The sequence below is a fragment of the Caballeronia sp. SL1002 genome (assembly GCF_057814995.1).
In genome coordinates this window covers 3,102,293-3,216,534 of record NZ_JBYMUW010000002.1, presented here as the reverse complement: position 1 = coordinate 3,216,534, position 114,242 = coordinate 3,102,293, and the positions used below count along the sequence as shown (strand labels likewise).

107 protein-coding genes, 6 tRNA genes, 3 rRNA genes, 2 pseudogenes and 1 riboswitch (2 of these 119 running past the window's edge) are annotated in these 114,242 nt (G+C 61.2%); of the genes and pseudogenes, 20 read left to right on the top strand and 98 right to left on the bottom strand.

What is annotated here, in order from left to right; translation table 11 throughout:
• The 16 genes from hisD to AC3D25_RS17250 form a co-directional block, all read right to left on the bottom strand.
• Positions 1 to 186: the 5' end (the start) of a histidinol dehydrogenase gene (gene hisD, locus AC3D25_RS17325; protein ID WP_488889548.1), read on the bottom strand. It extends 1,140 nt beyond the left edge of the window; 186 of the gene's 1,326 nt are visible here — the first part of the coding sequence; the start codon lies at positions 184 to 186; the stop codon falls past the left edge of the window.
• Positions 187 to 214: 28 nt separating this feature from the next.
• Positions 215 to 907, bottom strand: coding sequence for an ATP phosphoribosyltransferase (gene hisG / locus AC3D25_RS17320; protein ID WP_488889547.1), 693 nt, complete (start codon positions 905 to 907; stop codon positions 215 to 217).
• On the bottom strand, positions 904 to 2,172 hold the full coding sequence (gene murA / locus AC3D25_RS17315) for a UDP-N-acetylglucosamine 1-carboxyvinyltransferase (RefSeq protein ID WP_488889546.1): 1,269 nt from the start codon (positions 2,170 to 2,172) through the stop codon (positions 904 to 906). The genes hisG and murA overlap by 4 nt, the downstream gene beginning before the upstream one ends.
• Positions 2,173 to 2,303: 131 nt before the next feature.
• Positions 2,304 to 2,552: a BolA family protein gene (locus AC3D25_RS17310; protein ID WP_488889545.1), complete on the bottom strand. Its 249-nt coding sequence runs from the start codon at positions 2,550 to 2,552 to the stop codon at positions 2,304 to 2,306.
• Between the two features lie 17 nt (positions 2,553 to 2,569).
• Entirely contained in the window at positions 2,570 to 3,325 is a 756-nt protein-coding gene (locus tag AC3D25_RS17305) for an ABC transporter permease (RefSeq protein WP_488889544.1), read from the bottom strand.
• Entirely contained in the window at positions 3,322 to 4,248 is a 927-nt protein-coding gene (locus AC3D25_RS17300; RefSeq protein WP_488889543.1) for an ABC transporter ATP-binding protein, read from the bottom strand. The genes AC3D25_RS17305 and AC3D25_RS17300 overlap by 4 nt, the downstream gene beginning before the upstream one ends.
• 204 nt (positions 4,249 to 4,452) lie before the next feature.
• The gene (locus tag AC3D25_RS17295) at positions 4,453 to 4,746 is read right to left on the bottom strand and encodes an STAS domain-containing protein (protein ID WP_488889542.1); all 294 of its coding nucleotides are present in this window, start codon (positions 4,744 to 4,746) and stop codon (positions 4,453 to 4,455) included.
• A complete protein-coding gene (locus AC3D25_RS17290) occupies positions 4,743 to 5,372 on the bottom strand; it encodes an MlaC/ttg2D family ABC transporter substrate-binding protein (RefSeq protein WP_488889541.1) in 630 nt (209 codons plus the stop codon). Before AC3D25_RS17290 ends, AC3D25_RS17295 begins: the two co-directional genes overlap by 4 nt.
• Positions 5,373 to 5,483: 111 nt before the next feature.
• Entirely contained in the window at positions 5,484 to 6,464 is a 981-nt protein-coding gene (locus AC3D25_RS17285) for an MlaA family lipoprotein (protein ID WP_488889540.1), read from the bottom strand.
• Between the two features lie 10 nt (positions 6,465 to 6,474).
• The gene (mlaD, locus tag AC3D25_RS17280; RefSeq protein ID WP_488889539.1) at positions 6,475 to 7,026 is read right to left on the bottom strand and encodes an outer membrane lipid asymmetry maintenance protein MlaD; all 552 of its coding nucleotides are present in this window, start codon (positions 7,024 to 7,026) and stop codon (positions 6,475 to 6,477) included.
• Between the two features lie 93 nt (positions 7,027 to 7,119).
• Entirely contained in the window at positions 7,120 to 7,887 is a 768-nt protein-coding gene (gene mlaE / locus AC3D25_RS17275) for a lipid asymmetry maintenance ABC transporter permease subunit MlaE (RefSeq protein WP_488889538.1), read from the bottom strand.
• Positions 7,884 to 8,699, bottom strand: a complete 816-nt coding sequence (locus tag AC3D25_RS17270; protein WP_488889537.1) for an ABC transporter ATP-binding protein — start codon at positions 8,697 to 8,699, stop codon at positions 7,884 to 7,886. Before AC3D25_RS17270 ends, mlaE begins: the two co-directional genes overlap by 4 nt.
• A 104-nt stretch (positions 8,700 to 8,803) precedes the next feature.
• Positions 8,804 to 9,886 carry a thiamine phosphate synthase gene (gene thiE, locus AC3D25_RS17265; protein ID WP_488889536.1) on the bottom strand — a complete coding sequence of 361 codons (1,083 nt, stop codon included), beginning with the start codon at positions 9,884 to 9,886 and terminating at the stop codon, positions 8,804 to 8,806.
• Positions 9,883 to 10,692 carry a thiazole synthase gene (locus AC3D25_RS17260; protein ID WP_488889535.1) on the bottom strand — a complete coding sequence of 270 codons (810 nt, stop codon included), beginning with the start codon at positions 10,690 to 10,692 and terminating at the stop codon, positions 9,883 to 9,885. Before AC3D25_RS17260 ends, thiE begins: the two co-directional genes overlap by 4 nt.
• Positions 10,693 to 10,713: 21 nt before the next feature.
• The gene (gene thiS / locus AC3D25_RS17255) at positions 10,714 to 10,911 is read right to left on the bottom strand and encodes a sulfur carrier protein ThiS (protein ID WP_488889534.1); all 198 of its coding nucleotides are present in this window, start codon (positions 10,909 to 10,911) and stop codon (positions 10,714 to 10,716) included.
• Complete coding sequence (locus AC3D25_RS17250; protein ID WP_488889732.1) at positions 10,908 to 12,056, bottom strand: FAD-dependent oxidoreductase; 1,149 nt, start codon at positions 12,054 to 12,056, stop codon at positions 10,908 to 10,910. The genes thiS and AC3D25_RS17250 overlap by 4 nt, the downstream gene beginning before the upstream one ends.
• Positions 12,057 to 12,292: 236 nt before the next feature.
• A riboswitch (TPP riboswitch) is annotated at positions 12,293 to 12,447 on the bottom strand.
• 257 nt (positions 12,448 to 12,704) lie between these two features.
• Between AC3D25_RS17250 and AC3D25_RS17245 the strand changes: the two genes are divergently transcribed.
• A complete protein-coding gene (locus AC3D25_RS17245) occupies positions 12,705 to 14,462 on the top strand; it encodes an ABC transporter ATP-binding protein/permease (RefSeq protein ID WP_488889533.1) in 1,758 nt (585 codons plus the stop codon).
• An 87-nt stretch (positions 14,463 to 14,549) separates the two neighbouring features.
• Here AC3D25_RS17245 and AC3D25_RS17240 read toward each other — a convergent pair whose 3' ends face one another.
• From AC3D25_RS17240 to AC3D25_RS17230, 3 genes are all read right to left on the bottom strand, one after another.
• Positions 14,550 to 16,016 carry a glutamate synthase subunit beta gene (locus tag AC3D25_RS17240; protein ID WP_488889532.1) on the bottom strand — a complete coding sequence of 489 codons (1,467 nt, stop codon included), beginning with the start codon at positions 16,014 to 16,016 and terminating at the stop codon, positions 14,550 to 14,552.
• Positions 16,017 to 16,115: 99 nt separating this feature from the next.
• Positions 16,116 to 20,819: a glutamate synthase-related protein gene (locus tag AC3D25_RS17235; RefSeq protein WP_488889531.1), complete on the bottom strand. Its 4,704-nt coding sequence runs from the start codon at positions 20,817 to 20,819 to the stop codon at positions 16,116 to 16,118.
• 328 nt (positions 20,820 to 21,147) lie between these two features.
• Positions 21,148 to 21,879 carry a transposase gene (locus AC3D25_RS17230; protein WP_488889530.1) on the bottom strand — a complete coding sequence of 244 codons (732 nt, stop codon included), beginning with the start codon at positions 21,877 to 21,879 and terminating at the stop codon, positions 21,148 to 21,150.
• A 202-nt stretch (positions 21,880 to 22,081) separates the two neighbouring features.
• On the opposite strand from AC3D25_RS17230, the gene AC3D25_RS17225 reads away from it, so the two are divergent.
• Positions 22,082 to 22,804 (top strand): OmpW/AlkL family protein, encoded by a 723-nt coding sequence (locus tag AC3D25_RS17225; RefSeq protein ID WP_488889529.1) that lies wholly within the window; start codon positions 22,082 to 22,084, stop codon positions 22,802 to 22,804.
• Between the two features lie 327 nt (positions 22,805 to 23,131).
• Positions 23,132 to 23,509, top strand: coding sequence for an ElaB/YgaM/YqjD family protein (locus tag AC3D25_RS17220; RefSeq protein ID WP_488889528.1), 378 nt, complete (start codon positions 23,132 to 23,134; stop codon positions 23,507 to 23,509).
• A gap of 86 nt (positions 23,510 to 23,595) precedes the next feature.
• Here the strand turns inward: AC3D25_RS17220 and ugpQ are convergent, their stop codons facing one another.
• The 12 genes from ugpQ to pilM all read right to left on the bottom strand — a co-directional run bounded on the left by ugpQ (position 23,596) and on the right by pilM (position 35,764).
• Entirely contained in the window at positions 23,596 to 24,339 is a 744-nt protein-coding gene (ugpQ, locus tag AC3D25_RS17215; RefSeq protein WP_488889527.1) for a glycerophosphodiester phosphodiesterase, read from the bottom strand.
• 11 nt (positions 24,340 to 24,350) lie between these two features.
• A complete protein-coding gene (locus tag AC3D25_RS17210; RefSeq protein ID WP_488889526.1) occupies positions 24,351 to 25,436 on the bottom strand; it encodes a sn-glycerol-3-phosphate import ATP-binding protein UgpC in 1,086 nt (361 codons plus the stop codon).
• 25 nt (positions 25,437 to 25,461) lie between these two features.
• Positions 25,462 to 26,307: a sn-glycerol-3-phosphate ABC transporter permease UgpE gene (gene ugpE / locus AC3D25_RS17205; RefSeq protein WP_488889525.1), complete on the bottom strand. Its 846-nt coding sequence runs from the start codon at positions 26,305 to 26,307 to the stop codon at positions 25,462 to 25,464.
• A complete protein-coding gene (gene ugpA, locus AC3D25_RS17200; protein ID WP_488889524.1) occupies positions 26,304 to 27,188 on the bottom strand; it encodes a sn-glycerol-3-phosphate ABC transporter permease UgpA in 885 nt (294 codons plus the stop codon). Before ugpA ends, ugpE begins: the two co-directional genes overlap by 4 nt.
• Before the next feature lie 64 nt (positions 27,189 to 27,252).
• The gene (ugpB, locus tag AC3D25_RS17195; protein ID WP_488889523.1) at positions 27,253 to 28,578 is read right to left on the bottom strand and encodes a sn-glycerol-3-phosphate ABC transporter substrate-binding protein UgpB; all 1,326 of its coding nucleotides are present in this window, start codon (positions 28,576 to 28,578) and stop codon (positions 27,253 to 27,255) included.
• Positions 28,579 to 28,632: 54 nt separating this feature from the next.
• Positions 28,633 to 29,871, bottom strand: coding sequence for a deoxyguanosinetriphosphate triphosphohydrolase (locus AC3D25_RS17190; protein ID WP_488889731.1), 1,239 nt, complete (start codon positions 29,869 to 29,871; stop codon positions 28,633 to 28,635).
• Positions 29,872 to 29,911: 40 nt separating this feature from the next.
• The gene (gene aroB, locus AC3D25_RS17185) at positions 29,912 to 30,988 is read right to left on the bottom strand and encodes a 3-dehydroquinate synthase (RefSeq protein WP_488889522.1); all 1,077 of its coding nucleotides are present in this window, start codon (positions 30,986 to 30,988) and stop codon (positions 29,912 to 29,914) included.
• A 7-nt stretch (positions 30,989 to 30,995) separates the two neighbouring features.
• Positions 30,996 to 31,547 carry a shikimate kinase gene (locus AC3D25_RS17180; protein ID WP_488889521.1) on the bottom strand — a complete coding sequence of 184 codons (552 nt, stop codon included), beginning with the start codon at positions 31,545 to 31,547 and terminating at the stop codon, positions 30,996 to 30,998.
• Positions 31,548 to 31,645: 98 nt separating this feature from the next.
• Positions 31,646 to 33,133, bottom strand: a complete 1,488-nt coding sequence (locus AC3D25_RS17175; protein WP_488889730.1) for a type IV pilus secretin PilQ — start codon at positions 33,131 to 33,133, stop codon at positions 31,646 to 31,648.
• Positions 33,134 to 33,153: 20 nt separating this feature from the next.
• Positions 33,154 to 34,062: a type 4a pilus biogenesis protein PilO gene (locus AC3D25_RS17170; protein WP_488889520.1), complete on the bottom strand. Its 909-nt coding sequence runs from the start codon at positions 34,060 to 34,062 to the stop codon at positions 33,154 to 33,156.
• Entirely contained in the window at positions 34,059 to 34,751 is a 693-nt protein-coding gene (locus AC3D25_RS17165) for a PilN domain-containing protein (protein WP_488889519.1), read from the bottom strand. Before AC3D25_RS17165 ends, AC3D25_RS17170 begins: the two co-directional genes overlap by 4 nt.
• Positions 34,748 to 35,764 (bottom strand): type IV pilus biogenesis protein PilM, encoded by a 1,017-nt coding sequence (pilM, locus tag AC3D25_RS17160; RefSeq protein ID WP_488889518.1) that lies wholly within the window; start codon positions 35,762 to 35,764, stop codon positions 34,748 to 34,750. Before pilM ends, AC3D25_RS17165 begins: the two co-directional genes overlap by 4 nt.
• Before the next feature lie 248 nt (positions 35,765 to 36,012).
• Here pilM and AC3D25_RS17155 point away from each other — a divergent pair, with 248 nt between their 5' ends.
• Positions 36,013 to 38,421, top strand: coding sequence for a penicillin-binding protein 1A (locus AC3D25_RS17155; protein ID WP_488889517.1), 2,409 nt, complete (start codon positions 36,013 to 36,015; stop codon positions 38,419 to 38,421).
• A gap of 38 nt (positions 38,422 to 38,459) precedes the next feature.
• Here the strand turns inward: AC3D25_RS17155 and cyaY are convergent, their stop codons facing one another.
• Entirely contained in the window at positions 38,460 to 38,777 is a 318-nt protein-coding gene (gene cyaY / locus AC3D25_RS17150) for an iron donor protein CyaY (RefSeq protein WP_488889516.1), read from the bottom strand.
• Positions 38,778 to 38,812: 35 nt separating this feature from the next.
• Between cyaY and AC3D25_RS17145 the strand changes: the two are divergent.
• Positions 38,813 to 38,881, top strand: a pseudogene (locus tag AC3D25_RS17145) (hypothetical protein); the annotation flags it as partial.
• Positions 38,882 to 38,901: 20 nt separating this feature from the next.
• On the opposite strand, the gene AC3D25_RS17140 reads toward AC3D25_RS17145, so the two are convergent.
• Positions 38,902 to 39,141 carry a hypothetical protein gene (locus tag AC3D25_RS17140; RefSeq protein ID WP_488889738.1) on the bottom strand — a complete coding sequence of 80 codons (240 nt, stop codon included), beginning with the start codon at positions 39,139 to 39,141 and terminating at the stop codon, positions 38,902 to 38,904.
• On the opposite strand from AC3D25_RS17140, the gene lysA reads away from it, so the two are divergent.
• Positions 39,140 to 40,402 carry a diaminopimelate decarboxylase gene (gene lysA / locus AC3D25_RS17135; protein WP_488889515.1) on the top strand — a complete coding sequence of 421 codons (1,263 nt, stop codon included), beginning with the start codon at positions 39,140 to 39,142 and terminating at the stop codon, positions 40,400 to 40,402. The genes AC3D25_RS17140 and lysA overlap by 2 nt on opposite strands.
• Before the next feature lie 57 nt (positions 40,403 to 40,459).
• Here lysA and msrQ read toward each other — a convergent pair whose 3' ends face one another.
• From msrQ to AC3D25_RS17110, 5 genes are all read right to left on the bottom strand, one after another.
• A complete protein-coding gene (msrQ, locus tag AC3D25_RS17130; RefSeq protein ID WP_488889514.1) occupies positions 40,460 to 41,122 on the bottom strand; it encodes a protein-methionine-sulfoxide reductase heme-binding subunit MsrQ in 663 nt (220 codons plus the stop codon).
• A gap of 9 nt (positions 41,123 to 41,131) precedes the next feature.
• Positions 41,132 to 42,121: a protein-methionine-sulfoxide reductase catalytic subunit MsrP gene (gene msrP, locus AC3D25_RS17125; RefSeq protein ID WP_488889513.1), complete on the bottom strand. Its 990-nt coding sequence runs from the start codon at positions 42,119 to 42,121 to the stop codon at positions 41,132 to 41,134.
• 99 nt (positions 42,122 to 42,220) lie between these two features.
• The gene (gene ccsB / locus AC3D25_RS17120; RefSeq protein WP_488889512.1) at positions 42,221 to 43,435 is read right to left on the bottom strand and encodes a c-type cytochrome biogenesis protein CcsB; all 1,215 of its coding nucleotides are present in this window, start codon (positions 43,433 to 43,435) and stop codon (positions 42,221 to 42,223) included.
• Positions 43,436 to 43,439: 4 nt separating this feature from the next.
• A complete protein-coding gene (locus AC3D25_RS17115) occupies positions 43,440 to 45,695 on the bottom strand; it encodes a cytochrome c biogenesis protein ResB (protein ID WP_488889511.1) in 2,256 nt (751 codons plus the stop codon).
• A 142-nt stretch (positions 45,696 to 45,837) separates the two neighbouring features.
• Positions 45,838 to 46,494 (bottom strand): c-type cytochrome, encoded by a 657-nt coding sequence (locus tag AC3D25_RS17110; protein ID WP_488889510.1) that lies wholly within the window; start codon positions 46,492 to 46,494, stop codon positions 45,838 to 45,840.
• Positions 46,495 to 46,826: 332 nt separating this feature from the next.
• Here AC3D25_RS17110 and yihA point away from each other — a divergent pair, with 332 nt between their 5' ends.
• Both yihA and hemB read left to right on the top strand, forming a co-directional pair.
• A complete protein-coding gene (gene yihA / locus AC3D25_RS17105) occupies positions 46,827 to 47,492 on the top strand; it encodes a ribosome biogenesis GTP-binding protein YihA/YsxC (protein WP_488889509.1) in 666 nt (221 codons plus the stop codon).
• Between the two features lie 287 nt (positions 47,493 to 47,779).
• Positions 47,780 to 48,778, top strand: coding sequence for a porphobilinogen synthase (gene hemB, locus AC3D25_RS17100; protein ID WP_488889508.1), 999 nt, complete (start codon positions 47,780 to 47,782; stop codon positions 48,776 to 48,778).
• A gap of 83 nt (positions 48,779 to 48,861) precedes the next feature.
• Here the strand turns inward: hemB and dsbD are convergent, their stop codons facing one another.
• The 55 genes and pseudogenes from dsbD to AC3D25_RS16825 form a co-directional block, all read right to left on the bottom strand.
• A complete protein-coding gene (dsbD, locus tag AC3D25_RS17095) occupies positions 48,862 to 50,691 on the bottom strand; it encodes a protein-disulfide reductase DsbD (protein ID WP_488889507.1) in 1,830 nt (609 codons plus the stop codon).
• The gene (gene cutA / locus AC3D25_RS17090; RefSeq protein ID WP_488889506.1) at positions 50,684 to 51,028 is read right to left on the bottom strand and encodes a divalent-cation tolerance protein CutA; all 345 of its coding nucleotides are present in this window, start codon (positions 51,026 to 51,028) and stop codon (positions 50,684 to 50,686) included. The genes dsbD and cutA overlap by 8 nt, the downstream gene beginning before the upstream one ends.
• 142 nt (positions 51,029 to 51,170) lie before the next feature.
• Positions 51,171 to 51,566 carry a 50S ribosomal protein L17 gene (gene rplQ / locus AC3D25_RS17085; protein ID WP_488889505.1) on the bottom strand — a complete coding sequence of 132 codons (396 nt, stop codon included), beginning with the start codon at positions 51,564 to 51,566 and terminating at the stop codon, positions 51,171 to 51,173.
• Between the two features lie 139 nt (positions 51,567 to 51,705).
• Positions 51,706 to 52,683: a DNA-directed RNA polymerase subunit alpha gene (locus tag AC3D25_RS17080; protein WP_488889504.1), complete on the bottom strand. Its 978-nt coding sequence runs from the start codon at positions 52,681 to 52,683 to the stop codon at positions 51,706 to 51,708.
• A 124-nt stretch (positions 52,684 to 52,807) separates the two neighbouring features.
• Positions 52,808 to 53,431: a 30S ribosomal protein S4 gene (gene rpsD / locus AC3D25_RS17075; RefSeq protein ID WP_488889503.1), complete on the bottom strand. Its 624-nt coding sequence runs from the start codon at positions 53,429 to 53,431 to the stop codon at positions 52,808 to 52,810.
• Positions 53,432 to 53,573: 142 nt separating this feature from the next.
• A complete protein-coding gene (gene rpsK, locus AC3D25_RS17070; protein ID WP_006052224.1) occupies positions 53,574 to 53,978 on the bottom strand; it encodes a 30S ribosomal protein S11 in 405 nt (134 codons plus the stop codon).
• Between the two features lie 28 nt (positions 53,979 to 54,006).
• Positions 54,007 to 54,372, bottom strand: a complete 366-nt coding sequence (gene rpsM / locus AC3D25_RS17065) for a 30S ribosomal protein S13 (RefSeq protein ID WP_087657797.1) — start codon at positions 54,370 to 54,372, stop codon at positions 54,007 to 54,009.
• Positions 54,373 to 54,413: 41 nt separating this feature from the next.
• Positions 54,414 to 54,530 (bottom strand): 50S ribosomal protein L36, encoded by a 117-nt coding sequence (gene rpmJ, locus AC3D25_RS17060; RefSeq protein ID WP_004199844.1) that lies wholly within the window; start codon positions 54,528 to 54,530, stop codon positions 54,414 to 54,416.
• Positions 54,531 to 54,550: 20 nt separating this feature from the next.
• Positions 54,551 to 54,637: pseudogene (locus AC3D25_RS17055) on the bottom strand (translation initiation factor IF-1); the annotation flags it as partial.
• Positions 54,638 to 54,672: 35 nt separating this feature from the next.
• Positions 54,673 to 56,019, bottom strand: coding sequence for a preprotein translocase subunit SecY (gene secY, locus AC3D25_RS17050; protein ID WP_488889502.1), 1,347 nt, complete (start codon positions 56,017 to 56,019; stop codon positions 54,673 to 54,675).
• Between the two features lie 44 nt (positions 56,020 to 56,063).
• Complete coding sequence (gene rplO / locus AC3D25_RS17045; protein WP_488889729.1) at positions 56,064 to 56,498, bottom strand: 50S ribosomal protein L15; 435 nt, start codon at positions 56,496 to 56,498, stop codon at positions 56,064 to 56,066.
• Between the two features lie 30 nt (positions 56,499 to 56,528).
• The gene (gene rpmD, locus AC3D25_RS17040; protein WP_488889501.1) at positions 56,529 to 56,711 is read right to left on the bottom strand and encodes a 50S ribosomal protein L30; all 183 of its coding nucleotides are present in this window, start codon (positions 56,709 to 56,711) and stop codon (positions 56,529 to 56,531) included.
• A gap of 14 nt (positions 56,712 to 56,725) precedes the next feature.
• Positions 56,726 to 57,244 (bottom strand): 30S ribosomal protein S5, encoded by a 519-nt coding sequence (gene rpsE / locus AC3D25_RS17035; RefSeq protein WP_031361566.1) that lies wholly within the window; start codon positions 57,242 to 57,244, stop codon positions 56,726 to 56,728.
• Positions 57,245 to 57,258: 14 nt separating this feature from the next.
• Entirely contained in the window at positions 57,259 to 57,624 is a 366-nt protein-coding gene (rplR, locus tag AC3D25_RS17030; protein WP_488889500.1) for a 50S ribosomal protein L18, read from the bottom strand.
• A gap of 12 nt (positions 57,625 to 57,636) precedes the next feature.
• Positions 57,637 to 58,170, bottom strand: a complete 534-nt coding sequence (rplF, locus tag AC3D25_RS17025; RefSeq protein ID WP_488889499.1) for a 50S ribosomal protein L6 — start codon at positions 58,168 to 58,170, stop codon at positions 57,637 to 57,639.
• Between the two features lie 17 nt (positions 58,171 to 58,187).
• Complete coding sequence (gene rpsH, locus AC3D25_RS17020) at positions 58,188 to 58,583, bottom strand: 30S ribosomal protein S8 (protein WP_031361569.1); 396 nt, start codon at positions 58,581 to 58,583, stop codon at positions 58,188 to 58,190.
• A 14-nt stretch (positions 58,584 to 58,597) separates the two neighbouring features.
• Positions 58,598 to 58,903 carry a 30S ribosomal protein S14 gene (gene rpsN, locus AC3D25_RS17015; RefSeq protein WP_087632568.1) on the bottom strand — a complete coding sequence of 102 codons (306 nt, stop codon included), beginning with the start codon at positions 58,901 to 58,903 and terminating at the stop codon, positions 58,598 to 58,600.
• 7 nt (positions 58,904 to 58,910) lie between these two features.
• On the bottom strand, positions 58,911 to 59,450 hold the full coding sequence (gene rplE, locus AC3D25_RS17010; protein ID WP_153074413.1) for a 50S ribosomal protein L5: 540 nt from the start codon (positions 59,448 to 59,450) through the stop codon (positions 58,911 to 58,913).
• Positions 59,451 to 59,464: 14 nt separating this feature from the next.
• Entirely contained in the window at positions 59,465 to 59,773 is a 309-nt protein-coding gene (rplX, locus tag AC3D25_RS17005) for a 50S ribosomal protein L24 (protein ID WP_488889498.1), read from the bottom strand.
• A 9-nt stretch (positions 59,774 to 59,782) separates the two neighbouring features.
• The gene (rplN, locus tag AC3D25_RS17000; RefSeq protein ID WP_006052212.1) at positions 59,783 to 60,151 is read right to left on the bottom strand and encodes a 50S ribosomal protein L14; all 369 of its coding nucleotides are present in this window, start codon (positions 60,149 to 60,151) and stop codon (positions 59,783 to 59,785) included.
• 285 nt (positions 60,152 to 60,436) lie between these two features.
• Entirely contained in the window at positions 60,437 to 60,709 is a 273-nt protein-coding gene (gene rpsQ / locus AC3D25_RS16995; protein ID WP_035933074.1) for a 30S ribosomal protein S17, read from the bottom strand.
• Entirely contained in the window at positions 60,706 to 60,900 is a 195-nt protein-coding gene (gene rpmC / locus AC3D25_RS16990; protein ID WP_035933103.1) for a 50S ribosomal protein L29, read from the bottom strand. The genes rpsQ and rpmC overlap by 4 nt, the downstream gene beginning before the upstream one ends.
• Before the next feature lie 9 nt (positions 60,901 to 60,909).
• Positions 60,910 to 61,326 carry a 50S ribosomal protein L16 gene (gene rplP, locus AC3D25_RS16985; RefSeq protein ID WP_488889497.1) on the bottom strand — a complete coding sequence of 139 codons (417 nt, stop codon included), beginning with the start codon at positions 61,324 to 61,326 and terminating at the stop codon, positions 60,910 to 60,912.
• Positions 61,327 to 61,328: 2 nt separating this feature from the next.
• Positions 61,329 to 62,135 carry a 30S ribosomal protein S3 gene (gene rpsC / locus AC3D25_RS16980; protein WP_488889496.1) on the bottom strand — a complete coding sequence of 269 codons (807 nt, stop codon included), beginning with the start codon at positions 62,133 to 62,135 and terminating at the stop codon, positions 61,329 to 61,331.
• An 11-nt stretch (positions 62,136 to 62,146) separates the two neighbouring features.
• Positions 62,147 to 62,476, bottom strand: coding sequence for a 50S ribosomal protein L22 (rplV, locus tag AC3D25_RS16975; protein WP_031361578.1), 330 nt, complete (start codon positions 62,474 to 62,476; stop codon positions 62,147 to 62,149).
• Positions 62,477 to 62,488: 12 nt separating this feature from the next.
• Positions 62,489 to 62,764 (bottom strand): 30S ribosomal protein S19, encoded by a 276-nt coding sequence (gene rpsS / locus AC3D25_RS16970; RefSeq protein WP_035554748.1) that lies wholly within the window; start codon positions 62,762 to 62,764, stop codon positions 62,489 to 62,491.
• Between the two features lie 10 nt (positions 62,765 to 62,774).
• Positions 62,775 to 63,602 (bottom strand): 50S ribosomal protein L2, encoded by an 828-nt coding sequence (rplB, locus tag AC3D25_RS16965; RefSeq protein ID WP_488889495.1) that lies wholly within the window; start codon positions 63,600 to 63,602, stop codon positions 62,775 to 62,777.
• 2 nt (positions 63,603 to 63,604) lie between these two features.
• Positions 63,605 to 63,919, bottom strand: a complete 315-nt coding sequence (rplW, locus tag AC3D25_RS16960; RefSeq protein ID WP_060858186.1) for a 50S ribosomal protein L23 — start codon at positions 63,917 to 63,919, stop codon at positions 63,605 to 63,607.
• The gene (gene rplD, locus AC3D25_RS16955; RefSeq protein WP_087644071.1) at positions 63,916 to 64,536 is read right to left on the bottom strand and encodes a 50S ribosomal protein L4; all 621 of its coding nucleotides are present in this window, start codon (positions 64,534 to 64,536) and stop codon (positions 63,916 to 63,918) included. The genes rplW and rplD overlap by 4 nt, the downstream gene beginning before the upstream one ends.
• Positions 64,536 to 65,195: a 50S ribosomal protein L3 gene (gene rplC, locus AC3D25_RS16950; RefSeq protein WP_488889494.1), complete on the bottom strand. Its 660-nt coding sequence runs from the start codon at positions 65,193 to 65,195 to the stop codon at positions 64,536 to 64,538. Before rplC ends, rplD begins: the two co-directional genes overlap by 1 nt.
• 200 nt (positions 65,196 to 65,395) lie before the next feature.
• The gene (gene rpsJ, locus AC3D25_RS16945; RefSeq protein ID WP_031361584.1) at positions 65,396 to 65,707 is read right to left on the bottom strand and encodes a 30S ribosomal protein S10; all 312 of its coding nucleotides are present in this window, start codon (positions 65,705 to 65,707) and stop codon (positions 65,396 to 65,398) included.
• Between the two features lie 139 nt (positions 65,708 to 65,846).
• The gene (gene tuf, locus AC3D25_RS16940) at positions 65,847 to 67,037 is read right to left on the bottom strand and encodes an elongation factor Tu (protein ID WP_488889483.1); all 1,191 of its coding nucleotides are present in this window, start codon (positions 67,035 to 67,037) and stop codon (positions 65,847 to 65,849) included.
• A 52-nt stretch (positions 67,038 to 67,089) separates the two neighbouring features.
• Positions 67,090 to 69,192: an elongation factor G gene (gene fusA, locus AC3D25_RS16935; RefSeq protein ID WP_488889493.1), complete on the bottom strand. Its 2,103-nt coding sequence runs from the start codon at positions 69,190 to 69,192 to the stop codon at positions 67,090 to 67,092.
• Between the two features lie 122 nt (positions 69,193 to 69,314).
• Entirely contained in the window at positions 69,315 to 69,785 is a 471-nt protein-coding gene (gene rpsG, locus AC3D25_RS16930; RefSeq protein WP_006053291.1) for a 30S ribosomal protein S7, read from the bottom strand.
• Positions 69,786 to 69,962: 177 nt separating this feature from the next.
• On the bottom strand, positions 69,963 to 70,343 hold the full coding sequence (gene rpsL / locus AC3D25_RS16925) for a 30S ribosomal protein S12 (protein ID WP_035935550.1): 381 nt from the start codon (positions 70,341 to 70,343) through the stop codon (positions 69,963 to 69,965).
• Between the two features lie 233 nt (positions 70,344 to 70,576).
• On the bottom strand, positions 70,577 to 72,424 hold the full coding sequence (gene recQ / locus AC3D25_RS16920; RefSeq protein ID WP_488889492.1) for a DNA helicase RecQ: 1,848 nt from the start codon (positions 72,422 to 72,424) through the stop codon (positions 70,577 to 70,579).
• Between the two features lie 191 nt (positions 72,425 to 72,615).
• Complete coding sequence (gene rpoC, locus AC3D25_RS16915) at positions 72,616 to 76,863, bottom strand: DNA-directed RNA polymerase subunit beta' (protein WP_488889491.1); 4,248 nt, start codon at positions 76,861 to 76,863, stop codon at positions 72,616 to 72,618.
• Between the two features lie 21 nt (positions 76,864 to 76,884).
• Positions 76,885 to 80,991 carry a DNA-directed RNA polymerase subunit beta gene (gene rpoB, locus AC3D25_RS16910; protein WP_488889490.1) on the bottom strand — a complete coding sequence of 1,369 codons (4,107 nt, stop codon included), beginning with the start codon at positions 80,989 to 80,991 and terminating at the stop codon, positions 76,885 to 76,887.
• A 365-nt stretch (positions 80,992 to 81,356) separates the two neighbouring features.
• Complete coding sequence (gene rplL, locus AC3D25_RS16905) at positions 81,357 to 81,728, bottom strand: 50S ribosomal protein L7/L12 (RefSeq protein WP_488889489.1); 372 nt, start codon at positions 81,726 to 81,728, stop codon at positions 81,357 to 81,359.
• 75 nt (positions 81,729 to 81,803) lie between these two features.
• Entirely contained in the window at positions 81,804 to 82,301 is a 498-nt protein-coding gene (gene rplJ, locus AC3D25_RS16900) for a 50S ribosomal protein L10 (protein ID WP_488889488.1), read from the bottom strand.
• A 300-nt stretch (positions 82,302 to 82,601) separates the two neighbouring features.
• Positions 82,602 to 83,297, bottom strand: a complete 696-nt coding sequence (gene rplA, locus AC3D25_RS16895; protein ID WP_488889487.1) for a 50S ribosomal protein L1 — start codon at positions 83,295 to 83,297, stop codon at positions 82,602 to 82,604.
• Positions 83,298 to 83,729 carry a 50S ribosomal protein L11 gene (rplK, locus tag AC3D25_RS16890; protein ID WP_488889486.1) on the bottom strand — a complete coding sequence of 144 codons (432 nt, stop codon included), beginning with the start codon at positions 83,727 to 83,729 and terminating at the stop codon, positions 83,298 to 83,300.
• A 151-nt stretch (positions 83,730 to 83,880) separates the two neighbouring features.
• The gene (gene nusG, locus AC3D25_RS16885; protein ID WP_488889485.1) at positions 83,881 to 84,438 is read right to left on the bottom strand and encodes a transcription termination/antitermination protein NusG; all 558 of its coding nucleotides are present in this window, start codon (positions 84,436 to 84,438) and stop codon (positions 83,881 to 83,883) included.
• Position 84,439: 1 nt separating this feature from the next.
• The gene (gene secE, locus AC3D25_RS16880; protein ID WP_488889484.1) at positions 84,440 to 84,820 is read right to left on the bottom strand and encodes a preprotein translocase subunit SecE; all 381 of its coding nucleotides are present in this window, start codon (positions 84,818 to 84,820) and stop codon (positions 84,440 to 84,442) included.
• A 35-nt stretch (positions 84,821 to 84,855) separates the two neighbouring features.
• A tRNA-Trp gene (locus AC3D25_RS16875) sits at positions 84,856 to 84,931 on the bottom strand.
• Positions 84,932 to 84,998: 67 nt separating this feature from the next.
• The gene (tuf, locus tag AC3D25_RS16870; protein ID WP_488889483.1) at positions 84,999 to 86,189 is read right to left on the bottom strand and encodes an elongation factor Tu; all 1,191 of its coding nucleotides are present in this window, start codon (positions 86,187 to 86,189) and stop codon (positions 84,999 to 85,001) included.
• 64 nt (positions 86,190 to 86,253) lie between these two features.
• Positions 86,254 to 86,328: transfer RNA gene (locus AC3D25_RS16865), tRNA-Thr, on the bottom strand.
• Between the two features lie 13 nt (positions 86,329 to 86,341).
• A tRNA-Gly gene (locus tag AC3D25_RS16860) sits at positions 86,342 to 86,415 on the bottom strand.
• A 41-nt stretch (positions 86,416 to 86,456) separates the two neighbouring features.
• Positions 86,457 to 86,542 (bottom strand) — tRNA-Tyr (locus tag AC3D25_RS16855).
• Positions 86,543 to 86,691: 149 nt separating this feature from the next.
• Positions 86,692 to 86,804: ribosomal RNA gene (gene rrf, locus AC3D25_RS16850) — 5S ribosomal RNA — on the bottom strand.
• Between the two features lie 230 nt (positions 86,805 to 87,034).
• Positions 87,035 to 89,914, bottom strand: a 23S ribosomal RNA gene (locus AC3D25_RS16845).
• Between the two features lie 312 nt (positions 89,915 to 90,226).
• Positions 90,227 to 90,302 (bottom strand) — tRNA-Ala (locus AC3D25_RS16840).
• Between the two features lie 53 nt (positions 90,303 to 90,355).
• Positions 90,356 to 90,432 (bottom strand) — tRNA-Ile (locus tag AC3D25_RS16835).
• A 61-nt stretch (positions 90,433 to 90,493) separates the two neighbouring features.
• Positions 90,494 to 92,024, bottom strand: a 16S ribosomal RNA gene (locus tag AC3D25_RS16830).
• Together the 16S, 23S and 5S rRNA genes with 5 tRNA genes alongside form the textbook arrangement of a ribosomal RNA operon.
• 494 nt (positions 92,025 to 92,518) lie before the next feature.
• On the bottom strand, positions 92,519 to 93,811 hold the full coding sequence (locus AC3D25_RS16825; protein ID WP_488889482.1) for an SGNH/GDSL hydrolase family protein: 1,293 nt from the start codon (positions 93,809 to 93,811) through the stop codon (positions 92,519 to 92,521).
• Between the two features lie 170 nt (positions 93,812 to 93,981).
• On the opposite strand from AC3D25_RS16825, the gene AC3D25_RS16820 reads away from it, so the two are divergent.
• Positions 93,982 to 95,172, top strand: coding sequence for a methyltransferase (locus AC3D25_RS16820; RefSeq protein WP_488889481.1), 1,191 nt, complete (start codon positions 93,982 to 93,984; stop codon positions 95,170 to 95,172).
• A 13-nt stretch (positions 95,173 to 95,185) separates the two neighbouring features.
• On the opposite strand, the gene AC3D25_RS16815 is transcribed toward AC3D25_RS16820, so the two are convergent.
• Positions 95,186 to 96,439, bottom strand: coding sequence for a TIGR03862 family flavoprotein (locus AC3D25_RS16815; RefSeq protein WP_488889480.1), 1,254 nt, complete (start codon positions 96,437 to 96,439; stop codon positions 95,186 to 95,188).
• Positions 96,440 to 96,610: 171 nt separating this feature from the next.
• Here AC3D25_RS16815 and AC3D25_RS16810 point away from each other — a divergent pair, with 171 nt between their 5' ends.
• From AC3D25_RS16810 to AC3D25_RS16770, 9 genes are all read left to right on the top strand, one after another.
• On the top strand, positions 96,611 to 98,098 hold the full coding sequence (locus AC3D25_RS16810) for an MFS transporter (RefSeq protein WP_488889479.1): 1,488 nt from the start codon (positions 96,611 to 96,613) through the stop codon (positions 98,096 to 98,098).
• A 178-nt stretch (positions 98,099 to 98,276) separates the two neighbouring features.
• Positions 98,277 to 99,278: a 1,2-phenylacetyl-CoA epoxidase subunit PaaA gene (gene paaA, locus AC3D25_RS16805; RefSeq protein WP_488889478.1), complete on the top strand. Its 1,002-nt coding sequence runs from the start codon at positions 98,277 to 98,279 to the stop codon at positions 99,276 to 99,278.
• Positions 99,279 to 99,288: 10 nt separating this feature from the next.
• The gene (paaB, locus tag AC3D25_RS16800; RefSeq protein WP_488889477.1) at positions 99,289 to 99,573 is read left to right on the top strand and encodes a 1,2-phenylacetyl-CoA epoxidase subunit PaaB; all 285 of its coding nucleotides are present in this window, start codon (positions 99,289 to 99,291) and stop codon (positions 99,571 to 99,573) included.
• Between the two features lie 9 nt (positions 99,574 to 99,582).
• Complete coding sequence (paaC, locus tag AC3D25_RS16795; protein WP_488889476.1) at positions 99,583 to 100,383, top strand: 1,2-phenylacetyl-CoA epoxidase subunit PaaC; 801 nt, start codon at positions 99,583 to 99,585, stop codon at positions 100,381 to 100,383.
• A gap of 5 nt (positions 100,384 to 100,388) precedes the next feature.
• The gene (gene paaD, locus AC3D25_RS16790) at positions 100,389 to 100,907 is read left to right on the top strand and encodes a 1,2-phenylacetyl-CoA epoxidase subunit PaaD (RefSeq protein ID WP_488889728.1); all 519 of its coding nucleotides are present in this window, start codon (positions 100,389 to 100,391) and stop codon (positions 100,905 to 100,907) included.
• Positions 100,908 to 100,920: 13 nt separating this feature from the next.
• Positions 100,921 to 102,009 (top strand): 1,2-phenylacetyl-CoA epoxidase subunit PaaE, encoded by a 1,089-nt coding sequence (paaE, locus tag AC3D25_RS16785; protein WP_488889475.1) that lies wholly within the window; start codon positions 100,921 to 100,923, stop codon positions 102,007 to 102,009.
• Positions 102,010 to 102,111: 102 nt separating this feature from the next.
• Positions 102,112 to 102,930, top strand: a complete 819-nt coding sequence (locus tag AC3D25_RS16780; protein WP_488889474.1) for a DUF1835 domain-containing protein — start codon at positions 102,112 to 102,114, stop codon at positions 102,928 to 102,930.
• A 22-nt stretch (positions 102,931 to 102,952) separates the two neighbouring features.
• Entirely contained in the window at positions 102,953 to 103,558 is a 606-nt protein-coding gene (locus tag AC3D25_RS16775) for a TetR/AcrR family transcriptional regulator (RefSeq protein WP_488889473.1), read from the top strand.
• A gap of 201 nt (positions 103,559 to 103,759) precedes the next feature.
• A complete protein-coding gene (locus tag AC3D25_RS16770; RefSeq protein WP_488889727.1) occupies positions 103,760 to 104,422 on the top strand; it encodes a GNAT family N-acetyltransferase in 663 nt (220 codons plus the stop codon).
• Positions 104,423 to 104,521: 99 nt separating this feature from the next.
• On the opposite strand, the gene AC3D25_RS16765 is transcribed toward AC3D25_RS16770, so the two are convergent.
• On the bottom strand, positions 104,522 to 105,022 hold the full coding sequence (locus AC3D25_RS16765; RefSeq protein ID WP_488889472.1) for an Lrp/AsnC family transcriptional regulator: 501 nt from the start codon (positions 105,020 to 105,022) through the stop codon (positions 104,522 to 104,524).
• Between the two features lie 139 nt (positions 105,023 to 105,161).
• On the opposite strand from AC3D25_RS16765, the gene hppD reads away from it, so the two are divergent.
• Complete coding sequence (hppD, locus tag AC3D25_RS16760; protein ID WP_488889471.1) at positions 105,162 to 106,265, top strand: 4-hydroxyphenylpyruvate dioxygenase; 1,104 nt, start codon at positions 105,162 to 105,164, stop codon at positions 106,263 to 106,265.
• Positions 106,266 to 106,355: 90 nt separating this feature from the next.
• On the opposite strand, the gene AC3D25_RS16755 is transcribed toward hppD, so the two are convergent.
• Complete coding sequence (locus AC3D25_RS16755; RefSeq protein WP_488889470.1) at positions 106,356 to 106,562, bottom strand: hypothetical protein; 207 nt, start codon at positions 106,560 to 106,562, stop codon at positions 106,356 to 106,358.
• A 353-nt stretch (positions 106,563 to 106,915) separates the two neighbouring features.
• Here AC3D25_RS16755 and AC3D25_RS16750 point away from each other — a divergent pair, with 353 nt between their 5' ends.
• A complete protein-coding gene (locus AC3D25_RS16750) occupies positions 106,916 to 110,506 on the top strand; it encodes an indolepyruvate ferredoxin oxidoreductase family protein (protein WP_488889469.1) in 3,591 nt (1,196 codons plus the stop codon).
• Positions 110,507 to 110,578: 72 nt separating this feature from the next.
• Here the strand turns inward: AC3D25_RS16750 and AC3D25_RS16745 are convergent, their stop codons facing one another.
• Positions 110,579 to 113,416 (bottom strand): YadA-like family protein, encoded by a 2,838-nt coding sequence (locus AC3D25_RS16745; RefSeq protein ID WP_488889468.1) that lies wholly within the window; start codon positions 113,414 to 113,416, stop codon positions 110,579 to 110,581.
• Positions 113,417 to 113,720: 304 nt separating this feature from the next.
• Positions 113,721 to 114,242, bottom strand: partial view of an NADP-dependent malic enzyme gene (locus AC3D25_RS16740; RefSeq protein WP_488889467.1) — the end only. Its footprint extends 1,752 nt past the window's final position; 522 of the gene's 2,274 nt are visible here — the last part of the coding sequence; its start codon lies off the right edge, out of view; it ends in the stop codon at positions 113,721 to 113,723.

Here is a 114,242-nt window from a genome sequence, read left to right as displayed (position 1 = left end):
CACGCGGTCGAAACGGTTCGTGTAGTCGAGCACGGCCTGATCGCCGCGCTGTTTCACGTCCGCGAGGATCTGCGCGACCGAACGTTCGATGGCTTCGTCCTCGCTCGCCTCGAACGCGAGCACCGCGTGCAGCGCCGTGTGAAAACCGTTGGCACTGGAATCGAGTTTGCGAATCTTGATAGACATGCTGATTTCCGTTTATTGCGTCCGGGATTTAAGCCGGCGTTCCCACCGACGCGCGTTCGAACGCTTCGAGATACGGCCTGAGCGCCGCGCGCTTCAACTTCAGCGCCGCCTGATTGACGACGAGGCGCGACGAAATCTCCATGATTTCCTCGACTTCGACGAGATTATTCGCCCTGAGCGTGCCGCCCGAACTCACGAGATCGACGATCGCGTCGGCCAGACCGACCAGCGGCGCGAGTTCCATCGAGCCGTAGAGCTTGATGAGATCGACGTGAACGCCCTTGGACGCAAAATGCTCGCGCGCCACTTCCACGTACTTGGTCGCGACACGCAGCCGCGCCCCTTGCCGCACCGCGCTCGCGTAGTCGAAACCAGCCGCGACCGCCACCGACATCCGGCAGCGCGCGATATTCAGATCGACCGGCTGATACAACCCGCCGCCGCCATGCTCGATCAGCACGTCCTTGCCCGCCACGCCGAAATCCGCCGCGCCGTATTCCACGTAGGTCGGCACATCGGTCGCGCGCACGATGATCACGCGCAGGTTCGGATTGGTGGTCGGCAGGATCAGCTTGCGCGAGGTCTCCGGGTCTTCCGTCACTTCGACGCCCGCCGCCGCCAGAAGCGGCAACGTTTCCTCGAAGATACGCCCCTTCGACAACGCGAGCGTGAGCGGCGCGCTCGGCAAAACAGACGAACTGGTTTGCGGCAACGAACTCATTGCGCGCTCCCGCTGCCTGGAATGCGCCGCACTTTCGCGCCGACCGCGGTCAGCTTGCTTTCCATCCGGTCGTAGCCCCGATCGAGGTGATAAATACGGTCGATCAGCGTCTCGCCTTCCGCGCACATCGCAGCGATCACGAGGCTCGCCGACGCCCGCAGGTCGGTCGCCATGACCTTCGCGCCCGACAGTTTTTCGACGCCCGTCACGAGCGCCGTCTTGCCGTCGATCGTGATGTTCGCGCCCAGACGGTTCAGTTCCTGAACGTGCATGAAGCGGTTCTCGAAGATCGTCTCGACCACTTGCGACGTGCCCGCCGCCATCGCGTTCAGCGCCATGAACTGCGCCTGCATGTCGGTCGGGAATGCCGGATATTCCGACGTGCGCACGTTCACGGCTTCCGGGCGCTTCGCCATCTGCACGCGCATCCAGTTGTCGCCTTCCTCGATCTTGACGCCGGCTTCGCGCAACTTGTCCGTCACGGCGTCGAGCAGCGACGGCGCAACGTTGCGCAACGTGACATCGCCGCCGGCGGCCGCGACCGCGCACAGGAACGTGCCCGCTTCGATCCGGTCCGGTACGACCGAATGGCGCGCGCCGTGCAGTTTATCGACGCCACAAATCACGAGCCGGTCCGTGCCGATTCCGTCGATTTTCGCGCCCATTTTCACGAGCAAATGCGCGAGATCGCTGACCTCCGGCTCGCGCGCGGCGTTTTCGATCACCGTTTCGCCTTCCGCGAGCACCGCTGCCATCAACAGATTTTCCGTGCCGGTGACGGTGATCATGTCCGTGACGATGCGCGCGCCCTTCAAACGCTTCGCGCGCGCCTCGATAAACCCGTGCTCGATGTTGATCTCCGCGCCCATCGCCTGCAGGCCTTTGATGTGCTGATCGACCGGACGCGCGCCGATCGCGCAGCCGCCCGGCAACGACACCTTCGCCTCGCCGAAGCGCGCGACGAGCGGGCCGAGCACGAGGATCGACGCGCGCATCGTCTTGACCATTTCGTAGGGCGCGACCAGGTTGTCCACCTTGCCCGCGTTCAACGTGACGTGGCCGTCGTTCGCCTCCGAGCGCACACCCATCTGGCCGAGCAGCTTGAGCGTCGTGCGGACGTCCTGCAGATTCGGAACGTTTTCGAGATGAACGTCGTCGGCGGTGAGAAGGCTTGCGCAGAGAATCGGCAGGGCCGCGTTTTTCGCGCCCGACACCGTGATTTCGCCCGCGAGACGCGTGCCGCCATCAATGACCAGTTTGTCCATGCTTGCATGTCCTTCGAGCGTGCTGCCCGCTGCGGCGCCGTCGGCGCCACGGTTATCTTGAGTAAATCGCACTGACTTGTCCAACGTGTTTGTGACTGTGGATCGTGACTGTGAAGCGGAGTGCAAATGCATCACGCCGGCGTGTTTTTCTGCCACTCGCCGGGCGTCAGCGTCTTCATGCTCAACGCATGAATTTCCGCGCGCATGCGGTCGCCGAGCGCCGCATAGACCAGTTGATGACGCGCGATCAGGCGCTTGCCCTCGAACGAATCGCTCACGATGGTCGCGAAGAAGTGCTGGCCGTCGCCTTCCACTTCGAGATGCTGGCAGGCGAGGCCGCCCGCGATGTAATCCTTCACTTGTTCCGGGGTCGGCAACATGGAAGTCTCCTTAACTATTAGTGACGCAGCTTGTAACCGGACGCGAGCAGGCGCACCGCGACCACGGCCAGCACGACGAAAAACCCGCCGACAATACCAATGCTCGCGAACGGGCTGACGTCCGACATGCCGAAAAAGCCGTAGCGAAAACCGTCGATCATGTAGAAGAACGGATTCAGCCGCGACACTTCGCGCCAGACCGGCGGCAGCGTATGCGTCGAGTAGAACACGCCCGACAGGAACGTCAGCGGCATGATGAGAAAGTTTTGAAACGCCGCGAGTTGATCGAATTTTTCCGCCCAGATACCCGCGATCAATCCCAGCGTACCGAGAATGGCCGAGCCGAGCACGGCGAACGCGAGAATGTAGAGCGGCGCGGCGAAGCTCATCGGGATGAACCAGACCGTCACGACAAACACGCCGAATCCAACCGCGAGCCCGCGCACCACGGAAGCGAGCACGTAGGCGAAGAACATTTCCCAGTGCGACAGCGGCGGCAGCAGGACGAACACGAGATTGCCGGTGATCTTCGACTGAATCAGCGACGACGAACTGTTCGCGAACGCGTTCTGCAACACGCTCATCATCACGAGGCCGGGCACGAGGAAGCTCGTGTACGCGACGCCCGGATACACCTGAACATGATTGGTAAGCGCGTGGCCGAAGATCATCAAATAAAGCAGCGCCGTGATGACCGGCGCGAGCACGGTCTGAAACGCGACCTTCCAGAACCGCAGAATTTCTTTGTAAAACAGTGTTCTGAAGCCGCTCATGAAAGTCCCTCGATCACTTCCGGTTCGTTCATGACCTGCACGAACACATCTTCGAGATCGGCCTTGCGGACCTCGATTTCATCGAATTTGCAGCCCGCCGCGCGGCATTTCGCGAGAATCGGCTCGACGTCGTCGTAGCTGGACAAGCGCAACAGATGCTGCGTGCCCGACACGGCGCCCGGATCGACTTCCAGTGCGCGCAATTCCACCGGCAACACGCCGGTCGAAAAACGCAGCGACAACTGCATGCCCGCAAACCGTTGCAGCAGCGTGCTCGTGCGCTCCAGCGCAACGATCTCGCCGCGCCGCAGCATCGCGAGCCGGTCGCACAGCGCCTCGGCTTCTTCGAGATAGTGCGTGGTCAGCACGATGGTGTGACCTTCGCGGTTCAGGCGTGAAATGAACTTCCAGAGCGTCTGGCGCAATTCGACATCGACGCCGGCCGTCGGCTCGTCGAGCACGATCACTGGCGGCCGATGCACGAGCGCCTGCGCGACCAGCACGCGGCGCTTCATGCCGCCCGACAACGCGCGCGTGTTGACGTCGGCTTTCTCGGTGAGATCGAGATTCGCCATCACCTCGTCAATCCAGTCGTCGTTATTGCGCAAGCCGAAATAACCCGACTGGATACGCAGCGACTCACGTACGGTGAAGAAAGGATCGAAGACCAGTTCCTGCGGCACGACGCCGAGCGCGCGGCGCGCTTCGCGGAAATCGGTAACCACGTCGTGGCCGCGCACGGAGATCGTGCCGCTATCGGCGCGCGCGAGGCCCGCGAGAATGCTGATCAGCGTGGTTTTGCCTGCGCCGTTAGGACCGAGCAGGCCGAAGAATTCACCTTCTTCCACCACGAGACTCACGCCTTTGAGCGCTTGCAGCTCTTTGTAGCGCTTCTTGACGTTTCGGATTTCTATGGCTGACATGACTGTGCGCTCGCCACGCGGACGGCGCCTCAATAGGCGGAAACGGAAGCAAAAAGGACCGGCACTGACCCAAAAAGGGGCCGGGTGCAAGGCCGAAAAAACGTTTGATTATAGGACAAACCGGCTGGGCCCGAGTCGCGCACCCTGCCGGCCGGTGCGCGTTGGGAGAGGTTCCGAGCGCGCCGGCACTGCATCAGCGCAGGGTCAATGTCGGAAGGTGAGGAGCGTATCGACGCCGTAGGCTTGCGCGAGACTGGCAAGCCCGGAAGGAACATTCACGACGCCGAGCTCGGCGCCACGCGCCGACGCCGCGCGCTGCCACGCGAGCAAAACGGCAAGCGCCGATGAATCGAAACGCTTGAGCGGCGCGCAATCCACTTCGGTAGCGCCTGCCGCAATCCGCGACAAACCCGCGTCGAGCGCGTTCTTCGCGCTCTCGTGGGTCAGGCTCGCAGCGGTTTCGAAGCGGCTGGCCGCTGTGCCCGAACGCGTGTTCACGACTGCTTTCCGCTCGCGAGTTGCTGGTTGCGCTGCGTCAAGAACTGCAGCAGGCCATCGACGCCATGTTGCGAAATCTGCTCGCTGAACTGCTGCTGATAAGCCTGAATCAGCCATGCGCCGAGCACGTTGATGTCATACACGCGCCAACCTTGCGGCGTTTTGTAGAGACGGTAATCGAGCTGGATCGGCGAGCCGTTGTTCACGACGACCGAGCGCACCACCACGTCCGTATCTTCCGGCGATGCACGGAACGGCTTGTACTCGACTTCCTGGTTGCGCACTTGCGCGAGCGCGCCGGAATACGTGCGGATCAGCAGCATCTTGAACTGCTCGACGATTTCCTTTTGCTGCTGCGGCGTCGCGGTATTCCAGTTGCGGCCCATGACGAGGCGCGTCGTGCGTGTGAAATCCGTGTACGGCAGGATCTTTTCGTTCACGAGTTGCGTGATGCGCGTGATGCTGCCCGACTGGATTTGCTTGTCGCTCTTGATTTGGTCGAGCACTTGTTGCGTGATCGTCTTGATCATGCCGTCCGGCGAACTGCTGTCGACGGTTTGCGCCGATGCCGTGCCGCAAAACGCCACGAACATCGCAATAACGGGAAGCCAAAAAAGTTTTTTCATTACAGACCCTGCTTAAAAGTGGCTTGAGTTGGAACGCGGCGCGCAATCCGAGTTCACGGCGCGCACCGTTTCAAGCGGTGAAAATACTGTCAATCTGTTACAGCGATGCGTTTAGCGAAGGCGGATCGACGGGAACGACGGAATGCGCGGCGGGACCATCTGGTTGCCCGGAATCGTAGAACTGCCCGACGCGGCTTCTGGCGCCGAAGCTGCGCCCGGCGCGGAAGCCGTGCCGCCCGCTTCCGCCGCTTCCGCCGCCGATGCCGCCGCGGCCGGAACTGCCGTCGCCGATGCCGCCGTAGCCGCGGTCGCCGCCGCGCCCGACGCGCCGGTAGCACCCGCTGCACCGCTCGCGGCTGCCGCGTCGTCGTAGTTCGGCAGCGCAGTATCGCCGTAATCCGGCGTGCCCGTGCCGCCGGTCAACAGATATTGACGACGCTGCAGATACGCATTGCGCACGAACGAATACTTGTCGAGCGCGGCGTCCGCGAGCACATCGCTCGCGCCGAGCAGATTCGCGCGCGTATCGACGAGATTCACGCCGTAGAGCGCCCAGCTGAGCGAATCCGGCTTGATGTAGGTCATCGGATTGCCGAAATAATCGACCACCAGGCCGCTCGTGTCGCGCACCGTGCTCGGCCCGAGCAGCGGCAGCACGACATACGGACCGGCCGGAACGCCATAGTGGCCGAGCGTCAGGCCGAAATCGGCCGTGTGCTTCGGCAGCTTTGCGGCGGTCGCGACGTCGAACAGGCCGCCCACACCGAACACGGTATTGATGGCGACCCGCATGATGTCGGACACGCCGTCGGCAATTTTCAGCTGCAGCAGGTTGTTCGCGGCGGTGTAGACGTCGCCGATGTTCGAAAAGAAGTTCGTGACGCTATTGCGCACCGGCTCCGGAATCGCCCAGACATACGCCTTGGCGACCGGCTTGACCGCGACCTGATCGATCTTGTCGTTCACGGTGAACATCGTGCGGTTGTAGCTCTCGAACGGATCGCCCTTGGTGGGCGTCGTCACGGTCGCACAGCCGGCCAGCAGTCCTACTGCAACCACGATTGCAACGCTTCTCACGCGCATCGCCTGCATGTCCTTCTCCTTATTGGCTCGCCGCACTTGCGCCCATGGCGCTGGCCGCGCCCGGAAACGCCGGAGCGGCCGGCGCTGTAGCGGCCGCAGGTGCCTTCGAGGCGCCGGAATCCGCCGCCTTGTTGTAGAGGAACTGTCCGATCAGGTTTTCGAGCACGACCGCCGATTGCGTCATCGAAATGGTGTCGCCGCTCTTCAGCATCTGGTCGTCGCCGCCCGGCTCCAGACCGATGTATTGCTCGCCGAGCAGGCCCGACGTCAGGATCTTCGCCGACGAATCCTTCGGAAATGCGTATTGCTTGTCGATATCGATCGTGACGACCGCCTGGTACGTGTTCTGGTCGAAGCCGATCGAGCCGACGCGGCCCACGGTCACGCCCGCGCTTTTCACCGGCGCACGTGCCTTGAGGCCGCCGATATTGTCGAATTTCAGCCGCACTGAGTACGTCGGCTGGAACGACAGCGAACTCATGTTGCCCGCTTTCAGCGCGAGAAACAGCAGCGCCACGAAACCGAGCACCACGAACAGGCCGACCCAAAAGTCGAGAGCAGTCTTTTTCATCGTCTTCCCAAAGAAATCTTGTCGCAGATCCGGCGCCGGAGCACTGTGCTCTTCGCCACGCCCGCGCCATGAGCGGGGGCAGAATCAGCGTGTTTAGCTGAACATCAGTGCCGTCAGCAGAAAATCGAGGCCGAGCACCGCGAGCGACGCGTACACGACCGTCTTGGTGGTCGCGCGCGACACGCCTTCCGGCGTCGGGCGGGCTTCGTAGCCCTGGAACAGTGCGATGAACGTCACCGCGAAGCCGAACACCACGCTCTTGATGACGCCGTTGCCCACGTCGCGCCAGACATCCACGCCGCCTTGCATCTGCGACCAGAACGCGCCGGAGTCCACGCCGATCATCAGCACGCCCACCACGTAGCCGCCGATCACGCCGACCGCGCTGAAAATAGCAGCGAGAATGGGCATCGAAATGATGCCGGCCCAGAGACGCGGCGAAAGGACGACCTTGACCGGGTCGACGGCCATCATTTCCATCGCGGTCAGTTGCTCGCCCGCTTTCATCAGGCCGATTTCGGCGGTGAGCGACGTGCCCGCGCGCCCGGCGAACAAGAGCGCGGTCACGACCGGACCGAGTTCGCGCACGAGCGACAGCGCGACGAGCAGCCCGAGCGCCTGTTCCGAACCATAACGGTTCAGCGTGTAATAACCCTGCAAACCAAGCACGAAGCCGACGAACAGCCCCGACACTGCAATGATCAGCAGCGAATAATTACCGACGAAATGGATCTGTTTCGTGACAAGGCGCGGTCGGCGCAGCAGCGCGAAGAACTCGACGACGAGCCGCAGAAACAAGCGCGTCGCATAGCCGATCGTACCGACGCCGCCGAGCACCGAGCGTCCGAGGGCGCTGATCATGCCTGACCTCCGATGCCGAAATCCGCCGCGAGCGACGTGCTCGGATAGTGGAATTTGAACGGGCCGTCGGGCGCACCGTCGATGAACTGGCGCACGCTCGGGTCGGTGGACGCGCGCAACTGGGCGGGCGTTCCCTCGGCGAGAATGCCGCCGTTCGCGATGAAATACACGTAATCGGCGATGGCGAACGACTCCGGCACATCATGCGTGACGAGAATGGACGTCGCGCCGAGCGCGCTGTTCAGCGTGCGGATCAGGTTCGCCGTGATGCCGAGCGAAATGGGGTCGAGACCGGCGAACGGCTCGTCGTACATCATCAGTTCGGGATCGAGCGCGATGGCGCGTGCCAACGCCACGCGCCGCGCCATGCCGCCCGAAATTTCCGACGGCGCGAGGTCGAGCGCGCCGCGCAGTCCGACCGCGTTCAGCTTCATCAGCACGAGATCGCGGAGGAGTTCGTCGGGGAGATCGGTGTGTTCGCGCAGCGGGAACGCGACGTTTTCGAAGACGGTTTGATCGGTGAAAAGCGCGCCGAACTGGAACAGCATGCCCATTTTCCGGCGCAGCGCGTAGAGGCCGTCGCGCGTTTGCGCACCGACGTCCTGCCCGCCGAACAGCACCTGCCCGCGCTTCGCCTTCACCAGCCCGCCGATCAACCGCAGGATGGTGGTCTTGCCGCAGCCCGATCCGCCCATGACCGCGACAACCTGACCACGCGAAAAACGCATGTTCAGGTTCGACAAAACGAGCCGGTCGGCGTAACCGAAGTCGACGTCGCGAAGCTCAAGCAAGGTCTTTGGGGAAGCTGACACGGAGGCTGACAATCCTTTTACGCGGGAGGCCGAATTATAGGGCCTGCGCAAAAGCGGTGCTTTGGCCTACCTTTTCGACGGTGATTTGTTTCGAATCTGCCGCATTATCGCGCGAATTCGTGTTGCAGCGCAGTAACGGCCGCCGACGTATCCGGCGCTTCGGTTACAGCGCGTACCACGCCCGCGCTGCCGACACCCGTCGCCAGCACATCGCGGAGCACCGCAGCATCGATCCCGCCGATCGCCACCAGCGGCACGCGGCCGTCGAGCAAGCGCACGTAACGTGCCAGCCGGGCCAGTCCTTGCGGCGCGGTCGGCATGATCTTGGTGGTGGTCGGGAAAACGGCGCCGAGCGCCAGGTAGCTCGGCCGGAAATGCAGCGCGCGCAACATCTCGTAATAGCCGTGGGTCGATAAGCCGAGCCGCACGCCCGCGCGCGCGATGGCGGCGAGGTCGGCGGTCTGCACGTCTTCCTGCCCGAGATGCACGCCGTACGCGCCCGCGTCGATCGCCTCGCGCCAGTGATCGTTGATGAAAAGCTGCGCCTGGTGTCTGCGCCCCGCCGTCACCGCGCGCGCGATTTCGGACCGGAGATCGGCGGCGTCCGTGGTCTTGCGGCGCAATTGCGCGGTCTCTACGCCCAGATCGAGCACGCGCTCGACCCAGTCCGCGCTCGGCAGCACCGGATACAACCCGAGCCGCGCGGGACAAGGCAGAAACGCCGTTTCCGGCGCGGCGGGCAGATCGGCGACAGCGGGAAAAGTCGCGAAATCGACCGGCCATGCGTCGGGCAAATCGAGATTCGCCGGACGCCACGCGAAAGCGAGCACGAGCGCGTCGTGCGGCGCGAAATCGCAGTCGAGAAACGCGGCGAACGCGGCGAGCCAGTCGTCGGTGTACTCGCCTTCCAGTGCGAAACGCTCGTCGCCGGTACGCAGCACGGCGCGGCCCGCGTGCATTTCCAGTACGCCGGCGCCCGCCGCGAGAATGCGCGCGGCGTCGGCGTCACCCGGCGCTTCGGTGAACACCACGACGTCGCCGCGCTGCAATGCGTCCGGTGTGCTCAGGCAGAGGCGCCACGGCGCGGACGCCGCGGGCCAGTCGCCGAGACGCGTCCGGATTCGCTCGGCCACTTCGTTCAGTTCGTCCGCGGGCGGCCAGAAAATTTCACGGTTCAAAAGGCTCATGCCGCGCTCCCGTCCTGATGCCAGAACGGCATGCCGACCACCGGCGTGCTCGCTTCGGCGCTATCGCGCTCGGCCATCGGGCCGGCCAGAAAAGCCATGCGCCCGGCTTCGACGCCCAGAGCGAACGCGCGCGCCATCTGTGGCGGAAAAGTCGCCTGCGACACCGCCGTGTTCAGCAGCACGCCGTCGAAGCCCCACTCCATCACCTGACACGCGTGCGACGGCACGCCAAGCCCGGCATCGACGATCAGCGGCACGTCCGGCAAGCGCTCGCGTAGCGTGCGCAGCCCATACGGATTCGTCACGCCCTTGCCCGTGCCGATCGGCGCGCCCCACGGCATCAGCGCCTCGCATCCGGCGTCCAGCAGACGCCGTCCGATTACCAGATCCTCCGTGCAATACGGCAGCACCTTGAAACCGTCGCGGATCAGCTTCGCCGCGGCCTCGACCAGACCGATCGGATCGGGCTGGAGCGTGTAGTCGTCGCCGATCAGTTCGAGCTTCAACCACGGCGTTTCGAACAGTTCACGCGCCATCTGCGCCGTATTGATGACTTCGTCGACAGTCTGGCAACCCGCCGTGTTCGGCAGCAGCGCGACGCCGTGGCGCTTGAGCACGTCGAAGAATCCGGCTTCGCCCGTCGCCGATTGGCGGCGTAGCGCGACCGTGACCATGCCGGGGCGGGCGGCGTCGATGGAATCCGACAGCGATTGCAGCGACGGATAGCGCGACGTGCCGAGCAAGACGCGGCTCGGGAAGGATTCGCCATAGAGCGCGAGCGTGTCGGCGGTGGTGATTTTGGACATGATGAGGGCCTAAAAGTGAGTTCAGCCGCCGGCGACCGGCGATACGACATCGAGCTTGTCGCCTGCCGCGAGCACCTTCGATGCGTGCTGGCCGCGTGCGACGAACTGCCCGTTGAGCGCGACGGCGTAAGGCGGCGACGCGCCGAACGCGGCGAGGGCGTCGGTCACGGTGGCGGGTTCGTCGAGCGTGAAGGGCTTCTGATTGATATGGATATTCATGGTGTCGTTGCGTGATGCGCCGCGGCGGCGTACTCGCCGCGCAGCAAGTCGGGCCAGCGCGCGTGGCTGCGCCAGTCGTCGAAGGAAGCGGGGGTCGCGACGGTTTGCGCGAGCAGCGCTTCGGCCAGCAGCGCTGCCGTGCGCGCCACTTCCGGCGCGATCATGAAGCCGTGCCGGTACAGCCCGTTCACGCGCACGGTCCGCGCGCCGTCCCAGACGATGGCCGGACGATGGTCCGGCAGCGTCGGACGGCATTGCGTGTTGAGCTCGAGGATGCGCGCCTCGCCGAAACCCGGATGCACCGCGAACGCCGCGCTCAGGAGTTCGAGCGCCGAGCGCACGGTCATCGGCGACATGTCTTCGCCCTCCACCTCGGTCGCGCCGATCACGTACAGATCGTCCTGTTTCGGCGCGATATAAAGCGGATAACGCGGATGCAGCAACCGCACCGGCCGGCTCAGGCCGATTCCGGGCGCATGCACGCGCGCCACTTCGCCGCGAATGCCGCGCAGCGCGGGCCACGCGGGTTTGCCGCCGAGCCCGCGACAATCGATCACGAAACGCGCGTCCGGCATCGCGGCATCGATGGGCGTATTCCACTGCGTCTCCACGCCGCGCGCCGCCAGACCGGCAGCAAGCGCGCGCAGCACCTGCCGGTTATCGAGCTGGCCTTCCTGCGGCAGCAGCCAGCCCTGCCCAAAGCGCGTGCCGAGCGCGGGTTCGGCCGCGTTGAGTTGCGCCGCGCCTGTCAGTTTGACGAGCCCTTGGTCCAGCAGCGCGGGCGGCGCGTTGGCACGCAGCCGCCGCTCGAAGAGCGGCGCTTCGGCGCGATCGCCCGCGTGCCACACGACCAGCGTGCCGCGTCGCTGGAAAAAGACCGGTTCCGGGAGATCCGCGATCAACGCCGGCCAGCGTTCGAGCGACGCCGCGCCAAGCTCGGTGATGAGCAGTTCCGCGCTCGCCGCCTCCGCGAGCGGCGCGAGCATGGCGGCTGCGACCCACGCCGCCGACTGCGTGCCGGCGGCATCGCCTCGTTCGTACAGCGCCACGCGATGCCCCTCGCCCGCTAGCTGCCACGCCACGAGCCGTCCGCACAGCCCTCCGCCGACGACCGCGAAATCCGGCCGCCGCGCGTTTCGTCCCACGAGTCCAACGATATCCACGATGCAATGCCTCCCGGGCAACGGAGCAACGGCTGCAGCACGCGGACCCGGTTCGAGGCGAGAAATGTCCAACCTCGATCCAGAGATCCATCGATACGGCAGAAAAACGCACGATCCGGGACGAAACGAGTGGCGAGACCGGCCGGGGATGTGCGATGCAAGTCACGCATGCATCGCGCCCGGCGGATTTGAGAACTACTGGAAGAAACTGGAAACCACGCGGGTTTCCGGAAACTTCCCTCGCCGGTATTACCCGGATCGGGTGCAAAGGGTGTCTCTCAGCCTCGTCGCGTGGCTTGTCGTTTCGTTCCGAGCGCCGTGAAGGCGCGGACAGAGCGGACAAGCGGCGCGCGAAGCACCCCTGTTTCGTCAAGAATCATTAAAACATAAAAGCCAAACGCCCCGCAAACCGGGGATTCCCGGCTTTTTTCAGACGCGCCCGGCACTCTGGCACAATGGCTCGCGCACCTTTATCTGTCCCACGAGTCTTGGTATTAAGCGGCAATTAAGGGAATGTGGAAACAATCGGCGGATTCGCCGCGCATCGAATAGAACGGCTTGTCTCCCGCGCCCACCGCTCGTGGCGCATCAGTCGAAGCCTGACCGGGCAGAATCATCTCCAGGAAGCACATGACCACAACTACACCAGGCAACATCGAGAATCCAGAGCAGCAAGCCGACAAAGTATCGGCGTGGAGCCTGATCAAGCCCTACTGGGTGTCGGAGGAACGACGGTTCGCGTGGACGCTGCTGATTGCGATCATCGCGATCAACATGACGGTGGTCTGGATCAATGTCCGGCTCAACCGCTGGAACGCCGACTTCTACAACGCGCTGCAAAGCAAGAACGTCCACGACTTCCCTCAGCTTCTTCTCGTTTTCACCGGCCTCGCGTTCGCGTACATCCTGCTCGCGGTCTACGGCAGATATTTGCGGCAGATGCTCGGTTTCCGCTGGCGTCAGTGGCTGACCAACCGCTATCTCGAACAGTGGCTCGGCGACCGCGCGTTCTACCGGATCGAGCGCGACCGGCTCGCGGATAACCCCGACCAGCGGATCAGCGACGACCTCCAGTCGTTCGCCACCACCACGCTTTCGCTCTCGCTCGACCTGCTTTCCACGCTGGTCACGCTCGTCACGTTCATCACGATTCTCTGGACCATCGCGGGCGCGCTCTCGCTGACGGTGCTGGGCACGCCGCTCGTGATTCCCGGCTACATGGTCTGGGCCGCCGCGCTGTACGCGATCGTGGGCTCGCTGATCATTCAGAAGGTCGGCCATCCCCTCGTGTCGATCAATTATCAGCAGCAGAAAGTGGAGGCGGATTTCCGCTTCGGCCTGATTCGCGTGCGGGAGAACGCCGAGCAGATCGCCTTCTACGACGGCATCGCGACGGAAACGGACAACGCAAAGACGATCTTTGCGCGCATCCGCGACAACTGGTGGCTCATCATGAAGTACACGAAGCGCATGACCTTCGTGTTGAGCTTCTACGGCCAGATCGCGATCATCTTCCCGATCATGGTCGCCGCGCCGCGCTACTTTGCCGGTGCGTTCTCGTTCGGCGTGCTGATGCAGATTTCATCGGCGTTCGGGACGGTCAGCGATTCGTTTTCGTGGTTCATCAACAGCTATTCGACCTTGGTCGAGTGGCGCGCCACGGTGAATCGTCTGCGCGAATTCAAGCGCGTGATGCGCGCCACGCACGTTAAGGAAGCGATCTCGCCCGCGACCGCGCACGGCGGCATCAACCTGCATTACGTGAGCGCGAGCGCGCTGACCACGAAGGGCGTGCGCCTCGCGCTGCCGAACGGCACGCCGCTCGCGCGCGTCGCGGATGTCTCGATTCAGCCGGGTTCGCGCTGGCTCGTGCATGGTCCGTCGGGTTCCGGCAAAAGCACGCTGATGCGCGCGCTGGCGGGCTTATGGCCGTTCGGCGACGGCTCGATCGACGCGCCGGTCGATGCCAAGATGATGTTCATTCCGCAGCAGAGTTATCTGCCGATCGGCTCGTTGAAGGCGGCGTTGACGTATCCGTCGAGCGCCGAAACGTTCACCGATGCCGCGTGTGTCGAGGCACTGCGCGCCTGCAATCTGGACGATTATCTGACGCGGCTCGCGGAGTCCGGGCACTGGGCGAAGATGATGTCGCCGGGCGAGCAGCAACGGCTGGCGGCGGCGCGAGTGTTGCTGCACCAGCCGGACTTCGTGTTCCTCGACGAAGCCACGAGCGCGCTCGACGCGGACAACGAGATGCGGCTTTACGAGATGTTCGTCGAGCGCTTGCCGAAAGCGGCGATTGTGAGCGTCGCGCATCGGGAATCGGTCGCGGCGTTTCATGCGGAAAGGATTGCGATTGAGCGGGAGGGAGTGGGGGTTTTGTCGTAGCGCACTGCTTAAGGCACCCGCCCCCAAAACCAAAAAGCCGGACCACCCTCACAGGCGGTCCGGCTTTTTCACATCCAACAAAAACGCTTATCGCGGCAACTCACTGTGTCCCATCAGAAACGCATCCACTGACCGCGCGCATTGCCGGCCTTCGCGGATCGCCCACACCACGAGCGACTGCCCACGGCGCATATCGCCCGCTGTGAACACCTTGTCCACCGACGTGTAATACGCTTTCTCACCTTCAGTCGATGCACGCACGTTGCCGCGCGCGTCCTTATCGACGCCGAACGCTTCCAGCACCGGCGACACCGGTTGCGTGAAACCCATCGCGAGCAGCACGAGATCGGCCTTCATTTCGAATTCCGAATTCGGCACTTCCCGCATCTTGCCGTCCTTCCACTCGACGCGCACCGCGATCAGCTTCTCGACCTTGCCGTTCTTGCCCTCGAAACGCTTCGTCGCGACCGACCAATCGCGCTCACAACCTTCCTCATGCGACGACGACGTGCGCAGCTTGATCGGCCAGTACGGCCACACTAGCGGCTTGTTTTCCTCGCCCGGCGGCTGCGCGAGCAATTCGAACTGCGTGACGGTCTTCGCGCCATGACGATTCGACGTGCCGACGCAATCCGAACCCGTATCGCCGCCGCCGATCACGACCACATGCTTGCCCTTGGCAACCAGTTGATCGACGACTTTATCGCCCGCGTTGACCTTGTTCTGCAGCGGCAGAAATTCCATCGCGTAATGGATGCCGGACATTTCGCGTCCCGGCACCGGCAGGTCACGCGGCGTTTCCGCGCCGCCCGCGATCACCACGGCGTCGAATTGCTCGCGCAGTTCGTCCGGCGTCACGGTTTCCTTCGCGGTGTTGGCGATGTGCGTCGGCAGCGCATCGCGGCCGATAAACACATTGGTCTTGAACGTGACGCCTTCTGCTTCCATCTGACGCATACGACGGTCGATCAGCCACTTCTCCAGCTTGAAATCGGGGATGCCGTAGCGCAGCAATCCGCCGATGCGATCGTTCTTTTCGAACACGGTCACGTCGTGACCCGCGCGCGCCAGTTGCTGCGCGACGGCGAGTCCTGCGGGGCCGGAGCCGACCACGGCTACTTTTTTGCCCGTCTTGTGCTTCGGCACGAGCGGCGCAACCCAGCCTTCGATCCACGCTTTATCGATGATCGCGTGCTCGATGGACTTGATGCCCACCGCGTCGTTGTTGATGCCGAGCGTGCAAGCCGCTTCGCACGGCGCCGGGCAAATCCGGCCCGTGAATTCCGGAAAATTGTTCGTGGAATGCAGCACGTCGATCGCGCTCTTCCAGTCCTGCCGGAAAACGAGGTCGTTGAAGTCCGGGATGATGTTGTTCACCGGACAGCCGTTGTTGCAAAACGGAATGCCGCAATCCATGCAGCGCGCGCCCTGAATCTTCGCGTCCTCGTCGGACAGCGCGTGCACGAATTCCTTGTAGTGCTTGACGCGGGTGAGCGGTGCTTCGTACGCCTCGTGGCGGCGTTCAAATTCGAGAAAACCGGTAGCCTTGCCCATGTGGTTCTCGTCTATCCAAGTATCGGGTGAGGAACTTGTTCTCCGACGCGTGGCGCCGAAGAACTCTTCTATTTGAGTCGATTGAGTCGATTCGCCGGATCAGGCCGCGATCGCGTCTTTCGCTTTCTTCGCGCCAAGCTCGCCGAGGGCGCGCTTGTACTCGGTCGGGAAGACCTTCACGAACTGACGGCGCGATGCGTCCCAGCCTTCGAGCAGCGCCTTTGCACGCGGCGAGCCGGTGAACTGGAAGTGACGCTCGATCAACGCGCGCAGCAGCGCTTCGTCGGTCTTGCCTTCGTGCCACAGCGCTTTATCGACCGTGCGTTCCTGTTCGGCTTGCTGCAGAACCGGATCGAGCGCGACCATCGCCTTGTTGCACTTGCCGGCAAAGGTGCCTTCCGGATCGTAGACAAACGCGATCCCGCCCGACATGCCCGCCGCGAAGTTGCGCCCCGTTTCGCCGAGCACGACGACCGTGCCGCCCGTCATGTATTCGCAGCCGTGGTCGCCCGTGCCTTCGACAACCGCCGTCGCGCCCGAGTTACGCACGCAGAAGCGCTCGCCCGCGACGCCGCGGAAATACGATTCGCCTTCGATCGCGCCGTACATCACCGTGTTGCCGCAGATGATGTTTTCTTCCGACTTGCCGCGGAAATCGTTGGTCGGACGGATGATGATCCGTCCGCCCGACAAGCCCTTGCCGACGTAGTCGTTGCCGTCGCCGACGAGATCGAGCGTCACGCCCTTCGCGAGGAACGCGCCGAAACTCTGGCCGGCCGTGCCCTTCAACTGGATGTGGATCGAGTCGTCCGGCAGGCCGTCGTGGCCGTGCTGACGCGCGATCAGGCCCGACAACATCGCGCCGACCGTGCGGTTCACGTTGCGCACCGGCTGGATGAACGAGACGTGCTCGCCCTTCTCGATGGCCGCCTTCGACTTCTCGATCAGCACGTGATCCAGCGCCTTTTCCAGACCGTGATCCTGCACATCGACGTGACGCGTCGGGATTTCGCCGTTCTGCGGCACTTGATAGAACACGCGCGTGAAATCGAGCCCCTTCGCTTTCCAGTGCTCGACGCCCTTCTTCATGTCGAGCAGTTCAGCGTGACCGATCAGGTCGTCGAACTTGCGGATACCCAGTTGCGCCATGATTTCGCGCACTTCCTCGGCGACGAAGAAGAAGAAGTTCACGACGTGTTCCGGCTGGCCGGTGAACTTGGCGCGCAGCACCGGATCTTGCGTCGCGACGCCGACCGGGCACGTGTTCAAGTGACACTTGCGCATCATGATGCAGCCTTCGACAACCAGCGGCGCCGTCGCGAAACCGAATTCGTCCGCGCCGAGCAGCGCGCCGATCACGACGTCGCGGCCGGTCTTCATCTGGCCGTCGGCCTGCACGCGGATCCGGCCGCGCAGACGGTTCAGCACCAGCGTCTGCTGCGTTTCGGCCAAGCCCAGTTCCCACGGCGTGCCCGCGTGCTTGAGCGACGACAGCGGCGACGCGCCGGTTCCGCCATCATGGCCCGCGATCACGACGTGATCCGCCTTCGCCTTCGCCACGCCGGCGGCGACCGTGCCCACACCGACTTCCGACACCAGCTTCACCGAAATGCTCGCCGACGAATTTGCGTTCTTCAGGTCGTGAATCAGTTGCGCCAGATCTTCGATCGAATAGATGTCGTGGTGCGGCGGCGGCGAAATCAGGCCGACGCCCGGCACCGAATAACGCAGCTTGCCGATGTACTCGGACACCTTGTGACCCGGCAACTGGCCGCCTTCGCCGGGCTTCGCGCCCTGCGCCATCTTGATCTGGATCTGATCGGCGGACGAAAGGTACTCCGCCGTCACGCCGAAGCGGCCAGACGCGACCTGCTTGATCTTCGAGCGCAGCGAATCGCCGTCCTTCAGCGGAATATCGGTGACGACTTCATCGCCGATGATCGACTTCATCGTGTCGCCGTTCTTGATCGGAATGCCGCGCAATTCGTTGCGATACCGGCTCGCGTCTTCGCCGCCTTCGCCGGTGTTCGACTTGCCGCCGATGCGGTTCATCGCGACCGCCAGCGTGGCGTGCGCTTCCGTGCTGATCGAGCCGAGCGACATTGCGCCCGTCGCAAAACGCTTGACGATCTCCTTCGCCGATTCCACTTCGTCGAGCGGAATCGCCTTGTGCGGATCGACCTTGAACTCGAACAGGCCGCGGAACGTCATGTGACGGCGCGTCTGGTCGTTGATCAGGTGCGCGTATTCCTTGTACGTCTGATACGAGTTGCTGCGTGCCGAATGTTGCAGCTTGGCGATCGCATCCGGCGTCCACATGTGCTCTTCGCCGCGCACGCGATACGCGTATTCGCCGCCCGCATCCAGCATGGTCGCGAGCACCGGGTTGTCGCCGAACGCATCGCGATGCAGACGGATCGCTTCTTCCGCCACCTCGAAAATGCCGATCCCGCCGACCTTCGACGCCGTGCCCTTGAAATACTGCTCGATCAGGTCCGAAGCCAGGCCGACCGCTTCGAAAATCTGCGCGCCGGTGTAGGACATGTAGGTCGAAATGCCCATCTTCGACATGACCTTGTGCAAGCCCTTGCCGACTGCCTTCGTGTAGTTGTAGATCGCCTTCTCGGCCGACAGGTCGCCCTTCAGGCCTTCGGCCATCTGCGCGAGCGTTTCCAGCGCGAGGTACGGGTGAACGGCTTCCGCGCCGTAGCCCGCGAGCAGCGCGAAGTGGTGCGTTTCACGCGCCGAACCGGTTTCCACGACAAGACCCGTGCTCGTGCGCAGGCCGTGCTGGACGAGGTGCATGTTGATCGCGGAGGTCGCGAGCAACGCCGGGATCGCCACGTTGTCGCGGTCCATCTTGCGGTCGGACACGATCAGCATGTTGTAGCCGGACTTCACCGCATCGACGGCTTCCGCGCACAGCGAGGCGAGGCGCGCTTCCACGCCTTCCTTGCCCCACGCGACCGGGTAGCAGATGTTCAGCTCGTAGGAGCTGAATTTGCCGCCGGTGTACTTGTCGATGGCGCGGATCTTCGCGATATCGCGGAAATCCAGCACCGGCTGCGACACTTCCAGACGCATCGTCGGGTTGATGTTCGTGGTGTCGAGCAGGTTCGGCTTCGGGCCGATGAACGACACGAGCGACATGACCATGTTTTCGCGGATCGGGTCGATCGGCGGGTTCGTCACTTGCGCGAACAACTGCTTGAAGTAGTGGTATAGCGTCTTGTTCTTGCTCGACATCACGGCGAGCGGCGAGTCGTTGCCCATCGAGCCGACAGCTTCCTCGCCCGATTGCGCCATCGGCGCCATCAGGAACTTGACGTCTTCCTGCGTGTAGCCGAACGCCTGCTGGCGATCCAGCAGCGCGGCGGCTTCGCGGCGCTGCGAATCGACTTCTTCCGCTTTCGGCTCGATTTCGTCGAGCTTGATGCGCACAGCGTCGATCCAGCTCTTGTACGGCTTGCCGTTCGCGAGGTTGTCCTTGAGTTCCTTGTCCTCGATGATCCGGCCCTGTTCCATGTCGATCAGGAACATCTTGCCCGGCTGCAGACGCCATTTCTTGACGATCTTCGACTCGGGAATCGGCAGCACGCCCGACTCCGACGCGAGGATCACGAGGTCGTCGTCGGTGATGATGAAACGCGCCGGACGCAGGCCGTTACGGTCGAGCGTCGCGCCGATCTGGCGGCCGTCCGTGAACGCGATCGCGGCCGGGCCGTCCCACGGCTCCATCATCGCCGCGTGATACTCGTAGAACGCGCGGCGGTTGTCGTCCATCAGCGTGTGCTGTTCCCAGGCTTCCGGGATCATCATCATCATTGCGTGGACGAGCGGATAGCCGGCCATCACCAGCAGTTCGAGACAGTTGTCGAACGAAGCGGTGTCCGACTGGCCCGGATAGATCAGCGGCCAGAGTTTCGGCAGGTCGTCGCCGAGCACGTACGAGGCGATCGCGCCGGTGCGAGCGTTCAGCCAGTTGACATTGCCCTTCACCGTGTTGATCTCGCCGTTGTGGGCGATCATCCGGTACGGGTGAGCCAGTTCCCACGCCGGGAACGTGTTCGTCGAAAAGCGCTGGTGCACGAGCGCGAGCGCCGAGACCGAGCGGTCGTCCTGCAGATCGCGGTAATACACGCCGACCTGACCGGCCAGCAGCAGCCCCTTGTACACCACGGTGCGCGCCGACATCGACGGCACGAAGTATTCCTTGCCGTGCTTGAGTTTGAGCGCCTGGATGCGGTGGCTCGCGGTCTTGCGGATCACGTACAGCTTGCGCTCCAGCGCGTCGGTCACCACGATGTCCTTGCCGCGGCCGATGAAAATCTGGCGGATCAGCGGCTCGCTCGCCTTCACGGTCGGCGAAATCGGCATGTCGGCGTCGACCGGCACGTCCCGCCAGCCGAGCACGATCTGGCCTTCGGCCTTCACCGTGCGTTCCAGTTCCTGCTCGCAGGCAAGCCGCGACGCGTGTTCCTTCGGCAAAAAAATCATGCCGACGCCATATTCGCCTTCCGGCGGCAGCGTCACGCCCTGCTTCGCCATTTCCTCGCGATAAAAACCGTCGGGAATCTGGATCAGGATGCCCGCGCCGTCGCCCATCAGCGGATCGGCGCCGACAGCGCCCCGATGGTCGAGGTTTTCGAGGATCTTGAGACCCTGTTGAATGATTTGATGGCTCTTCTTGCCCTTGATATGGGCGACAAAGCCGACGCCGCAAGCGTCGTGTTCGTTCGCGGGGTCGTACATGCCCTGCGCGGCGGGAACCGAACCGATGATCGGTTGCTGATGATCGTTCATGGGGACACCGTGTTCTGTGAGGGGCCGTGGGGCCGTTGGACCATGTTTTTATCGCCCGCGACGCCGTTATGTAGCGTTCGACGCCGCGAAGCCGGTCGTGCACCGGGCGCAGTGCGCCCCAAACCGCCGGAAATCGAAATATACGCGACGAATCAAAAGGATGGCAAATAAAACATAGTGATCAGGCACCTATTATCCTTATGGTGCATGAATGCCCCGTTTAATTGGTGCCACATCACGGATGCGCAAAACCGGCGCAAAAAAAACGGAACACCGGTTTTAGGTGTTCCGTTTTTTGAAATAACTCAGGTTTTCGATAACCCCGCCGTTATTGCGTTTGAGGCGGAGCCTGAGGCGGCGTTTGCGGCGTCTCGCGGACTTTACGCGGCCGTCCGCGCGGCAAAGGCGAGACGCGGCGGTTCGCGGCGCGTCCGGCCCATTCCCGGTACGAATCGCTGCCGAGCACCCAGCCTTTCAGGGTGGCCTGCAGCAGACGGTTGGCTTCGCGGTCGTCGAGCGGCTGTTCGCAAAGTTCGCGATACGCATGCTGACGCTCGAACGGCGTGTTGCCGAGCGACCAGTAGAGCGGGTGATCGGTGATCAGCGGGTCCAGCGTCTGGCCGATGTGGTGCCGAAAGCTCGACCACTTGTAATCCTGCGGCGCGGTGACGAGCTGCGCCCGAACCGGCGCCATCTCCACCACGCGGCTTGCGAGCAGGAAGTACTTCTCGCCTTCGATCACCGTCGCGCGGTAGCGGCCTTCCCACAAGGTGCCGCGCCGCATGTAGCGGCGGTTGAAGTGCGCGACGTAGCGCCGGCCGACGGCTTGCATCGCCTTCGGCAGGCTGGTTTCGTCGCGCGGTGTGACGAGCAGGTGGACGGCGCCCGGCGTGAGCGCGTAGGCGTGGATGGCGAGCTGATGATCGCGCGAGGCCGTCTTCAGGCAATCGATGAATAGCTCGTAGTCCTGGTCGTCGATAAACGCGGGCTGCTGGTCGAGACCGCGCAGGATGACATGCTGCGGCTGTTCGGGAACGTAGAGTCGTGCAAGCCGTGCCATGCTGGATTTTCCGTAGGTCGCGTTGTAGTTACCCGAAGGTTCTCTTGAGGCCGCATCGAAGCGTTCGGAAACCGCCACTCGAACGCCGCGCGACCTGGCCGCAAAGCCGTTTTCCTCTTAGGGAAAACGCTCTACGGCCGCGCTATGGTTAGATTGAAACGTTGTGTTCATAATGAGCGTGCTTTTTTCGGAGGAGCACAAATTGAAAATAAAACAAGTCATAACGGGGATCGCAGCACTCGTCTGCGCGTCTACGGCAGCGCACGCACAGTCCGCGGGCTCGTTCTACGTGACCGGCGGCTGGCTGCACATCGCGCCGCAGGACAGCAGCGGCCCGCTCAAAGAAACCAGTGTAGGCGGTAGACCCGTCGATATCACCGTGCCGGGCACCGGCGCGGGTCTCGATTCCGCCGACACGCTCGGCCTGACTGTCGGATATTTCGTCACGGACCACATCGCCACCGAGTTCGTGATGGGCATTCCGCCCAAGTTCGATCTGCAAGGCACGGGTTCGCTCGAAGGCTACGGCACGCTCGGTACGGCCAAGCAGTGGAGCCCCACGCTCCTCTTCAAGTACTACTTCAACAGCGCGCAGTCCAAATTCCGCCCGTATCTGGGCATTGGCGTGACGCGCACCTGGTTCTCGGATGCCAAGATCACCAATAGTGCATTCGAATCCGGTTTGCTGCATGGTCCGACCGAAGTGTCCACGGATCGTTCCTGGGCGCCGGTATTTAATGGTGGCTTCACTTACGCGATCGACCAGCACTGGTTCGCCGGCCTCTCGATCTCCTACGTGCCGCTCAAGGTCACGACGACGCTCAACACGACGACGCACACTGTCGGCAACATCAACGTGCAATCGGAAGCGCGCATCAAGCTGAATCCGATCGTGAGTTACGTGAGTATCGGTTATCGCTTCTGATCCGTTCCGGAGTCCTAGCGGGCATGGTCAGAACATAGCAAGAATCGGACGCCGCCGCGCATGACTGCGTGGGCGGCGTTTTTTTGGTTCCGGCGCAGCTCTTGGTGAATCGTTTCGTTGTAAATCTGACCGGTTTTGCACGGCGCTCGTGCGGCGACGCGCGTTGTTTCTCCCGTTCGGGCGTCACTCGGCAGACCCGCATAGTTAAACGGCTCGAAGGAAATCGGGGAACGCTTGGGTCGAATCGGCATCGAACTTGCTGCATCGTTCGTTTCCCCGCTGATTCGAGCGGACCATCCACGATTCATCCATCGACGGAGCGATCCAATGAACGCACTTCCCAACACGCGAGACGCCATCGGAGATTCCTGGACCAGCACGAGCCGCCGCGCCCGCCGTATTGCGCGACATAGCCGTGACGCCGCAACGGATATCGGCGGCGAGTTGCGCACGCTGCTCGCCGAACTAGAAGAAACGCTGTCGGACGGCACGCAGGCCGATGCCGCTGCGCTTCGTGCCCAACTCAGCAAGCGCCTCGACAATGCCCGTTCGCGCCTGAACGACACGCATCAGGCGGTGCGCGCCCGCGCTCAAACCGCCGCGTCCGACGCCGACGAATATCTCCACGAAAAGCCGTGGCAGACCATTGCGCTCGTGGGCGGTCTGGCGCTGGTCGCCGGTGTGCTGCTGGCACGTGCGCGGTAAAACGCCGTCGTGACCTTGGCGTTACCTTAGCCGCAACGAAAAACGCGCGTCGAGACGCGCGTTTTTTGTTGGCGTGGTTGTTTCGCTCAAGCGATGAAATCCCCTCCGATCAGATCGATCCGGTCCGTGCAGATCGAATCGACGCCCCATCGCGCCAAAAGGCGCGCGCGCTCGGGATCGTTGACGGTGTAGGCGAGAATCCGCAAGCCGGCGCTTTTGATATCTCCCACGATCCGTTCGTCGAGCGCACGATGGCTCGCGTGCAGCGACACACAGCCAAGCGCCGCGGTTTGCGCTCGCCAGCCGTCGGGAATCGTCTCGTAAAGCATGCCGCGCGGCAGGTCTGGCGCGGCGTCGGCGGCGGCTTCGAGTGCCGCATAGGAAAACGACGACAGCAACGGCGGTACGCCCGCGCTCACCCATAAACGCGCCGTTTCCAGCGCGACGAGCCTGCCCGTTTCCACGTCGCGCCCTTCACACGGCTTGATCTCCACGTTCGCCGCAAGCCCGAGTTCCGTGCAGCGCGCCGCTACTTCGGCGAGCGTCGGCATGTGTGTGCCGGCGAAACGCGCGTCGAACCAGCTTCCCGCGTCGAGTTCGCGCAACTGCGCGTAGGTCATCGCGCGAGCTGCGCCATGACCATTCGATGTGCGATCGACAAGATCGTCGTGTAGCAGAAAAACGACATTATCCGACGAAAGTTTGGCGTCGAATTCGACCATTTTCAGGCCGAACTTCGCGCCCGCGTCGATCCCTTCGAGCGTGTTTTCCGGCGCAAGCTTGCCGCCGCCACGATGCGCGACGACGCGCGGATAAGCCCAGTTTTTCATACCGATTGGCCTCAGTTCGCGCGCCGGCCCGTCGCCGGATCGAAGAAATGCAGGCGGTGCGCGGGCAGCGCGACCGGCAGCGCCTCGCCGGGCAACGGCCGATGCGCGTGCGGCAAGCGCGCCGCCACGTCGTGTTTGCCCCAGCGGCCATGCGCGAGATTGTCGGCGCCGAGCAGTTCGCACGAATCCACGTTCAACGTGACATGCGCGATGCCGGGCTGGTCGGGCGTCATGTGTTCCGGCCGAATACCGACGATCCACTCCCGCCCGTTCATTTCCGCGCCCATGCCCTGCACGCCGGCCAGCGGCAGTTTCGGCCCGTTGCCGGCCACCTCGAACACGGAACCGTCCTCGGACACGCGCCCTTCGAGCAGATTCATCGCGGGCGAGCCGATAAAACTTGCGACGAACACCGTCGCCGGACGTTCGTAGACGTCGGTCGGCGCGCCGATTTGCTCGGCCCGCCCGCGATTCATCACGATCACGCGCTGCGCCAGCGTCATCGCCTCGATCTGGTCGTGCGTGACGTAAAGGCTTGTCGTGGACAGGCGCGCGTGCAGGCGCTGGATTTCCAGCCGCATCTGCACGCGCAGTTTGGCGTCGAGATTCGACAGCGGTTCGTCGAAGAGAAACACGGCGGGTTCGCGCACGATCGCGCGGCCCATCGCGACGCGCTGCCGCTGGCCGCCCGACAATTCGCGCGGCTTGCGCTCCAGCAGCGGTTCGAGTTCGAGGATGCGCGCGGCGTTCTGAACCCGCTTCTCGATAATCGCGCGCTCGACTCCGCCGATCTTCAGCGCGTAGGCCATGTTTTGCGCGACGCTCATGTGCGGGTAGAGCGCGTAGTTCTGGAACACCATCGCGATGTCGCGATCTTTCGGTTCGAGCTTGTTCACCACGCGGTCGCCGATCGAAATCGTGCCTTCGGACACGCTTTCCAGTCCGGCCACCATCCGCAGCAGCGTGGATTTGCCGCAGCCGGACGGGCCGACCATCACGACGAACTCGCCGTCCGCGACATCGACATCGATGCCGTGCAGGACGAACTGCTTGCCATCGTAGGATTTCTTGACGTCCTTGAGAGTCAGTGCTGCCATCGACCTGCCTTCTTTCAGAGAAGCGTTATTTTTCGGAATCGACCAGACCGCGCACAAACCAGCGCTGCATCGTCAGCACGACGGCGAGCGGCGGCAGCATCGCGAGCAGCGTCGCGGCCATGACGAGATGCCATTCGGTCGCGGTGTCGCCCGAAGCAATCATGCTCTTGATGCCCACCACGGCGGTTTGCAGCGACTGCTCGTTGGTGATGAGGATCGGCCAGAGATACTGATTCCATCCATAAATGAACGTAATCACGAACAAAGCCGCGATATTCGTTTTGGAGAGCGGCAGAACCACGTCCCACAGAAACCGCAGCGGCCCTGCGCCGTCGATCCGCGCCGCCTCCATCAATTCGTCCGGCAGCGTCATGAAGAACTGACGGAACAGGAACGTGGCGGTGGCCGAGGCGATCAGCGGCAGCGTGAGTCCCGCGTAGGTGTTCGATAGATGCATCGAGGACACAACTTGGACCGTCGGGAAAATGCGCACTTCGACCGGCAGCATCAGCGTGACGAAGATCAGCCAGAACGCTAGATTCTTGAACGGGAAGCGGAAAAAGACGATCGCGTAGGCGGAGATCATCGAAACGGCGATCTTGCCGACCGAGATCACGAGCGCCATGACGAGGCTGTTCACGAGCATCCGGCCGAACGGCGCGGCCGCGTTGCCGCTGCCGTGAGTCCAGATATTCGCGATATTCTCGAACAAGTGCGTGCTCGGAACGAGCGAGAGCGGAACGCTGAAGACTTCGTGTTCGCTCATCGTGGCGGCGCAAAATGCGACGTACACCGGAAACACGACCAGAATCACGCCGACAATCAGCACCGCGTGGCAAAAGATATCAAAACCGCGTCGATTCTCGATCATGTGTATTGCACCCTGCGCTCGATGAACCGGAATTGCACGACGGTGAGCGCGACCACGATCACCATCAGCACGACCGACTGCGCGCCCGAACTGCCGATATCCAGCCCCTGAAAGCCTTCCGCGTAGATCTTGTAGATCAGCGTGCGTGTGGATTGCGCCGGGCCGCCACCGGTAGCCGCGTCGATCACGGGGAACGTGTCGAAAAACGCGTAGACGAGGTTGACGACCAGCAGGAAAAAGCTCGTCGGCGAGAGAAGCGGCAGCGCGATGCCGAAAAAGCGCCGCACCGGACCCGCGCCGTCAATGGCCGCGGCCTCGATCAGCGAACGCGGAATGGCCTGAAGTCCGGCGTAGAAGAACAGGAAGTTATAGCTGACCTGCTTCCAGACCGACGCCAGCACGACCAGAAACATCGCCTGCGAACCGTTGAGCGCGTGATTCCAGACGATCCCATATTTGCCAAGCGCGTACGTGACCAGCCCGATGCTCGGATTGAACAGGAACGACCAGAGCACGGCGGCGATCGCGGGCGCGACCGCATACGGCCAGATCAGGAGCGTCTGATACGCCTTCGCGCCGCGCGTCACGCGGTCGGCGCACGCGGCGAGCAGCAGCGAAATGACAAGCCCGGAGACGGTGACGAGGGCGCAAAAGATCATCGTCGTGTTGAACGACGCGAGATAGAGCGGATCGCCGAGTAGCTGCTTGAAATTGGCAAGCCCGACGAACTCGCTCGACGTGCCGAACGCGTCCTGACTTTGCGTGGCTTGCCAAAGCGCTTCGGCGGCGGGCCACAGGAAGAACAGCGCGGTAATCGCGAGTTGCGGCGCGACCAGCAGATACGGCAAGACGCTCGTGTTGAAACGAGACCGCTTTTCCATCGGAGAATCCTGAGCGATGCGGGAAATGCGGCCGGGCTGGAACTGGAACGCCCGGCCGTGAGCTTTAGCTGCCGGCTTTCTCGAAGCGGCGCAGCAGATCGTTGCCACGCGACACCGATGAATCGAGCGCCTCTTTCGGCGTCTTCTTCTGCGCCCAGACTTGCTCCAGTTCCTCATCGACCACGGTGCGGATCTGCGGCATGTTGCCAAGCCGCAAGCCCTTCGTGTACGGCAGCGGCGGCTTGTTCAGCATTTGCTTGATCGCCGTGTCGGCGCCGGGATTCTTGTCGTAGAAGCCCTGTTTTTGCGTCAGTTCATAAGCGGCGGTCGTGACCGGCAGGTAGCCCGTGTCCTGATGCCACTTCGCCGCGACCGGCGCGGAGGCGAGATACGCGAGGAATTTCGCCACGCCCTTGTAGACCGCCGGATCCTTGCCCGCCAGCACCCACAGGCTCGCGCCGCCGATGATCGCGTTCTGCGGCGCGCCCTTCACGCTCGCGTCGTAGGGCATCATGCCGACGCCGAAATCGAACTTCGCGTACTTCTTGATGGTCGCGCGCGAGCCGGACGAGTTCGTGATGATCCCGCAGTCGCCGCTATAGAACTTCGACACCGGTTCGTCCTTGCGGCCGACGTAGGTGAACGTGCCTTCTTTCGCCATGTCCTGCAAAAACTGGATGTGCGCGACCTGAAGCGGCTTGTTGAATTCGAGCGTGGCGTCGGCGCCGTCGAAACCGTTGTTCTTCGTCGCGAACGGCGCGCCGTGCCAGGCGCTGTAGTTTTCAAGCTGAATCCAGCTTTGCCAGCCGGACGAATAACCGCAAGACATGCCCGATGCCTTCAGCTTCTTGGCGTCCGCTTCGACCTCGGCCCAGGTTTTCGGCGGCTGGTCCGGATCGAGGCCCGCTTTCTTGAACGCGTCCTTGTTGTAGTAGAGGACCGGCGTGGAACTGTTGAACGGCATCGAGATCAGATGGCCGGTCTTGCCGTCGCTGTAGTAGCCCGAAATGGTCGGCACGAACGCTTTTTCGTCGAGCGGGACGCCGGCCTGCTTGAAGACGTCCGAGACCGGGATGACGGCCTTCTTGGCCTGGATCATCGTGGCGGTGCCGACTTCGTAGACTTGCAGGATCGCGGGCGCGTTGCCGCTGCGATACGCGGCGATGCCGGCGGCGAGCGTCTGGTCGTAGGTGCCCTTGAAGACCGGGACGATCGTGTAGTCGCTTTGCGACGCGTTGAAGTCCTTCGCGATGTCGTTCACGCGTTCGCCGAGCGCGGCTTCCATCGCGTGCCAGAACTGGATTTCGGTCGCGGCATGCGCGGCGGAACTGGCGCCGAAGGCCAGCACGGCAGCGGCCGCAATGGAGCGAAAGAGGGGCTTGCAACTCATCAAACTATCTCCTTGAGGATTTATGGCGCCAGAAAACCGCTCTGGCGCGCGATTTTAGTTTTCTTCGATGACAAACAGGCGTTCGTATTCTTTTAACGCGTAACGATCGGTCATGCCCGCGATGTAATGCGCGATCAACCGTGCCTGCGACGCTTCCCGGCCCGGCGTGGCGAGTTCGTTGGCGGCGTCGTTGGCGGCGTCTTCCGCCACCGGCCCGTGCGACTGGTACGCGGGCGGCAAAAGACGCGGATCTTCGCTGAACGCGTTGAACAGCCCGCGCACCACGCGCCGCGCCTTGTTCGCCATCCGCATCACGCGATAGTGGCGATACAGGTTCTTGAACAGAAAACGCTTGAGCGCGGCGGCCTGGGCCGCGACTTCCTCGCTGTGCGCGACAAGCGGTCGCGCGTTGCGAACGTCTTCGAGCGACGCGACGCCGGCATGCGCGAGATTCGCATTCGTCGTGTCGATAAGATCGACGATCAGCGTATTGATAATCCGCCGGATGGTCTCGTGGATCAGCCGCCGCCCGTCGATGCGCGGGTAATCGGCGCGCGCCGTCTCGTAATGCGTCTGCCAGAGCGCGACATCGGCCAGTTGTTCGAGCGTGATGAAACCGGAACGCAGGCCGTCGTCCACATCGTGGTTGTTGTAGGCGATTTCATCGGCGACATTCGCGATCTGCGCTTCGATAGACGGCTGGCGGCCGGTGAGAAAACGCTCGCCGAGATCGCCGAGCCAGCGCGCGTTTTCGCGTGAACAGTGCTTGAGAATGCCTTCGCGCGTCTCGAAACAGAGATTCAGGCCGTCGAACGCGCCGTAATGCTCTTCGAGTTGATCGACCACCGCGAGGCTTTGCAAGTTGTGTTCGAAGCCGCCGTGATCGCGCATGCATTCGTTCAGCGCGTCTTGTCCGGCATGGCCGAACGGCGTGTGGCCGAGATCGTGGGCGAGCGAAATGGCCTCGACCAGATCCTCGTTCACGCGCAGGTTGCGCGCGACCGAACGCGCGATCTGCGCGACTTCGAGGCTGTGGGTCAATCGCGTGCGGAACAGGTCGCCTTCGTGATTCACGAACACTTGCGTCTTGTATTCGAGACGCCGGAAGGCCGTCGAATGGACGATCCGGTCGCGGTCGCGCTGGAATTCGGTGCGCGCGGTGGGCGGCGCCTCCGGGAAACGCCGCCCGCGCGATTGTGCGGAATGCGCGGCGTAGGGCGCGAGATGCGCTTCCAGCGTGAAAGAAGTGGGACTGCTCGATAAAACCTGGCGCTTCGTATCGTTCACCGGCAGCTCCCGATCATTCGTGGTCCGGCTGGAGGATGAGCGCGCGTCAGATGCTGGCGGCGAGCGTTGCGCGCACAGCGTCGTCCGGTGCGCCCGTGATTTTGGTGTCGCCGAAACGCGTAAGCAGGATGAACTTGATCTCGCCCGCCTCGGCTTTCTTATCCACTTTCATCAGATCGATATAGCGGTCCGCGCCTAAATCCGGCGCGGTGACCGGCAGCTTGGCGGCCTCGATCACCTTCACTAGCCGTTGGCGCGAGGTTTCGTCGAGCGCGCCGAGCCGCGTGGACAGATCCGCCGCCATGACCATGCCGCAGCCGACCGCCTCGCCGTGCAGCCACGCGCCGTAGCCGAGCCCCGCTTCGATGGCGTGGCCGAACGTGTGTCCGAAGTTGAGGATCGCGCGCAGGCCGCCTTCGCGTTCGTCGGCGGCGACGACCGATGCCTTCACCTCGCACGAGCGCTGCACCGCGTGCGTGAGCGCGTCGGCGTCGCAGGCGTTCAGCGCGTCGATATTCGACTCGATCCACTCGAAGAATTCAGCGTCGGCGATCGCGCCGGTCTTGATGACTTCCGCGAGACCCGCCGCCAGTTCGCGCTCGGGCAGCGTGCGCAACACGCCGATATCGGCGATGACCGCTTGCGGCTGATAAAACGCGCCGATCATGTTCTTGCCGAGGGGATGATTGATGCCGGTCTTGCCGCCCACCGACGAATCCACCTGTGAAAGCAGCGTCGTCGGCACCTGGATGAACGGCACGCCGCGCATATAGCACGCCGCCGCAAACCCGGTCATATCGCCGATCACTCCGCCGCCCAGCGCGATCAACGTGGTTTTCCGATCGGCGCGCTCGGTCAGGAGCGCGTCGAAAATGAGGTTCAGCGTTTCCCAGTTCTTGTGCGCCTCGCCGTCCGGCAAAACGACCGTGGTCACCTTTTTGCCGAGCGGCGCGAGCGCGGCCCGCAGCATATCGCCGTAAAGCGGATCGACGGTGGAATTCGTCACGATCGCGACCGACGCGCCCTTGATATGCGGCGCAAAAAGCTCGGTCTGGCCGATCAGATCGGCTCCGATGTGAATGGGATAGGCGCGGTCGCCCAGTTCGACGTTGACTGTAATCATCCCGATATTATGACTCAGCGGGTTTCATGACGCCGGCCATCTCGAGCTGCATCAACACCATGTTGACGAGCACGTTGACGGTCGGCCGCCCGGTTTCCACGACGAAATGCGCGCATTGCTGATACAGCGGGTCGCGCATGTCGTAAAGCGCTTCGAGCTTGCCGCGCGGGTCGTCGGTTTGCAGCAGCGGCCGATTCTTGTCGCGGCGGGTGCGCTGCCAGAGGTCATGCGGATTCGCGCGCAAATAGATGACGACGCCACGATTCTTCAGATGATCGCGATTTTCGTCGCGCAATACCGCGCCGCCACCGGTCGCGAGCACGATGCCGTCACGCTGCGACAGCTCGTCGATCACTTGCGCCTCGCGCTGCCGGAATCCGTCCTCGCCTTCCAGTTCCCAGATCACCGGAATGCGGGCGCCGGTACGCGCTTCGATTTCGTGATCGGAATCGATGAACGGCCGTCCGAGCCGGCGCGCGACCGCACGGCCCACGGTGGTTTTTCCCGCCCCCATGAGTCCGACAAAAAATACGTTCGCGTTCGCGTGCCCGGCTTGCACCTCGGTTCCTTTACGGTCGATTCTGGTCCTGTTCGTGCGGGAGCTTAAGGGCAAACCGCCCGCTTTGTCGAGTCTGGAGGGCTTGCGGGCGGGCGTCATCAGCCTGCGCCGACGATGTGCGGCGTGATGAAAATCACCAGTTCGCTGCGTGAATTGCTCCGCGAATCGTGCCGAAAAAGCCAGCCGAGCAGCGGAATCTTCGACAAGAGCGGCACGCCGACAACATCGCTGCGCTCGTCCGTCGAGTAAATGCCGCCAATCGCAACCGTGCCGCCGTCCTCCACCTCGACGCGCGTCTGAACGTGCTTCGTGTTGATCGCCGGGCCGGCCGCCGTGACTTCGCCGACGCTGTCCTTCGATACATCGAGATCCAGAATCACGTGCCCGTGGGGCGTGATTTGCGGCTCGACCTCCAGTTTGAGCGCGGCGCGCCGAAACTGCACACCTGACACGCCGTTGCCCACTTTCGCCTGATATGGCAGTTCGGTGCCCTGCTCGACCAGCGCCTTCACGCGATCCGCCGTGACGACACGCGGACTCGACACGATCTGCCCGCGCCCTTCCGACGCAAGCGCGCTCAATTCGATATTGAGAAGCCGGGTCGCCTGCGCCGCGAACAAAGTCAAACCTGCCGTCGCCGCGTCGAAACCGGCGATCGGACGCGCCGACAGATCGTAAACCGTTCCGCTCGCGCCACCCGACACACCGTGCGAGCTCGCCGGATCGCCGGTCGCCGTCAGCCCGAGCTTGACGCCGAGATTGCGCGAAAAGCCCACCTCACCTTCGACGATGCGCGCCTCGATCATCACCTGCGGCGTTGGCTGGTCGATCCGTCCGATCAGTTCCGCAATCTGCGCAATGCGCGCTTCGAGATCGGTGACGAACAGCAAATTCGTGCGCGCATCCGCCATCACCGAGCCGCGCTTGGACAGCACGCGCTGATTGCCCGCGCCGGTCAGAAGCTTGCGCACCTCGTCGGCGCGCGGATAGCGCAGCACGAACGTGCGGCTGCCGAGCGGTTCGAGATCGGCGGCGCGCGCGTGCGCCTCGAAACGCAGCCGCTCGCGCGCGGCCAGATCGGCGAGCGGCGCGACCCAGATCACGTCGTCGTGGCGCTCCATCGCGAGGCCGTGAATTTCCAGCAGCGTGTCGAACGCGCGCCGCCACGGCACGTCGATCAGGCTCATCGACACCAGCGCTCGGATCTTCTCGCTGACCACGATGTTAAGGCCCGAGAACTTGGCGAACGACTGGAGTACGGCGGCGAGATCGGCGTGTTTCAGGTTGAGTGTGATCGGGCGGTCGTCCGCGTTTTTGTTCGCACTGTTTTTGGAGCCCGCGCCGCTGAGGCGTTCGGGCGGCGGCAGCGGCACTGGCGATCCTTCGAGCGGTGCGGTTTCAGCCGCGACGGGCGCTGTCGGCACGACAGAGGGCGCGAGCGGCGGTTTCGGCGCGAGCCACGCGGACTCCGTATCGGCGGCGAACTGGTCGGTCGACAGCGTGTCGTCGAGCGCGGCGGGGATCGGCGGCAACGGCGGCACCGCGTTTTCAGCCGCCAGCGCGCCGCCGCAAGCCAGGACGGCCATGAGTATCAATGCGCGATTGCTCACGACGACTCCTCGTCGAAGGCGATCGTGCGCGCCACCGAACCGCGCGCGCCATCGCGCGTCAGTTCGACAAACCGTGGATGCACCCGCGCCACGCGTTCATGGCCGATCGACTGGCCCGCCTCGAAACCCTCCGCGCCGTCCGGCGTCCGAACCATGGCGAGCGCGTGACGATGCGCGAGCAACGTGCCGACGAGCAGGACATCGGCCGTGGCGCTGTCGCCGCGCGCGTCGAACGGGTCGGAACGCGCGACGGCCGCACGTGACGGCGCGGGATTTCCGAAGCCCGGAAGCGCTTCGAAGATCCTGAGCGTCGCGTCCAGCGTCAAACCGCTGCCACCACTTGCAGCGCGCCGGATTTGCGCGTTTTCCGGCACGGCCAGATGCGGCAAGCCCGCGAGTGCATCCAGAAACCGCCGGATTTCGATAAACGAACCGTCGGCGCGCAAGCGCAGCGGGTGATCGATGGGCGGCGGTTCGCTCGTCGCCGACAACTTGACGGCGACGGGCGCGTGGACCGTTACCGGTACGATCGAACTGACCCGTAAGCCGCTTTCGGACGCGAGCTTCGCGGCTGCGTCGAGCGCGTCGGCGGCGCTCCAGTCACCCAGATGATTCGCGCCAGCACCCGTTCGCATCCGCAACGCGGGCAATTCGCGCTCGATCTGCTGAGCGTGGCTCATTCGCCGGGTTGCATCGGCGAGCGCCGCCCGGCTTGCCTGCACGCCGCTCAAATCCGACGAATGCCACGCCTTTGCGCCGATCGCCCCGACCAGTGCCGCGAGCACGCACGCGCACACGATGCTTCGGCGGCGGCTCCAGGCGTCGAGCGGCGTGAGCACAAAGGCCAATAAATTCGCGGACGCCGAGCGTGGCCGTGCCGGGTGACTCGATACAAAGCTATTCATTGAGTGCTCCTTTTTGCGTTCTGTTCGACCTTCGCGACTTTCACGACGGATTTTTCAGCGCCAGCCGGATTGCCGGCCCACCGCACGAGCGCGGTGACGTCGTAGCCGGCCGGCGCGGGCGCGGACGCGTGGTCGGCCGGCGCGTGGCGTTGCGTGCTCACGCGCCGCCGCATCTCGACGACCATCACAGAAGCCACGCCCGACACGCCTTGCAGCCGCTTCATCCAGCGCGCGGCGGCGTCCGAATCCGGCGCGATGGCGACAAGCTCCACTTCGCCGCCGTGCTGTGCAGCGCTCTGCGACACGCGCTGCAACGCGACACCGCTATCCGGCGACGCATCGCCGAGCGCATCGAGCAGCGTGAGAAAACGCGCGCGCGGCCCGGCAAGCGGCTTGGCGAGTTCACGGGCGCGCGACTGACGCGTGCGCTCCGCCGCGATCCGCGCGTGTTCGGCGAGCGACGGCCCGAGCTTTTGCAGCGACGCTTCGAGCGCGGCGCGCCGGACGTCCAGCCGGTCGCGCTCGAACGCGTCCCAACCCGCTATCGCACCGGCCGCCATGCAGCCCACCACCGACGCCGCGAGCAGCAACGCCGCGCGCCGGTTGCGCGCTTCGCGTCGGCGGGTGTTTCGGTAGGGCAGGAGGTTGAAGCCGTCGGCGACTGCCGGAGAGAGGCCGAGCGCGGTCATTGCGTCACCTCGCGCAACGCGAGCCCGAACGCGACGGCGAACAGCGGCGAATGCCGGAGCGCTTCGTCGATACGCGCCGCGCCGTTGCAGAACGGCGCGCACTCGAACGGCAGGACCGGGCAGCCGAACCGCTCCGCCAACTGCGGCGCGGGCAAGCCTGCGCGCGCGAGCAGATCGAGATCGCCGGAAACGAGTATCCAGTCGAGCGCCGCGTTCTGGCCGATCAAGTCATGGAAGGCATCAACGAGCGTCGAATATTCGGGTGAGGGATAGCGAAACGAGCGAATCGAGCGATCCGAACCTTCATCGCCGATCAGCCACGAGTGCAGTCCGCCGCTCTCCACCCAGCACGCCACGTAACGTTCGTTCGGGCCGAGTTCGATGCTGCCCGCGTGCCGCATCGCCCGCAGCGCCGCGCCCGGCTCGCCGTCGATCGCACTCAGCGCCACGCCCGCCGCGGCCGCCGTCTCGACCCGCGCCTCGATATGCTGGCGCGGCGTGGCCGAGATCGACACCTGCGCGTGGCCGTCGTCGCGTGCCTCGACCGACCAGTCCACCGAAAGCGCAGTCCGCTCGATCCCGACCGCGCGCTCCGCCTCCGCCAGCACCGCCGGTTCGAGCAGGCCGCGCGGATCGCCGCGTTCCGGCACGCCATAAGGCGCGCCCTGCCGGAATGGCGGCATCAGCCGGGCAAGCGGAACGAGCGTCGTAAGCGTCGTGGCGGCGGGCAGCGCCATCGCACAACGCAGACCGCGCCACGCGGCGCCGGGCGGAAGCCGGCCGAAGGCGTCGCGCAGTGCCGCCGAAATCGCGGGCCGGTCGATGAAATCGCCGCCGATCACCACGCCCGGATCGAGCGGCACCGTCTCCAGATGCTCGACACATACCGCCCCGTTCGCGCGCAGCCGCCGGCTGAGCACGGCGAGACGCAGCGCTTTTTCGCTCACGTCGATTCCCGCGGCAAAGCGCCGCGTAACCGTCAATATCGACCCTTGAAGCGTCGTCTTCGTCATGCCAGCCCTCCTTTCTTCAGTCCCGCGCCGACCGTTCGAGCGCGTGCGATGAAAAGAATTGTGGCGAGTCGCGCGCCCGTCGAACATTCAGCCGGATGGCTAACGTTCGCGCTCGCCATGCGCGGCCGCGTCCGGCGGGAAACAGCGCCGGCGCGGCGACTGTGCGCAACGACTCAAGCCGAGCATCGAGCGGGCGTAAGCGGTAAAGAGGGACGGCTATAATCGCGGGACCGTTTTTTGGTGGTGCTATGCAATCTTCTTCTCCGACGTCCCCGCAGTCCCCGCCGCCCGCCCGGCCGAAACCCAAGCGTTCGCTCTGGCTGCGGCTCTTGCTCGGACTCGTCATTTGTATCGTGGGACTGATCGTGTGCGCCGCGCTGATGCTCGGCTATGCGCTGGTCGTCGCGCAGCCGAACCTTCCGTCGCTCGACGCACTGACCGACTACAAGCCGAAAGTGCCGCTGCGCATCTATACGGCCGATCACCTGCTGATCGGCGAATTCGGTGAGGAACGCCGCAGCGTCGTGCGGATTCAGGACGTACCGGATCAACTGAAGAAAGCCGTGCTCGCCATCGAGGACGCGCGCTTCTACGACCACGGCGGCGTCGATCTCACCGGCATCCTGCGCGCGGGCACGGTTGCGCTGACCAACGGCCACGCGTCGCAGGGCGCGAGCACGATCACGATGCAGGTCGCGCGCAACTTCTTCCTGTCGAGCGAAAAGACCTACACGCGCAAGATCTACGAGATGCTGCTCGCCTACAAAATCGAGCGCGCGCTGACCAAGGACCAGATTCTTGAGGTCTACATGAACCAGATCTATCTCGGCCAGCGCGCGTATGGTTTCGCGAGCGCCGCGCGGGTCTATTTCGGCAAGGATCTGAAGGACATCACGCTTGCCGAGGCCGCGATGCTCGCCGGGCTGCCGAAAGCGCCGTCGGCGTATAACCCGGTGGTCAATCCGAAGCGCGCGAAGGTGCGTCAGCACTACATCCTCGAACGGATGCTGGAGTTGCACCACATCACGCAAGAGCAGTTCGACGAAGCCGCGCGGCAACCGCTCGTCGTGAAGGGCGCGGGCCGCGAATTCAGCGTGCATGCCGAGTACGTCGCGGAAATGGTGCGCCAGATGATGTACGCGCAATACCGCGAGGAGGCGTACACGCGCGGCCTGAACGTCGTGACGACCATCGATTCCGCCGACCAGGACGCCGCCTACCGCGCCGTGCGAAAAGGCATCATGGATTACGAGCGCCGTCATGGTTATCGCGGGCCGGAAGGGTTTATCGAGTTGCCCGCCGACCCGGACGACCGCGAGCAGGCCATCGACGACGCGCTCGTCGAGCATCCCGATAACGGCGAGATCGTCGCGGCGGTCGTCGTGTCGGCGAGCCCGAAGCAGGTGAAGGCGAACTTTATCGACGGCAATACGGCCACGATCGAAGGCAACGATCTGCGCTTCGTCGCGAACGCGCTGTCCACGCGCGCGCAGCCGAACCAGCGCATCCGGCCGGGCGCGATCGTGCGCCTCGTCAAGGACGACGACGGCGCGTGGACCATCACGCAATTGCCGCAAGTGGAAGGCGCGCTCGTCTCGATCGTGCCGCAGGACGGCGCGATCCGCGCGCTTGTCGGCGGGTTCGACTTCAACAAGAACAAGTTCAATCACGTCACGCAGGCGTGGCGTCAGCCGGGGTCGAGCTTCAAGCCGTTCATCTACTCGGCGTCGCTTGAAAAAGGCTTGTCGCCCGCGACCATCATCAACGACGCGCCGCTCTTTTTCAGCGCCGCCGAAACCGGCGGGCAGGCGTGGGAGCCGAAGAACTACGGCGGCGGCGTCGATGGCCCGATGCCGATGCGTACCGCGCTGATGAAGTCGAAAAACCTCGTGTCGATCCGCATTCTGAGCACGATCGGCACGCGTTACGCGCAGCAATACATCACGAAGTTCGGCTTCGACGCTGACCGTCATCCGGCTTATTTGCCGATGGCGCTCGGCGCGGGTCTCGTCACGCCGCTACAGATGGCGGCCGGCTATTCCGTGTTCGCGAACGGCGGGTATCGCGTGAATCCGTACCTGATTGCCGATATCACCGATCCGCGCGGCGCGGTCGTCTCGCATCCGCAACCGCTCGTCGCGCAGGAAAGCGCCCCGCTCGCGATCACGCCGCGCAACGCCTACGTGATGAACAGCTTGCTGCAAAGCGTCGCGCAACGCGGCACGGGCGCGCGAACCAATCAGTTGAAGCGCACCGATCTCGCGGGCAAAACGGGCACGACCAACGACTCGCACGACGCGTGGTTCGCGGGTTATCAGCACTCGCTCGTGGCGATTGCGTGGATCGGCTATGACAATCCGAAGAGTCTCGGCGACAAGGAAACCGGCGGCGGACTGGCCTTGCCGGTCTGGATGGACTACATGAGCCGGGCGTTGCGCGGCGTGCCGGACTACAAGTCGATGCAACCGCCCGACGTCGTGACGCTCGGCGGCGAACTGTATTTCGACGACATGACGCCGGGCCACGGTTTCATCGCGACCATCGGCGTCAGTCAGGCGCCGACGGAAGAAGCCAGCGGCGCATCGGGCGCAGTCGCGCCGGACCAGGTGGGCGAGCAGGAAAAGCAGGACATCATGAATCTGTTCCAGGGCCACTGAGCGCGGCTTACCACCCGCGCCGCGTCACAACGAGCCGGTCACGCTGAAAAGCGGACCGGCTCGCCTGCTTGCTGGCTCGCGTATTCGGTGAGCGCGGCGAAAAACTCGCTGCCGTCGCGCGTGTTGCGCCACGCGCCATCCACGTATTTGTAGTGAAACCCGCCCGCTTTTGCCGCGAGCCAGAGTTCGTGCATCGGCGGCTGAAGGTTCACGATCACCTTCGTGCGGTTCTCGAATTCGAGCGTCAGAACATTGCCGCTACGCTCGAATTCGATATCCACATCCGACGCGTCCACGGCGCGCTCCACCGCGGCCAGAGCGGCTTCGGCGAGGGTCAGGTATTCGTTATCGGTCATGCTAAACTCCAGCGATTAATTTTTCAGGGACAACGATGCGAGTCGTCTTTCGGATGAGCGCGATTGTAGCGGCTTTGGCGGTGACAGCCGGCGCACTCGGTGGTTGCGGACAGCGCGGCGCGCTCTATATGCCGTCGGTGCCGCCGCTTCCCCAGCGCCCCGCCGACCTCAATCCGCCGCCGTCCGCCGAGGCAGCCAGCGGCGCGTCGTCAGTCGATGAATCGACGGTGCCCGACACTTCCGGCGAGCCGCTCACGCTCGCGCCCGACACCGAGTTGAATTCCGGTGCGTCCGCGCCGCGCGCAGCGTCCGCCGCAAACTGAACTCCGCATTCCGCCCGCTCCGGGCCATTTAGGTCAAGCATGTCTCAATCCGCATTCAACTACGTCGACGGCGTGCTGCACGCCGAAGGCGTCTCCGCCGTCTCGCTCGCCGAACAGTTCGGCACGCCGCTCTACGTGTACTCGCGCACCGCGCTGACCGAAGCGTATCGCGCTTACGCCGACGCGTGTCAGGGCCGCCGCGCGACTGTCCACGCCGCCGTGAAGGCAAACAGCAATCTGGCCGTGCTCAACGTGTTCGCGCGGCTCGGCGCGGGCTTCGACATCGTTTCGTCGGGCGAACTCGCGCGCGTGCTCGCGGCGGGCGGCAGCGCGGCGAACACGGTGTTTTCGGGTGTCGGCAAAAGCCCGGCGGAAATGCGCGAGGCGCTCGAACTCGGCGTGAAATGCTTCAACGTCGAGTCGATTCCGGAACTGCATGCGCTGAACGACGTGGCAAAGTCCATGGGCAAACGCGCGCCGGTCTCGTTGCGTGTGAACCCGGACGTGGACGCGAAAACGCATCCGTATATTTCCACCGGCCTCAAGTCGAACAAGTTCGGCGTGGCGTTCAGCGACGCGCGCGCGACCTACGCGCAAGCCGCCAGCCTCTCGAATCTCGATGTGATCGGGATCGATTGTCACATCGGCTCGCAAATCACTGAGATCAGCCCGTATCTCGACGCGGTCGACAAGCTGCTCGAACTCGTCGAACAAATCGAGGCGGACGGCGCGACCATTCATCATGTGGATGTCGGCGGCGGCCTGGGTATCACCTACGACGACGAAACACCGCCGGATATCGGCGTGTTCGTGCGCACGGTGCTCGACCACGTCGAACAGCGCGGCCACGGCCATCGCGAAGTGTATTTCGAGCCGGGCCGCTCGCTCGTCGGCAATGCGGGCGTGCTGCTCACGCGCGTCGAATACTTGAAGCCGGGCGAGGAAAAGAACTTCGCCATCGTCGATGCCGCGATGAACGATCTCGCGCGCCCCGCGATGTATCAGGCGTTTCACCGCATCGAGCCGGTCGTTCAGGGCAACGCGGCGGCGCAGGTCTACGACGTGGTCGGCCCCATCTGCGAAAGCGGCGACTGGCTCGGCCGGGACCGCACGCTCGCGATCGAAACCGGCGACCTGCTGGCCGTCTGCTCGGCGGGCGCGTATGGCTTCGTGATGAGCTCGAACTACAACACGCGTCCGCGCGCCGCCGAAGTCATGGTCGATCACGAACGCGCGCGCCTCGTCCGGGAACGTGAGGAAGTGCAGCAACTGTTCGCTGGCGAGTCGATCCTGCCGGACTGACGCGGTTTTCGCAGTCTGCAAGAAAAAAGGCGATGCTCCGGCATCGCCTTTTTGCGTTTAGCGATCGCGGGTTCTACGTGAAACCCGCATTTTCGCCCACGCAAGAAGCCGCCAGCCGAGCAACGCAATGACGATCGCGCCGTAGATCTTCGGCAAAACGAGGTCGTGCTTGCCCGCCTTCATCCACCAGAAATGCAGGATGGCGAGCGTCGCGACCGCGTAAATGGTTTTGTGCAGCGTGACCCAGAGGCGTCCGAGCTTTCTTACCATCGCTTTCGGCGACGTAGCGGCGAGCGGGATCAGCAGCACGAACGCGGCGAATCCGACCGTGATGAACGGCCGCTTGCCGATATCCTTGAAAATCGCGGCGACGTCGAACCACTTGTCGAACCAGAGATACGTCGTGAAGTGAAGCACCGCGTAGAAGAACGCGTAAAGGCCAAGCATGCGCCGGAAACGCAGCAACGCGTTCGCGCCGGTCAGGCGGCGCGCGGGCGTCACGGCCAGCGTGATACACAGGAAAACAAGCGTCCAGAGTCCGGTCGAACGCGTGATGAATTCGATCGGATTCGCGCCCAGCCGGCCGGTCACGCCGAAAAACACAATGCGCGCGAGCGGAAACAGCGCCGCGACGAAAACAATCACTTTCGCCGGCGTCATCCAGCGGCCTGCGGTCCCGGCGCGAGCGCCCGGCCGTTTCGAATCGGATACCGATCCCATGAGGTTCGCCTAGAAATTCTTCTTCAGGTCCATGCCCTGATAAAGCGACGCGACCTGATCGCCGTAACCGTTGAACATCAGCGTCTTGCGCTTCGGCTGGAAGAAACCATCCTCGCCGATCCGCCGCTCCGTCGCCTGGCTCCAGCGCGGGTGATCGACGTTCGGGTTCACGTTCGAATAAAAACCGTATTCGCTCGTCGCGTAAGTGTTCCAGCTCGTCGGCGGCTGCTTTTCGACAAAGCGGATCTTCACCAGCGATTTCGCGCTCTTGAAACCGTATTTCCACGGCACGACGATCCGCACCGGCGCGCCGTTCTGGTTCGGCAGCACCTCGCCATAAAGCCCGACGGTCAGAAGCGTCAGCGGATTCATCGCCTCGTCCATGCGCAGGCCTTCGGAATACGGCCATTCGAGAATCGGCGTGGAAAGTCCGGGCATTTGCGATTGATCGGCGAGCGTGATGAACTGCACGTATTTCGCGTTGCCGGTCGGCTGCGCGCGCTTGATGAGCTCCGACAGCGAAATGCCGACCCACGGAATCACCATCGACCACCCTTCCACGCAGCGCATCCGGTACACGCGTTCTTCGAGCGGCGCGAGTTTCAGCAACTCGTCGATGTCGTACACCTTCGCATTCTTCACTTCGCCTTCGACCGAAATCTTCCACGGACGCGGCCGCAGCGTGTGCGCGTTCTCGGCCGGATCGCCTTTGTCCGTGCCGAATTCGTAGAAATTGTTGTAGCTGGTGATGTCCTTGTACGGCGTGACTTTCTCGTTGACGACGAACTTGGGGTTCGTCTTCGCCGCGAGCTTCTGGCCCTTCGCATCCGGCGAACTCAGCGTGGCGAGCGCTTCGCCATTTACGCCGACCAGACCGGCCGCCGCCGCCGCGCCCGCCGCGCGCATCACGCGGCGGCGGTTCTCGAACGCGCGGCGCGACGTGATTTCGCTCGCGGGAATGTCGTCGCCGAAAAGCCGGCGATCACGTTTGATCCACATTTCGATACTCCTGAAAACCTTAACCATTTAACCGACGACGAAAAAAAACCGCCAGCACAGCGTGCATGACGGTTCTTAGTCGCGGCTTAAAGCCCGAAATTACAGCTTTCCGTAACTGTGAAGCCCGGACAGGAACATGTTGACGCCGAGGAACGCGAACGTCGTGACGATCAGGCCGGTCAGCGCCCACCACGCTGCCACCGCGCCGCGCAATCCTTTCATCAAACGCATGTGGAGCCACGCCGCGTAGTTGAGCCACACGATCAGCGCCCACGTTTCCTTCGGATCCCAGCTCCAGTAGCCGCCCCACGCTTCCGCCGCCCACAGCGCGCCGAGAATGGTCGCGATGGTGAAGAACGCGAAACCGACGGCGATGGACTTGTACATCACGTCGTCGAGCACTTCCAGCGACGGCAGGCGGTCGGCCAGCACGCCGCGCTCTTTCGCCAGATACGCGACGCCGACCATCGCCGAAAGCGCGAAGCTGCCGTAGCCGATGAAGTTGGCCGGCACGTGGATCTTCATCCACCAGCTTTGCAGCGCGGGCACGAGCGGCTGGATCTGCTGCGCGTCGCGGGCGATCGAATACCACATCAGGAAGCCGACGGCCGCGCTGATCACGAGCAGCACGAACGCGCCCATCGCGCGCGTACTGTAGTGCTGTTCGTAATACAGATAGAACAGCGACGTAATCAGGCAGAACAGCACGAACACTTCGTACAGGTTCGAAATGGGGATATGGCCGACATCCGCGCCGATCAGATACGACTCGTACCAGCGCACCATCAGGCCGACAAAGCCCATCAGCACCGCGACCCAGGTCATGCGCGAGCCAATCGAGCCGCCTGTTGCCGAGCGCGTGAGGAGGCCGATCCAGTAGAAAATGGTGGCGAGCACGAGCAGCGCGCTCATCCAGAGAATCGCCGACTGGCTGGACAGGAAATATTTGAGGAAGAAATTGGTGTCGGCGCGGGCGAGATCGGCGTGATACAGCTGAATGGACGACAACGCCAGCAGCGCGATGCACGCAATCAAGAGACGCACCGGCTTCCAGCGCCAGCCGAGCACGACGAAGGTCGGCACCGCGGCGATCAGCACGGCCTTGTCGTAGTAATTCATGAACGGGTAGTAGCGATAAAGCGCGAAACCCGCGCCTGCCACCATCGCCAGCGCGAACAGCCAGTCGAGCGCGCCGAGCTTCTTGAGAAACGGACGATCGTCGAAAAGGGCCGCATCGGCGACGTTCGGGACGCTGCCCGCAGTCGCCCGCTCGCTGGCGGAATTCGAGGATGAAGAGGCTTGAGTGAGGTCCATGATCTTACCGGGTGGAATCTTCTTGCGTGACTGACGAGGCGGGCGCTTCGGGCGCTTCGGGTGTCTTTGGCGCGGCCTCGGCTGCGGAAGCGGCGCTCGGTGCTGGCACAACCGGCGTGGCGCCGAGCGTGGCGGCCACCGTGGCGCGGGTTTGCGCGAATTCTTTCTCGTAGTCGAGCGTGCGGCGGGCCGTGGACATCGCCATCAGGACGGTCGTGCCGCCCTGTCCGCTGTCTTTGAGCCAGAACCACAGCCTGCGTTCGCGCACGTAGAACATCGAGAAAATGCCGAGTACGAGCAGAAGGCTGCCAAGATACACCACTTTTTTACCCGGCGCGCGTGTCAGCTGGAACACGGAAGCCTGAATCTGCTTGAACGAATCGAGTTGCAGGAATACCGGCGATCCATACAGAAAACTGTCAGAAAGCGCGTTGATGGACGCCTGCACGAACGCCGTGCTTTTCGCGTCGATCTTGGATTCGGGCATGCCGTTCTGCTCGCGCGAAAGCTGCCAGAGATCCCAGGTTGCGCCTTCGAGCATGCGCAACAGCAGTCCAGCGGCCTTCTCCTGCTCGCCCTTCGGCACCGACCGGTCGATAAACCCGGCGATCGCCTGGAAACCGCCGTTCACCTGGCCGTTTTGCGGCGCGACGCCGGCTTCGTCGGCGCCCGCGAACAGGTTCAGCACGCGCGCGGCGCTTTCCTCCAGATGCTTCTGCAGATCGGCGTTCGCTTGCGGCACCGAACGCGCGGCAAAGCGGCGCGCCGCTTCCGCCCGCATCGCGGGCGTTTCGAGCGCGGCGCGCAGGTTCATCCACTGTTTGACGGAGCTTTGTTCGTCGGCGGGAATGCGCAGGTAGCGGAACGGGTCGTTCGGGCTCAGGCGCATGCCCGCGAGGAACATCTGCTGGCCCTGGACATCGACCGGCAGCATGTAGTTGTTGAATTCGCGAGCTTGCCCGTCCGTGCCGCGCACCTTGTATTGCACCGACGGCCCGACGTTGCGCAAGTCGGTCGGATTCGCGCTTTTCGCGCCGGAGCCGAGGCGTTCGTCGAAGGCTTCGCGCAGCGAATGCGTCTTGCCGACCCCGCGCGCGTCGATCGCGCCGTTGCCGTCCGTCACGTTTTCCACGTTGATCGCGCGGAAATCGGTGAACTCGACGGTTTCGCCGTTGCCGCCCGCCATTTGCTGGCTCACCGGCGCGGTGCCGCCGATCGCGCCGTTGAACGGCGCGGTTTTCGTGCTCGTGCCGGTCATCGGCCAGGCGGTCATGGCGAGCTTCGAGCCGCCGTCCTGGAAACTGGACTGGTAAATCGAGATGCCGTCGTAAGTGAACGGCTTGTTCACTTCCACGCGCGCCGGGATGCGCTTGCCGGTCTCGTGATCGATCACGACGATATCGCTCGCGAAGAGCTTCGGCATGCCGGTCGAGTAGTAATCGACGATGAACTTGTCGAGCTGGATCGAGAACGGCAGATCCTGAATCAGCGAGCCGCTCTGCTGGTTGAGAATGGCCGTGCCGACGTGCTGCCCTTCCGGCACCCACGCGTAACCACGAAACGTGAGATTCGAGGAAGAGAGGCGATGCTCCGGCGGGATGTCATTGATGACCGCGTTACTCGCGATCGGCGTCTTGTTGAAGAGCCACATCTGGAGTTTGATCGGCAGGTTGCTGTCGAGCAGCCCGCCAATACAGATAATCACGATTGCCAGATGCGCGGAGATATAGCCGAGCTTGGTCAGCGCGCCGCGCTTGGCGGCGATGAGCGTCGCGCCGCTTTCCGTTTCGCGCACGACGAAGCGATAGCCGAGCTTCGCCGAGAGCCGCTGCAGCGAAGCGGCGGTATCGGCGCGCGTGGTCGACGCCACGTTGAATTCGCCCTTGTGATGGAACGCGCGCAGGCTGCCTTCGCGCACGCGGTCCTTCCAGCTCTTCATGTCCGCGATCATTTTCGGGCCGTTGCGGATCACGCACATCGACACCGAAATCACGAGGAACACGAGGATCATCATGAACCACCACGCGCTGTACACGTTGTAGAGGCTCACGCCGCGGAAGATATCCGCCCAGAACGGGCCGAACTGATTGACGTAGTTGGGATACGGATCTTCCTGCGTCAGAACCGTGCCGATCACGCTGGCGATCGCCAGGATCACGAGCAGCGCAATCGCGAAACGCATCGAACTGACGAGTTCGACGAAATGCCTGACAGCCCGACGACTCGACTTGGACTGCAATCCCGAGGTGGTGACGCTCATTCAAACTCCGACTGAACAGCAAAAAAGGGTGGAGACGTTCGCGGTCATCGACCGGCGTCCCACCCTTTTCTTGTTTTCGCGCCGGTCTCGACGAACCGGCTTCGTAATGACGGACGACTGTAAAAAACGCCGGCCGCCGATTTTAATGCAGACCGGCGATGTAATCAGCGACGGCCTTGACCTCGGCATCGGTCAGACGCAGCGAGATAGTGTGCATCGGCTCGCTGTTGTTGCGCGTGCCCTGAGCAAACGCGGTGAGTTGCGCCACCGTGTAATCGGCCCATTGCCCCGACAGACGCGGATACTGCACCGGAATTCCCATGCCGGTCGCGCCGTGACAGGCCGCGCACGCCGGCACGCCCTTATCTGCCACGCCGCCGCGATAAATCTTCTGGCCGAGCGCAACGGTGTCCTTGTTGCGCGCAAAGCCCGGCTTCTCTTTCTGCGACTCGAAATACGCCGCCACGTTGATCATATCCGGCTCGGACAGCGCACCCGCGATGCCCGCCATGATCGGATTGTTGCGCGCTGGCGCCTTGGCGCCCGGCTGTGTCTTGTAATCCTTCAACTGCTTGACGATATACGCCGCGTGCTGCCCCGCGAGCTTGGGAAACGCGCCGCCAGCGCTGTTACCGTCGGCGCCGTGACACGCCGCGCAAACCTGGGTGGCGATCGCCTGACCCCGCGCCACATCGGGCTTTGCAGGCTTTGTGGCCTCCGCCGCCTCACTTGAAACTGCCAATCCGCCGAACGTTGCCGCTACTTGAAGCACCATCAGAGTCTTGTACAGTCGATTCATTCGCGTACCCTGTTTTTCGTCTTGTGAGAATGTGAGGTTCTGCAAAAAACGACGGCGACCGCTGCACTGCAAGACACCCAACCGATGGACTCCGGCGGCCCAACCGCCCCTCGAAATCCTGTCTTGCTTATGGCTTGCTTATAGCCTGCTCATGGCTCGCTTCGGGCTAATTCCCTTGTCCCGCTTGGGTCCTGCGTGCCCTGGCTGGTATTCAGTAAACCGTCGTATTGTACAATAACTCGCTATACGCAAAGACGCCAGTCGGGGCATGCCCAGTATTCACCGGGTTCTCAAGGCTTGGGTTTTCACCGCTTTTCTTAATCGGCCCGCCAATGTCGTCATTCCTGCTTCACCAAGCCCGCTTCTTCACCACGGTCAATCACCTCCGCGATCTGCCGGCCACGCCGCAACCGGAAATCGCTTTCGCCGGGCGGTCGAACGCCGGCAAATCGACCGCCATCAATATTCTGTGCAACCAGAAGCGGCTCGCGTTCGCGAGCAAGACGCCCGGACGCACGCAGCACATCAATTATTTCGCCGTCGGCCCCGCCGACGAACCCAAGGCGCACGTCGTCGATCTGCCGGGTTACGGCTACGCCGAAGTGTCCGGTACGGCCAAGCTGCACTGGCAGGCGCTGCTGTCCACGTATTTGCAGAGCCGCGCGCAACTGGTCGGCATGGTGCTAATGATGGACTCGCGCCGTCCGCTGACCGACCTCGACAAGATCATGCTCGACTGGTTCGCGCCGACCGGCAAACCGATCCACGCGATTCTCACGAAATGCGACAAATTGACGCGCCAGGAGATGACCAACGCGTTGCGCGCGACCAAGAAAGCGTTCGCCGAGTACAAGGCCGAAGGCTATCGCGGCGAGCTGACCGTGCAGTTGTTTTCGGCGCTAAAACGCGTGGGGATCGACGAGGCGCAGGCGCAGATCGAAAGCTGGCTGATCCCAAAGCAGGCGGACGAAAGCGAGCCGGAAACGCCGGCTGAATGAAGCCGCCTGCGAGGCAATAACGCATCGCGCATAAAAAAACCCGCCGCATGACGGCGGGTCAAACAGCCTAATCGAATTCCGACAGGCACCCGCTCAGGGAGGAGAAGCGGGGAGTTCAGCGCAAAGCGCCTTGCTCGATCGGTATGATATACCATTGTCTCGATATGTTTTTGGAAGGGCCCGCGCGGTACGGCTGGCAAGGCGCTCAGCCATTTCCGACCTCCCCGCAGCACCGCTTCCCGCCTGCCGCCCTGAGCGGCGCCTCTCGTCACACGCCTATTACAACCATGAGTTTCTATCCGCATCATCGTCCGCGCCGTATGCGCCGCGACGACTTTTCGCGCCGCCTCATGCGCGAAAATATCCTCACCACGAACGACTTGATCTACCCGGTGTTTATCGTCGAAGGGACGAATGTGCGGCAGGCCGTGCCGTCGATGCCCGGCGTCGAGCGCACGTCCGTCGATCTGCTGATGAAAGTGGCCGAGCAATGCGTCGAACTCGGCGTGCCGGTGCTGTCGCTGTTTCCGGCCATCGAACCGTCGATTAAGACGCCCGACGGCCGCGAGGCGGTTAATCCCGCGGGGCTGATTCCGCGCGCGGTGCGCGAGTTGAAGAAGCATTTCCCCGAACTCGGCGTGCTCACCGACGTCGCGCTCGACCCGTACACGAGCCACGGCCAGGACGGCGTGCTCGACGAACACGGCTATGTGATCAACGACACGACCTCGGAAATCCTCGTCGAACAGGCGCGGACGCAGGCGGAAGCCGGTGTGGATATCGTGGCGCCGTCGGACATGATGGACGGCCGGATCGGCGCGATCCGCGAGATGCTGGAGAGCGAGGACCACATCCACACGCGCATCATGGCCTATGCCGCAAAGTTCGCGTCGGCGTTCTACGGCCCGTTTCGCGACGCGGTCGGCTCGGCGGCGAACCTCGGCAAGAGCAACAAAATGACCTACCAGATGGACCCGGCCAATTCCGACGAAGCCATCCGCGAAGTGCGGATGGATATCGAGGAAGGCGCGGACATGGTGATGGTCAAGCCGGGCATGCCGTATCTCGATATCGTGCATCGCGTGAAGCATGAATTCCGCTTTCCGACCTACGTCTATCAGGTGAGCGGCGAGTACGCGATGATCAAGGCCGCGACACAGAACGGCTGGCTCGATCACGACAAGGCGATGATGGAGTCGCTCCTCGCGTTCAAACGCGCGGGCGCGGACGGCGTGCTGACGTACTTCGCGCTCGACGCCGCGCGTATTTTGCGGGCGTCGAAGTAAGCGTTTGGGCGCTGAATTTCTAGCGCCGCATGAAAAAGGGCGATGCCGGTTTGCGGCATCGCCCTTTTTTTGGCTTGGTCCGGTCAGGCTTTCGGCGCGGCCAGTTTGTCGAGACTCTTCAGAAACTTCTCAGGCGATTCATAGCCGACAACCCGCACGACCTCGTTTCCTGCGGCATCGAAAAAGATGATGCCCGGCGGTCCGAAAAGCTTGAAACGCTTGAGGAGCGCTTGATCGTCGGCGTTATTGGCCGTGACGTCCGCGCGCATCAGATTGAGATGCGCGAGCCGCTCGCGCACGCGTGAATCGCTGAACGTCAGGCTCTCCATCTCCTTGCACGACACGCACCAGTCGGCGTAGAAATCGAGCATCGCGGGCCGGCCGGCCGCTTTCAGCGCGAGATCGAGTTGCTCCGACGAACGGATCGGCGCGAACGCCTGCCCTTCCTTTTGCGCGGGAGCCGCGCTTTCGCGACCCGCGAACACTTCGAGCGGCCGAAGCGGATTTGCCGAGCCAGCCGCCAGGCCGACCAGCACCGCTGCCGCCCAGATCGCGAGCGCCGCGCCTATTCCGCGCGATACACGACGCCCAATCGTAGCGGCGGGCGAACGCGGTGCGAACACGCCGAGCGCGGCCGCCGCGACGATCAACCAGAGCGCCACGAGCAGCATCCGCGCTTCGCCGCCGAGCACCGGCCACACGATCCACAACGCCGCGCCAAGCAGCAGCACGCCGAAAAACACCTTCACGCCATCCATCCAGGCGCCTGCGCGCGGCAGCAACGCGCCCGCGCCGAGCCCAAGGATGAGCAGCGGGACGCCCAACCCGACGCCCATCGCGAACAGCGCAGCCCCGCCCAACAACGCGTTGCCGGTGTGCGCGATGAACGCGAGCACGGCAAAGAGCGGCGCCGTCATGCACGCGCCGACCACCAGCGCCGACAACGCGCCCATCACGACGACCGCCGCGAATTTGCCCCCCGAGCGCTTCTGCGACGCCTCGTTGACGCCCCGCTGCCAACGCTCGGGCAGCGCGATGTCGTAACCGGCGATCAACGTGAGCGCGAAAACGGCCAGCAGTACGCCGAATGCGCCGAGCACCCACGGATTCTGAAGCCACGCGCCGAGGCTTTGCCCGATCAACGCAGCCGCGACGCCGAGCGCCGTGTACACGAGCGCCATGCCGAAAACATAAGCGGCTGACAGCGACAACCCGCGCATCCGCGTGACGCCCGCACCCTCGCCGATGATGATCGCGGAGAGGATCGGGATCATCGGATACGAGCACGGCAGCAGGCTCAGCACCGCGCCCGCGAGAAAGAACACGCCGATAACGGCGAAAAATCCACCGCCTTCGAGCAGCGACTGGGCGTAATCGGCGTTGGTTGCGCGCTCGTACCAGGACGAAGACTCTGCAGGCGCGGTTGCGGATTGCGCAGCCGCAGGGCTCAACGCGGACCCGTCGACGTGGTAGACGCGCTCCATCGGCGGATAGCAGATCCCTTTATCCGCGCAACCCTGCGACGTCACGCCGAGATCGAACGGACCGGCCGCGTTTGTCACGGGGATCCGGATCACGACCTCGCCGCGGTAAGTTTCAACGTCCTTGTTGAAGGTCTGGTCGAAGTGAACCTTGCCGTTCGGCAACACCGGCGCGCCGAGCGTCGCGCTGCCGCTCTTCACGACAAACGCGAACCGCTCGCGATACATGTAGTAGCCATCCGCGACTTTATAACGCACCTCGATTTCCCCCGGCCGCTCGGACGCGCTGAATTTGAAGGCGACGGCGGGGTCGAGGAATTCGTCGTCGGCGCGCGCGGGATGCGAGGCGCCGAGCAACAAAACCATGCAGGAGAGCAGCAACGCGAACGCAACGGATAGTCGACGCTTGATGGCGTCACAAGGCTTAAACATGAACAGGACGGTAGGTTTCCGCATTGACCCAATCACCATATCCCGACGAAGCAAACGCTTGCCAGGAAAGAATTTCGGGCGTGTCGTAAGGATGATTCGATTCGATAAACCGCGCGAGTTCAGGCGCGCGCGCCGGACTCGTCTTGAACATCAACTGGATTTCGTCGGCTATTTCGAGCGCACCCTGCCAGTGATACTGCGAGCACACCGCGCCGATTTGCGTCACGCACGCGGCCAAACGCTCGTTCAGCGCACGTTCGGCGAGCTGGCGCGCGGATTCTGCATCGGGCAATGTCGTGACAAATAGGACAACTGGCGTGTTCACAGTGGACTCCATCGGCGGTGAATCGGCTGGAAAGCAATCGTAGCATCGAGCGGTTCAACTGGCCTTTCGCCAATGCGCCGGCTTTGCACGCTTGCAGGCGTCCAAAAGCAAAAAGGCCAAGCAGAGCTTGGCCTTTTTGTTCAGCGTGCAGCGCTTATTCAGCTTCTTGCACGTCGTCTGCTTCTTCGACGTCCGGGCGATCCATCAGTTGGACCAGCGCCATCGGTGCGTTATCGCCGACGCGGAAACCGAACTTCAGGATGCTGGTGTAGCCACCCGGACGGTTCGCGTAACGCGGGCCGAGGACGTCGAACAGCTTAGCCACGGAATCACGATCGCGCAGGCGATTGAACGCCAGACGACGATTTGCCAGCGACGGCTTCTTGCCGAGCGTGATCAGCGGCTCGACAACTTTACGGAGTTCTTTTGCTTTCGGCAGCGTCGTCTTGATGACTTCGTGCTCGATGAGCGAGTTGGACATGTTACGGAGCATTGCCAGACGGTGGCTGCTCGTGCGGTTCAGTTTCCGCAAACCATGCTTATGGCGCATTTTGAGTTCCTAGATAACTTAAGTTTTGATCCAGCTCTTCTATTACGTTCAGACGAACGCACGGGCCGGTCGTAGAAAAAGCAAGACGCGGATTTTAAAGGAAAATCCGCGCCTTTGCCAGTTACGCGTGCTGCTTTACTTACTTGTCGAGACCAGCCGGCGGCCAGTTTTCGAGCTTCATACCGAGCGTCAGACCACGCGATGCCAGAACCTCCTTGATCTCGTTCAGCGACTTGCGGCCGAGATTAGGCGTCTTGAGCAGTTCGTTTTCCGTGCGCTGAATTAGATCGCCGATGTAGTAGATGTTCTCGGCCTTCAGGCAGTTCGCCGAGCGAACCGTGAGTTCCAGATCATCCACTGGGCGCAGCAGGATCGGATCGATCTGCGGCGCGCGCGACGGCGCTTCGGCAGCGGCTTCCGTGCCTTCCAGCGCGGCGAACACCGACAACTGGTCGACCAGAATACGAGCCGATTGACGAATCGCTTCCTCGGGCGAAATCACGCCGTTGGTTTCGATGTTCATCACGAGCTTGTCGAGGTCGGTACGCTGTTCGACGCGCGCGCTCTCCACCGCGTAGCTCACGCGGCGCACCGGCGAGAACGACGCGTCCAGCACGATACGGCCGATAATCTTGGCCGATTCTTCGCCATAACGACGCACGTTGCCCGGCACATAGCCGCGGCCCTTTTCGATCTTGATCTGAACGTCGAGCTTGCCGCCCTTCGACAGATGCGCAATCACGTGATCCGGGTTGATGACCTCGCAGTCGTGCGCGAGTTCGATATCGCCGGCCGTGACAACGCCTTCGCCTTCCTTGCGCAGCGTCACCGTGACTTCGTCGCGATTATGCAGCTTGAAAACGACGCCTTTCAGGTTCAACAGCAGGTTGACCACATCCTCTTGCACACCGTCGAGCGTCGAATATTCATGCACGACGCCTGCGATCGTCACTTCGGTCGGCGCGTAGCCCACCATCGACGACAGCAGCACGCGCCGAAGCGCGTTACCCAAGGTGTGGCCGTAACCGCGTTCAAACGGCTCCATGACCACTTTCGCGTGGCTGTCGCCAAGCGATTCAACTGCAATAATCTTGGGCTTCAACAAACTGGTTTGCATAGGTTTTCCTTTTCAATACCCTCGGCTCGTTACGCCGATAAGGCTGACCGGTGACAACCCGAAAATAAACAGCCGAGGTAACCCCTTGCCTCCGGCAATCAGGGTCCCCCGGCCGCTAATCCGATTAACGCGAATACAATTCGACGATCAGGCTTTCGTTGATGTCGCCAGCGATGTCGCTGCGTTCCGGCATTGCCTTGAACGTGCCTTCGAACTTCTTGGCATCGACCGCAACCCAGCTCGGCATTCCGCCTTGTTCAGCCAGCGCAAGCGCTTCGAGAATACGTGCTTGCTTCTTCGACTGTTCACGAACCGCAACCACGTCACCCGACTTGACTTGCAGCGACGGGATGTTCGCAACTTGGCCGTTCACCGTGATCGACTTGTGGCTCACGAGCTGGCGTGCTTCTGCGCGCGTCGAACCGAAACCCATCCGATACACGACGTTGTCGAGACGCGATTCGAGCAATTGCAGCAGGTTTTCACCCGTCGGGCCCTTGCGGCGGTCGGCTTCAGCGAAGTAACGGCGGAACTGACGTTCGAGCACGCCGTAGATACGCTTCACTTTCTGCTTTTCGCGCAACTGCGTGCCGTAGTCGGACGTGCGAGCGCCCGACGTGCGGCCATGCTGGCCCGGCTTGCTATCGAGTTTGCACTTGTCGGCGAGCGAACGACGCGCGCTCTTCAAGAAGAGGTCAGTGCCTTCACGGCGGGACAGCTTTGCTTTGGGACCGGTATAGCGTGCCACTTTGCATCCTTAAAATTGATCACGCGAACTTTCGTCCGCGCTAGTTCGGACCCTTTGGGCCGAACGGTGGGCTTAGTCAAATTCATAACGCAAGCAACCTGCCGACGCGCGAGCGTCAACAGGTGCAAGCATTCACGCCGTCTTAGATACGACGACGCTTCGGCGGACGGCAGCCGTTATGCGGGACCGGCGTCACGTCGGAGATCGCGGTGATCTTGATGCCAAGACCATGCAGCGCGCGCACCGCCGATTCACGGCCGGGGCCGGGGCCCTTGATCCGCACTTCGAGGTTCTTGACGCCGTATTCCATCGCCACACGACCAGCCGACTCAGCAGCGACCTGGGCTGCAAACGGCGTCGATTTACGCGAGCCCTTGAAGCCTTGACCGCCCGAAGTTGCCCAGGCGAGTGCGTTGCCTTGACGATCGGTGATGGTGATGATGGTGTTGTTGAACGACGCGTGAACGTGAACCACGCCCTCGGCGACGTTCTTCTTGACCTTCTTGCGAACGCGTTGCGCCGCGGAGTTGTTCGAAGCCTTAGCCATTACGTTTTCCTGTAACTGTCAGTTCCGCTTACTTCTTCAGCGATTGCGCTGCACGACGCGGACCCTTGCGCGTACGGGCGTTCGTACGCGTGCGCTGGCCGCGCATGGGCAAGCCCTTGCGATGGCGCACGCCACGATAGCAGCCCAAGTCCATCAGGCGCTTGATATTCATCGTCACTTCGCGACGGAGGTCGCCTTCGACGATGAACTTACCCACTTCGTCACGCAGCTTTTCGAGATCTGCGTCGGTGAGGTCCTTGACCTTCTTCGAAAATTCCACACCAGAAGCAACGCAGATGTCGCGAGCACGCGTGCGGCCTACACCGAAGATAGCCGTAAGGCCGATTTCAGTGTGCTGGTGATTCGGGATGTTAACCCCTGCGATACGAGCCATTGTTTTTCCTCAAACAAAAAGCGCAAGCAAAAGCGCGGCGTTCAGCCTTGACGCTGTTTGTGGCGCGGATCAGAGCTGCAAATCACGCGCACAACGCCTTTGCGCTTGATGATCTTGCAATTGCGGCAAATGCGCTTAACCGATGCCATCACTTTCATGATATTACCCTTTTTTCAAATCACTTCGCCCGGAACACGATCCGTGCACGAGACAGATCGAAAGGCGTCAATTCAACCGTAACTTTGTCGCCCGGAAGGACAGCGATGCAATGCACGCCGACCCTCCCGGATATAGCCCTTGTTACCGCATCGGGACGTTGCCGCCCTTGAAGTTGGCCTTCTTAAGCAGCGACTCATACTGTTGCGACATTACGTACGACTGCACCTGCGCCATAAAGTCCATCGTGACGACGACAATGATCAGCAGCGAGGTTCCACCAAAATAAAACGGGACGTTCCAGCGCAACACCAAAAACTCGGGCAGCAAACAAACAAACACGATGTAGATCGCACCAGCCAGCGTCAAACGCGTGAGGATACGATCGATATACCGTGCGGTTTGGTCGCCCGGGCGAATCCCAGGAACGAATGCACCGCTCTTCTTCAGGTTGTCGGCCGTCTCTCTGCTGTTGAACACCAACGCGGTGTAGAAGAAGCAGAAGAACACGATCGCCAACGCGTACAGCAACACGTACACGGGTTGGCCTGGCTTCAAAGCTTCGGCCACGCTATGCAGCGTGTTTGCGAACCATCCGGTTCGCGTTCCCGAACTGAACCAGTTCAGGATAGTTGCCGGGAAGAGGATGATCGACGATGCAAAAATCGGCGGAATCACACCCGACATGTTGAGTTTCAGCGGCAAATGCGAAGACTGCCCACCGTAAATCTTGTTACCGACCTGACGCTTGGCGTAGTTGACGAGGATCTTGCGCTGACCGCGTTCAATGAACACAACCAGATACGTAACCGCTGCAATCAACAATACGATAATGATCGCCGAGATGATGCTCATCGAACCGGTGCGAACCAGCTCGAACAGACCACCGATTGCATTCGGGAACCCCGCTGCAATACCGCCGAAGATGATGATCGAAATACCGTTTCCAAGTCCGCGTTCCGTGATCTGCTCACCCAGCCACATCAAGAACATCGTACCCGTCACCAGCGTGACGACCGTCGTCAAACGAAAGACCATGCCAGGATCGAGCACCAGCGCCGGTTGATTCTCCAGCGCTACAGCAATGCCAAATGCCTGGAACGTAGCGAGGAGGACTGTAAAGATTCGCGTGTACTGCGTGATCTTCCGTTGCCCTGCCTGCCCTTCCTTCTTCAGCGCCTCCATTTGCGGCGACACGATCGACAGCAACTGCATGATGATCGAGGCCGAAATGTAGGGCATGATGCCCAGCGCAAAAATCGTGAACCGCGACAGTGCGCCACCCGAAAACATGTTGAACATGCCAAGGATGCCGCCCGACTGGCTTTGGAAAAGCTTTGCCAGCTGGTCCGGGTCGATACCCGGCACCGGAATATGCGCACCGACACGGTAGACGATCAACGCCAGCAACAGAAACACTGCCCGCCGACGCAAATCGCCAAACTTCGCCGCGCTACGACCGGGTTTTGCGAGACTCGGACTGTTAGCCAAGAACCTTCTCCGATGCTATTGCTAGTGACGGCAGCGAATGCGTGTTACTCGGCGAACGAGCCGCCAGCGGCTTCGATCGCAGCACGCGCGCCTTTCGTCGCACCAAGGCCCTTCACTGTGATCTTGCGGGTGAGCTCGCCGGTCTTGATGATCTTTGCGCTCGTGATGAGCACACCAACCAGACCCGCTTGCTTCAGTGCCAGCAAATCAACTTCATCGACCGGCAGCTTTTCCAGATCCGACAGACGCACTTCACCGATGAATTCCTTCGTCAGCGAGGTAAAACCACGCTTCGGCAAACGGCGTTGGAGAGGCATCTGACCGCCTTCAAAGCCGACCTTATGAAAGCCGCCCGAACGCGATTTTTGACCCTTGTGACCGCGACCCGCGGTCTTGCCGAGGCCGGAGCCGATACCGCGACCGACGCGACGCTTAGCATGCTTAGCGCCGTCAGCCGGTTTCAGGTTATTCAAATCCATATTCAACCCCTTGAATTCCTAATCAGCCGCTCAGCTGACGACCTTAACAAGGTACGAAACCTTGTTGATCATCCCACGGACTGCCGGAGTATCCTGCAGTTCGCTGACCGAGTTGAGTCGGCGCAGGCCCAAGCCACGCACCGTTGCACGATGCGATTCGCGGGTCCCGATCAAGCTCTTGACGAGCTGTACCTTGACAGTTTTATCAGACATGGTGACCTCGTGGCTTAGCCCAAAATATCTTCAACGGACTTGCCGCGCTTCGCCGCGATGTCGCCCGGCGTGGACTGCTTGCGCAGACCGTCGAGCGTTGCACGAACGAGGTTGTACGGGTTCGTCGAACCGTGGCTCTTAGCAACCACGTTTTGCACGCCCATCACGTCGAACACTGCGCGCATCGGGCCACCAGCGATCACGCCCGTACCGTCCTTCGCCGGAGCGAGGAGGACTGCGGATGCGCCGTGCTTACCGTGCACTTCGTGCTGCAACGTACCGTTCTTCAGCGGCACCTTGAACATGTTGCGGCGAGCTTGTTCCATTGCCTTTTGAACAGCAACCGGAACTTCCTTCGCTTTGCCCTTGCCCATGCCGATACGACCATCACCGTCACCGACCACGGTCAGTGCGGCAAAACCGAGAATCCGGCCACCCTTCACAACCTTGGTCACGCGGTTGACCGCGATCATTTTTTCGCGGAGGCCGTCGTCGCGTTCTTCAGCCTTAACATTCGCTTGCATCTTTGCCATGACGAATTCTTCCCTTAGAACTTGAGTCCGGCTTCCCGCGCTGCCTCAGCCAGCGCTTTCACGCGGCCGTGGTAACGGAAACCCGAACGGTCGAAGGCGACGGATTCGACGCCGGCAGCCTTAGCCTTTTCAGCGATACGCTTGCCGACCACAGTCGCTGCATTGACGTTGCCGCCCTTGCCCGACTTGTCAGCAAGCTCGGCGCGAACTTCGGCTTCGAGCGTCGATGCGCTTGCCAGCACCTTCGTGCCGCACGGCGAGAACACTTGTGCATAGATATGCGTGTTCGTGCGATGCACAGCCAGACGCGCGACCTGAAGCTCAGAGATCTTGACACGCGTTTGACGAGCGCGGCGCAGGCGAGATTGAGTCTTATCCATGATTGCGCACCCTTACTTCTTCTTCGTTTCTTTGAGGATAACGACTTCGCCAGCGTAGCGCACACCCTTGCCCTTGTAGGGCTCCGGCGGACGGTAACCGCGAACTTCCGCAGCGACCTGGCCAACTTGCTGCTTGTCGATCCCCTTGATCACGATTTCGGTTTGCGTCGGGGTTTCAGCCTTAATGCCTTCCGGCATCTGGTGCACCACGGGGTGCGAGAAACCCAGCGACAGATTCAGCTTGTCGCCTTGCGCCTGTGCGCGGTAACCGACGCCAACCAGCGTCAGCTTGCGCTCGAAACCCTTCGTCACGCCGTTCACCATGTTCGCAACCAGTGCGCGCATCGTGCCGGACATCGCATTCGCTTCGCGGCTTTCATCAGCCGGTGCGAAGTTGAGCGTGCCGTTGTCGTTTGCTACCTTCACCAGCGGATTAGCCGCTCGCGAAATTGTACCCAGCGGTCCCTTGACGGTGATCACATCGCCGCTCAGGGCCACCTCGGCGCCTTGCGGCAGCGCGATAGGGCTCTTACCTACTCGAGACATGTTCTTCTCCTTTTCGGTTAAGCGACGTAGCAGAGGACTTCGCCGCCGACGCCGGTCTGGCGCGCCTTGCGGTCGGTCATCACACCTTGGGGCGTCGATACGATTGCAACGCCGAGGCCATTCATGACCACCGGGATGTCGTTGCGACCGCGGTACACACGCAGACCAGGCTTCGAAACGCGTTCAATGCGCTCGATAACCGGACGGCCAGCGTAGTACTTCAACGCGATATTCAATTCCGACTTCGCTCCTTCAGACTTCACTGCGAAATCGTCGATATAACCTTCGTCCTTCAAAACCTGCGCAATCGCAACCTTGACTTTCGACGAGGGCATAGTCACCGAAACCTTCTCAACCATCTGCGCATTGCGGATGCGAGTCAGCATATCGGCGATAGGATCACTCATGCTCATTTACGTTTCTCCTATTACCAGCTCGCCTTGGTCAGGCCAGGGATTTCGCCGCGGAACGCGATTTCACGAATCTTGCTGCGTGCCAATCCGAATTTACGGAACGTGCCACGCGGACGACCCGTGAGCGCGCAACGGTTACGCTTGCGAGTGGGGTTCGAATTACGCGGCAATTGTTGCAGTGCCAGACGAGCGAGATAACGCTCTTCGTCCGACTTGCTCGCGTCGTCGATGACCGCCTTCAGCTCGGCACGCTTGGGAGCGTACTTTGCGGCCAGGCGAGCACGCTTCTTTTCACGTTCGATCAGTGCCAGTTTAGCCACGGTAACCTCAGTTTCTGAACGGGAACTTGAAGCTGGCGAGCAGTGCCTTCGCTTCATCGTCAGTCTTCGCGGTAGTCGTGATGCTGATGTTCAGCCCACGCAGCGCGTCGATCTTGTCGTAGTCGATTTCGGGGAAAATGATCTGCTCTTTCACACCGATGTTGTAGTTGCCGCGACCATCGAACGCACGACCCGAAACGCCACGGAAGTCACGCACACGCGGGAGCGCAACCGTCACGAAACGATCCAGAAATTCGTACATGGCTTGGCCGCGCAGCGTAACCATCGCGCCGATCGGGTAGCCCTGACGAATCTTGAAGCCAGCGATTGCCTTGCGTGCCTTCGTGATAACCGGCTTTTGGCCAGCAATCTTCGTCAGGTCGCCAACGGCGTTTTCGATGATCTTCTTGTCGGCGACGGCTTCGCCAAGACCCATGTTCAGGGTGATCTTGGTGATGCGCGGCACTTCCATGACAGACTTGTAACCGAACTTCTCAACGAGGCCGGGTACAACCTTTTCTTTATAAAATTCTTGCAGACGAGCCATTTTTTAACTCCGCGTCAGGCGTTGAGCGTGGCGCCCGTCGACTTCAAGAAGCGAACCTTCTTGTCGCCTTCGACCTTGATGCCCACTCGCGACGCCTTGCCATTCGCGTCGACCAATGCGACGTTCGAAATATGCAACGGCATCGTCTTGGCTTCTACACCGCCCGTCGTACCCTTCATCGGGTTCGGTTTCACGTGCTTCTTGACGAGATTAATACCCTCGACAGTCAGACGATCTTCCCCAACGGCCAGCACGACACCGCGCTTGCCTTTGTCCTTGCCGGTGATGACGATAACTTCGTCACCTTTGCGAATCTTGTTCATCGCGACTCCTTACAGCACTTCGGGCGCAAGCGAAACGATCTTCATGAATCGTTCGCTACGCAGTTCACGCGTGACCGGCCCGAAAATACGCGTGCCGATGGGTTCGAGCTTCGCATTCAAAAGAACGGCGGCATTGCCGTCGAACTTGATCAGCGAGCCGTCCTGGCGACGCACACCCTTGGCCGTACGAACGACCACAGCGTTGTAGATTTCGCCCTTCTTCACGCGTCCGCGCGGCGTTGCTTCCTTGACGGTCACCTTGATGATGTCGCCAATGCTAGCGTAACGACGCTTCGAGCCGCCGAGCACCTTGATGCACATGACTTCACGCGCACCTGTGTTGTCGGCCACTTCAAGCCGAGTTTCGGTCTGGATCATGGTTTATCTTTCCCAACTTAATCCGTTCACGCCACCATGGCGCATCCGGTCAGTCTTGGTCCCGTCAGCCTATCGGCTGCTTGGGTTGGAACAGGCAGCGAGGGCAGACGAAACCCGCCATCGCAATCCGGTGAATCTGACGACACAGACAGGCGTCTGCGCCGGCTTCCCCCACCAGTTTCGCCCGCGACGGGGCTCCCACAAGAGGGAAGACCGAGACTATAACACATAATCTCGGTCTTGCAAGCGAAACTTTCTGCGATCCTACATTTACCGCATTGACGCTTAGATCACGCGAGCCGCTTCGAGCAACTTCGAAACAACCCAGGCCTTTGTCTTAGAAATCGGACGGGTTTCCTGGATTTCGACGAGATCGCCTTCGTTGTACGTGTTCGCGTCATCGTGAGCGTGATACTTCTTCGAACGCACGACGTACTTGCCGTAGATCGGATGCTTCACACGGTGCTCGACCAGCACGGTAACGGTCTTGTCCATCTTGTTGCTGACGACCTTACCGACCAGCGTCCGCTTGAGCGAGGTTTTTACGCTATCGTTCATTTCTGGTTCGCCTTCTCAGTCAGGACGGTCCGCACACGTGCGATGTCGCGACGGACCTTCTTCAACTGGCTCGTGTTCGTGAGCTGTTGGGTCGCGAGTTGCATGCGCAGGCCGAATTGCGCCTTCAGCAGGTCCGTCAGCTCTTTGTTGAGCGCGGCCTGGTCTTTCTGGTGAAGTTCAGATGCCTTCATCATTACTCCTTAGGCGCCGAGCTGGCGTGAAACGAAGTACGTCTTCAGCGGCAGCTTTGCTGCAGCCAGACGGAACGCTTCACGTGCCAACTCTTCAGTAACACCGTCCATTTCGTACAGCATCTTGCCCGGTTGAATCTCTGCGACGTAGTACTCAGGGTTACCCTTACCGTTACCCATCCGTACTTCAGCCGGCTTTTGCGAGATCGGCTTATCCGGGAAAATGCGGATCCAGATCCGGCCGCCACGCTTGATGTGACGCGTCATTGCACGACGTGCCGCTTCAATTTGGCGCGCGGTCAAACGGCCGCGACCGATAGCCTTCAGACCGTAGTCACCAAACGACACCGCGTTGCCGCGCGTCGCCTTGCCGGTGTTACGACCCTTCTGCTCTTTGCGATACTTTCTGCGTTTCGGTTGCAGCATCGTTATTCTCCAGTCTTCCCGTCGCCGCCGGCACCGCCAGCACGACGAGGAGCGCCACGGCGTGCACCTGCCGGGCCACCACCTTCACCATCGCGACGCGGACGGCGATCGCCACCCGGACGTGCATTGCGGCGCGGACGCTTGTCTTCGGCTACTTCTTCGACCACCGGTGCATCGTTGCGGCCCAGCGTGTCGCCCTTGTAGACCCACACCTTCACGCCGATGATGCCGTACGTGGTTTTCGCTTCCGACGTTGCGTAGTCGATATCAGCGCGCAGCGTGTGAAGCGGAACGCGACCTTCGCGATACCACTCCGTACGTGCGATTTCGATACCGTTCAGACGACCTGCGCTCATGATTTTGATGCCTTGAGCGCCCAGACGCATCGCGTTCTGCATTGCACGCTTCATCGCGCGGCGGAACATAATCCGGCGCTCGAGCTGTTGCGTGATCGAATCGGCGATCAGTTGCGCATCGGTTTCCGGCTTGCGAATTTCCTCGATGTTGACGTGGACCGGAACGCCCATGCGGCGCTGCAGTTCAGCCTTCAACAGTTCGATGTCCTCGCCCTTCTTGCCGATGACAACACCAGGACGCGAGCTGTAAATCGTGATGCGCGCGTTCTTCGCCGGACGCTCGATGACCACCCGACCGACCGAAGCGTTTTTAAGCTTCTTCTTCAGGTACTCACGAACACCGATATCTTCCTGCAGCATCGACGCGAAATTGTTGTTATTCGCGTACCAACGCGAAGCCCAATTCCGGCTGACGGCCAAGCGGAAGCCTGTCGGATGAATTTTTTGTCCCATCGTATGGCTCCTTAATTCCCGACCGTCACAGTGATGTGACAGGATTGCTTCTCGATGCGGTTACCGCGGCCTTTAGCGCGCGCAGTAAAACGCTTCAGCGAAGCTGCCTTGTCGACCATGATGCTCGTTACCTTGAGCTCATCGATATCGGCGCCTTCGTTGTGTTCCGCATTCGCGATCGCAGACAACACGACTTTCTTAACAATACCCGCCGCCTTCTTCGGCGAGAACGTCAGAACGTTCAGCGCCTTGTCGACCGGCAAACCACGGATCTGGTCAGCCACAAGGCGCGTTTTCTGCGCCGAGATGCGGGCACCGCGATGAATAGCTTTGACTTCCATCTTGATAGCCCCTTATTTCTTAGCCTTCTTGTCGGCTGCATGACCCTTGAACGTACGGGTCAATGCGAACTCGCCAAGTTTGTGGCCGACCATGTTTTCCGAAACGTACACCGGAACGTGTTGACGGCCGTTGTGAACGGCGATCGTCAGACCGATGAAATCCGGGAGAATCGTCGAACGACGCGACCAGGTTTTGATCGGCTTCTTGTCACGCGAAGCTGCAGCCGCCTCAACTTTCTTCAGCAAATGGGCGTCGCAGAACGGACCTTTTTTAACAGAACGTGCCATTGCTTACTCCTTAGCGCTTGTGACGGCGCTGAACGATCATCGTCGTCGTGCGCTTATTGCTGCGGGTGCGATAGCCCTTAGCCGGGGTTCCCCACGGACTGACCGGATCGCGACCTGCTGCCGTCTTACCTTCACCACCACCGTGCGGGTGATCGACCGGATTCATTGCAACGCCACGCACCGTCGGGCGGATACCGCGCCAGCGGTTCGCGCCAGCCTTACCGATTTGACGGAGGCTATGCTCTTCGTTGCCAACTTCACCGATCGTCGCGCGGCACTCGACGTGCACGCGGCGAATTTCGCCCGAGCGCAGGCGAACCTGTGCGTACGTGCCTTCGCGAGCCAGCAACATCGCCGACGTGCCAGCCGAACGTGCGATCTGCGCGCCCTTGCCCGGCAACATTTCGACGCAGTGGATCGTCGTACCAACCGGGATGTTGCGGATCGGGAGCGTGTTGCCTGCACGGATCGGAGCTTCCGAACCCGACAGCAATTGCTGACCAACCGTCACGCCCTTCGGAGCGATGATGTACTTGCGTTCGCCGTCTGCGTACAGAACCAGCGCGATGTTCGCGCTACGGTTCGGGTCGTACTCGAGACGCTCGACCTTTGCCGGAATGCCGTCCTTGTTGCGACGAAAATCGACCAGACGGTAATGCTGCTTGTGACCACCACCCTTATGACGGGTCGTGATACGGCCGTTGTTGTTACGGCCAGCGGTGACGGATTGGGAATCGAGCAGCGCTGCGAACGGCTTGCCCTTATGCAGATCCTTGTTCACCACCTTGACCATCGCGCGGCGACCCGGCGAAGTCGGCTTAACTTTTACGATTGCCATGGTTACTTGGCCTCCGCTTCAAAGTTGATTTCCTGGCCGGGCTTCAGACAGACATACGCCTTCTTCACATCCTTGCGCTTGCCCATGAAGCGGCCGAAGCGCTTGGCTTTACCCTTCGTGACCAGCACGTTGACGGAATTGACTTCCACCTTGAACAGCAGCTCGACAGCAGCCTTCACTTCCTGCTTCGTGGCATCGGGCGCGACTTCGAACACGACTTGCTCGTTCTTGTCGGCCACCAGCGTCGCCTTTTCGGAGACCACCGGCGCGAGCAGGACCTGCATCAAACGATGATCGTTCTTGCGAATCTCGCTCATGACAGCAACTCCTCGATCTGGGCGACCGCAGCCTTCGTAATCAGGATCTTTTTGAAGTAGATCAACGAGAGCGGGTCGGCGTAACGCGGCTCGACAACCGCCACATGGGCGAGGTTGCGCGACGCGAGGTACAGGTTTTCGTCGACCGTATCGGTGATGACCAACACGGACTCGAGACCCATCGCCTTGAATTTTTCGGCCAGCAGCTTGGTCTTCGGCGCTTCGAGCGTCAGCTCGTCGACAACCGAAATGCGGCCTTCACGGGCCAACTGCGAGAAGATCGAGCAGAGACCTGCACGATGCATCTTCTTGTTGACCTTGTGCGAAAAGTTCTCTTCCGGCGAATTCGGGAAGATACGGCCACCGCCGCGCCACAACGGGCTCGACGACATACCGGCACGAGCGCGGCCCGTGCCCTTTTGACGCCACGGCTTCTTGGTCGTGTGCTTGACTTGCTCACGGTCCTTCTGCGCGCGGTTACCGCTGCGTGCGTTGGCTTGATAAGCCACGACGACCTGATGGATCAGGGCTTCGTTGTAATCACGACCGAACACGACGTCCGATGCGTTCACGCCTGCGCCTTCCTGACCATTGGCATTCAGGAGCTTAAGTTCCATTATTTCGCTCCTTTCACAGCGCGGGTCTTGACAGCCGGCGTCACGAAAACCTTGCCGCCCTTGGCGCCAGGAACGGCACCACGAACCAGCAACAGATTGCGGTCTGCGTCGATACGGGCGATCACGAGGTTCTGCACCGTAACAGTGTCATCGCCCATGTGACCCGTCATGCGCTTACCCGGGAAAACACGACCCGGATCTTGCGCCATACCGATCGAACCCGGAACGTTGTGCGAACGCGAGTTACCGTGCGATGCGCGGCCTGAAGCGAAGTTGTAACGCTTGATGGTACCGGCGTAGCCTTTACCGATCGACACGCCTTGCACGTCGACTTTCTGGCCCACTTCGAAAAGGTCCGTACCGACCACAGCGCCGTTCGACAACTCGGCAGCCTTAGCGGCATCGATTTGAAATTCTTTGAGGACTTCACCGGCTTGAACACCGGCTTTGGCAAGGTGACCTGCCAACGGCTTCGTCACGCGCGATGCGCGGCGAGTACCGAATGCAACCTGAACGGCGGTATAACCATCCGTTTCAACGGTCTTGATCTGCGTCACGCGGTTGTCCGACACGTCCAGTACGGTGACGGGAATCGAATCCCCTTCAGGCGTAAAGATACGGGTCATGCCAACCTTGCGACCTACGAGTCCAAGGCTCATCGTTTTCTCCATTCCCAACTGCGATTGGTCGGGGCTGATTTACAAAATGCCGGCTCCGCAGATCCACGTTGCCGCAGAGAGTTGAGCCAGCTTTTTTGCGCAAATGCGCGAAAAGCCTTGGAGTATAACAAGGCTTTTCGTTTTCCGCAAGCAATCAAAGACTTAGCGTCACCTGGCTCACCTGGCGACGCTTTGCTGCGTTACTGCAGTTTGATTTCGACGTCGACGCCAGCCGGCAGGTCGAGCTTCATCAGCGCGTCCACGGTCTTGTCCGTCGGATCGACGATGTCCATCAGGCGTTGGTGCGTACGGATTTCGAGCTGATCGCGCGACGTCTTGTTGACGTGCGGTGAACGCAGGATGTCGAAACGCTGAATACGAGTCGGCAAAGGCACCGGACCACGAACGATTGCGCCAGTCCGCTTCGCGGTGTCGACGATCTCGGCTGCCGATTGATCGATCAAACGATAGTCGAACGCCTTCAGACGAATACGGATTTTCTGGTTTGCCATGACAATTCCTAAAAAAGAGCGAGGCGATGTTGCATCGCCGATTTGGTAAAAGAGCGTGAAGCCGGACGCCCGCGGAGGGCGGGCGCCCGGCTCCGGGCACCACTACAAGTGCGCCGTGACGTCGGCGCAGTCCGATATCTTACTCGAGAATCTTAGCAACGACACCAGCGCCGACGGTACGACCGCCTTCGCGGATGGCGAAGCGCAGACCTTCTTCCATCGCGATCGGGTTGATCAGCTTCACCGTGATCGACACGTTGTCGCCCGGCATGACCATTTCCTTGTCCTTCGGCAACTCGATCGAACCCGTCACGTCCGTCGTGCGGAAGTAGAACTGGGGACGGTAGTTGTTGAAGAACGGCGTGTGACGACCGCCTTCATCCTTGCTCAGAACGTACACTTCAGCCGTGAAGTGCGTGTGCGGGTTGATCGAGCCCGGCTTCGCCAGAACTTGACCACGCTCCACGTCTTCACGTTTCGTGCCGCGCAGCAAGATACCAACGTTGTCGCCCGCTTGACCTTGATCCAGCAGCTTGCGGAACATTTCCACACCCGTGCAGGTCGTCTTCACCGTCGGCTTGATGCCGATGATTTCGATTTCCTCGCCGACCTTCACAACACCGCGCTCGATACGACCCGTCACCACCGTGCCGCGACCCGAGATCGAGAACACGTCTTCCACCGGCATCAGGAACGTACCGTCGATCGCGCGTTCCGGCGTCGGGATGTACGTGTCCAGCGCGTCGGCCAGGCTCATGATCGCCACTTCGCCCAGCTCGCCCTTGTCGCCTTCCAGCGCCAGCTTGGCCGAACCCTTGATGATCGGCGTGTCGTCGCCCGGGAAATCGTACTTCGACAGAAGCTCGCGCACTTCCATTTCGACCAGCTCGAGCAGCTCGGCGTCGTCGACCATGTCGCACTTGTTCAGGAACACGATGATGTACGGCACGCCAACCTGGCGAGCCAACAAGATGTGCTCACGCGTTTGCGGCATCGGGCCGTCAGCGGCCGAACACACCAGGATCGCGCCGTCCATCTGCGCTGCACCCGTGATCATGTTCTTCACGTAGTCGGCGTGGCCCGGGCAGTCAACGTGCGCGTAGTGACGGTTTTGCGTTTCGTACTCGACGTGTGCCGTGTTGATCGTGATGCCGCGCGCCTTTTCTTCCGGTGCCGCGTCAATCTGGTCATACGCCTTCGCTTCGCCGCCGAACTTCGCCGACAGAACCGTCGCGATCGCTGCCGTCAGCGTGGTCTTGCCGTGATCGACGTGACCGATCGTGCCCACGTTCACGTGCGGCTTGGTCCGTTCGAATTTACCTTTTGCCATGATTGCCTTCTTTCAAAAATGTTGATCGGTTAGAGACTTGCAGCCAGCCGAATTACTTGGATTTCGCGTTGATGATCGCGTCAGCAACGTTACGCGGAGCTTCGGAGTAGTGCTTGAATTCCATCGTGTACGTAGCGCGGCCTTGTGTCGCAGAGCGCAACGACGTCGAATAGCCAAACATTTCCGACAGCGGCACTTCGGCACGAACGATCTTTCCGCCACCAATCATGTCTTCCATGCCCTGCACGATACCGCGACGGCTCGACAAGTCGCCCATCACGTTGCCCATGTAGTCTTCCGGCGTTTCGACTTCAACGGCCATCATCGGTTCGAGGATGACCGGCTGAGCCTTGCGCATTGCTTCCTTGAACGCCATCGAGCCGGCCATGCGGAACGCGTTTTCGTTCGAGTCAACGTCGTGGTACGAACCGAACGTCAGGTGAACCTTCACGTCAACGACCGGGAAGCCTGCCAGCACGCCAGCCTTCAGCGTTTCCTGAATACCCTTGTCGACTGCCGGGATGTATTCGCGCGGAATCACGCCGCCCTTGATCTCGTCCAGGAACTCGTATCCCTTGCCCTGCTCGTTCGGCTCCAGCGTGATGACCGCGTGACCGTATTGGCCGCGACCACCCGACTGCTTGACGAACTTGCCGTCGACGTCTTCCGCCTTGCCGCGAATCGTTTCGCGATAAGCAACTTGCGGCTTGCCAACTGTGGCTTCCACGCCGAATTCGCGCTTCATCCGATCGACCAGAATTTCGAGGTGGAGCTCGCCCATACCCGAAATAATGGTCTGGCCCGACTCTTCGTCGGTCTGAACGCGGAACGACGGATCTTCCTGAGCGAGACGGTTCAACGCCAGACCCATCTTTTCCTGGTCAGGCTTCGTCTTCGGCTCAACAGCCTGCGAAATCACCGGCTCCGGGAAAATCATGCGCTCGAGCACGATCGGGTGCAGCGGATCGCAAAGCGTGTCGCCCGTGGTCGCGTCTTTGAGGCCGACTGCAGCAGCAATGTCGCCCGCGTGCACTTCCTTGATTTCTTCGCGCTGGTTCGCGTGCATCAGCAGAATACGACCGAGACGTTCCTTCTTGTCCTTGGTCGCGTTCAGCAGCGTGTCGCCCGACTTGGTCGTTCCCGAGTACACGCGGAAGAAGATCAACTGGCCGACGAACGGGTCGGTCATGATCTTGAACGCGAGCGACGAGAACTTCTCATCGTCAGCTGCGCGACGCTCAGCCTTTTCACCGTTTTCGAGTTCGCCCGTGACCGGGGGAATGTCGATCGGCGACGGCAGGAAATCGAGCACGGCGTCCAGCATCCGTTGCACGCCCTTGTTCTTGAACGCGGTGCCGCACAGCATCGGCTGAATTTCGCAAGCGATCGTACGGTCGCGCAGGCCCTTGATGATTTCCGTTTCGGTCAGTTCGCCCGACTCGAGGTACTTGTTCATCAAATCTTCGGTCGACTCGGCCGCCGCTTCGATCATCTTTTCACGCCATTCGTTGCACGTGTCGACGAGTTCAGCCGGGATCTCTTCATACGAGAACTTCGTGCCTTGGGACGCTTCATCCCAAATGATCGCCTTCATCTTGATCAGGTCGACCACGCCCGTGAACGTGTCTTCTGCGCCGATCGGCACCACGACGGGAACGGGATTGGCCTTCAGACGAAGCTTGAGCTGGTCGTAAACCTTGAAGAAGTTCGCGCCCGTACGGTCCATCTTGTTGATGAACGCGAGGCGGGGAACCTTGTACTTGTTGGCTTGGCGCCAAACGGTTTCCGACTGCGGCTGCACGCCACCCACGGCGCAATAGACCATGCACGCACCGTCGAGCACGCGCATCGAGCGCTCGACTTCAATCGTGAAGTCGACGTGGCCCGGGGTGTCGATGATGTTGATGCGGTGCTCGGCGCGGTCGCCCGCCATGCCCTTCCAGAACGCCGTCGTTGCTGCCGACGTAATGGTGATGCCGCGCTCCTGCTCCTGCTCCATCCAGTCCATCGTTGCTGCACCGTCGTGAACTTCACCAATCTTGTGGTTCACGCCCGTGTAGAACAGGATGCGCTCGGTCGTCGTCGTCTTGCCGGCGTCGATGTGAGCGCTAATACCGATGTTACGGTAGCGCTCGATAGGTGTCTTACGAGCCACTTTAAATCCTTTATTGGGTCGACGCTGCAGGCTGATGCCTGCTGCGTCCTAACACAAACGGGCGAGGCGCTTTAGAAGCGCACCCGCCCGGAAGTTTTTCCGTTCGACCTAGGTCGGGACGCTTAGAAACGGAAATGCGAGAACGCCTTGTTGGCTTCTGCCATCCGGTGAACTTCGTCGCGCTTCTTCATTGCGCCGCCACGGCCTTCAGCCGCTTCCGAGAGTTCACCTGCCAGACGCAGGGCCATCGACTTTTCGCTGCGCTTCTTCGCGGCTTCACGCAACCAACGCATCGCCAATGCCATACGACGCGACGGGCGCACTTCAACCGGAACCTGATAGTTTGCACCACCAACGCGACGGCTCTTCACTTCGACGACCGGCTTTACGTTGTTGAGCGCAACCGTGAACACTTCCAGCGGGTCCTTGCCACCCTTGGTCTGGATCTGCTCAAAAGCGCCGTACACGATACGCTCGGCAACCGACTTCTTGCCGGAGAGCATCAGTACATTCATGAACTTGGCTACATCAACGTTACCGAATTTCGGATCCGGCAACACTTCCCGCTTGGGGACTTCGCGACGACGCGGCATGTTTCTTCCTTTAACTTTTCAGTTGGAGCTTAGAGCCCCGCGGCCACCAACAAACCCGATCCATCTCAGTTGACTAACCAGCTTGGCCGGGTGACCACTTACTCGACAGCACCGGCAGTTCCGGCACTACCGCTTGAACGCCCTGTGACAGGCAACGTGAAACTTCTGACCGGCAGCTTACTTGCCAGCCTTAGCGCGCTTCGCACCGTACTTCGAGCGAGCTTGCTTACGATCCTTGACGCCCTGGGTATCCAGCGAGCCGCGAACCATGTGGTAACGCACACCCGGCAAGTCCTTCACACGTCCGCCGCGGATCAGCACGACCGAGTGTTCCTGCAGGTTGTGGCCTTCACCACCGATGTACGAGATGACTTCGAAGCCATTCGTCAGACGAACTTTTGCAACTTTACGAAGTGCCGAGTTCGGCTTCTTCGGCGTCGTCGTGTACACACGCGTGCACACGCCGCGACGCTGCGGGCAGTCCTGCAAAGCCGGCGACTTGCTCTTCACTGTTTCGGAAGCGCGGCCTTTGCGAACCAATTGATTGATGGTTGGCATTGTCTATTCCTGAAATTGATCAAAATCGACGCACTTTTATCGGGCAAAGCGAGGAAAAGTGCGTATCGAACTTCTTGCCGTGGACGTTGCTGGCGCACGTCTAATTAACCTTCAAACGCGCGCGCATCAAGTCCAAAGACGAGAACCTAGCATAATAGTCGGGAAAACCTAATCCGGTCAATAGGTTGCACGCTTTTCGACCCCGCGTGCGTTCCGGCAAATACTCCTGGACCTCAATCCGCGCCAGCCACTTCGAGTAGTTCATCGCCGAAGCGATCCAATTTACGCGCGCCGATACCCGGAATATTGCGCAGATCGTCGATTGAATCGGGATCGTTCCGCGCGATCTCCGCGAGCGTCGCGTCATGGAAAATCACGTAGGCCGGCACGCCGTCGCTCTTGGCCGTTTCGGCCCGCCAGGTTCGCAGGCGGTCCCAGCGCGCCTTCTCGCGCGGCGACATGCCGGCCGTCGGATCGGCGCGCTCGCCGGTGCGTCCCGACGACTGTCGCGTGCGCGTCGGCTTGACGTACTTGCGCAGCGTCACGTTCTGCTCGCCTTTAAGCACGGGCTTGCTGGTGTCGGTTAACACGAGAGCGCCGAAACCGTCGTGGTCGATGGCGAGATAGCCGAAGGCGACCAGTTGCCGGAACGCCGCGCGCCATTCCGGCTCGGACAAAGCCGCGCCGATCCCGAAGGTCGTCAGCTTTTCGTGTCCGCGCTGAAGAATTTTCTCGGTACGGTTGCCTCGCAAGATGTCGATCAAATGCCCGGCGCCGAAGTGGAATCCGCTCGCCTTGAACGCGCGATAAACGCAGGAAAGCGCCATTTGCGCCTCACGCGTCGCGTCCCATGATGCCGGCGGCTCTAAGCAGGTGTCGCAGTTGCCGCACGGGGCGCTCGCCTCGCCGAAATAGGCGAGCAGCCGCACGCGCCGGCACGACGCCGCCTCGCAGAGCCCGAGCAACGCGTCGAGCTTGCCGCCTTGAACGCGTTTGTGCGTATCGTCGGCGTCGGATTCGTCGATCATTTTGCGCTGCTGAACGACGTCCCCGAGGCCGTACGCCATCCACGCGTTGGCAGGCATTCCGTCGCGGCCCGCGCGGCCCGTTTCCTGGTAATACCCTTCGACACTCTTCGGCAAATCCAGGTGCGCCACGAAACGCACGTCCGGCTTGTCGATCCCCATGCCGAACGCGATCGTCGCGCACATCACGACGCCCTCCTCGCGCTGAAACATTTCCTGGTGCTTCTGCCGCGTCTCGAATTCCATCCCCGCGTGGTACGGCAACGCATGCATGCCCTGATTTTTCAGCCACTCCGCAGTTTCTTCGACCTTCCGCCGGGACAGGCAGTAAATGACGCCGGCGTCGGTCGTGCCGTCCTTATTCGTGTGTTCCGCGCGGATAAAGTCGAGCAGTTGCGAGCGCGCGTTGTCCTTCTCGACAATCCGATAACGGATATTCGGGCGATCGAAGCTCGAAACGAAGATGCGCGCGTCGTCGAGCGCCAGGCGATGCACGATTTCATCGCGCGTGATTGCGTCGGCGGTGGCGGTCAGCGCGATACGCGGAACCGACGGAAACCGCTCATGCAGCACCGACAACTTGATGTATTCCGGCCGGAAATCATGCCCCCATTGCGACACGCAGTGCGCTTCATCGATGGCGAAAAGGCCGATGCGCGCGCTTTCCAGCAATTCGAGAAAGCGCGGCGTCATCAGGCGTTCTGGCGCGACGTAAAGGAGATCGATCTCGCCGTTGCGCAGCGCGCGCTCGGTCGCTGCGGCTTCGGCGCTGGACAGCGTCGAATTCAGATAAGCCGCGCGCACGCCGACCTCGGTCAACGCGGCGACCTGATCGGACATGAGCGCGATCAACGGCGAAACCACGATGCCCGCGCCAAACCCCGCTTCACGCCGCACCAGCGACGGAATCTGATAGCACAACGACTTGCCGCCGCCCGTCGGCATTAGGACGAGCGAGTCGCCGCCGGCGGCTACGTGTTCGACGATGTCGCCCTGCTGCCCCCGAAAAGCGGGATAGCCGAATATTTCATTAAGGATTTCGAGCGAACGGGACATGGAAGGGACGGAGTGCGTCAGGAGCGTGAATGCGTGATTTTACCAACGACCACGCGCATAAGCCCCGCGATAAATGCGCGTTAGCCAATCGGACAAGGCGAAAAAAAAGCCGCCCGGTGAAAACCGGGCGGCTCCTGACGGCTAGCGTTCAGTTCGCGAAGCTCGGGCGCTGAAGGCCCGAGGCAGCGAACTTACTCTGCCGGATGTTGCTGTTCCGCAGGCGCGGCGGGTGCGGCCTCGGGCGTGCCGAAATCGAACGATTCTTCCGCTGCAATCTGGTCGAAACGTTGACGATCGGCCAACTCGCGGCTCTTGCGCGCCTTGTGGAACGCGAGACCCGTACCGGCCGGAATCAGACGGCCGACGATCACGTTTTCCTTCAGACCGCGCAGATCGTCACGCTTGCCCATGATTGCCGCTTCGGTCAGCACGCGCGTCGTTTCCTGGAAGGAAGCCGCCGAGATGAACGAATCGGTCGAGAGCGAAGCCTTCGTGATACCGAGCAACACGTTCTCGTAGGTCGCGGGGATCTTGTCTTCCGCGGCCATGCGGTCGTTCTCGTCCAGCATGTCCGAACGTTCGACTTGTTCGCCCATGATGAAACGCGTATCGCCGTTGTCGACGATCTGAACACGACGCAACATCTGACGCACGATCACTTCGATGTGCTTGTCGTTGATCTTCACGCCCTGCAGACGGTACACGTCCTGCACTTCGTCCACGATGTAACGCGACAGCGCTTCGATACCCTGCAAACGCAGGATGTCGTGCGGATCGGCCGGACCGTCCACGATCATTTCGCCCTTGTTGACGACCTGACCATCGTGAACCAAAACCTGCTTTTCCTTCGCGATCAGGAACTCGTGCTGTTCGCCTTCCAGGTCCGTAATCACGAGACGCTGCTTGCCCTTCGTGTCCTTGCCGAACGACGTCGTGCCCGTGACTTCCGCCAGAATGCCGGCGTCCTTCGGCGAGCGCGCTTCGAACAACTCGGCCACGCGCGGCAGACCACCGGTAATGTCACGCGTTTTCTGCGCTTCAACCGGGATACGTGCCAGCACTTCACCGACCTGCACCTGCTGACCATCCTTCACGGTGATCAGTGCGCCGACCTGGAAGCCGATCTGCACCGAATGCTCGGTGTTCGGGATCTTCACTTCCTCGCCCTGCGGGTCGAGCAGCTTGACCTGCGGACGAACACTCTTGGCAGCCTGCGAGCCACGACGCTTCACGTCGATCACGACGAGCGTGGACAGCCCCGTCACATCGTCGATCTGCTTCGCAACCGTCACGCCTTCCTCGACGTTCTCGAACTTCACCGTACCGCCCCACTCGGTGATGATCGGACGCGTCAGCGGATCCCACTGGGCCAGTTGCGTACCGGCCTTGATCTGCGCGCCGTCGAGTTGCAGCAGCGTCGCGCCGTACGGGATTTTGTGACGTTCGCGCTCACGACCGAGATCGTCGGCGATGATCGCTTCGCCCGAACGCGAAATGACGACTTGTTCGCCCTTCGCGTTGGTAACGTAACGCATCGTCGCCGTAAAGCGCACCGTGCCGTTGCTCTTCGCTTCAACCGACGAAGCGATTGCCGCACGCGATGCCGCACCGCCGATGTGGAACGTACGCATCGTCAACTGTGTGCCCGGCTCACCGATCGACTGCGCCGCGATCACGCCGACCGCTTCGCCGACGTTCACGCGCGAGCCACGACCCAGGTCGCGGCCGTAGCAGCTTGCGCACAGGCCGTAACGCGTTTCGCAGGTCAGCGGCGTACGCACGCGCACTTCGTCGATACCGAGGCGTTCGATTTCTTCTACCGCGTCTTCGTCGAGCAGCGAGCCCGATTCGTACAGCGTTTCCTGCGATTCCGGATTGACGACGTCAGCCACCGCAACACGACCGAGAATCCGGTCACGCAGCGCTTCGACCACTTCACCGCCTTCCACCAGCGCCTTCATCGCCACGCCGTTGGTCGTGCCGCAATCGTCCTCGACCACGACCAGATCCTGCGTCACGTCCACCAGACGACGCGTCAGATAACCCGAGTTCGCCGTCTTCAGTGCCGTATCAGCCAGACCCTTACGTGCACCGTGGGTCGAGATGAAGTACTGCAACACGTTCAGGCCTTCGCGGAAGTTCGCCGTAATCGGCGTCTCGATAATCGAGCCGTCCGGCTTCGCCATCAGGCCACGCATACCGGCCAGCTGACGAATCTGCACCGCGGAACCGCGCGCGCCCGAGTCGGCCATCATGTAGATCGAGTTGAACGATTCCTGCTTCGTCTGATTGCCGTCGCGATCGACCACCGGCTCCGTCGCGAGCTGCTCCATCATCGCCTTGCCGACCGCTTCCGACGTCGCCGACCAGATGTCGACCACGTTGTTGTAGCGTTCCTGCGCGGTAACGAGACCCGACATGTACTGACGGTCGTATTCCTTCACCTTCTTCGCAGCGTCGCCGACGATGGTTTCTTTCTGCGGCGGCACGAGCATGTCGTCGACGCAAATCGAAATACCGGCGCGCGTTGCGAGACGGAAACCCATCTGCATCAGCTGGTCGGCGAAGATCACCGTTTCGCGCAAACCGCACTTGCGGAATGCCGTGTTGATCAGGCGCGAAATTTCCTTCTTCTTCAGCGGCTTGTTCAGCACCGTGAACGGCAGACCCGGCGGCAAAATTTCCGACAGGATCGAACGGCCGACCGTGGTAGCGAACAACGAGATCTTCGGCACGAACTTCGGCGCGCCTTCGCTCTGGTCTTCGTTATGGACCATTTCCGTGATCCGCACGTTGACGCGCGATGCCAGCTCGACTTCCTTGTTCTCGTACGCGCGGATCGCTTCCGACACGCCCGTGAACGTCATGCCTTCGCCCTTGCCGTTCACCGCTTCGCGCGATGCGTAGTAAAGGCCGAGCACGATATCCTGCGACGGCACGATCGACGGATCGCCGTTGGCCGGGAACAGAATATTGTTCGACGCCAGCATCAGCGTGCGCGCTTCCATCTGCGCTTCGAGCGACAGCGGAACGTGAACAGCCATCTGGTCACCGTCGAAGTCGGCGTTGAACGCCGCGCAAACGAGCGGGTGCAACTGAATCGCCTTACCTTCGATCAGCACTGGCTCGAAAGCCTGAATGCCAAGACGGTGAAGCGTCGGCGCACGGTTCAGCATGACCGGATGTTCGCGAATGACTTCTTCGAGAATGTCCCACACCACCGGCGTCTGGTTCTCGACTTCCTTCTTCGCGGCCTTGATGGTGGTCGCGACGCCCATCACTTCCAGCTTATTGAAGATGAAAGGCTTGAACAGTTCGAGCGCCATCAGCTTCGGCAAACCGCACTGATGCAGCTTGAGCGTCGGACCGACCACGATCACCGAACGGCCCGAATAGTCGACGCGCTTACCGAGCAAGTTCTGACGGAAACGACCGCCCTTACCCTTGATCATGTCAGCGAGCGACTTCAGCGGACGCTTGTTCGCGCCGGTCATGGCCTTACCGCGACGACCGTTATCGAGCAACGAATCGACGGCTTCCTGCAGCATCCGCTTTTCGTTGCGGACGATGATTTCAGGCGCTTTCAGTTCGAGCAGACGCTTCAACCGGTTGTTACGGTTGATCACGCGGCGATACAGGTCGTTCAGGTCCGACGTCGCGAAACGGCCGCCGTCGAGCGGCACGAGCGGACGCAGTTCCGGCGGCAGCACCGGCAGCACTTCGAGCACCATCCAGTCGGGCTTGATGCCCGAACGCTGGAATGCCTCGAGCACTTTCAGGCGCTTCGCGTACTTCTTGATCTTCGCTTCCGAACCCGTGTTCTTGAGTTCGGTACGGAGCATCTCGACCTGCTCGTCGATGTTGATCGCGCGCAGCAGTTCACGCACGCCTTCCGCACCCATTTCGGCACGGAATTCGTCGCCGTATTCTTCGACCTTGTTGTAGTAATCCTCTTCGGTCATGATCTGCCGCGCTTTCAGCGGCGTCATACCCGGTTCGATCACCACATACGCTTCGAAGTACAGCACGCGTTCGATGTCACGCAGCGTCATGTCGAGCACCATGCCCAGACGCGACGGCAGCGACTTCAGGAACCAGATGTGCGCAACCGGCGAGGCCAGTTCGATGTGGCCCATCCGTTCGCGACGCACCTTGGCGAGCGTGACTTCAACGCCGCACTTTTCGCAGATCACGCCGCGATGCTTGAGGCGCTTGTACTTGCCGCAAAGGCATTCGTAGTCCTTGATCGGCCCGAAGATCTTCGCGCAGAAAAGACCATCGCGCTCCGGCTTGAACGTCCGGTAATTGATGGTTTCGGGCTTCTTCACTTCACCGAACGACCACGAACGGATCTTGTCTGGCGACGCCAGACCGATCTTGATCGCGTCGAATACTTCTTCTTGTTGGACTTGCTTGAATAGATCGAGCAAAGCTTTCATCGCTTCTCTCCAGTAGTCCGATTAGTTCCGGTCCAGGTCGATGTCGATACCGAGCGACCGGATTTCCTTCACCAACACATTGAACGACTCAGGCATGCCGGCGTCGATTACGTGATCACCCTTCACCAGGTTCTCATAAACCTTGGTACGGCCATTCACGTCGTCCGACTTGACGGTCAGCATTTCTTGCAGCACATACGACGCGCCATACGCTTCGAGCGCCCACACTTCCATCTCACCGAAACGCTGACCACCGAACTGCGCCTTACCACCCAGCGGCTGCTGCGTGACGAGCGAGTACGGACCGGTCGAACGTGCGTGCATCTTGTCGTCGACCAAGTGGTGCAGCTTCAGGTAATGCATGTAGCCAACGGTAACCGTCCGTTCGAACGGCTCGCCCGTGCGGCCATCGCTCAACTGCACCTGGTTCTTCGACTTCGTCATGCCCAGTTGCTTCGCGATGTCGTCCGGGAATGCCAGATCGAGCGCACGCTCCATTTCGCCTTCCGTCGCGCCGTCGAACACCGGCGTTGCAAACGGAACACCTTCGCGCAGGTTCTTCGCCAGTTCGACGATTTCGTCGTCGCTGAAGCTGTCCAGCTCTTCGGCACGGCCCGACTCGTTGTAGATCTTGGTCAGGAAAATGCGCAGCTCTTCGATCTTCGCCTGACGCTGGAGCATTTCGCCGATACGCCAGCCGAGACCCTTCGCGGCCCAGCCCAGATGCACTTCGAGAATCTGACCCACGTTCATCCGCGACGGCACGCCGAGCGGGTTGAGCACGACGTCAGCCGGACGGCCGTCGGCCATGTACGGCATGTCTTCGATCGGCACGATCTTCGACACGACACCCTTGTTACCGTGACGGCCGGCCATCTTGTCGCCCGGTTGCAGACGACGCTTCACGGCCAGATAAACCTTCACCATCTTCAGCACGCCCGGCGGCAATTCGTCGCCTTGCGTCAGCTTTTTGCGCTTTTCTTCGAACGCGAGGTCGAACTGGTGACGCTTCTGCTCGATCGAATCCTTGATGGCTTCGAGCTGCGCCGCTGCTTCTTCGTCCGCCAGGCGGATGTCGAACCAGTGGTAATGGTCCAGATCTTCCAGGTACGGCAGGTCGATCGCCGTGCCCTTCGCCAGCTTCTTCGGACCGCCGTTTGCGATCTTGCCGTTCAGCATACGCGCGAGACGCGAGAATGCGTCGCCTTCCACGATACGCAGCTGGTCGTTCAAGTCGAGACGATAGCGCTTCAGTTCGTCGTCGATGATCTGCTGTGCGCGCTTGTCGCGCGTGATGCCTTCGCGCGTGAACACCTGCACGTCGATCACCGTGCCGCTCATGCCCGACGGCACGCGCAGCGACGTGTCCTTCACGTCCGACGCCTTCTCACCGAAAATGGCGCGCAGCAGCTTTTCTTCCGGCGTCAGTTGGGTTTCGCCCTTCGGCGTCACCTTGCCGACCAGCACGTCGCCCGCTTCGACTTCAGCGCCGATGTACACGATGCCCGATTCGTCGAGACGGCCAAGTTGCACTTCGGCCAGGTTCGAGATGTCGCGCGTGATTTCTTCCGGTCCGAGCTTCGTGTCACGTGCCACGACGTTCAGTTCTTCGATGTGGATCGACGTGTAACGGTCATCCGCCACGACTTTTTCCGAGATCAGGATCGAGTCTTCGAAGTTGTAGCCGTTCCACGGCATGAACGCGACGAGCATGTTCTGACCGAGCGCCAATTCGCCCAGGTCGGTCGATGCACCATCCGCCAGCACGTCGCCGCGCGACACCTTGTCGCCGACCTTCACGATCGGGCGCTGGTTGATGTTCGTGTTCTGGTTCGAACGCGTGTACTTGATCAGGTTGTAGATATCGACACCGACATCGCCCGCTACTGCTTCGTCGTCGTTCGCGCGAATCACGATACGGCCGGCATCGACATAATCGACCAGACCGCCGCGGAACGCCTGAACCGTCGTACCCGAGTCGACTGCCACCGTGCGCTCGATACCCGTACCGACCACGGCCTTTTCAGGACGCAGGCAAGGAACGGCCTGACGCTGCATGTTCGAACCCATCAACGCGCGGTTCGCGTCGTCGTGCTCGAGGAACGGAATCAGCGATGCTGCAACCGAAACGATCTGCGACGGCGCCACGTCCATGTACTGGATGCGGTCCGGCGTGACCATCAGCGTTTCGCCCGCTTCACGCGACGAAACCAGTTCGTCGGTCAGCGTGCCGTCGCTGCTCATCGCGGCATTCGCCTGCGCGATCACGTAACGGCCTTCTTCGATCGCCGACAGATAGTCGATCTGATCCGTCACCTTGCTGTCCACGACCTTGCGATACGGCGTTTCGAGGAAGCCGTATTCGTTCAGGTGCGCGTAAAGCGCGAGCGAGTTGATCAGGCCGATGTTCGGACCTTCCGGCGTTTCAATCGGGCACACGCGGCCATAGTGCGTCGGATGCACGTCGCGAACTTCAAAGCCAGCACGCTCACGCGTCAAACCGCCCGGGCCAAGAGCCGAAACACGGCGCTTGTGGGTGATTTCCGACAGCGGGTTGGTTTGGTCCATGAACTGCGACAACTGCGACGAACCGAAGAACTCGCGAATCGCCGACGAAATCGGCTTCGAGTTGATCAGGTCGTGCGGCATCAGGTTTTCGCTTTCCGCCTGACCCAGACGTTCCTTCACAGCGCGTTCGACACGCACGAGACCGGCACGGAACTGGTTCTCGGCGAGTTCGCCGACGCAACGCACGCGACGATTGCCCAAGTGGTCGATATCGTCCACTTCGCCCTTGCCGTTACGCAGTTCGACCAGGATCTTGATCGTGGCGAGGATGTCGTCGTCCTGCAGCGTCATCGGTCCGATGATTTCATCGCGGCCAACGCGGCGATTGAACTTCATACGACCCACCTTCGAGAGGTCGTACGCGTCTTCGCTGTAGAACAGGCGGTTGAACAGCGCCTCGACGGCTTCTTCCGTCGGCGGTTCGCCCGGACGCATCATGCGGTAAATCGCGATGCGCGCGGCCATGCGGTCAGCGGTTTCGTCGATACGCAGCGTCGACGAAATGTACGGACCTTGATCCAGATCGTTCGTGTAGAGCGTCTGGATGTCCTTCACCTTCGACTCGCGCAGTTTCTCAAGCACGGTTTCCGTGATTTCTTCGTTCGCGTTCGCGATCACTTCGCCCGTATCGCCGTCGACCACATTCTTCGCCAGCACGCGGCCGAGCAAATAGTCTTCCGGAACCGAGATGAACTTCGTCTTCGCGTTCTCGAGGTCGCGAATGTGCTTCGCGTTGATCCGCTTGTCCTTCTGGACGATCACATTACCTTCGCGATCCTGGATGTCGAAGCGCGCGACTTCCCCGCGCAGACGCTCCGGCACGAATTCCATTTGCGCGCCTTCGCCCATCAGCGCGAAGTTGTCGAACACGAAGAAGTTCGCGAGGATCTGTTCCGGCGTCAGGCCGATTGCCTTCAGCAAGATCGTGACCGGCATTTTCCGACGACGGTCGACGCGGAAATACAACACGTCTTTCGGATCGAATTCGAAGTCGAGCCACGAACCGCGGTAAGGAATGATACGAGCCGAGAACAACAGCTTGCCCGAGCTGTGCGTCTTGCCCTTGTCGTGCTCGAAGAACACGCCCGGCGAACGATGCAGCTGCGAGACGATCACGCGTTCCGTACCGTTGATCACGAACGAACCTGTCGGCGTCATGAGCGGAATTTCACCCATGTACACTTCCTGTTCCTTCACTTCCTTGACGACCGGCTTGCTCGGCGACTCCTTGTCGAGCAGCACCAAGCGCACTTTGGCGCGCAAGGCGGAACAGTAAGTCAGGCCACGCTGCTGACATTCCTTGATGTTGAACGCCGGCGGCGACAGCATGTAGCTTACGAACTCGAGACGCGCGAAACCATTGTGCGAGACGATCGGGAAAACTGAGGAAAACGCTGCTTGCAGACCTTCTGCCTTACGCTGAGTCGCGACGGACTCGGCTTGCAGAAACGTGCTGAATGATTCAAGCTGGGTAGCCAGCAAGAAGGGAACTTGGTGAACGATGGGGCGCTTCGCGAAACTCTTGCGAATACGCTTCTTCTCGGTGAAGGAATATTGCATACGATCTCCGAATCACGGCGGGCGTTGCCGAGGCGGGATACCTCGATGACACGACCCGGTGTTCACCGACTGAGACTCGTCATACGCCCGGGGAGGACGAACGAGCCTAGAAGCTTGGTGGTTGGCCGCTACCAACCGCTGGCTGACGGCAGCGGATGCCTGTGTTGCCCGCTACCCGACCAAACTTGCCTTCTGCAGTCGCTTCAGAAGACAAAGAGAAGTATCGGAAAAAACTTCCAGCCGACAATTCTCTTTGGCATCTACGTGGGCGTTATTCCCGAAACTTACTCGAAAAAACGTTAGCCCCACAAAGCACAAAAAGGCCGGCGGTGGAAACCGCCAGCCTTAGCACAGCGCAACAACACTTACTTGATTTCAGCCTTCGCGCCTGCTTCTTCCAGCTTCTTCTTCGCTTCTTCGGCAGCAGCCTTCGGTACCGATTCCTTAACAGGCTTCGGTGCGCCGTCGACCAGGTCCTTCGCTTCCTTCAGGCCGAGACCCGTCAGTTCACGAACGGCCTTAATAACCGAAACCTTGTTCGCGCCGACTTCCGTCAGGTTGACCGTGAATTCGGTTTGTTCTTCCACAGCAGCAGCTGCGCCGCCTGCAGGGCCAGCAACAGCAACTGCTGCAGCCGACACGCCGAATTTTTCTTCGAACGCCTTGACCAGTTCGTTCAGTTCCAGAACCGACATCGAGCTGACTGCTTCGAGGATGTCTTCTTTTGCGATTGCCATTTGAAATACTCCTAAATTGAATTCGGATACAGCTAGCGATCTTGTAAGCCTAACCAGGCTTCCGAGCGCGATACGTTAAGCAGCTTCAGCTTGCTTCTTTTCAGCCAGTGCCGCGAGACCGCGAGCAAAGCCGGAAACAGGTGCCTGCATAACGTACAGCAGCTTCGAGAGCAGTTCTTCGCGGCTCGGGATGCTGGCCAGCGCTTGCACGCCCGCCTTGTCCATCACGTTGCCTTCGTAGGAACCAGCCTTGATGATCAACTTGTCATTGCTTTTGCCGAAGTCGTGAACGACCTTGGCAGCAGCAATTGCATCTTCCGAGATGCCGTAGATCAGAGGACCGGTCATCTGCTCAGCCAGCGGAGCGAACGGGGTACCTTCGACAGCGCGACGCGCCAGCGTGTTCTTCAACACGCGGAGATACACCTGTTGCTCACGCGCTTTCGCGCGCAGCTTGGTCAGATCGCCAACCGTGATCCCACGATACTCAGCGAGCACCATCGTCTGAGCCTTCGCGACTTGCGCGGCGACTTCAGCGACTACTGCCTGCTTATCTTCTTTGTTCAGTGGCACGGTTAAACCTCCAGATTCGACGCACCGACTTGGCGCGTCGCGTTCAACAACGGCGTCCGACCTGTTAGGAGTATTTCGATCAGCTGGTGTGCACCGCGAAGCGCACGACAACCGACTTCAACGACTACAAAACCGTTCCGGGTTCGCCATCTGCGTTGGCTTGAATTAAGGCCACACCTACCTGCTGTGTGCCCACCAACGGTCTTTGACAACCGGTTGCAGTTCAATGCTCCGACTTGCAACCGCCCAAAGCCCTTAACGCTCGCACATTTCAAACAGCATGAGCGAGCGCATGATTTTTTACTGAGCGAGCGTACCTTGATCGACGCGCACGCCGACACCCATGGTGCTCGACAGTGCGATCTTGCGGAGGTACACGCCCTTGCTCGTCGCCGGCTTTGCTTTTTGCAGAGCCTCGACCAGCGCCGACAGGTTGCTGCGCAGCGAAGCGGATTCGAACGAAGCGCGACCGATCGTAGCGTGGATGATACCGCCCTTGTCGACACGGAATTGCACCTGACCCGCTTTGGCGTTCTTGACTGCCTGGGCAACGTCGGCCGTCACCGTACCAACTTTCGGATTCGGCATCAGGCCGCGCGGACCGAGGATCTGGCCCAACGTACCAACAACGCGCATCGTGTCCGGCGAAGCGATCACGACGTCGAAGTTCAGGTTACCGGCCTTAACTTGTTCGGCCAGATCTTCCATACCGACGATCTCAGCGCCAGCGGCACGAGCTTGCTCGGCCTTCTCGCCTTGAGCGAACACTGCAACGCGAACCGACTTACCGGTACCTGCCGGCAGCACGACCGAGCCGCGAACCACTTGGTCCGACTTCTTCGCGTCAATGCCGAGTTGCACTGCCACGTCGATCGACTCATCGAACTTCGCGCTTGCGCATTCCTTGACGATACTCAGCGCGTCGTCGATCGGGTACAACTTTTGTGCGTCAACCTTGTTGGCGAACGCCTGAAGGCGTTTAGAAAGCTTAGCCATTTACACGCCCTCCACGGTGATGCCCATCGAACGCGCGCTGCCTGCGATCGTCCGAACTGCTGCGTCCAGATCAGCTGCCGTCAGATCAGGCATCTTGGTCTTCGCGATTTCTTCGGCTTGAGCGCGGGTGATGTTACCGACCTTCGCGCTGTTCGGCTTAGCCGATCCCTTGTCGAGCTTGGCCGCCTTCTTGATCAGAACGGTAGCCGGCGGCGTCTTCATGATGAACGTGAAGCTCTTGTCCGCGAATGCCGTGATCACGACCGGCACCGGCAAACCCGGCTCCATCGCTTGAGTCTGCGCGTTGAACGCCTTGCAGAACTCCATGATGTTCAGGCCGCGCTGGCCCAGCGCCGGACCAACCGGCGGCGACGGATTGGCTTTACCTGCAGGAATCTGCAGTTTGATAAAGCCGATGATTTTCTTTGCCATGTTGAAAACCTCTGCAGAACGCGTTAGCGTTCGGTGAGTGATAACGCGCGTTCTCCGACTCGGATACTGACGCTCCTCAACGGCCATTACGCGGACCGTAAGCGCGAATCGCGCGACGAGCATTAAGCACGTCGCGCGAGAATTCGAAATTTTACAGCTTTTCGACCTGACCGAACTCAAGTTCAACCGGTGTCGAGCGTCCGAAAATTGTCACCGACACGCGAACTCGAGATTTCTCGTAGTTCACTTCTTCGACGTTTCCGTTGAAATCAGTGAACGGACCATCCTTCACTCGCACCATCTCACCGACTTCGAAAAGCGTCTTCGGCCGCGGCTTCTCGACACCTTCTTGCATCTGCGACATGATTTTTTCGACTTCACGCGGAGAGATCGGACTCGGCCTATTTCGCGCCCCACCGACAAAGCCGGTCACCTTGGCTGTATTCTTCACCAAGTGCCATGTCTCGTCCGTCATTTCCATCTCAACCAAGACATAGCCTGGGAAAAAACGACGTTCGGTTACTGACTTGTGACCACCCTTAACCTCGACGACCTCTTCGGTCGGGACAAGGATTTGGCCAAATTGGTCCTGCATGCCGGCTCGATCGATGCGTTCCTGGAGCGCACGCTGCACGCTTTTTTCCATTCCAGAATACGCATGCACGACATACCAACGTTTTCCGCTCGGAGATGCCGGAGTATCGCTCATATCATTTCCAACCCAGAATCACCGAGAAAATCACCCATTCGATCGACTTATCGCTAAGCCAAAGAAAAATGGCCATGATCAGCACAAACGCGAAAACCACCAACGTTGTCTGAGTAGCCTCTTTACGAGTCGGCCAGACGACCTTGCGGACTTCCTTGTACGAATCCTTGGCGAAGGCGATGAATCCCTTCCCCGGTGCAGAGAGAAGACCGACCGCGACACCCGCGATCAGGCCGACAGCAAGCGCGGCGCCGCGAACGTACCACTCCTGGCTACTGAGCCAGAAGAAACCCACGAACCCGGCCAATACCAACAATACACCCGCGGTCAACATCATCTTGTCGCCGGAAGTATTTACAGTTTCGACGGAAGGATTCGCCATAACACCTTAAGCAGCGCCACTGGGCGCGAGAATTGTGGCAGGGGCAGAGGGAATCGAACCCCCAACCTTCGGTTTTGGAGACCGACGCTCTGCCAGTTGAGCTATACCCCTAAACCATTTTGGGGTCGACGGTGCCGCCAACCCCGAAACTACCGATTATCGAGCAACCACCTGGCTTTTACTCGAGAATCTTAGCAACGACACCAGCGCCGACGGTACGACCGCCTTCGCGGATGGCGAAGCGCAGACCTTCTTCCATCGCGATCGGGTTGATCAGCTTCACCGTGATCGACACGTTGTCGCCCGGCATGACCATTTCCTTGTCCTTCGGCAACTCGATCGAACCCGTCACGTCCGTCGTGCGGAAGTAGAACTGGGGACGGTAGTTGTTGAAGAACGGCGTGTGACGACCGCCTTCATCCTTGCTCAGAACGTACACTTCAGCCGTGAAGTGCGTGTGCGGGTTGATCGAGCCCGGCTTCGCCAGAACTTGACCACGCTCCACGTCTTCACGTTTCGTGCCGCGCAGCAAGATACCAACGTTGTCGCCCGCTTGACCTTGATCCAGCAGCTTGCGGAACATTTCCACACCCGTGCAGGTCGTCTTCACCGTCGGCTTGATGCCGATGATTTCGATTTCCTCGCCGACCTTCACAACACCGCGCTCGATACGACCCGTCACCACCGTGCCGCGACCCGAGATCGAGAACACGTCTTCCACCGGCATCAGGAACGTACCGTCGATCGCGCGTTCCGGCGTCGGGATGTACGTGTCCAGCGCGTCGGCCAGGCTCATGATCGCCACTTCGCCCAGCTCGCCCTTGTCGCCTTCCAGCGCCAGCTTGGCCGAACCCTTGATGATCGGCGTGTCGTCGCCCGGGAAATCGTACTTCGACAGAAGCTCGCGCACTTCCATTTCGACCAGCTCGAGCAGCTCGGCGTCGTCGACCATGTCGCACTTGTTCAGGAACACGATGATGTACGGCACGCCAACCTGGCGAGCCAACAAGATGTGCTCACGCGTTTGCGGCATCGGGCCGTCAGCGGCCGAACACACCAGGATCGCGCCGTCCATCTGCGCTGCACCCGTGATCATGTTCTTCACGTAGTCGGCGTGGCCCGGACAGTCAACGTGCGCGTAGTGACGATTTTGCGTTTCGTACTCGACGTGTGCCGTGTTGATCGTGATGCCGCGCGCCTTTTCTTCCGGTGCCGCGTCAATCTGGTCATACGCCTTCGCTTCGCCGCCGAACTTCGCCGACAGAACCGTCGCGATCGCTGCCGTCAGCGTGGTCTTGCCGTGATCGACGTGACCGATCGTGCCCACGTTCACGTGCGGCTTGGTCCGTTCGAATTTACCTTTTGCCATTTTCGACTCCTAACAGGATTTTTCCGTACCTTGCGCCGCGCGCAAACCGGCTAGACTGAATTGCTGGTGCCCATGAGCAGGATCGAACTGCTGACCTCTCCCTTACCAAGGGAGTGCTCTACCACTGAGCCACATGGGCGCAACCATAATGCTGGAGCGGGTGAAGGGAATCGAACCCTCGTCATAAGCTTGGAAGGCTTCTGCTCTACCATTGAGCTACACCCGCACGGGTCTAACGATTCCCAACAACCGTTACTACAAGAATTCTGGTGGAGGAGGTTGGATTCGAACCAACGTAGGCGTAAGCCAACAGATTTACAGTCTGCCCCCTTTAGCCGCTCGGGCACCCCTCCGCAGAGAACTTTCGATTATGGAGGAACAACACGACCATGTCAAGCATCTTGTTTATTCCGCCTTGTCTGAGGCTCTCACTTATAGAGAGTTGCTGAAACGCAAAAACCCCACCTTTTTGGGGTGGGGTTTAGGCGATCCTGCATAAGGAGCCTGACGATTACCTACTTTCACACGGGAACCCGCACTATCATCGGCGTAGAGTCGTTTCACGGTCCTGTTCGGGATGGGAAGGGGTGGTACCGACTCGCTATGGTCATCAGGCATGACTTGTTGTTGCGTCGTTTCTTGGGAGAAACGTCCACAACCAATCTGGGAAGAAGTAGTCGAACTGCGCAGGTTAAACGCGTTCGGTGTTACTGGTGTTACTTGGGCTGTGCTTGTATTGGGCACAACACTTAATCTCAACCTGGGTGTGCATGACGTACCCCCTTCGGGGGTGGTCCTGAGTAAGCGCTACAGGACTCACTCATGACGTAAAACACACTGGTTATAGGATCAAGCCTTACGGGCAATTAGTATCAGTTAGCTTAATGCATTACTGCACTTCCACACCTGACCTATCAACGTCCTGGTCTAGAACGACCCTTCAAGGGGCTCGAAGCCCCAGGGATATCTCATCTTAAGGCGAGTTTCCCGCTTAGATGCTTTCAGCGGTTATCTCTTCCGAACATAGCTACCCGGCGATGCCACTGGCGTGACAACCGGTACACCAGAGGTTCGTCCACTCCGGTCCTCTCGTACTAGGAGCAGCCCCCTTCAAATATCCAACGCCCACGGCAGATAGGGACCAAACTGTCTCACGACGTTTTAAACCCAGCTCACGTACCTCTTTAAATGGCGAACAGCCATACCCTTGGGACCGGCTACAGCCCCAGGATGAGATGAGCCGACATCGAGGTGCCAAACACCGCCGTCGATATGAACTCTTGGGCGGTATCAGCCTGTTATCCCCAGAGTACCTTTTATCCGTTGAGCGATGGCCCTTCCATACAGAACCACCGGATCACTATGACCTGCTTTCGCACCTGCTCGACTTGTCGGTCTCGCAGTTAAGCACGCTTATGCCATTGCACTATCAGCACGATTTCCGACCGTACCTAGCGTACCTTCGTACTCCTCCGTTACACTTTGGGAGGAGACCGCCCCAGTCAAACTGCCTACCATGCACTGTCCCCGACCCGGATCACGGGCCAAGGTTAGAACCTCAAACAAACCAGGGTGGTATTTCAAGGACGGCTCCACCGAAACTAGCGTTCCGGTTTCATAGCCTCCCACCTATCCTACACAGATCGGTTCAAAGTCCAATGCAAAGCTACAGTAAAGGTTCATGGGGTCTTTCCGTCTAGCCGCGGGGAGATTGCATCATCACAAACACTTCAACTTCGCTGAGTCTCGGGAGGAGACAGTGTGGCCATCGTTACGCCATTCGTGCAGGTCGGAACTTACCCGACAAGGAATTTCGCTACCTTAGGACCGTTATAGTTACGGCCGCCGTTTACCGGGACTTCAATCAAGAGCTTGCACCCCATCATTTAATCTTCCGGCACCGGGCAGGCGTCACACCCTATACGTCCACTTTCGTGTTTGCAGAGTGCTGTGTTTTTATTAAACAGTCGCAGCCACCAGTTTATTGCAACCCTCTCACCCTCCTGGCGCAGGCCAGTCAAGCTACAAGGGCGTACCTTATCCCGAAGTTACGGTACCAATTTGCCGAGTTCCTTCTCCCGAGTTCTCTCAAGCGCCTTAGAATACTCATCTCGCCCACCTGTGTCGGTTTGCGGTACGGTCTTGTTAGACTGAAGCTTAGAGGCTTTTCTTGGAACCACTTCCGATTGCTTCTTCACCTAAGTGAATGGCCTCACACCCTTGAATTCCGCGCCCGGATTTGCCTAAGCGCCTTCTCCAATGCAAGGACCGGGACTTCCAACACCCGGACAACCTTCCGCGATCCGTCCCCCCATCGCATCTAACAATGGTGCAGGAATATTAACCTGCTTCCCATCAGCTACGCATTTCTGCCTCGCCTTAGGGGCCGACTCACCCTACGCCGATGAACGTTGCGTAGGAAACCTTGGGCTTACGGCGAGGGGGCTTTTCACCCCCTTTATCGCTACTCATGTCAGCATTCGCACTTCCGATACCTCCAGCGCACTTTTCAATGCACCTTCGCAGGCTTACGGAACGCTCTCCTACCATGCATATAAATATGCATCCGCAGCTTCGGTGACTGGCTTGAGCCCCGTTACATCTTCCGCGCAGGACGACTCGATCAGTGAGCTATTACGCTTTCTTTAAAGGATGGCTGCTTCTAAGCCAACCTCCTGACTGTTTTAGCCTTCCCACTTCGTTTCCCACTTAGCCAATCTTTGGGACCTTAGCTGGCGGTCTGGGTTGTTTCCCTCTTGACACCGGACGTTAGCACCCGATGTCTGTCTCCCGTGATTGCACTCTTCGGTATTCGGAGTTTGCTATGGCGTAGTAATCCGCAATGGACCCCACAACCATGACAGTGCTCTACCCCCGAAGGTGATACACGAGGCACTACCTAAATAGTTTTCGGAGAGAACCAGCTATTTCCAAGTTTGTTTAGCCTTTCACCCCTATCCACAGCTCATCCCCTAACTTTTCAACGTTAGTGGGTTCGGTCCTCCAGTACGTGTTACCGCACCTTCAACCTGGCCATGGATAGATCACTTGGTTTCGGGTCTACGCCCAGCAACTGAACGCCCTATTCGGACTCGCTTTCGCTACGCCTGCCTTAATCAGTTAAGCTTGCTACTGAACGTAAGTCGCTGACCCATTATACAAAAGGTACGCCGTCACCCCTTACGAGGCTCCGACTGTTTGTATGCATGCGGTTTCAGGATCTATTTCACTCCCCTCCCGGGGTTCTTTTCGCCTTTCCCTCACGGTACTGGTTCACTATCGGTCGATCACGAGTATTTAGCCTTGGAGGATGGTCCCCCCATCTTCAGACAGGATTTCACGTGTCCCGCCCTACTTGTCGTACACCTAGTTCTTCCTCGCTGTTTTCGTCTACAGGGCTATCACCTGCTATGGCGGCACTTTCCAGAGCCTTCGACTAACAATGAAGATAAAGAGTACAGGCTGATCCCATTTCGCTCGCCACTACTCTGGGAATCTCGGTTGATTTCTTTTCCTGCGGTTACTTAGATGTTTCAGTTCACCGCGTTCGCTTCGCATGACCTATGTATTCAGTCATGGATACTCCATTAGGAGTGGGTTTCCCCATTCGGACATCTACGGATCAAAGCTCGTTTGCCAGCTCCCCGTAGCTTTTCGCAGGCTACCGCGTCCTTCATCGCCTGTGATCGCCAAGGCATCCACCACATGCACTTGTTCGCTTGACCCTATAACGAGTGTGTCTCCGTGTCCCCGTAGGGAACTTCGCCACAACGCCATAGGTTGAGTATTCGTGTTGCGCCGTATTCCAAAGCAATCTTTCGATTACCTTTTCATACTTTGATACAATCACAACCCTGATCCACCTACTCACACACCCATCTCTAAGTATGCTTTCGTGAATCTCTTTACTACTTCTTCCAGATTGTTAAAGAACGTGCAGCCGATATTAAATAATTAATATCCTCTGACTGGCTCAATCGCCAATGCACAAGATTCAAAACCATTCACCCGAATGGCAAACCCTGTGCATTGAAGATTGGTGGAGGATGACGGGATCGAACCGACGACCCCCTGCTTGCAAAGCAGGTGCTCTCCCAGCTGAGCTAATCCCCCTATTACCATGTCGCTTGAGGGTCCGCACAACACGCATTGCGTTTCGCGTGTCATGGTGGGTCTGGTTGGATTCGAACCAACGACCCCCGCCTTATCAAGACGGTGCTCTAACCAACTGAGCTACAGACCCTTAGCCTGTCTTCTTACAGCCGATAAGCGTGAGCGCTCAACGTTGACGTCTTGAGCTCGAGAAAGGAGGTGATCCAGCCGCACCTTCCGATACGGCTACCTTGTTACGACTTCACCCCAGTCATGAATCCTACCGTGGTGACCGTCCTCCTTGCGGTTAGACTAGCCACTTCTGGTAAAACCCACTCCCATGGTGTGACGGGCGGTGTGTACAAGACCCGGGAACGTATTCACCGCGGCATGCTGATCCGCGATTACTAGCGATTCCAGCTTCACGCAGTCGAGTTGCAGACTGCGATCCGGACTACGATCGGTTTTCTGGGATTGGCTCCACCTCGCGGCTTAGCGACCCTCTGTTCCGACCATTGTATGACGTGTGAAGCCCTACCCATAAGGGCCATGAGGACTTGACGTCATCCCCACCTTCCTCCGGTTTGTCACCGGCAGTCTCCTTAGAGTGCTCTTGCGTAGCAACTAAGGACAAGGGTTGCGCTCGTTGCGGGACTTAACCCAACATCTCACGACACGAGCTGACGACAGCCATGCAGCACCTGTGTATCGGTTCTCTTTCGAGCACCCCTAGCTCTCACCAGGGTTCCGACCATGTCAAGGGTAGGTAAGGTTTTTCGCGTTGCATCGAATTAATCCACATCATCCACCGCTTGTGCGGGTCCCCGTCAATTCCTTTGAGTTTTAATCTTGCGACCGTACTCCCCAGGCGGTCAACTTCACGCGTTAGCTACGTTACTAAGGAAATGAATCCCCAACAACTAGTTGACATCGTTTAGGGCGTGGACTACCAGGGTATCTAATCCTGTTTGCTCCCCACGCTTTCGTGCATGAGCGTCAGTATTGGCCCAGGGGGCTGCCTTCGCCATCGGTATTCCTCCACATCTCTACGCATTTCACTGCTACACGTGGAATTCTACCCCCCTCTGCCATACTCTAGCTCGCCAGTCACAAATGCAGTTCCCAGGTTAAGCCCGGGGATTTCACATCTGTCTTAACGAACCGCCTGCGCACGCTTTACGCCCAGTAATTCCGATTAACGCTCGCACCCTACGTATTACCGCGGCTGCTGGCACGTAGTTAGCCGGTGCTTATTCTTCCGGTACCGTCATCCCCCTCAGGTATTATCCAAGAGGTTTTCTTTCCGGACAAAAGTGCTTTACAACCCGAAGGCCTTCTTCACACACGCGGCATTGCTGGATCAGGCTTTCGCCCATTGTCCAAAATTCCCCACTGCTGCCTCCCGTAGGAGTCTGGGCCGTGTCTCAGTCCCAGTGTGGCTGGTCGTCCTCTCAGACCAGCTACAGATCGTCGCCTTGGTAGGCCTTTACCCCACCAACTAGCTAATCTGCCATCGGCCGCCCCTATAGCGCGAGGTCCGAAGATCCCCCGCTTTCTTCCGTAGATCGTATGCGGTATTAATCCGGCTTTCGCCGGGCTATCCCCCACTACAGGACACGTTCCGATGTATTACTCACCCGTTCGCCACTCGCCACCAGGATTACTCCCGTGCTGCCGTTCGACTTGCATGTGTAAGGCATGCCGCCAGCGTTCAATCTGAGCCAGGATCAAACTCTTCAGTTCAATGCCTGTTACTGTTTTTCGGTTCAGTTAAGAACCGGTCGCTCACTCAACGTACTGACAGATCCTGCTTATCTTTCGATACTCAAAACCTACCTTAATACTAGTGTGAGACTTGATACTTTCGCTTCAAACCAGATCCGAAAATCCGGTCCAACATCGCTATCAAGCGCCCACACTTATCGGCTGTTAGTTTTTAAAGAACATTCGCAAAACTTGGCGCCTATCTTAGTCGCCCGAACCGCTTCGGCTTACCGCCTCCGCACTTCGTTTTTTGCGTCGCTGCATCTGCAGCAGAGAAACGAGATTATGAAGAATCTTTTTCTCCCCGTCAACAAGTTTTTTCGCTTTCGCTTCCAAACTTGCCGACTTTGGAGGCCGCCTGTTTCTTTCGCAGCCCTCGTACTGAAACGAGGAGACGAATAGTAGGTGAAGCAGGCGCCGATGACAAGGGTATGAAGAAAATAATTTTCAGGGCGCGCCGCCCGCCTTTTCCATCAATGCGCCTTGAAAGCGGCAATGTCGTCGATGGGCACCGCTTCCGCCATCGCCGCGTAGCCGGCGTCGTTTGGATGGATATGATCGCCGCTGTCGAAACGGCGCTGGAGCACGTCCGGCCGCGCTGGATCGCGAAGCGCGCGGTCGAAATCGATCACGCCATCGAACGCGCGGCTCGACCGGATCGACTCGTTCACCGCGACGCGGATCGCCTCGCGATCCGGTGGCAACGACGCCGGAGTCAATGTGGCCCCATATATCTTTATTCCGCGCTGGTGCGCTTGCGCGATCAATCGTTGATAGCCGCGAAACAGAGCATCCGCCGTCACGGCCGTATGCGGAGCGTCGCAGTCCAGGCCAGCGTGCGGGGGCATCGCGGCGAAATTGATGTCGTTGATGCCGATCAGCACGATCACGGCCCGCGCTCCCGGCTGGCGCAAGGCGTCGCGCTCGAACCGGTTCAGCAAAGCGTCGCCGTAACACGGCGATCCGCTCAGCAACCGGTTGCCGCTGATTCCGGCGTTGATCACCGCCGTCTGCGTATTGCCCTTCTCGGCCAGCCGCCGTTCCAGCGCGTCCGGCCAACGGCGATTGGCGTTCGGCGTGGAGCGCATGCCGTCGGTGATCGAATCGCCGATTGCCACCACCGAGCGCGCCGATTCGCCGTCCACCGCGACACTCGTGAGCCACGCGAACTGCGTGAAGCGAGTGCGGAACGCGGCGGGCGACGTGTCGTCAGCGTGATTTCCCGGTGTGGACACGTAGTTCGTCTGGCTCGCGACGCGGTGCCACGCGGCCAGTTTCTGGCCCTTTCCTATATAGATGCTGACGGCGACCGGCTGATGCGCGGCCGTGTCGAATGTGACTGGGTCGCTGTCGATTTGCGCGCCGGGCGGAATGGTCACGCCCGGCCGGCCGTCGAACGACACCGCGCGATCGCTGCCCGGCTTCGTCGCGGCGGCGCCTGCACCGCGCGCGAGATGCACCGATTCGATCACCAAAGGCGTGGTTCCGTAGACATTGCTCAGGCGCAAGCGCGTGCGATGCCCGTCCAGTGCGGGATAAATCACCTGACGCACAGTTCGCCCCTCGATCTCAGGCGCGCGATAAAGCACGGGAAGATCCGCTTGCTGGGGGATCGACTGGAGCGCCGTGCCCCAAGCGGCGACCCAGCGGTCTGAATTTGGCGCGCTTGGCACACTCGGCGCGTCGGCGGCGAAACTGACCGGGATGGAAACAAACGGGGCGAGAACGGCGGTCGCGCAGGCAAAAGCAAGGGCTCGGAGCTTCATTCGTCGATGGTCGGGCTGAGAAAACGTCGATTGTGCCTGATCGGACCGCGTGGTCACGGTGGCGAGCGAGCGGCTTTTTCGCGTACCGAAACCGGCCGGGCGCGCGAAAGGCCTCAGAATGGAGGGCAGTCCGCTTGTCGGCCCCAACTTTGTTCCGGTATTTATCCAGCATGCATTCGAAGAATTCCAACAGCGCCGACGGCGCGCCGTCCCAGATTCACTGGGAAGAAGACGGCGAAAGCCGCGCCGCGCGCTGGCGCTCGGAAAGCGGCCACGCGCCGCCGAAGCGCGTCGTGATCGGCGACGATCAAATGACCGCCGATTCCGCCTATCGCCTCGCGAGCGAAGGCACCGCCATCCTGTGGCGCGGCGATTTCCAGAACGCGCGCCAGTTGCTGCAGGCGATCGCGCGGCGTATCGACGAGAACCCGCGCAAGGCGAAAAAGGCCGCGAAGGCCAGCAAATCGGCAGCGGAAAAGGAAGCGCCCGCGCCGGTCGATCTGTTCAACATGCACCGCCTCGCCCAGTCGCAGCGGGCGCGCACGCTCGCCATGGTGCTCTTGCCGCTCGATGCCGATTATGCAATCTCGCTGCGCCGCGCGCCCGCCGTGCAGGAAGCGTGCGAGGAAGCCTACGGTCCGGCGGACGGCGCTTCGGTCGTGTCGCTGCGTGAGGTGCTCGGGCTGGTCGGCGCGCACGAGTGGCGTAAGAAGGGCGTGGAAATCGCGGCACTGGGCGCGCGGATTCATCCTTATTACGGTGTGTTTTCGCCGGTTCGCGGCGAGTACATCAAGCTCGTGGACGACCAGCCGCTGCCGTCGCGCTCGCTCGCGTTCGATATCGGCACCGGCACCGGCGTGCTGGCGGCGCTCCTGGCGCAGCGCGGCGTGGAAAAAGTGATCGCGACCGAGATCGATCCGCGTGCGCTCGAATGCGCGCGCGACAACATCGAACGGCTCGCGCTCGGCAAGCAGGTGAAGGTAATCGAGGCGGATATGTGGCCCGAAGGCCGTGCGCCGCTCGTCGTGTGCAATCCGCCGTGGCTGCCGGCGCGGCCGAGTTCGGCGATCGAACACGCCATCTACGATCCGGAAAGCCGCATGTTGCGCGCCTTTCTCGACGGCCTCGCCGCGCATCTGACGCCCGGCGGCGAAGGCTGGCTGATCCTTTCCGATTTCGCTGAGCATCTCGGCCTGCGCACGCGCGCGCAATTGCAGGAGTGGATCGACGCGGCGGGACTGAAGGTGGACGGCCGGATGGACGTTCGTCCGCATCATCCGCGCGCCGCCGATAAAACCGATCCGCTCCACGCCGCGCGATCGAAGGAAGTGACGTCGCTTTGGCGTCTCGTCGCCGCTTGATTGCAGCGCTGGCTTATTTTTCAGCTAGATAGGCCAGCGCGCCTTCGCCTGCTACCAATCCGCTTGCCAGACACGCCGTCAGCAGATAACCGCCTGTCGGCGCTTCCCAGTCGAGCATTTCGCCCGCGCAGAACACGCCCGACAGCGCGGTCAGCATCGAGCGCGCGTCGAGCGATTCGAACACGACGCCGCCCGCGCTGCTGATCGCTTCCGCTATCGGCCGCGGGCGCAATACGCGCAGCGGCAACGCCTTGATCTTTCGCGCAAGCTTTGCGGGATCGGCGAAATCTTCCTTGCTCGCGCCTTCGCGCAGCAATCCGGCCTTCGCGCCGCTCAAATTCAAACGGCTCTGCAAATGGCTCGACATCGACCGCGGGCCGCGCGGACGGGCGAGTTCGTCGGTCACGCGCTCGATCGACAACCCCGGCGTGAGATCCAGCAGGATTTCAGCCGACCCGGCAGCGTTGATCTGTTCGCGAATCCGCCCGGAAAGCGCGTAGATCAGGCTTCCCTCGATCCCGCTCGCCGTAATCAGACACTCGCCGACGCGCCAGTCGATCGCGCCATCCGCGTCGGTCAGCCCAAGCATCACCGATTTCAGCGGTTCCCCAGCGAAACGGCTGCGGAAATGCTCGCTCCAGTCGAGTTCGAACCCGCAATTCGACGGCTGGAACGGCTGCACGTGTACGCCGCGCGCTTCGATTTCCGGGACCCACGCGGCATCCGAGCCCAATCGCGGCCAACTCGCGCCGCCGAGCGCGAGCACGACCGCGTCGGCTTGCACGCGCGTTTCGCCGTCGGGCGCGGCGAACAGCAGCGTCTTCGGCGTGTTGCCGTCGAAACCGATCCACCGATGCCGCATATGAAACTGCACGCCTTGATCGCGCAGCCGATGCAGCCAGGCGCGCAGCATCGGCGCGGCTTTCATGTCGGTCGGAAATACGCGCCCTGAACTGCCGACAAACGTTTCCACACCCAGATCGTGTACCCACGCGCGCAGCCGATCGGCGTCGAAACGCTGGAGAAAAGGCGCAATTTGTTCGCGACGCGCGCCGTATCGGGCGAGAAATGGTTCGGCCGGTTCGGAATGCGTCAGATTCATTCCACCCTTGCCGGCCATCAAAAATTTGCGGCCGACCGACGGCATGGCGTCGTAGACGTGAACTTGCGCGCCGCCCGCCGCGAGCGCTTCCGCCGCCATCAGTCCGGCGGGACCGCCGCCGACAACGACAACGCAAGGTTTGGATGACGCGGCTGACAAGGACATGGCGGAACGCTCGGAATATCAAGGCGGCATTGTCGCATCCGCTCGGCCCAAGCCGCACACCCGTGCCGCTCCTCCGTCACTCATCAAATTACGAAAATGAATTTGGCGCGGCGGCCCCGCGCCAGTAGGATCGCGCGATTCCTTGCTTCTTCATCATTTTTTACGGTTTCCATGTCAGCTTCCCTTGCACCCGAGCGCGCCACCGCGCCGCTTTCCACCGATTCCAGCGGACGCGCGCTGATCCGCAGCGCCGCCGATGTGTCGAACCTCGTGAACCGCGGCGCCGCCATCGGCAGCGACGCGCGCGTGGTCGTCGCGATTGCGCTGGGCGGCGTTTTCCTCGACGCCTACGACCTCGGCGCGCTCGCGTTCGGCGTGAAGGACATCGCGCGCGAGTTCTCGCTGACGCCGACCGGCACCGGTTTCGTCGCCTCGGCGATCACGTTCGGCGCGATCGTCGGCGCGTTTATCGGCGGTTTCCTGACCGACCGGATCGGGCGGTATCGCGTGTTCATGGCCGATATGTTCTTTTTCGTCGTCGCGGCGATCGCCTGCGCGCTCGCGCCGAACGCATGGGTTCTCGGTGGCGCGCGCTTCGTGATGGGTTTGGGCGTCGGGATCGACTTGCCGGTGGCGATGGCGTTTCTCGCGGAATTCTCGCGGCTCCAAGGTCGCGGCAACAAGGCGGCCCGCATTTCGATGTGGTGTCCGACCTGGTACGCGGCCATCAGCGTGTCGTATCTGCTCGTGCTCGCGCTCTATTCCGTGCTGCCGGAAAGCCATTCCGGGCTGCTGTGGCGGCTGATTCTCGGCTTCGGCGCGGTGCCGGCGATCGTGATTATCGTGATTCGCAGCCGGTATATGAGCGAGTCGCCGGTCTGGGCCGCGAATCAGGGCGATCTGAAAGGCGCGGCGGCGATTCTCCGGCGCTCCTACGGGATCGACGCGGAAGTCGATCCGGCCGCGCTCGCCACGAACTTGCAACCGAAGCCGCGCAAAGCGACGTTCGCGAACTACGGCGCGCTGCTGAAAGGCGTCTATCGCCGACGCACCGTGCTCGCGACGGTGATCGCGGTGGCGTCGTCGTTCGCGTATAACGCGGTCGCGTTCGGGCTGCCGGTCATTATTTCGAGCTTCCTCGCGCAGTCGATGCTCACGACCATTCTCGCGTCGCTCGTGCTCAACCTGTGTTTCGCGTTTGTCGGCGGGTTGATCGCGGTGCGCACCGTGCCGAAAGTCGGGGCGTGGAAACTGACCGTGCTCGGCTACACGTTCCAGTTGATCGCGCTGGTTGGCCTGGCGCTCGTCGGCAAGCCCTCGGGTGGCGCGGAAGTGGCGACGGCGATTGCGCTGCTCGCCGCGTTCCTGCTCGGACAAGGCTTCGGGCCGGGTTCCCACAGCATGACGTTCGCGTCGCTCAGCTATCCGACCTCGCTTCGCGGTGTCGGCGTGGGCTTCAACCAGACGCTGATGCGAACGAGTTCGACCGTGTCCCTCTTTCTGTTCCCCGTGCTGGCCGCCACGCTCCACACAAAAGTGTTCTGGATCATCGCTATTGCGCCGCTCGCCGGGCTGATCGCGTTGCTGTCGATTCGCTGGGAACCTTCAGGTTATGACGTCGATGCTGAGGATTTCGCTCCGGCAACGTCGCCACGCTGAACCGTTCACCGCGTCCTCCCAAAAGCCGCTTCCTGATTAGAAGCGGCTTTTTTTGTGCTCGCACGCGGCGCGCCAGCGAACTTCGCTCGTCTCAAAAATACTTATAAACCGACCGGCCGGTCGGTTTATAATCGCCAAACCGATGCAACCCGCCTTATCTCCTGAGCGAGCGATCGTCATGTATACGCAATCCCTCGATATTCCCGGCAACGTCCAGCCCATCGATGCCCCGTCGGCCATTTCCCCCGATCAGGCGAAATTCGACGCTGTGATGACGGCCGACGGCAAGATCGAAGCGCAGGACTGGATGCCCGACGCTTACCGCAAGACCCTGATCCGCCAGATTTCGCAGCACGCGCATTCCGAGATCATCGGGATGCAGCCGGAAGGCAACTGGATCAGCCGCGCGCCGAGCCTCAAGCGCAAGGCCATTCTGCTCGCGAAGGTGCAGGACGAAGGCGGCCACGGTCTCTATCTATATAGCGCGGCGGAAACCATGGGCGTTTCGCGCGATCAGTTGCTCGACGCGCTGCACGCGGGAAAAGCCAAGTATTCGAGCATCTTCAATTATCCGACGCCGACCTGGGCCGATGTCGGGGTGATCGGCTGGCTGGTGGACGGCGCGGCGATCATGAACCAGATCCCGCTCTGCCGCTGCACTTACGGCCCCTATGCGCGCGCGATGATCCGCATCTGTAAGGAAGAGTCATTTCACCAGCGGCAAGGTTTCGACGCGCTGCTCTCGATGATGAAAGGCACCGCCGCGCAACGCGAGATGGTTCAGCAGGCGATAAACCGCTGGTGGTGGCCCGTGCTGATGATGTTCGGCCCGAGCGACAAGGATTCGATCCACAGCGGCCAGTCGTTCAAATGGGGCATCAAGCGTATTTCGAACGACGATCTGCGGCAGAAATTCGTCGATGCGACCGTCGAGCAGGCGCGCATTCTCGGCGTCACGCTGCCCGATCCGGACCTGAAGTGGAATGAAGAACGGCAGGCGCACGACTACGGCGCGATCGACTGGGAAGAATTCTGGCGCGTCGTCAATGGCGACGGTCCGTGCAACAAGGAGCGGCTCGCGACCCGCGTGAAAGCGCACGACGAAGGCGCGTGGGTGCGCGACGCCGCGCTCGCGCATGCCGAAAAGCAAGCCGCCCGGGCTCGCCAGCAAGCCGCATAAGGAGAGAACGATGAACAAGGAATGGCCGATCTGGGAAGTTTTCGTGCGCAGCAAGCAGGGGCTGGATCACAAGCATTGCGGCAGCCTGCACGCGCCGGATGCGCCGGGCGCGCTGCGCATGGCGCGCGACGTGTACACGCGGCGTCAGGAAGGTGTGAGCATCTGGGTGGTGCCGTCGTCGGCGATCACAGCGTCGAATCCCGCCGACAAGGAAGAACTCTTCGAGCCCGCCGGCGACAAGATCTACCGTCATCCGACCTTCTTCGTGCTGCCCGACGAAATCAATCACATGTAAGGGCACGCCATGACGACGTCCGCACATCTGAACTACGTGCTGCGCCTCGCCGATAACGCGCTGATCCTCGGTCAGCGCAACAGCGAATGGTGCGGCCACGGCCCGGTGCTCGAAGAGGACATCGCGCTCGCGAACATCGCGCTCGATTTGATCGGACAGGCGCGGCTGCTCTACGCGCACGCCGCGACGCTCGACCAGCAACTCACCGGCGTGAAGAAGACCGAGGACGATTACGCGTACTTTCGCAACGAGCGCGAGTTCGCCAACTACACGCTCGTCGAACTGCCGCATTTCGGCCCGCTCGCGGGCACGGCGCGCACCGAACGCGATTACGCGGTCACCGTCACGCGCAACTTCCTCTACTCCGCGCTGATGAACCCGCTTTGGACGGCGCTCAAGGCGTCGAGCGACACGCATCTCGCGGCCATCGCGGCGAAGTCGATCAAGGAAACGCGCTATCACCTGCATCACGCAGCCGAATGGCTCGTGCGTTTCGGCGATGGCACGGAGGAATCGCATCGGCGGGCGCAGGCGGCGCTCGACTATTTGCTGCCGTACACGCGCGAATTTTTCGCGACCGACGACGTGGAGCGGGCGGCAGCGGCGGAACGTATCGGCCCGTTGACGCAGGATCTGGAGGCCGCGTGGCGCGAGGAAGTCGAAGCGACGCTCGCCGAAGCCACCTTGCGTCTGCCGGATGCAGGACAACATGTGACGACCGGCAAGCTCGGCGAGCATTCCGAGCACATGGGTTATCTGCTGGCCGAAATGCAGAGCCTCGCGCGTCAGCATCCGGGCGCATCGTGGTGATCGACATGCGCGCCGATTCGTCGTTGAAACGCGTCTGGGCCGTGCTCGAAACGGTGCCGGACCCGGAAATTCCCGTGGTGTCGATCCGCGAACTCGGCATTCTGCGCGACGTGCGCCGCGCCGCCGACGACACGCTTGAAGTCGTCATCACGCCAACGTATTCGGGCTGCCCGGCGATGGACCAGATCGCCGAGGATATCGGCCATGCGCTTGATGTCAGCGGCTTCACGAAACATCGGATCGAAACGGTGCTCGCGCCCGCGTGGACGACCGACTGGATGACCGGCACCGCCCGCGAGAAGCTCCGCGCCTACGGCATCGCGCCGCCGGCCGGCCAGTGCGGCCAAAGCGCGCCGCTCGAAAAGCCGATCCGCTTCGTGCCGCGCCAAGTCGATCGACCCGCCTGCCCGCGCTGCGGCTCGGCGCACACCGAGCGTCTCGCGCAATTCGGCTCGACGGCGTGCAAAGCGCTTTATCGGTGCATCGACTGCCGCGAGCCGTTCGACTACTTCAAACCTTATTGAGACGATCGCGACCATGGCGACTCCGCAATTCCATCCGCTGCGAATCCGCGACGTGCGTCCGGAAACCGCCGACGCCGTGACGGTTTCGTTCGACGTTCCGCCCGATTTGCGCGACGCGTTCCGCTTCACGCAAGGCCAGTTCGTGACGCTGAAAACGCATATCGACGGTGAAGAAACGCGCCGCTCGTATTCGATTTGCGTCGGCGTGACCGACTACGATCGCGACGGCGAATTGCGGATCGGCATCAAGCGCGTGCGCGGCGGGCGATTCTCGAACTTCGCGTTCGATACGCTCAAGCCCGGCCACGAAATCGACGTGATGACGCCCGATGGCCGCTTTTTCACGCATCTGAACGCCGATCACGCCAAGCATTACGTGGCGTTCTCGGGCGGATCGGGTATCACGCCGGTGCTCGCGATCATCAAGACGACGCTCGAAACCGAGCCGACCAGCCGTTTCACGCTCGTGTACGGCAACCGAAGCGTCGACGCGATCATGTTTGCCGAGGAACTCGAAGACGTGAAGAACCGCTACATGAGCCGGTTCTCGCTGTATCACGTCCTGTCGGACGATTTGCAGGACGTCGAGTTGTTCAACGGCGTGCTGAACGAGGAAAAATGCCGCGCGTTTCTCGCCACATTGCTGCCCGCCGACGACATCGACGAAGCGTTTATCTGCGGTCCCGGCCCGATGATGGATGCCGCCGAAAGCGCGTTCAAGGCGGCGGGACTTAGCGCGGAGAAGGTGCATGTCGAGCGCTTCGGCTCGCCGCTGCCGCAGGCGGGCGTGCCGCCGATCGAGATCACCGACACGACGCCCGCCGCCGAGCTGGAACTGATTATCGACGGCAAGAAGCGCAAGCTGCGCCTGCCCTACGCGGGCGTGAGCGTGCTCGATGTCGGGCTGAAAGCCGGCCTGGCGCTGCCGTACGCGTGCAAGGGCGGCGTGTGCTGCACGTGCCGCGCGAAGGTGCTCGAGGGCGAGGTGACAATGGAGAAGAATTTCACGCTGGAGCAGCATGAAATCGACGATGGATTCGTGCTGACGTGTCAGTGTCATCCGGTGAGCGAGCGCGTCGTCGTAAGTTACGACGAACGCTAGGCGCGCAACGCAGCTTGCAAACGGCGTTTAGCGCCGGGTCGATTCGCTTACACTAGGGGCCGCTTCCTTCGAGCGGCCCTTTCTGTTTGCCTTTCTTCATCAATGAGCACAATCCACGTTACCAACGGCGACCACGCCGCCGCCACTCTGCTCGACGCGCTGCGGCTCGCAGGCCGCGATGAACGCGTGATCGCGCTGAAAGACGATCTCGCGATCGGCCCGCTGAAAGGCATCGACGACACGCCTTCGCCTGACACCCGCGCCGTCTTCTGGCAGCACGTGATCGATGCGCCGGACCTCGATTTCGCCGCCGAAATCCGCGCGCAGGACGCGCTTCTCGCGCAACTGGCACGCGACGATTCTCAAGTCGTGGTCTGGCACGCCCAGAGCGCAGCCGACCAGTTGACGCTGCGCCGCGTGGCCTACCATCTGCGCAATACGCCGCAGCGGCTGAACGAGGCGAAGCTGTCCGAACGCGACTTGAGCGGCGCCGACGACACCACTCGCGGACGCAACGACGGATCGACCGCCGTCGGCATGTTCACCGCCGACGAACTGCTCACGAAAATCCCGACCGCCGCGCCCATTTCCGTGTTGCGGATCAGCCGCCTCGCGCTCGAATGGCAGGAAGCGAAGCAGGCCAACGGCGAAACGCGCCGCTGGCGCGACAACACGTTCGTCTCCGGCGTCTACGCGGAAATCGACGAAGCGGTGGTCCATCTCGCCACACCGGACTGGCAACCTGCGAGAAAAATCGCCGGACGTATCATGGCGGGCAGCTTCGGCTTCATGGTGAGCGACTCGGTCGCGTTCTGGCGCTGCCGCGAACTGGTCGCGGCTGGCCGCCTCGAATTGCGCGGATCGCTGAGCGGCGCGCCGACCGGCTTGCTCGATGGCGAATTGCGCCGTCCGTCCAACTAATCGCACGACATTTCCACACTCAATGGCCCGAACAAGAGCGCCCGATCACGACACCCAGCGCGAGCAGATTCTCGAACTCGCCGCCGCCAAATTCGCGCAGACGAGTTATCCGAGCACGTCCATGGCCGATCTGGCCGCGGCGAGCGGCACGTCGAAGGCGCGGCTTTATCACTATTACGCCAGCAAGGAAGCGATCCTTTTCGATCTGCTCGACCGCTACACCAAGCGGCTGATGCTGATCATCGCCGAGGTCGAAGGCGCGAGCCAGCGGCGCGGGCTGTCCGAGCGCGAAGCGTTCGCGGAACTCGTGCGCGCGTTTCTGGCGGAATACGAGACGTCGCACAGCCGACACGTCGCGCTGCTGAACGACGTGAAATACCTCGAAGACGCACAGCGCGACATCGTGCTCGGCCGTCAGCGCGATATCGTCGCCGCGTTCTCCCGACAACTCGCGCGCGCCTATCCGGAACGGGCGACGCGCGAGAACCAGACCGCGCTCACGATGATGGTGTTCGGCATGATCAACTGGACCTTCACCTGGCTCAAACCGGGCGGAAAACTCGGCTATCGGGAATTCGCGGAGCAGGTGGTGGATGTGATCGAAAATGGTCTGAACGGTGCAAATTGAGGTTCATAACGGTTCTGGAGGCGCTGCGCGTTGTTTTGTCGCAATCCGCACAAGCCTTTGATTCAAATAGATAAACGCATCATTTAGACGCTGTCCTCAATTCCTAATTACGGGTTTTCCCTAACGCCGATTAGCTCGATCGGCTAAAATTCGCGTTGCGGTGCACCATGCCGCCGACGAATCAAGGAGAACCTCGTGAACATGACCATTCAACGCGCCGCCGCGCCTATCGTCGCGGGCGCCACGCCGCTGACGCAAGCGGGCCGCTCGACGGTCCTCGTTCGCTCGTTGACGTCGGCCGACCGTGAACGCCTGCTCGCGCATTTCCTCGCGCTCGACGAAGACGACCGGCTCCTGCGCTTCGGCCAAATCGTGCCGGATCACGTGATCGACAACTACGTCCGCAATATCGATTTTTCTCGCGACACCGTGTTTGGCGTATTCGACGAACATCTGCAACTGGCCGGTGTCGGCCATCTGGCCTACTTGCCCGCAGAAGGCAACAAGCGCACGGCGGAGTTCGGTGTGTCGGTGCTGGAAAGCGCGCGCGGACGCGGCATCGGCTCGAAATTGTTTGAACGCGCCGCTATTCGCAGCCGCAATACGCATGTCACGACGCTTTACATCCACTGCCTGTCGCGCAACTCCACGATGATGCACATCGCGAAGAAGTCGGGCATGAAGATCGAGTACGCGTATGGCGAAGCCGACGCTTATCTCTCGCTCACGCCCGCCGATCACACCAGCATCATCGCGGAAATGCTGCAGGAGCAAGCAGCGGTTTTCGATTACGCGATCAAGCGGCAAGCGCGCCGCGCATCGCAAATGTTCACGGCGTTCATGCCCACGGCAGACGCCGCCTAAGACAGCGCGGGGTATGCGCTGCGAGCGGGACCAACCAAGGACGGCATAGATCGTCCTTTTTCATTTCTGTCGCGCGCCGCACGAGTCAAGCGCGAGGAATCAAAGCAGCGGCAGCGCCGTCGTCTCCTTGATCCGCTCCAGCGAAAAACTCGTCTTCACATCGATCACTGAAGGGTGATGCAGCAACTGGTCCTGCACGAAACGCGAAAAATGCGCCATGTCCTCGACCTGAACGCGCAGCAGATAATCCATTTCGCCGGTCATCGCGTCGCACGCAACGACTTCCGGCCAGAGCCGAATGGCCTCGCGGAACAATTCGGCGTGCGTCTTCGGGCGCGAATGCAGCGCCGACGCTTCGCCGCCACGCTTTTCCAGCCGCACATTCACATAGGCGAGCAGCCCGAGGCCGAGCTTGATCGGATCGAGCAATGCGACGTAGCCGCGAATCACGCCGTCCTCTTCTAGCCGCCGAATGCGGCGCAAACACGGACTCGGCGACAAACTCACGCGATCCGCGATCTCCTGATTCGACAGCCTGCCGTTCTCCTGCAGAATCGCGAGAATCTTGCGGTCGATCGCGTCGAGTTCAATTTCAGCCATTCCCTGCCTCCTTTTTCCTGGTGAGCAGCAGAAACTTGCGTCAGCCTAGCCAACAACGATTAACTTCGCAAGCATTCTTCCCAGCCGCCTGATTACACTCATCTCATTAATTTCCGCGTTCGAGCGGCAGGAGACACGCATGAGCATTCCGGGCTGGGACAACCCCGTCGGCACCGACGGTTTCGAATTCATCGAATACACCGCGCCGGATCCGGTCGCGCTCGGCAAACTTTTCGAGCAAATGGGCTTCACGGCCATCGCGCGGCATCGCCACAAGAACGTCACGCTGTATCGTCAGGGCGGCATCAACTTCATCATCAACGCCGAACCGGATTCGTTCGCCCAACGCTTCGCGCGCCTGCACGGACCGTCGATCTGCGCCATCGCTTTCCGCGTCGCGGACGCGGGCCAGGCCTACCGGCGCGCGCTCGACTTAGGCGCGTGGGGCTTCGACAACAAGACCGGCCCGATGGAACTGAACATCCCGGCTATCAAAGGCGTCGGCGATTCGCTCATTTATTTCGTTGATCGTTGGCGCGGCAAGAATGGCGCGGCGCCGGGCAGCATCGGCGATATCAGCATTTACGACGTCGATTTCGAGCCGATCCCCGGCGCGGATCAAAATCCGCTCGGCCACGGCCTGACTTATATCGATCACCTGACGCACAACGTGCATCGCGGCCGAATGATCGAATGGGCGGATTTCTACGAGCGCCTGTTCAATTTCCGCGAGGCGCGTTATTTCGATATCGAAGGCAAAGTGACGGCCGTGAAATCGAAGGCGATGAGTTCGCCGTGCGGCAAAATCCGCATTCCGATCAACGAGGAAGGCTCGGACACGGCGGGCCAGATTCAGGAGTATCTCGATGCGTATCGCGGCGAAGGCATTCAGCACATCGCGCTCGGCACCGACGATATTTGCAGCACGGTCGATGGCCTGCGCACCTCGAAAATCGCGCTGCTCGACACGATTGACACGTATTACGAGCTCGTGGATCGTCGCGTGCCGAATCATGGTGAATCAGTCGCCGAGTTGAAGCAGCGGAAGATTCTTATCGATGGCGAAGCGAATGAGATTCTTCTGCAGATTTTCACCGAAAACCAGATCGGTCCGATCTTCTTCGAGATCATTCAGCGCAAGGGCAATCAGGGCTTCGGCGAAGGCAATTTCAAGGCGCTGTTCGAATCCATCGAACTCGATCAGATGCGGCGCGGCGTGCTGAAAGACACCACGGCGAACTGAGCGCGTCCAAAAATCAAAAAGGCGAGGATCGGAAGATCCTCGCCTTTTTCTATTCTGGCGGCTCATGCTCGGAACATGAGCGCGGGCGGTTTAGACAGCCGACTCGTCGGTCGAGCCGACCGCGCCGGATTCCCGACGGCTGCGGGCATCGGCGACGCTCGTGCGCGTCTGCGCGGCCTGCTGAACGGGTGTGGCGGCGGCGCTGGAAAGGCTGGAATTGGGGCGGATCGGCGCGGCGTTCATCGCAAAAAATGCGGCCGATACCACCAGGAAACTCTGGATATGGCGTTGTTTCATCGTGTTCTCCTTCTGACAACGTGCTGCTTGTGTACGGCTAGTGCTGCTTTTTTAAGCGTGACTCCGAACTGGTACGCGGAATTGCGCAAGCGGACATTTAGACAGCATTGTCCGGGCCAGTTCCCGAGCCGCGAGCAGATTTACAGCTTGTAACATCGCGCCGCGCAATAAAACACCCTGAAAGTGTTGGACGACGCAAGAGAACGCTAAGTCACGGTTTTTCAACGGGTTTTTACCAGTGCCGGGAAGCCCGCCAACTTGGCACACTCAAAGTCCCGGCCAACGCGTTCACAAGACGCGGCGGCCTGAGAAATGCTTTGGCGATCCCAAACCCCGGGTGAGGAGTACACACAATGAATGCCCCGCTAGACGCAGAACAAAGAGCTTCGCTAGAAGCCGCCTTGACCTCCGTCACGCTCGACGACAAATACACGCTCGAACGCGGCCGCGCGTACATGAGCGGCATCCAGGCGCTGGTTCGCCTCCCGATGCTGCAACAACAACGCGATCACGCCGCCGGGCTCAACACCGCCGGATTCATCTCCGGGTATCGCGGTTCCCCGCTTGGCGGTCTCGATCAGTCGCTCTGGAAGGCGAAGAAGCATCTCGCCGCGCATCAGGTCGTGTTTCAGCCCGGTGTGAACGAAGATCTCGCGGCGACGGCGGTCTGGGGATCGCAACAGGTCAACCTGTATCCGAGCGCCAAATACGACGGCGTTTTCTCGATGTGGTACGGCAAAGGCCCCGGCGTGGACCGTTCCGGCGACGTCTTCAAGCACGGCAACTCGGCCGGATCGGCGCAACACGGCGGCGTGCTCGTGCTCGCGGGCGACGATCACGCGGCCAAATCGTCGACGCTCGCGCACCAGTCCGAACACGTATTCAAGGCGTGCGGCTTGCCGGTGCTGTTTCCGTCGAATGTTCAGGAATATCTCGATTTCGGCCTGCACGGCTGGGCGATGAGCCGCTATTCCGGCCTCTGGGTCGCGATGAAATGCGTGACCGACGTGGTGGAATCGTCGGCGTCGGTGGATATCGACCCGTTTCGCACGCAAATCGTCATTCCGGACGACTTCACGATGCCCGCCGGCGGTCTCAATATTCGCTGGCCCGATCCGCCGCTGGTTCAGGAAGCGCGCCTGCTCGACTACAAGTGGTACGCCGCGCTCGCCTACGTGCGCGCGAACAAACTGGACCGGATCGAAATCGACGCGCCGAACGCGCGCTTCGGCATCATGACGGCGGGCAAAGCGTATCTGGACGTGCGTCAGGCGCTCGCCGATCTCGGTCTCGACGATGAAACGTGCGCGCGCATCGGCATTCGTCTGTACAAGGTCGGTTGCGTGTGGCCACTCGAAGCGCAGGGCGCGCACGCGTTCGCGCACGGGCTGGAGGAGATTCTGGTGGTGGAGGAAAAGCGCCAGATTCTCGAATACGCGATCAAGGAGGAGTTGTACAACTGGCCGGACGCGCAGCGACCGCGCGTGTACGGCAAATTCGACGAGAAAGACGGCGCGGGCGGCGAGTGGTCGGTGCCGATGGGCAACTGGCTGCTGCCGGCGCACTACGAACTGTCGCCGGCGATCATCGCGAAGGCGATCGCGACGCGGCTCGACAAATTCGACCTGCCGTCCGATGTGCGCGCGCGAATCGCGACGCGCATCGCCGTGATCGAAGCGAAGGAAAAAGCGCTGGCGAAGCCGCGCGTCGAAGCCGAGCGCAAGCCGTGGTTTTGTTCGGGCTGTCCGCACAATACGTCGACCAACGTGCCGGAAGGCTCGCGCGCGATGGCCGGGATCGGCTGTCATTACATGACTGTCTGGATGGATCGCAGCACGAGCACGTTCAGCCAGATGGGCGGCGAAGGCGTCGCGTGGATCGGCCAGGCGCCGTTCTCGAACGACAAACACGTGTTCGCGAACCTCGGCGACGGCACCTATTTCCACTCCGGCCTGCTCGCGATTCGCGCGGCCATCGCGTCGAAAGCGAACATCACCTACAAGATTCTCTACAACGATGCCGTCGCGATGACCGGCGGCCAGCCGGTGGACGGCGTGCTCACCGTGCCGCAAATCACGCATCAGCTCGCGGCGGAAGGTGCGTCGAAGATCGTGATCGTCACCGATGAACCCGAAAAGTACGCGGCGAACGTCGGCCTCGCGCCGGGCATCGAGGTCCACCATCGCGACGAACTCGACGCCGTGCAACGCGTGCTACGCGAAATTTCCGGCACGTCCATCCTGATCTACGACCAGACCTGCGCGACCGAAAAGCGTCGCCGCCGCAAACGCGGCGCGTATCCGGATCCGGCAAAACGCGTGGTCATCAATGAAGCCGTGTGCGAAGGCTGCGGCGATTGTTCGGTGAAGTCGAACTGTTTGTCGGTGGAACCGCTCGACACCGAATACGGCACGAAGCGCCAGATCAACCAATCGTCGTGCAACAAGGACTACTCGTGCGTCAAAGGTTTCTGCCCGAGCTTCGTCACGGTTGAAGGCGGCCAGTTGAGGAAACCGAAGGCATCGACGGTCGCGAACGACGCCATGCCGCCCGTGCCGATGCCCGACCTGCCCGACATCGCGCGGCCTTATGGCGTGCTCGTGACCGGCGTCGGCGGAACGGGCGTCGTGACGATCGGCGCGCTGCTCGGCATGGCGTCGCATCTGGAGCAAAAAGGCGTCACCGTGCTCGACGTGACCGGCCTCGCGCAAAAAGGCGGCGCCGTAATGAGCCACGTGCAGATTGCCAACCGCCCCGCCGATATCCACGCGACCCGCATCGCGATGGGCGAGGCGGATCTCGTGATCGGCTGCGATCCGATCGTGACCGCAAGCGACGAATGCGGCTCGCGGATGCAGCCGGGCCACACGCGCGTGGTCGTGAATAGCGCGCAGACGCCGACCGCCGAGTTCATCAAGAACCCGAACTGGCGCTTTCCGGGCGCGAGCGCGGAGGCCGATATCCGTGCGGCGGCGGGCGAACACGTCGCGATGGTCGATGCCAACCGCTTCGCCGTCGCGTTGCTCGGCGACGCGATCTATACGAACCCGTTCGTGCTCGGCTACGCGTGGCAACGCGGCTGGGTGCCGTTGCGCCACGAATCGCTCACGCGCGCGATCGAATTGAACGCGGTGCAGGTCGATAAAAATCTCGCCGCATTCGAATGGGGACGACGCGCGGCGCACGATCCGGACGCCATGCAACGGCTCGTGAAAACGCAAGGCGGCGCCAATACGAACGAAGGCGGCGGCAAGATCATCGCGCTGCATACGCCGAAAGCACTCGATACGCTGATCGACAAACGCGTCCAATATCTCGCCGCCTATCAAAACGAGGCTTACGCGGCGCGCTATGGGCGGCTCGTGACGCAGGTGCGCGCGAAGGAAGCGTCGCTCGGTTCAGGCGACGGCCAGTATCCGCTGACGGAAGCGGTCGCGCGGAACCTGCACAAGTTGATGGCGTACAAGGACGAATACGAGGTCGCGCGCCTTTACGCCGATCCGGCGTTCATCGACAAGCTGAAGGCGAGCTTCGAAGGCGACTGGAAAATGAAGTTTCACCTCGCGCCGCCGATCTTCGCCAAAAAGGATGCGGACGGGCATCTGATGAAGAAGCAATACGGATCGTGGATATTCTCCGCGATGCGTGTCCTGACGAGGATGAAGTTCCTGCGCGGATCGGCGTTCGACCCGTTCGGCTCGACGGTCGAGCGGAAGATGGAACGCGGGTTGATCGTGGAATACGAAACGCTGGTGGCGGAATTGATGGCGGGGCTGACACCGCCGAAACTGCCGCTCGCGATCGAACTGGCGAGTCTGCCCGATTCGATGCGCGGTTACGGCCACGTGAAGGACAACAACGTGCGCGCGGCGCGGGTGAAATGGAACGCGTTGCTAACGCGTTGGCGCGCGGGCGACGGCGGCGAAGCACGCCAGGTCGCGTGAGATTTCTCTCCGGCAAATAAAGAAGGGCGATCCGAAACGGATCGCCCTTCTTCTTTCAAGCTACTTCAGGTTTTAGAACTCATAGCCGACTTGAGCACGGACACCGGCATCGCCCTGACCCGTCACCGACAACGCGCCGTTCACGAGCCACGCACCGTCACGCGAACGATACGTCGCGCCCGCGCCGAACGCGCTGTAGCCCTTGTAGTTGCCCACACCGGCCGCCACCACGGTCTTGCCCGGACCGCTCGGCGTCAGGTTCGGCATCGCCATCGCGGCTGCGACGCCGGAGTACGCGCCACGCTGCACGCTGGCAATGTTCGATCCCAACTCGTTGCGCACTGCGTTCAGCTGGTTCATGTTCGTGGCGTCCGTACCGCTCTGTCCAGCCGCCACGTTGGTCACGCGACGCTCGCTACCCGCTGCGCCCACCGACACCGTGTTGTCCTGATCCGCGACCGAACCCGCTCCGAGCGCCACCGAGTTGTTGCCCGTTGCCTTCGAGTTCGCGCCGATAGCCACGGCGTCCGTGCCGCTCGCGACCGGCAATGCAGCCGTTGCCGTCGACGAATTCACCGCGAGGAAACCGACGCCCGTATTCTCGATGTTGTTGATGGCACCTGCGTAGGCATCGAGGCGCGAGTTCGTGTCGTTGAGCTGCTTGCCATTCACCGCGTCCGTGCTGGTGGTGGAAAGCTCGCCGTCCTTCACGTTCGTTAGCTGGACTGCGTCCGGCGCGGAGCCGTCGGCCGGCGTCTGACCGCCGAGCGTGACTTTGTCGTGCGACGACGAATCGTACGCAACCGCGTTCGCCGCCACGTTCGACACGTTCGCGACATCGCCCTTGATGCCTGCGATATCCGACGTGTTCTTCGACACACGGCCGTCGAGGTTGTCGATCGCCGCGCCGACGCCGGTCACTTGCGTGCCGCCGACGTTATAGACCGGCGCGGAAACCGAACCGTCCTTGTTGACGACCGATCCGCCGCCCAACGCCGAGGCAATGCTGGCTGACGCGCCGTACAGTTGCGAACCGTTCACTGCTTGATTGCTGGTCGCGCTGATATCGCCGTTCGCCACGCCGCTCACGACACGCGAACCCGTCGTACCCGCCACGCTGACTTCGCCGCCGTTCGTCGCAGCGCCGACCGTAATCACGCGCGTCTCCAGGTTTTGCTGAACGATGCCGACCTGACCGGTCGTGATGTTCGTCGTCCAGGTGTTGATGTCGTTGGTGTTCTTCGTCACGCGGCCGTCGAGATTGCCGAGTGCCGAGCCGACGTTGTCGGCGGTGAAGGTTCCGTTATCGAGCGAGTAGGCCGGCTTTTTCAACGTGCCGTCCGAATTGACCGCCGCGCCGCCACCCAGCGCGCTTGCTGCGCTCGACGATAATCCGAAGAGTTGCGAGCCGTTCACCGCGTCCACGCTGCTTGCGCCGATCGCGCCCGGTGCGACGTTCGTCACTTTGACCGGCGTGCCGGCAGCGCCAAGCGTGACCTGGTTGTGTGAGGTCGTGTCGTATAGCACCGCGTCGGCCGTCGTCGCCTTCAGCTTCGACACATCCTGGTTCGTCGCGAACAGTTGCGAACCGTTCACTGCGTCGACGCTGGTCGCGCCGAGCGCGCCCGGCGCGACGTTCGTCACCGCGACCGGCGTGCCAGCATTCCCCAGCGTGACCTTGTCGTGCGCGGTCGTGTCGTACAACACGGCGTCGGCCACCTTCGTGTTCAGCTTCGAAACGTCCTGATTCGTCGAGAACAGTTGCGAGCCGTTCACCGCGTCCACGCTGGTCGCGCCGAGCGCGCCCGGCGCGACGTTCGTCACTTTGACCGGCGTGCCGGCAGCGCCAAGCGTGACCTGGTCATGCGACGTCGTATCGTAGTTGACGCCGTCGTTGAGGTTGGCGCTCAGCGCATCGACCTTTTGATTTGTCGCGTAGAGTTGCGAGCCGTTGACGGCGTCGAGACTGGTCGAAGTGAGCGCGCCGTCCTTGACGTTCGTCAGAGTAACCGCTGTGGCGGCAGTGCCGAGCGTCACCTTGTCGTGTGCCGTCGTGTCGTACTTCACGCGATCGTTCAGGCCGCTGTCGAGCGCCGCGACAGCATCGGCGACATTCGCGACGGTCGAGCCGTTTGCCGTGTACGACGGCGGAGCAATCGTGCCGTCCGCGTTCACCGCCGCGCCGCCGCCGAACAACGCCGTGACGTCGGAAAGCTGCGCGACGTTGGTTGCATCATATTGTTGTGTGCCGCGCGCGACTGCCGTTAGTGTCCGCTGGAATCCGCTGTTGCCGATCGACACGGAATTCATGCGGTCCGTCGAAGAGTTCGAACCGATCGCGACCGAATTGGCAAACGTTGCTTTGCTGGACGTACCGATTGAGATGGCGCTGCTTGCGCCGGCGGTCGCGTTGTAACCCAAAGCCAATGAGCCCGACGAACTAGCGTTTGCGTTGCTGCCGATTGCCGTAGCCTGACTTCCTGCGTTGGCAAGGCCACCGATGGCCGTCGCGCTCGCGCCCGTCGCCTTGGCGTTCGAGCCGATCCCGACGCTGCCGCGCACGCCGCCGTCGCCGGTTTGCGCGCCGCTATCGACTTTCGCATCGGCGCCGATCGCGACGTCGCCCACACCTGCCGCAGTTGCTCCCGGGCCGAATGCCGAGCCGTAGTCCGCGTTCGCCACCGCGCTGGTGCCCACTGCTTCGCCGTTGTTCACGCCCGAACCATTGTTTTGCAAACTTCCACCATCCAGCCCGCTAGCGACCGCGCTCAGCGTCGTGAACATGAACGCCGATGCCAGCACCGCCTTCGCTGCCCGTCCGCTACGCTTGCCGCGTGCCGGACTTTTTTCCGACGTCGCAACCCACGCCCCGACGGATTCATTCCAAACCGATTTGAAGAACTTGTTCATGTTCGCTGCCTATTCCTGAGAGATAAATTCGGACCGTCTGCGCGCGACCGGCGTTGCTCGCAAGATAGAAATCGCCGGCGCAATGGCACATCGGCTCGCGAATTTAATCAGTCACCCTAATCATTCAAATACGATTTGTCCTATTTGAAACAAGGTGTCTCATTAGATGGACATACATGAATTTTTACCGATAAGACGGATTCCTAACTAATTCATATAAAAAAGGCGGCGCTCCGAGACCGGAGCGCCGCTCTTCAACAGACAAACCCGACGCGCTAAACCGCGCGTCCGTTCAAACCAAGCCCTACTTCCCAGCCCGCGCGTTCGCCGACGCCACCGCCGTCATATTGATAATCCGCCGCACCGTCGCCGCCGGCGTCAGGATGTGAACCGGCTTGTCGACGCCGAGCAGGAACGGTCCGACGGTCACGCCTTCGCCACTCACCATCTTGAGCATGTTGTACGTGATGTTCGCGGCTTCCACGTTCGGCATGATGAGCAGGTTCGCCTCGCCGGTCAGCGTCGTGCCCGGGAACGCGGCCTTGCGCACCACTTCCGACAACGCTGCGTCGCCGTGCATTTCGCCATCAATTTCGAGCGACGGCGCGCGCGCCGCGATCAGCGTGCGCGCTTCCGCCATGCGCTTCGACGACGCGCTTGGCACGCTGCCGAAGTTCGAGTTCGACAGCAGCGCGACCTTCGGCGTAATACCGAACTTCTCGATTTCGCGCGCGGCGAGCACGGTCATGTCGGCGAGTTGCTCGGGCGTCGGCGTTTCGTTGACGTAGGTGTCGCTGATAAAGAGATTGCGGCCCGGCAGCATCAA

Coding starts and splice junctions, on each gene's coding strand:
- cutA (WP_488889506.1), bottom strand. CDS start 51,028: ATGGAGTCCACTGTGAACACGCCAGTTGTCCTATTTGTCACGACATTG.
- AC3D25_RS16820 (WP_488889481.1), top strand. CDS start 93,982: ATGCATTCGAAGAATTCCAACAGCGCCGACGGCGCGCCGTCCCAGATT.
- msrP (WP_488889513.1), bottom strand. CDS start 42,121: ATGTGGATCAAACGTGATCGCCGGCTTTTCGGCGACGACATTCCCGCG.
- AC3D25_RS17245 (WP_488889533.1), top strand. CDS start 12,705: ATGACCACAACTACACCAGGCAACATCGAGAATCCAGAGCAGCAAGCC.
- rplW (WP_060858186.1), bottom strand. CDS start 63,919: ATGAGCGAGATTCGCAAGAACGATCATCGTTTGATGCAGGTCCTGCTC.
- rplK (WP_488889486.1), bottom strand. CDS start 83,729: ATGGCAAAGAAAATCATCGGCTTTATCAAACTGCAGATTCCTGCAGGT.
- paaA (WP_488889478.1), top strand. CDS start 98,277: ATGTATACGCAATCCCTCGATATTCCCGGCAACGTCCAGCCCATCGAT.
- rplV (WP_031361578.1), bottom strand. CDS start 62,476: ATGGAAGTCAAAGCTATTCATCGCGGTGCCCGCATCTCGGCGCAGAAA.
- secE (WP_488889484.1), bottom strand. CDS start 84,820: ATGGCGAATCCTTCCGTCGAAACTGTAAATACTTCCGGCGACAAGATG.
- rplR (WP_488889500.1), bottom strand. CDS start 57,624: ATGGATAAGACTCAATCTCGCCTGCGCCGCGCTCGTCAAACGCGTGTC.
- mlaE (WP_488889538.1), bottom strand. CDS start 7,887: ATGATCAGCGCCCTCGGACGCTCGGTGCTCGGCGGCGTCGGTACGATC.
- AC3D25_RS16775 (WP_488889473.1), top strand. CDS start 102,953: ATGGCCCGAACAAGAGCGCCCGATCACGACACCCAGCGCGAGCAGATT.
- rplP (WP_488889497.1), bottom strand. CDS start 61,326: ATGCTGCAACCGAAACGCAGAAAGTATCGCAAAGAGCAGAAGGGTCGT.
- murA (WP_488889546.1), bottom strand. CDS start 2,172: ATGGACAAACTGGTCATTGATGGCGGCACGCGTCTCGCGGGCGAAATC.
- rpsH (WP_031361569.1), bottom strand. CDS start 58,583: ATGAGCATGAGTGATCCTATCGCCGATATGCTGACTCGCATCCGCAAT.
- AC3D25_RS16755 (WP_488889470.1), bottom strand. CDS start 106,562: ATGAAACAACGCCATATCCAGAGTTTCCTGGTGGTATCGGCCGCATTT.
- cyaY (WP_488889516.1), bottom strand. CDS start 38,777: ATGACCGATAACGAATACCTGACCCTCGCCGAAGCCGCTCTGGCCGCG.
- AC3D25_RS16770 (WP_488889727.1), top strand. CDS start 103,760: ATGACCATTCAACGCGCCGCCGCGCCTATCGTCGCGGGCGCCACGCCG.
- paaC (WP_488889476.1), top strand. CDS start 99,583: ATGACGACGTCCGCACATCTGAACTACGTGCTGCGCCTCGCCGATAAC.
- rplB (WP_488889495.1), bottom strand. CDS start 63,602: ATGGCAATCGTAAAAGTTAAGCCGACTTCGCCGGGTCGCCGCGCGATG.
- rplN (WP_006052212.1), bottom strand. CDS start 60,151: ATGATCCAGACCGAAACTCGGCTTGAAGTGGCCGACAACACAGGTGCG.
- paaB (WP_488889477.1), top strand. CDS start 99,289: ATGAACAAGGAATGGCCGATCTGGGAAGTTTTCGTGCGCAGCAAGCAG.
- rpsM (WP_087657797.1), bottom strand. CDS start 54,372: ATGGCTCGTATCGCAGGGGTTAACATCCCGAATCACCAGCACACTGAA.
- AC3D25_RS16745 (WP_488889468.1), bottom strand. CDS start 113,416: ATGAACAAGTTCTTCAAATCGGTTTGGAATGAATCCGTCGGGGCGTGG.
- rplL (WP_488889489.1), bottom strand. CDS start 81,728: ATGGCAATCGCAAAAGAAGACATCCTCGAAGCAGTCAGCTCGATGTCG.
- AC3D25_RS17140 (WP_488889738.1), bottom strand. CDS start 39,141: ATGCTTGACCTAAATGGCCCGGAGCGGGCGGAATGCGGAGTTCAGTTT.
- mlaD (WP_488889539.1), bottom strand. CDS start 7,026: ATGAAAAAGACTGCTCTCGACTTTTGGGTCGGCCTGTTCGTGGTGCTC.
- rpsK (WP_006052224.1), bottom strand. CDS start 53,978: ATGGCTAAGGCTTCGAACAACTCCGCGGCGCAACGCGTTCGCAAGAAG.
- tuf (WP_488889483.1), bottom strand. CDS start 67,037: ATGGCAAAAGGTAAATTCGAACGGACCAAGCCGCACGTGAACGTGGGC.
- AC3D25_RS17220 (WP_488889528.1), top strand. CDS start 23,132: ATGAACGCACTTCCCAACACGCGAGACGCCATCGGAGATTCCTGGACC.
- msrQ (WP_488889514.1), bottom strand. CDS start 41,122: ATGGGATCGGTATCCGATTCGAAACGGCCGGGCGCTCGCGCCGGGACC.
- rplE (WP_153074413.1), bottom strand. CDS start 59,450: ATGGCTCGTCTGCAAGAATTTTATAAAGAAAAGGTTGTACCCGGCCTC.
- AC3D25_RS17285 (WP_488889540.1), bottom strand. CDS start 6,464: ATGCAGGCGATGCGCGTGAGAAGCGTTGCAATCGTGGTTGCAGTAGGA.
- rplO (WP_488889729.1), bottom strand. CDS start 56,498: ATGGATTTGAATAACCTGAAACCGGCTGACGGCGCTAAGCATGCTAAG.
- aroB (WP_488889522.1), bottom strand. CDS start 30,988: ATGATTACAGTCAACGTCGAACTGGGCGACCGCGCCTATCCCATTCAC.
- rpoC (WP_488889491.1), bottom strand. CDS start 76,863: ATGAAAGCTTTGCTCGATCTATTCAAGCAAGTCCAACAAGAAGAAGTA.
- rplA (WP_488889487.1), bottom strand. CDS start 83,297: ATGGCTAAGCTTTCTAAACGCCTTCAGGCGTTCGCCAACAAGGTTGAC.
- AC3D25_RS17235 (WP_488889531.1), bottom strand. CDS start 20,819: ATGAACGATCATCAGCAACCGATCATCGGTTCGGTTCCCGCCGCGCAG.
- AC3D25_RS16765 (WP_488889472.1), bottom strand. CDS start 105,022: ATGGCTGAAATTGAACTCGACGCGATCGACCGCAAGATTCTCGCGATT.
- AC3D25_RS17230 (WP_488889530.1), bottom strand. CDS start 21,879: ATGGCACGGCTTGCACGACTCTACGTTCCCGAACAGCCGCAGCATGTC.
- rpsC (WP_488889496.1), bottom strand. CDS start 62,135: ATGGGACAAAAAATTCATCCGACAGGCTTCCGCTTGGCCGTCAGCCGG.
- rplX (WP_488889498.1), bottom strand. CDS start 59,773: ATGAACAAGATTCGCAAAGGTGACGAAGTTATCGTCATCACCGGCAAG.
- yihA (WP_488889509.1), top strand. CDS start 46,827: ATGTCGTCATTCCTGCTTCACCAAGCCCGCTTCTTCACCACGGTCAAT.
- AC3D25_RS17115 (WP_488889511.1), bottom strand. CDS start 45,695: ATGAGCGTCACCACCTCGGGATTGCAGTCCAAGTCGAGTCGTCGGGCT.
- AC3D25_RS17080 (WP_488889504.1), bottom strand. CDS start 52,683: ATGCAAACCAGTTTGTTGAAGCCCAAGATTATTGCAGTTGAATCGCTT.
- rpsG (WP_006053291.1), bottom strand. CDS start 69,785: ATGCCGCGTCGTCGCGAAGTCCCCAAGCGGGAAGTGTTGCCGGATCCG.
- rpsE (WP_031361566.1), bottom strand. CDS start 57,244: ATGGCAAAGATGCAAGCGAATGTTAAGGCTGAAGAACGCGACGACGGC.
- thiS (WP_488889534.1), bottom strand. CDS start 10,911: ATGAATATCCATATCAATCAGAAGCCCTTCACGCTCGACGAACCCGCC.
- rpsQ (WP_035933074.1), bottom strand. CDS start 60,709: ATGAACGATAGCGTAAAAACCTCGCTCAAGCGGACGCTGGTCGGTAAG.
- paaD (WP_488889728.1), top strand. CDS start 100,389: ATGCGCGCCGATTCGTCGTTGAAACGCGTCTGGGCCGTGCTCGAAACG.
- rplC (WP_488889494.1), bottom strand. CDS start 65,195: ATGAGCCTTGGACTCGTAGGTCGCAAGGTTGGCATGACCCGTATCTTT.
- rpmD (WP_488889501.1), bottom strand. CDS start 56,711: ATGTCTGATAAAACTGTCAAGGTACAGCTCGTCAAGAGCTTGATCGGG.
- hppD (WP_488889471.1), top strand. CDS start 105,162: ATGAGCATTCCGGGCTGGGACAACCCCGTCGGCACCGACGGTTTCGAA.
- paaE (WP_488889475.1), top strand. CDS start 100,921: ATGGCGACTCCGCAATTCCATCCGCTGCGAATCCGCGACGTGCGTCCG.
- AC3D25_RS17310 (WP_488889545.1), bottom strand. CDS start 2,552: ATGTTGCCGACCCCGGAACAAGTGAAGGATTACATCGCGGGCGGCCTC.
- ugpE (WP_488889525.1), bottom strand. CDS start 26,307: ATGATCGAGAATCGACGCGGTTTTGATATCTTTTGCCACGCGGTGCTG.
- rplF (WP_488889499.1), bottom strand. CDS start 58,170: ATGTCTCGAGTAGGTAAGAGCCCTATCGCGCTGCCGCAAGGCGCCGAG.
- tuf (WP_488889483.1), bottom strand. CDS start 86,189: ATGGCAAAAGGTAAATTCGAACGGACCAAGCCGCACGTGAACGTGGGC.
- AC3D25_RS16750 (WP_488889469.1), top strand. CDS start 106,916: ATGAATGCCCCGCTAGACGCAGAACAAAGAGCTTCGCTAGAAGCCGCC.
- hisG (WP_488889547.1), bottom strand. CDS start 907: ATGAGTTCGTTGCCGCAAACCAGTTCGTCTGTTTTGCCGAGCGCGCCG.
- dsbD (WP_488889507.1), bottom strand. CDS start 50,691: ATGTTTAAGCCTTGTGACGCCATCAAGCGTCGACTATCCGTTGCGTTC.
- rplD (WP_087644071.1), bottom strand. CDS start 64,536: ATGGAACTTAAGCTCCTGAATGCCAATGGTCAGGAAGGCGCAGGCGTG.
- AC3D25_RS17290 (WP_488889541.1), bottom strand. CDS start 5,372: ATGAAAAAACTTTTTTGGCTTCCCGTTATTGCGATGTTCGTGGCGTTT.
- nusG (WP_488889485.1), bottom strand. CDS start 84,438: ATGAGCGATACTCCGGCATCTCCGAGCGGAAAACGTTGGTATGTCGTG.
- AC3D25_RS17240 (WP_488889532.1), bottom strand. CDS start 16,016: ATGGGCAAGGCTACCGGTTTTCTCGAATTTGAACGCCGCCACGAGGCG.
- AC3D25_RS16825 (WP_488889482.1), bottom strand. CDS start 93,811: ATGAAGCTCCGAGCCCTTGCTTTTGCCTGCGCGACCGCCGTTCTCGCC.
- AC3D25_RS17165 (WP_488889519.1), bottom strand. CDS start 34,751: ATGACCGCGCTCGGCCTCTCTCCGGCAGTCGCCGACGGCTTCAACCTC.
- pilM (WP_488889518.1), bottom strand. CDS start 35,764: ATGACGAAGACGACGCTTCAAGGGTCGATATTGACGGTTACGCGGCGC.
- AC3D25_RS17110 (WP_488889510.1), bottom strand. CDS start 46,494: ATGAATCGACTGTACAAGACTCTGATGGTGCTTCAAGTAGCGGCAACG.
- recQ (WP_488889492.1), bottom strand. CDS start 72,424: ATGTCCCGTTCGCTCGAAATCCTTAATGAAATATTCGGCTATCCCGCT.
- thiE (WP_488889536.1), bottom strand. CDS start 9,886: ATGAGCCTTTTGAACCGTGAAATTTTCTGGCCGCCCGCGGACGAACTG.
- rpmC (WP_035933103.1), bottom strand. CDS start 60,900: ATGAAGGCATCTGAACTTCACCAGAAAGACCAGGCCGCGCTCAACAAA.
- rpsS (WP_035554748.1), bottom strand. CDS start 62,764: ATGGCACGTTCTGTTAAAAAAGGTCCGTTCTGCGACGCCCATTTGCTG.
- AC3D25_RS17260 (WP_488889535.1), bottom strand. CDS start 10,692: ATGTCCAAAATCACCACCGCCGACACGCTCGCGCTCTATGGCGAATCC.
- lysA (WP_488889515.1), top strand. CDS start 39,140: ATGTCTCAATCCGCATTCAACTACGTCGACGGCGTGCTGCACGCCGAA.
- rpsL (WP_035935550.1), bottom strand. CDS start 70,343: ATGCCAACCATCAATCAATTGGTTCGCAAAGGCCGCGCTTCCGAAACA.
- AC3D25_RS16810 (WP_488889479.1), top strand. CDS start 96,611: ATGTCAGCTTCCCTTGCACCCGAGCGCGCCACCGCGCCGCTTTCCACC.
- rpmJ (WP_004199844.1), bottom strand. CDS start 54,530: ATGAAAGTGATGGCATCGGTTAAGCGCATTTGCCGCAATTGCAAGATC.
- AC3D25_RS17170 (WP_488889520.1), bottom strand. CDS start 34,062: ATGAATAGCTTTGTATCGAGTCACCCGGCACGGCCACGCTCGGCGTCC.
- hemB (WP_488889508.1), top strand. CDS start 47,780: ATGAGTTTCTATCCGCATCATCGTCCGCGCCGTATGCGCCGCGACGAC.
- AC3D25_RS16780 (WP_488889474.1), top strand. CDS start 102,112: ATGAGCACAATCCACGTTACCAACGGCGACCACGCCGCCGCCACTCTG.
- AC3D25_RS17305 (WP_488889544.1), bottom strand. CDS start 3,325: ATGAGCGGCTTCAGAACACTGTTTTACAAAGAAATTCTGCGGTTCTGG.
- ugpA (WP_488889524.1), bottom strand. CDS start 27,188: ATGGAAAAGCGGTCTCGTTTCAACACGAGCGTCTTGCCGTATCTGCTG.
- AC3D25_RS16815 (WP_488889480.1), bottom strand. CDS start 96,439: ATGTCCTTGTCAGCCGCGTCATCCAAACCTTGCGTTGTCGTTGTCGGC.
- AC3D25_RS17300 (WP_488889543.1), bottom strand. CDS start 4,248: ATGTCAGCCATAGAAATCCGAAACGTCAAGAAGCGCTACAAAGAGCTG.
- ccsB (WP_488889512.1), bottom strand. CDS start 43,435: ATGGACCTCACTCAAGCCTCTTCATCCTCGAATTCCGCCAGCGAGCGG.
- rpoB (WP_488889490.1), bottom strand. CDS start 80,991: ATGCAATATTCCTTCACCGAGAAGAAGCGTATTCGCAAGAGTTTCGCG.
- rplQ (WP_488889505.1), bottom strand. CDS start 51,566: ATGCGCCATAAGCATGGTTTGCGGAAACTGAACCGCACGAGCAGCCAC.
- ugpQ (WP_488889527.1), bottom strand. CDS start 24,339: ATGAAAAACTGGGCTTATCCGCGCGTCGTCGCGCATCGTGGCGGCGGC.
- ugpB (WP_488889523.1), bottom strand. CDS start 28,578: ATGAGTTGCAAGCCCCTCTTTCGCTCCATTGCGGCCGCTGCCGTGCTG.
- AC3D25_RS17175 (WP_488889730.1), bottom strand. CDS start 33,133: ATGGCCGTCCTGGCTTGCGGCGGCGCGCTGGCGGCTGAAAACGCGGTG.
- AC3D25_RS17210 (WP_488889526.1), bottom strand. CDS start 25,436: ATGGCAGCACTGACTCTCAAGGACGTCAAGAAATCCTACGATGGCAAG.
- rpsJ (WP_031361584.1), bottom strand. CDS start 65,707: ATGGCAAACCAGAAAATCCGTATTCGTCTGAAGGCGTTCGACTATCGT.
- AC3D25_RS17155 (WP_488889517.1), top strand. CDS start 36,013: ATGCAATCTTCTTCTCCGACGTCCCCGCAGTCCCCGCCGCCCGCCCGG.